Consider the following 114,252-nt stretch of genomic DNA (forward strand, 5'->3'; position numbering starts at 1 on the left):
GTCGGTTGCAACGGCATGGATTTTACAGTCGTGGCGTGACAGGGTGGCGGGGCAGGGCTGCTGGGTGCTGGTGGCATCGATTCATCTGCGCAGCGTGCAGGGGTACGGTGAGCCTGCCGGGATTCGCGTTGTCGTACCGGCTGGTTGCAGGTTTCGACGTTTGAAGCGTTTCTCGAGGAGTTCTGGCGAAGGGAAGTGCAGCGGTGGCTGTCGGTGCTGGAGGACTATCGTCGGCGGATGCTTGGCTACGCGACGGGCTTTGGCGGCGGGTGGGATGCGGCTTGGGCCGTGCACCTCCGGCGAGCAGCAGGGCGATGTGGCCCTGGCTGAAAGCGGCGTGCGGTGGATTGACCTCCGCCGCACGCCGACTGGTAGCCGAGTTCAGGACAACCCTGTTTCGGCAGTACCAGTGCCATCAGCCAGCGGGGTGTGGTGAACACCACGGTTGGCCGGAGAGACCGGGTTCGAACGTGAAGGAGTAGCAGCCCACACAACGAAAATATCGCGATCGTGAACCGGGCGGTGAAACGCTTTCGGTGAAAATCTCCTTCGGAAGAGGAATCACGGGAAGCGAGGGCGCTGGCGCGCTTCGCCGCCGTTCAGGCGGTGATGCAGGCGGTCCGGAACGGACTGCCGTTGATGCGGCAGCGCAACAGGCCGCGCAGCAGGCCTGGGACAGGCAGCTGTATTCGGCCGCGACGATCGAGGACTGGTACTACGACTACAGGCACGGTGTTTGCCGCGCTGCACAGTCAAAGGCGTTGTGACCGGGAAAATCGAAGGCGATGGATTCGGCCGCGGTGGAGGCGTTGTGCAGACTGAGGCGGGAGCATCCGGGCCTGACACTCAAAGCCCTGGCGGAGGAGTTGGTGCGGCAGGGGATCCTGGAGCGCGGCAGTGTGAGCGAAAGCACGCTGCGGAGGCGGCTGGTGGAGGCGGGATTGGACCGGCGCAGCGTGCGGGCCGGTTCGGGTCTTAGCGGGGGGCCGACGAAGGCCTTCGAACTGCCGCTGCCGAATCTATTGTGGATGGCCGACTGCATGCACGGGCCGACGCTGAGGACCGGGGGGAATGCAGGGGCGCAGCGCACGTATTTGTTCGCGCTGCTCGACGACTGCTCGCGGCTGTGCGTGCACGGGCAGTTTTACGAGCACGAACGCCTGGAGGGTTTCCTGGATGCGCTGCGGCGGGCGCTCCAGACCCGCGGGCTGCCGGAGAAACTCTACACGGACAATGGAGCGGCGTTCCGCAGCCAGCATCTGGCGGTCGTGTGTGCGAACCTCGGCATCCGCCTGATCCACGCGAAGCCGTACCACAGCTGGTCGAAGGGCAAGATCGAGCGGTTCTTTTCCACGGTGCAGACCCAGTTCCTCCCGCCGCTGGTGTTCACGCCGGTGCACTCCATCGACGAATTGAACCGGCGGTTCTGGCGGTGGCTGGAGAGCGGGTACCATCAACACGTGCACTCGGCCCTGGCCGGCGAGGCACCGGCGCAGCGCTTCGCACGGCTGGGCACGGCGTTGAGGCTGCTGGATGCGAACGCGCCACTCGACCGCTTGTTCTTCATGCGGGTGGAGCGGCGGGTGCGCAAGGATGCGACCTTCTCGCTGGAAGCGGGCCTTTGGGAGGTGGCGGCGCATCTGCGCGGGCAGCTCATCACGGTGCGTTTCGATCCGGTGAGCCCTGGCGGGTGGAGGTCTGGCTGGGCGAAGGCGGTTCATCAGGCTGGCGGTGCGCTGTGACAAGCACCGCAACGCGAAAATCCCCTTCGTGACCAACGACTATGAGCGCGAAACCCACTGAAGCCCCGGCGCTGGACCTGGCGCTCAAGACGCTGTGGGGTGCCAGCCGATGGCCGGGGATGGCCGACGGCGGGGTGGTCCTTGCCCACCCCGCCTGGCAGGAGGCGTACCGACGACTCGACCAACTGGCCGTTGTGCGCGCCAGCGGTGTCCTTCACGGGCCCAATGGCGTGGGGAAAAGCACCCTGTTGCACCGCTGGAGCGAACGGTTGAGCCCCAAGCAGTATCGCTTCGTGCGGATGACGCACGGCTCGCTGGCCCACTCCGATCTGCTGCGTCACCTGGTGAAACTCGGTGGCCGGGAGCCGAAGTACCGCAAGGGCGACAACGTCGGCCTGCTGAGCGAACTGTGGCAGGAGTGGGCTCCGGTGTGGCCGGTGCTCGTCATCGAGGAGGCGCAGGATCTGTCCGTGGCGCACTGGAAGAACTGCGCCTGCTCACCTGCGCCCGCACCGACGCGGCCCCGCCGTTCTCCTGATCCTCTGCGGGGACGAGGATCTGCTTCGGTCGCACTGGAACTGAGATACCAGACGCGCCACGGTGTCGCGGCTGGGCTTCTGCCTTCATCTGCCCCCCTGGCCCGCGGAGAAGTTTTCGAGTACCTGCGAGCGCACGGCCGAGGTCGGCATCCTCCAGCCCGCTTGGGCCGGCCGCCGAAACCCTGCTGCTGCAATCAGGACAGGGGCTGCCGCGCACGCTCAACGCCCTTTGCAGCGCGCCATGGAGCAGGCAGCCCTGGCGAACCGGCGCGTTGTCACCACCGCGGATGTCCAGTTCGCCCTCGATGCGCTGCCGTGGCTGGCGCGAATCCGTCCGTCGTGAGGCACCATGCAACCGGCCAGCCCCCACGTCCGTCGTACCTGCCCTGCTCGAGGAAATCCGCCGCTTCTATGCCCAAGCCAGGCGCGCACCTTCCATCGCGACCGGCGCATGCTGCTTTACGCGCTGGGCTGGCCGGCGACCTGGCTGGAGCACCGCGCGCTCACACGTGCCTCGGCCCGCTACACCACGCTGATCACCGACCGCCTCGACGACATCGCCGCGCACGGTGATCCCGCCCGTGCGGCCCATACTTTCCGGCGTATCTGCTCAAATGCGTCCGGGGATTGGTTCCAGCATCCGGCGACGAACTCGACGCTGAACTCAAACACATCCGAAACGCCCTCGATCAAATCTCGCCTCACCCTCGCTCGCCGCCCTGACGGTCCGGCGGGACGCCACCACCTCGCATTGCTCGCGGCCGCTCATCGGCTGCTCCACGCAACGCGGCAGCGCCAACGCCAGCCCGCCGCCGACCGCCAGCTGTCGCTGTTTTGATCTCCGCCGCGATCAACGTGGCGTCACACCGCGTCGCTTTTCCATCACGTCACGCTCCACCCGGAGCACCCGCAAACAGCTCTACTCCCGTGCCGCATTTATCACGAAAAAACGTTCCTGAAACACCGTGACGCGGAACACGTAGTTTCCCCGACTCGCGCGATGCGACGCGATGATGCGCGTGGCCAATGCGGCATCTTCCCTCTGTCGCTCAGTGACGGGGCTGGTCAACCATCGGTGATATCCGCTTCGCGACACGCCCACTACGGCGCACAGTTGGCTGATTGAGTGCTCGCCCGTCATCGCCTTGATCCGGGCATACTTCTCTCAGGCGTTTCGGAGAGGATGCCCAGTGATTTTTTTAGGATGATCTCCCTCTCCCGCAAACGGGCGTTCTCGGCCCGCAGCCTGATGATTTCCTCATCCTTTTGCTCGGGCGTCATACCGCCCTTCACTCCCGAGGCGCTTGATGGCGTCGGGGCATACTGCCGCCTCCATGCATGCAGCAGGCTGTCTCGGATATCCAGTTGCTCAGCGACTTGCCGAATCGATCGATCTCCCTTCAGCGTCAGCTGCACCGCATTGCGTTTGTACGTCTCGTCAAACTCCCTCCGAATCCGGCGGGAGCTACCTGTCATTTGGTTGTCATTCATGGTGTCTTTCACGACCACCTTCACCACTGCCACGTCCTGGGGGGATGGTCGATTCCTGCGGCAAGCTTTTCGCTCCTGTCCTCGGAATCGACCAATCCTTCCTCCGGCTACGCAGCTGACTGTCCACTAAACCGAGGCAATCACAGAGAGTTTACGTTTCCGACCGCTGGCGGTCGAGTGCGGCTTTCTGTGACCGAAGATGCGTTGACACCGTACGGGGGGCTGGTGCCTTGGGCGGCGTATACCAAACATATAGGCATCGCCGAGAACCTTGCGGCAACCTGACCGAACAGCGCCTCTTTCTGGGCAAGCAGTAGATCGAGGCATCGGTAGAGTGTGGCAGGTTGTGCGGAGCGTTCATCGACGCCGAGCAGATCCGGCAGGGCGCTCGTGCCAAACCACTGCCGGTGCAGCCGCCATTCGGACCCCGGTGCCAGCAGTCGATAGATCGCAAGAACGCGCAGCACCTTTTCCCAGTCCGTTCCTCCCGGCTGCAGCCGAACCTCTCGCGGAAAAACTCATCGAGATGAAGCTGCCGCCACAGCGAATCGGCCAGCCAGCACGCTCCCCACTGCCGCGGACGCTCCAGACTCATTGCGCTCAACCTCACCCGCACCGCGTCCACCTCGCCAGACGTCAGCTCTCGATCCTCCGGCCACAAGGCCATCTGCCTCATCGTTCCGCTGTTTTCATCGAGCACGCTCACCGCTTTCTCCCACGACTCCTTTTTGTCGGTCGTTCACCTCCCGAGATAAAGCACATGATGATGCACCACGCGTCCTCCTACCCGCCGACTCTCCACGATCGACCAGCTGCGGTGACCCTTCCCATTCTTGCGCCGAACCCGACACTTCAAGTGCATGCACTCACTTTACCTTCCCACGCTCACCTTGCATAGAGGGTAGGTCGGGCCTACACGCCCTTTTGAAAAATCCACCCCTGCCTCGCAGACACTTACGCACCAATACCACCCAAAAATCGTCAATTCATCACTCCAGTTGGCGAAGCCGGGGTAACTGGACAGCCGTGGATGAAGGAGATACTCGCTCTCGCCCACTGTTATTGCAAGAACATGCGATTTTGCTCGAAATCTCCGTCGAACCCGCCAAAATACTCCAAATCCCAAGAATCTATGAGCCCCATCCTCAACGCTACGACAATCGCCGCAACTACCCTGTCCGCCCTATTCGTACTGCTTTCGAATCACAGGCGACGTGGGAACCGTGCCCTTTCACTTGGCATTTTTCTCGTTGGAGTTTGGACAGCCTTTCGCTATACAAGTGTACTGAATCCGCACAATAGCACATGGTTTTATTTATGTCTATCCATAGGCCCACTCATATTAGCCCAATTGATTATCTGCGTTGAATGCATATCCTACGACAGAATCCTACCTCGCGATCCACTGCTTATAATAATACTTTCGATTGCATTAACCCTGCCACTCTTACCTTGGCAAAATTCATTTGCATATACCGAAAATCATGCCATAAGGAACGGCATCGGATACTATACGTATATAATTCTAAGCCTTTTATGCTATTTCGGCTCGTGCATATTGTGGACTATCCGAATCTTCCGCTTGGGCAAACCAGCAAACACCGAACTCCGCGTCTTGGTCTACCCCTCAATAGTTCTCGGCGTATCGATTTGCGTACTGATGCTCATACGGCCCATTGTTCGAGAGAAAATGCCGAGCGAATCATCTCACCTACTTGTGCTTGGGTTTGTCATATACCTATCATATAGTTTCATAACCTCCTCAGTGCTCGACACTCGTCACTTCTTTCGAGTTGCCGCCAGAGCATCACTAACAATCATTTCTTCGGTTACAATAGTATATGCAATTCATAAGCTTCTTCCTGTAACAATGTCTCTTTGGGCAATTGCACTCATGGCTAGCACGCTTGCGTTGCTCATGAGACGAACCATTTCGGAATTGAACGCGAGGTGGGTGAGATCTAGCAATATAGAGGTGCTCGCACAGTCATGTGTCATCGATACAATTAACACTACCATCTGTGAATCACAATTGACTACTAGGCTTCGTGAGATCTTGAGCCAATGGGGAACATCGCGAGCTTATGTTTCTTCATCGCTCAATGACTATTTCGACATCGACGAGCTGCCTTCAAGTCTGGCAAAATCACTAGCGAATGAACTTAAAGCAAGTCAATGGCTAACTCCAAAGCGCGTGCGCAAGATGTCGGGAAACGCCGTCCACCACTCGTTAATTCAATTTCTTGCTAGAAACAAACTTGGGATTGTGGTATCCAGCAGAGGGCCATCTCCAGTTGTTATCGCGCTTGAGAGACGCGCTAATTTGAAACCGTTTACCCGTGTTGAGGCGGAGCAACTACTGGAGTTTGCCTCACTCGCAGAACTCGCGTTTGTGAAAGTGCGACTGCTCGCGCAGCTAGCCCATTCAGATCGGCTGGCCACCTTGGGGACTCTATGCGCAAGTTTTGCGCATGAGATTCGAAACCCTCTTTTTGCAATCAGGACATTCGCGCAATTGCTGCCATCCCACTATGAAAGCCCGGAATTTAGGCTGCGGTTCTCCAAGACTGTAGATGAGGAAGCAGGCAGAATGGAGATGTTACTGACCGACATGATGGACCTGTCAAAACCTCGCCAACTGCATCTCGAACCGACCCATATTAATGAACTTCTCTTGAGCATGTTCGACGTAATCTCGCACCGAGGACGTACTCTGGATACGGTGCTCGAGTACGCTATGGATTCCACCCACGATTTTGTCGAAACAGACCCCACCGCTATCAAGCAGATCATTTTGAATCTGTCCGCAAATGCCATTCAAGCACAGAAGGAGTCTCGACGTGCACGCATGCTGAAGATCGCCACATCCAACACTCCCCATGGATTAGAAATCGCGGTCAGTGACAATGGCCCCGGCATTCCGCCGCGAATGCGTAAGAAGCTGTTTGTCCATTATCAAACAGGAAAGACCGATGGCAACGGGCTTGGTCTGTCGATATGCCGAGAACTCGTAACCAACCTGGGGGGCAACTTGTCCTTAGATCCCTACGTTCACGGGATTGGTGCAACTTTTAGAATCGTTTTACCGATGACACAGGATCCATCGTCCAATACCACAAACGCCAAACCGGCAACCTGAATACTGCTAATCTTTCACCAACGCCTTTGCGCACCATCTGGTGTGAACATGATCCCTCTGGGCAGTCGGTCAAGGGGAGTGAATAGTTCCTCAACGGTGATCGAATGCTCTGTGGCGTTGGTTGCCAAAAATCGTACTTTAATTGAGATATTGGCACGTGCGAACCCTTGACCGGTACCGTGTAATGTTATTTTTCTAGGAGTACGACCTGAAGGGATGCCATTGACTACAACAACCGCACCCGCCGGATTGGATTCAAGGAAGATCGCAAATTCTCCCGGCGCAAGAGTCGGTGGAGCAATTTCCTTCATTTCTTCCTCCCGAACGGTCCTCTCTGAAGACGGGGAGCTCGCAGGTGGCACCTGAATAGAGGGCTCAACCACTTTGTGCTGAGCGATTTCGTGTGACTCTGGCAGCGGCTCATAATTAGCCGAGCTAGGCGTGGAGCGCGGTGTAGTCGAAAATGTACCGCAACCCTGCATGACAAGCATTGTTAGCGCTGAAAGCGCCAACCTCGCTTCCCAGTGCCACAGACTCCAGTGCTTCTCCACTATCGCAAGTTCCAATTCATTAGCCTTCTTCGATATCGGACAGCGAGGAACTAGAGTTATCGCTTCGAATCAAGCGCATAACGTTCTGGATAAAACTAATCGCATATTCCTGCATCAAGTCAACATCGCTTGCTGGCCCAGGAAGAAAATTCACAGGTACATCCAATGCCGACATTGCGCGAAACTCCTGCTTCGGTCGTGAGTCAAACACCGTCAGGCAATGCTCAAACTTTCCCTCGCACATGTTCGTGATTCCTGCGAGGGTTGATGCGCCTTTACTCTATGCTCTCCGGTCCCGCTTGGTCACAGAAACTGCGTGATGAAATCGCCCTGGCCGTCATCGGTCAGGATCTGGTCGTAGAACGTCTCCTTGTCGCTTTGTTATCGAATGGGCACGTCCTTCTGGAGGGAATGCCCGGCCTCGCCAAGACCCTCCTCATCAAATCATTGGGCACCACCTTGGGCGTGCAGTTTGAACGCATCCAATTCACCCCCGATCTCCTCCCAAGCGATGTCGTCGGCACGATGATCTTTTCCCCAAAAGACGGTACTTTCCAGGTCCACCGAGGTCCGATTTTCGCCAATCTTGTCCTAGCTGATGAGATCAACCGCGCCCCGGCAAAGGTTCAAAGCGCACTACTGGAGGGCATGCAGGAGCGGCAGGTTACAATAGGCGGAAGCACTCACCCGCTCCCGGAGCCATTCCTCGTCATGGCCACTCAGAATCCTGTGGAACAAGAAGGCACCTATCCGCTGCCCGAGGCACAAACTGACCGATTTCTTTTCAAGCTGCTTGTCGGCTATCCCTCCGCGGATGAGGAGGCGTTGATGCTGGCCCGGTGGGGACAGTTGACAAAGAATCCGACTTTGAAGGCAGTCTCCAGTGGAGACGAACTCCTCTCGCTGCGCACATGCGTCGACCAGATCCATGTCTCTCCTGCGGTGGAGGCATACATCCTCGCACTGGTCCGCGCAACGCGGGCATTGACGGTTGCCGATGACAAGGGATTCCGCCTTCTCACTTTCGGCGCGTCTCCCCGGGCATCCCTTGCTCTCTACACGGCCAGCCGGGCCCTCTCATGGCTCCGTGGAACTGATTATGTCAGCCCCGCCCTTGTGCAGGAAATCGCACCCGATGTGCTGCGCCACCGCATTGGACTGACGTATGAGGCGGAAGCCGTCGAGCAAACGACTGACAAAATCATCACACAGGTTTTGGAGAAGACCGCCGTGCCCGTTCTTTAGGTCATGTTCGAGTTCCAGACAACGATTACAGGTTTAGGTCCGTGACAGCCAGACTCAATAGTCCAAGCGCATCGTCAACGGCTTCCTCCCTCGCCCTCCTGCGCCAATTGGAGTGGCGGGTTCGGCATGCCGTGGAGAATGTTCTGAGCGGGGAATATCGATCCGCACTCAGAGGTCGCGGAATGGAATTCGACCAAGTGGTCCGTTACGAATTTGGAGACGATGTCCGCGATATCGACTGGAATGTCACCGCACGCCTGGGAGAACCGTATCGAAAAAAGTACATCGAGGAACGCGAGGTCACGGTGCTGGTTCTTTTCGAGGACACCCCAAGCCTTCAGTTTGGTTCCGGTGTCACCTCAAAACGCGACGCCCTGCTCGAACTGGCCGGACTGGTCATGATGCTGGGCGCCATTAACCGGGATCGCGTGGGTTTCGTGCACGCTACTCCGAAAGGTTATTACTTCCGTGAGCCTGTTCGCAATCGTGGGGCCATCATGTATTCAGCTGCAACCCTGCTTGCAAGCCCGCCTCCTTCGATGGTCTCCATGACTTTCGATGCAAATCCCGGGCAGCCTGTTCTCGATATCCCCTGGAAACTACTATCGCGAGCAGCTCCAAAGCACTCCGTCTTCATCTGGCTCGGCGACTTTCCCCCCCGCTCGAGTCCACCTGGCTGGACAATCTTCAATCGGCGCTTCCAGACATTGGGGTTTCGCATTGACGACCCATGGGAGCATGAACTGCCACATGGAGAGCAATTCAGCGCATTCGATCCCACCCAGGGTCGTCTGGTCACAATTGAGGGATCTGCGGATGAACGCGATGCGCTGGCGGAATGGGGCAGGCGGCGCGACGACGCATGGTTCCGCCTTTTTCCCGATCCGCAATCTCGCCTGATTGTCTCAACTGAGGACAATCGATTGGAGGCGCTGGTCAGTTTCTTTCGATCACGAATGCGAGCGCGTCGATGAGCGATCTCACCCTCCATTCTCCCTCATGGCTTGCGCTCCTGCTGGCGCTTCCTCTCCTTGCGTGGCTCCGCCGCAGGCGCCCGGTCAGCGTGCTTTTCGTCCCATTCGCCGCATCCTGGCATCGACGCCCGCGTTTCACCCCATCACGCCTGCCCGGGTTCCTTGCGATTGCCGGACTGGCCCTGCTCATAGTCGCGGCTGCCCGCCCTCAGCGAATCGATGAACGACGCGAGACCAAGTCCCAGGGATACGATCTGATTCTGGCGATTGACTTGTCAGGCTCGATGCTTTCGGAGGATTTTGAACGCAATGGCCAGCGGATAAACCGACTTCAGGTCATCAAGCCCGTCATCCAGGCGTTCATCAGCAGGCGCCCTGCCGACCGCATTGGGATCGTCATTTTTTCCGGTCGCGCCTACACCCTGTCTCCCCTGACTTTTGATCATGACTGGCTGGCTCGTCAGGTGGAGCGACTCAAGATTGGCCTCATTGAAGATGGAACTGCCATTGGCGACGGCTTGGGGGTCGCGCTCACCCGGCTTGAACAAGCGAGTCGTGAAACGGAGGGACATCGGATGGGCGCATTTGTGGTCCTGCTCACTGATGGAGCCAACAACCGAGGCGCAATGACACCGGAACAAGCCACCGAAATCGCCAAATCGCGTTCCATCCCAGTCTATACAATCGGAGCGGGAAGAGAGGGCAGCGTGCCTTACCCCGTCTTTGATCAAAACAACAATCGCATCGGCAGTCGCAGGGTGCCATCCGACCTTGATGAGCCCGCGCTGCGGGAGATCGCGAATCAAACGGGCGGAAAATATTTTCGAGCCGACGACGTTCGCACGGTCGAGGACGCCTTTGCATCGATAGATCGCGCCAAGAAGATCGAATTTCAGGCAAAGCGCTTTCTCGTCACAACGGAGCTCTTTTGGATCCCTGCGACAGCCGGTGCAGTTTGCCTCCTGCTCGCCTCAATTCTTGAGCACGGGAGACACGGTCGCTTCAAGCCGAACCTACAAACGCCGCCAACCATCAAAACCGTCGCGCAATCTCGCTCGACCATGTCCGTGCGCGGATAGTGAAACTCTCAAAGTGACCTTTGCGTTGCCACACCTTCTCCTTCTGCTCCTGATTCCAACCGGGCTCCACCTGCTGGCATTGCATCGAAGAAGTCGAGCCCCCTCAACGTTCGGGAGCAGGATCCTTCGGGGCGAGGCAACTCAAAGAAGTATCAGGCTTTCAGATACAGAGCCCGGGCGCTCGAGGCCCGGTCACCTGCTTCGCCTTCATCTTGGAATCGCCGGCGTGGTACTGGCGCTCGCGCGGCCGCAATGGGGAAAGATCGAGGAGCCCGTCTTCGATCAATCCCGTGAGATCATCGTCGCGTTGGACCTGTCGCGTTCAATGCTTGCATCGGATGTGAAACCCTCCCGGCTGGAACGCTCCAAATTGCTCATTCAATCCCTCCTCGAACAACTGGCTGGCGAGCGGGTTGGATTGATCATTTTTGCCGGCACCGCCTTTCTGCAGTGCCCTCTCAGTTCGGATTACGAAATCATGCGGGAATTTCTGCCCTCACTCGATCCAGAATACCTCCCGCAGGGTGGGAGCAACTATCACTCCATGCTGGAAACAGCGCTGCGCTCCTTTACACCCGGCAGCGACGCTGACAGGTTCTTGATAGTTCTCAGCGATGGCGAAGCAACCGACGAAGAATGGGAACAAGTCGTGGATTCATTGAAGTCCAGCCATATCCGCACGATCGGTCTTGGTGTCGGCACGAATGAAGGATCCATGGTTCCTGACTCCACGGGCGGGTTTGTGAAGGACGAAAGGGGAGCCGTGGTGCTTTCACGGCTTGAAAGCCGCACACTGCAGAGTCTTGCCGAGAAGACCGGCGGTACCTATGCAGACGCATCAAGCTGGGTGGATCTGGCCTCCATTTTGAAAGCAAACATCGAATCGGCCAAACGAGGTGAATTCCAAGAGATGAACCATGTGAGACTCGCGGAGAGGTTTCAATGGGTGCTTCTACCGTCAATTCTGATCCTTCTCTGGAGTTACTACCGCGATTTTCCCGTTCGACCCAGACCGCGCGACCTGACGCTGGCTATATCTTGAACATGATCCTCCCGCACCATTTCAACTGTTCCATCGTCGCAATGCTCGTGCTTGCGCCGCCTCTTCTTGCACGAGTGGACTCCACAATAGCAGAGCCATTGGTGAAAGCCATCGGCGAAATCTGTGTCAAGGAGTCACCCTCCGCCAAGGATTACGCCCGCATCGCGGACAAAACGATCGACTATGGCCGTCGCATGCTGCAGGCGAAGAGTCACCCTGCGGAAGCCGTTGTCGATACCGGATTGGATTCCGTCGAAATTGGTGAGCGATTGGACCCAAGGGCTGCTGATTGGACGAAACTGCGCCAGGAGCTGGCATCATTGCGAAATACAAAGGATCAACAATCGCCACCGCAGCCGAAAGAAGAATCGAACAAGCAGCACCAAGACCAGGACAAGAAAGAAAACCAAGCCGGAACCGATCAAGAGCAGCATCAATCTTCGCAGAGCTCCCAAGAGGGATCGTCCGATGGAGGGAGAAACCAAAAGGAGACCCAAGGATCCCAAAGCCAGAACAGAGAACCAGCCGAAGACCAATCCAATGCAAAAGGTGAACCGCATACCAAGAGTGAGGACAGTCGGAATCAGCGCGAGGCAGGCGGCTCGGCGTTCGGTGACATGACCGATAAAAAGGAGAATGAGTCCCAAACTTTTCCCGATGCCCAATCGGATCCGTCTGAATCTCAAAAAGTGGGCGGACAAGCGGCAAGAAAGGCCTCAAACTTTGGCAATGAGGATCCTGAGTTGGTTATTCCACTCCAAAAACTGGATCAGCTCCGGAATCTGGATTCCCCCGCAAAGCTATTCCGCATGATCGAAGGTCAATCGGAACTGCCTGCCGGGAAGAAAGGCAAGGATTGGTAGGCATGCATCATTCAGCGTTCAATCAATTCATGCGCAGGGCGAATAATACCGCGTTCGTGCTGCTCTGCTTGTGGTCATTTGGACGCCTCGAAGCACAGACAGCACAGTGGCAACCGAATCATGGATCCCTGGGTGTGGGACAGGCGTCAGAAATTCAACTCGTCTTTGAAGACTGTGCGCCCACCAGCAATCCGCAGCCGCCGAAGGTTCCCGGTTTGAGTCTTGAACTGACAGGCACATCCCAGAGCATCCAAACTTTCAACGCATCCATCTCCCGCAGGATCAACTATACGTTCCTCGCGCGGCCGACCCAGCGTGGCCCAGTTAGAATCCCTGCATTCGATGTCGCCACTGACAAGGGCCAGGTGCGCGCCGGTGCTGCGGATTTCGATGTTGGAGATGCGACCGTGGGACAAGCGGGAACTTCACTTGATGCCATTGTTCAGTCTCGAATTCATCTTCCCTCCCAAAGCGTCTGGGCCGGAGAGGTCTTCCCCTTGCAATATACACTAACCATTGCGCGCCGCTACAGCCCGCAACTCGCGAGCGCGATAGAATGGACTCCCGCTCCGCTCACCGTGGAGGAATGGGGCAAGCTGGAAACCTCCGAAATGATGGTTGGCGGCGAAGCCCGCCTGCAGGTCACGAACCGGTCCCGCGGCCTGGCGCGTTCGGCGGGAACGATCATCATCAAGCCAGCACAACAACTGGTCAACTTGCAGACTGGCACCTCCATGTTCGGGGTTTTCTCGCGACCAACAATGGAACAGTATTCGATCAGTTCTCCGCCTGGCACGCTGAATGTAAAACCACTGCCTTCTCCCGCACCTCCAGGGTTCAATGGAGCTGTTGGAAAGTTTGACCTCGCATCCAAAGTCGTCCCATCAGCGGCCGCCGTGGGAGAGCCCATTACTTGGACTCTTGAACTCTCAGGCACCGGCAACTGGCCCGATATTGCAGAACTTCCCGCGCGCCAGGTCAGTCGCGATTTTCGCATCGTTCAACCCCAACCCAAACGCACGGTGAAGGAAGGTTCCCTCTTCGATGCCAGCTTTTCGGAAGATATCGTGCTCATTCCAACAAAGGCCGGCACCTACCCAATAGGTCCGTACCAATGGAGCTACTTCGATCCGAAAGCAGGTGAATACAAGACCGTGATGATTGCGAAAGCGTTTGTCACTGTATCCGCTCCTCCAACGCCTGTGACGCTGCAATCCGCCGGCGCGCTTCCCCCTGGAGCCGTCGAGCGCGGCGCGAGCAGATCCGGATCAATCGCAAGCACACTTGAGCCGGCCCCGCCGCCAAAACCCGTACCCGGCGATCCCATCATCGGCTCTCACATTGTACCGGCTCCAAAATCCACTGGTTCCGTCGCCACATGGTCCCTTCTGTCGCTACCGGCGCTTGCATTGCTCTGGTTCGCTCTCGCGCTTCGACGCGCGCGATTGACTGACTCGCACAGACGTCAGAGGGACGCGCGTATGCGCCTTGGGCTGACATTGAAGGCCCTGGCAGCCGCTACTGAAACGCCGGTGACACACACCCTGCTGCGAGAATGGCAGCACGATACCCTGGTATTGCTCGGCCTCTCGCGAACATATGCTTCCGCAAGTCACCTTGTACATTCGCCACTAATCAACGACAAGTCCGCACTCGCCGCCTGGATAGATCTTTGGGCTGAGGCAGACCGCGTCCTCTATTCGATCCGTCAAAACCTGCCTGAAGGATGGATTGAGCGGGCTCAGGGAGCAATGGCGTCGGCCAGCCTCCCGCGATTCTCGCTGCTGTCGCTTTTCGCACCAAGGAATCTTCTGCCGTTTGTCGCGAGTTTCTGCGTGTTGATGATCCTTCCCCCAGTCCGAGGCGCGAATGCGCTCGAGCTTTACCGTGAAGGCAAGTTTGCCGAGGCGCAGAAATCCTGGTCGGATCAAGTCGCGCGTGATCCGACCGACTGGGTCGCTCGTCACAATCTTTCCCTCGCACTGGAACAGCAGGATCGCTGGGGAGAGGCTGCAGCGCACGCAACGGCGGCATACCTCCAGCAGCCTGCAAACGAGGAGGTGCGCAAAAACTGGTCATTCGCGTTGAATCACGCAGGCTACCTGCCCTCTCAGATCAACAACTTCGTTTCACCCGGACCATTGCACCAAGTCGCGCAGGAGTTTTCTCCGTCGGTGTGGAAGCTTCTCTTGATTGTCTGGGCATGGAGCGCAGCTGGGGCAGCGGGTGTCCTGCTCTTACGTGCCTTCAGCTTCCTTGGAGCTTGGGCGCACCCAGCCGCGTACGTTGTCGGATGCATCTCAGTTCTGCTCGCGGGCGCGTCCTATGCATCCATCCACGCTTTTGGCCTCACGGCGGACAGCCGATCCGTGATCTTCTGGCGCTCGGCAAACTTACGGTCGGTTCCAACGTTTGCCGACACCACACAGAAAACCACACCGGTCGCACCGGGTACGGTCGCCGTCGTCGACAAGACCTTCCTCAAGTGGCACCGACTTCGATTTCCCGATGGTCAGACCGGATGGATCCCTGCTGCGGAGGTGATCCCGCTGTGGCGCAGTGATCGGCAGGGCGGCTGATCACTGCCAAAGGTCATCCGCGACAAACGGTCGAGCCGAATCCAGGTGCCGCCAGACATCCTCGACCGAATCCGCCACGTTGAAGAGATCGCCCGCCCCCCGAGACTTGAAGCGCTCCCGCTTCATTCGTTCGAAAAACCGCAGCAGATCATCGTAGTACCCACCTTGATTCACAACGACCACGGGTTTTGGCAATTGATTGAGGTACCGCAATGTCATGATCTCCGCAAGTTCCTCCAGAGTTCCTATGCCGCCAGGGAGCGTGACAAAGCCCGCAGCCCTCTCTTCCATGATTTGTTTTCGCTGACGCATGGTCGTCACCGTCACCAGTTCATTGGATTCATTGAAGGCGAGTTCGCGAGTCTTCATGAACTCCGGGATCACTCCAACAACATGTCCGCCGGATTCCTTTACAGCTCTCGCCAGAGTCCCCATCAACCCCCTGTGTCCACCACCATAAACGAGGCCCCATCCACGCGCCACCATACCGCGACCCAAAGCATCGGCCGCTTCAAAATATTTCCGGTCAATCAAGTCGCTGGACGAGCAATAGACACAAAGCAGATTCGGCATCGTTGGCTTCAATTCGATCTCCTGCCATCGCAGTGCAAATCAGGACATGCATAGCCGCCTGAATTGCAAGCGGCCAAACATCCCCTTTCCATGTCCACGGCGCACCCAGGATACTGTGGAAGGCTTGCTCCTTCTCCCACGGGGTTGCTGCATGTCGGTCATGCCCAAACCTTCAATATCGCCTCGCAGCGAGCGCGCGCGGCCCAAGGAACTTTGCTGCTTCGCAATGATGATCTCGATCGTGCACGATGCCGGTCGCAGTATGTGGAGGCATTCATCGAAGACCTTTCCTGGCTCGGCCTCCACTGGGACGGTCCCATAGTCACCCAAAGCTGTCGCATCTCCCGGTACCGGCAGACAATGGAGTTTCTCCATGCGCAGCGCTTGATCTACCCGTGCCACCGATCCCGCCGGGATGTTGCGGAGGCCGCCAGCGCTCCGCATGAAAACGAACGCACGCTCTCCCAGGACGAGTGTGTCTACCCCCTTGCCTTTCGACCGCCAGTCAATGCGCCTCTTCCTCCCTTGGATGAAATCATTTCTGAAAACTGGCGACTGCGCGTGCCCGAGGGCAGAAGGCTGGAATTCAATGACGGTTGCACCGGAATCCACTCAGCTACGGCTGGGGTGGATTTTGGCGACTTCCTCGTCTGGCGGAAGGACAACATCCCGAGCTATCAGCTTGCGACGGTGATTGACGACATCGATTTCGGGGTAAGCGAGGTCGTTCGTGGAGCAGACCTCATTCAATCAACCTTCCGGCAGTTGTTGCTTTATCAAGCACTGGAAATGCCGCCTCCCGCATTCTTCCACTGTCCATTGGTACGAGATCAATCGGGAAATCGTCTCGCCAAGCGCCATGATTCCCTCAGCGTGCGCGCATTGCGCGCCGCAGGCTGCACTCCCGAAGAGGTGCTCAGCTGGCGACCATGAAACGACGCTGGAGAAGCTCGTGCCCTTGTGTCAATCCCTCCTCCCATGAGTCTTGTCATCGGCATCCTGAACATTTCAGACAGAGCCAGTGCAGGCATCTACGACGATGCACCGGGCAAGGCCTGCGCAACGCTGCTGCGTGAATGGATCTCCTGTCCAATCGAGATCGATTACCGCGTGATCCCAGACGATCAGCCACAAATCGAAAACGAACTAAGACGCCTCTGCGATGAAGTAGCCTGTGCACTCGTCGTAACCACCGGGGGAACCGGACCCGCGCCTCGCGACGTGACTCCGGAAGCAACCATCGCGGTCTGCGACAAGCTGCTTCCCGGGTTCGGCGAACAGATGCGATCAACTTCGTTGAAGCATGTTCCAACAGCGACACTCTCCCGGCAGACGGCAGGCATCCGAAAAAGGACGCTGATCATAAACCTCCCCGGAAGACCAAAGGCCATTAAGGAGAACCTGGCGGCAGTTTTCCCTGCCGTTCCCTATTGCATCGATCTGATCGGCGGACCGAGAATCGAGACTGACGAGAGGGTGATGAAATGTTTTCGGCCAGCTTCTTGACATCTCCAACCGCAAATCCTGCTGCGCCTACAGGTCAGTGTACTTTTCTGAGCGCCCGCGAGCTTTCTCAACGGGATATTTGGCGGCGTTGGCCTGCATCTTGCGAAGTATGGCCTGCGCAACATCAATACCAGTGACATTCGCGAACTCCATCGCGTAAATCATCACATCCGCCAGTTCCTCCTCGATCTTCGCGCGTTTGGCTGCCCCTCGTGCGATTTCCCTGGAGTCTTCCGGTGTCGCCCAAAGGAAATGTTCCATCAACTCCCCTGCTTCGGCAGCCAGCGCCATGCTTAAATTCTTGGGTGAATGGAACTGTTCCCAATCCCGTTCCCGGGCAAATGCGAGCACGCGATCCTTGATCTGAGCGATGGACATTTCGGAATCAGTTGGCTGCAGCATGGTGGTGTCACCCTAGACCAGACCATATCGCGGGCAATGCGGTTTACCTTTGAAGACCATATGGGCCAACCAACACGCATGGAAATCATGACGCAGCGAAATATTTTCGCTTGGCGATGATGCCGTGTTGTGCCATGGTGGGTTCATTCCAAGTTCATGAGCATGGCTCATCAGCATAATCACAGCATCGCCGACGCTTCGTTCACGAAGGTTCGCGCGCAGCAAAGCTGTGCCTTTATGCGCCACGCTACCGCGAATTGGAATAAATCCAAACACCGGGCCGGCTCTCAGGCGTAGTTTCCGTTTTTCGGACGTTTTAACGCCTTCCAAAGAGCTCCCGGTCCAGAAATGGAACCGAGCCAAATCGCTATTTACCCATGCATACGATCATCCGCCCACCCAGCTCGCTCCGAAATCGGAACAGTCAATCCGGCATCGTGGACGATCAGAAACATCTTCGCACTCCCCACTATGAGTGTCAGGATCGCGACAACGCCGTCGAAATCACGGCATTTGTGCCTGGTGTTGAGGCGCCAGGAGTTGAGATAGCGGCGAGCGGCCCGGACTTGATGATCACGGCTAGAAAGTCCCGATTTGTCCGTGTCAATTTCCAGTCCCTCCATCTGGAGAACGCCCAGAGAGACTATCGCTTGGTGTTAAGGCTGGGAAATGGACTGGCCTTCGGAGATCTCGCCGCAGAGATCCGCGACGGGATATTGACGCTTAGAATTCCCAAGAAGGACATACAGCCCTTGGCGGGCAATCCACTTGCCCTCAGCCAGGTGGCCTGAATCCAACGACCGCGGGCTACGCAATGCCTCTTGGAGAGACAGTGCAGCCAGCCCCTGTCGCTTGTCCATTTCCTGATGTCTTACGGCCGATTATTGCGGCACAAAAGTTTTTTCGAACTGTCCCTCAAGTTCGTCCTGCTTTAGACGATCTACACACCACCAACCGTTCTCCCGATGCCCCTCCCATTCCAGCCATATCCACTGCCTCCCCCACGGTCTGACGGCTCGGTATTGGTTGTGCCACATTACGATGTACAGTGGGTTCGACCCATTTTTCGCGCTCCATCGCTGCCAACACCATCGCAATTCTACACTGAGGTGCCCTTCACAGCGACACGCGTGAAGCGGGATACCGTCAGGAATCGCCCCTCCGCAGTCGGCGACCGGGTCTGAAGTAGCCTGCTCAGCTGGTTGCCCTTGGCAACGGCCCCCCTTGGGCTTGGACGCCCTGAAAATGGCTCAGTAGGCAATGCACGGATATCGAAATTTTGCAGTTTTAGGATTCCGGCACGAGCCAGCTCAGGCCGCCGCGCGCACCAGTATCTCGCGCCAATATCTCTGCGAGCCACTGAATGGCGGTCGTCACCTCCTCATCTGCCTTCCAGGGTGGATTCAGCACCAGAACACCACAGCCACGCATCTTCAATTCATTTTGCGGTCCGGCAACAATGACCTCCGCCATCCATGCGGCCGGAGGCTGGAGTCGCTGGATTTCCTGGAGAAAATGTTCGTTTCTCGCTCGCTCTGTAATCGGATACCAAACCGCAATAGTTGCCGATGGCATTCTCGCGATCGCTTCAGCGACGCATGCAACCAGTGAGCTCCATTCGCTGGTTGATTCGAAAGGCGGATCAATCAGCACCAACGCGCGCTTCTCCTCAGGTGGCAGAAATGCCCTGACCGCGCCATAGCCGTCCCGCCGTTGGACTGCCACCCGCTCCGCGGTCTGAAGTTCCGCTGCCAGCACATCATACTCACTCGGATTCAGCTCACAAAGCACGAGCCGATCCTGGGGTCTCATCCATAGACGGGCCAGCCAGGGAGATCCGGGATAGAACCTAAGCGTACCACCCAGGTTTCCACGGAGTTTGTCAAACCTTCTGACCGCATCCCGATAGATTTCCACGGACACGGGAACTCGGGATGCCGCATCAGCTATTCTTTCGTACCCATGCGGAAATTCCGCCTTCCGCGGCAATGATCGCCCCCACTCCGCATCCAGAAGGTCGTAAACTCCCCTTCCCGCATGGGTGTCCAAAAACAAGAATCCCTTCTCCTTTCTCTGCATGCCGCGAAACAGAACGCCGAGGAGCACATGTTTCACCACATCGGCAAAGTTTCCGGCGTGAAACTGGTGTCGATAGTTCAAATCTCAACCGTGCGCTCCCCACCAGACCACCGGCACCTTGATGACCGTCTTTCTAACTGAAACAGGAGCGTCAACCGCCAACGACGGACGATGGGCGTCAACGGGGAAGAAAACTCCGCCTGCTCCGCCCGAAACCTTAAGCATGGATTCACGTTCCGACGGAAAATAGAACAGAACGTCCTTCTCTGAACTCAGGTCCTCAGCAACGCGAAGACGGGAGACATCGGCAACTTCCATGTATTCTTCACCGACTACGACAACCTGGATGTCAATGTAGGCTCGGTGTGATTCCCATCGCACGGAGGATGAGGCCTTCGTTTGATAGGCCTGCTCCATGGCAAACGCACCCGATGCAAGCTCAATCCTGGCCACGTCACCGTCGCGCATCTGAATCAGTCTCTCATGGGCCGCACCCCGCGGGTGCAGCAGATCTTCAAGGTACTGAAACAATGCCGGCAAATGCGGGCGCTCACCAAGTTGGGTTTGCAAGGCCGAAATTGAACCAAATATCGCCATTTCGGCTCCTCTTGAATGCATCCATCGGCGTCAATGCAAGCCTTGCAGTTGCATGTTCGTTGGAAAACGCAGTCCGCTTCAGAACCGGGCTTTGACCTCGTCACCCGCAACCGCTAGCACCAACCAATGAGCACCGAGTTCGGATGGTGGGACAAGGATGACGACGGTCGGAAATATCAGATTGTTGCCGAGATTCACGGCGGGAATATCACATGGGCCCGCAAGCAGGGCCATCACAAGCCATGGGAACCCCATCCTCCAACTGCATCGAATTGGGACAGGCTTCTCAACGAGGCTAGGCGGCGGGTGCCGCGCCGTCTCCTTTCTCCCAAACAATTCGCTGAGATCGAACGCCTGCGTGAGGCCGCAAGCTGAAAATGGCCGCCAGGATGCGCCGACCGATGTGCAGCTCGACCTCATGGGCTTCGCCGTCCTCAACTTCTTCCGTCAGATCACCCCTCGTTTGGGGTGACGTTAGCTTGTCTTCGAGCCTCTTCACGCTCCATTCATCAGGAAACTTGTCACCACACCATGGCTAAAATCGAAGTCAACCAAGTCGCTGAAATTCTCAAGCGGAACAAGCTCGATCCTGCTCTTCTCAGGCAGGTGCTCGAGGAGCTAAACCACCTTGCAGACGCCGCGGCAAAGGCTGACGAGGAAAAACCGCCCGCATTGAAAAAGCAATTTGTCATCCTGATCAGCGATCCGGAACAAAGGCTGCCAAAGCACGATTTCGCCGGCTGGGTGCTTCAAATTCCCGAAAACGAAAGCCCGGCCACAACACAGGATCGGATCCACCGCAGCGCCTACGAATTCAATGCCTCAAAGAAGGGCCGATTGCTTCCCGTCAAGACTGTGGGCGAAGCTTTGGAGAACGTGCCGGCAAAGCACTTCAAGGATGCGGACGTCTGGGTGAAGACGAAGACACCCGTTCTGATGCTGCGCACTGACAATGAAATCCCCAGGGATTCTGACTCCACAAAGCATGCCCGTGGCCGGCGCATGGAGTGATGAATGGGGATTCCCAGCCATGCTGCGCTATGGTTGGGAAAGGTAGTCCTTGGAATTGAAGCCCCGTGCCTCCAAAGCCGCGGCCAACGCCTTCATGTCGAGTTTCGCGTCAACGAAGACCTTGTTCTCGCGAAACCACCCCTGCTTCAGTTCCACCGCAAATTGAAGCTCAGAGCTCCTGGATCTGACGACATTCTCATCGTAGGGATAGAGCGGATAGTGCTCACGGAGCACCCCTGATGCATCGAGGAACCCGATGTCGAGTGGCAACGGCGTGTTTCTCATCCAAAAGCTCATCGCCTGCGGGCGCTCAAAAACGAAGATCATCCCGTGACCGGGCTTGAGATCCCGCCGCTCCATCAGCCCACGCTGCTGTTCCGCTGGAGTCACTGCCAGTTGCAGGAAAAGAACCTTCCCACCCAACGAAATCTCAAACTCGTCAGCAACTGTCTTCGGTGCCTGCCCGGGTTTGTCCCCAGCCGATGGCAGGACAGCGAGGATCACGAACATGCAGCCGGCGAAAAAACGCCATCCCCACGGCATTGTCGAAAGCGGATTTGCGTTTTTCACGGCATGCAGCGAAATGAAAACACCGAAACGTATCAACTCCCATCATGCACGCACGTTTGACGCCCCGTTCAGACCTCCTGCTTTGCGCTGACTCCGCAAGCAACCCGGACATGCGCTACTTCTGCGGAATACACGTCCCGGATCCATTCATCGCCTTTCGATGCAAGGGCCGGAAGATCGGCATCTTCAGTGCGCTTGAGTTCGGCCGGGCGTTGAAGGAGTCATCCCTCGATGTTGTACTGCCGCTTGAGCCTTTGAGAGAAAAGGCCAAGACCCGGTGGCGCATGACAAATCCGTCCCACGCAGAGATCATCCTGATCGCAGCGGAACAGCTCAAGCTTCGCCGCTGCTTTGTAGCCGGCAATTTTCCAGTTTCGGTTTTTGCCAAACTTCGCAGACGGGGCATGCAGGTCGAAGTTGCTGATGCTCCCATCCTGCCCGAGCGGGAAGTCAAGACACCCGGGGAGATTCAAGCCATTCGAGAGGCAAACCGGATCTCGGCGGCTGGAATTGCGGCCGCAGAACGCATACTTTCAAGAAGCCGCGTCAAGGCGGGCAAACTCGTCCACCTCGGCAGAATCCTCACCAGTGAGGTGCTGCGAACCTCCATCGAGGTGGCATGCCTCGAAGCTGGCGGCGTTTCTTTGGACACCATCGCCGCGGGAGGCGACCAGGCCTGTGATCCACACAACCGAGGAAGCGGTCCCCTGCGCGCCAACGAATTGATCATCATCGACGTTTTTCCCAAGGCAAACGGCTCCGGATACCATGGTGACATGACACGAACTTTCCTGAAAGGGCGTGCCTCCGACGCACAGCGCGCCATGGTTCGGACCGTCGCAAACGCGCAAAAGAAAGCACTGAAAATGATCACTGAAGGCGTAAGCGGGCGCGATGTGCACAGCGCCTGCGTGGATGAGTTCCGGCTTCGCGGCTACGAAACAAGATCCACGCCCAAAGGGTCCATCGGGTTCTTCCACGGGACCGGTCATGGCTTGGGACTCGCCGTTCACGAACTCCCAAGGCTTGGAGAAACATCAGACTCCCGTCTCAAAGCGGGAGCCGTCGTCAACGTGGAACCCGGTCTCTACTATCCGGGCACGGGCGGGTGCCGCATTGAAGACGTGGTACTGGTCACGTCAGGCAAGCCGCGCATGCTTTCGTCCTATCCCTATGGCTGGGAATTACCCTGAATTCCAGGCGACACTCCACCATGTCAATTTCTCCCTCAAGAGCCAAAAGGCTCCTGGAAAGAATCTCCAACAAGCGCGTGCTGGTTGTGGGTGACGTCATGCTGGACCACTACATTTGGGGAAACGCCACCCGCATCTCGCCCGAGGCCCCAGTGCCTGTGGTTGAGGTGTCACATGATACCTATGTGGCCGGCGGCGCAGCCAATGTCGCCATGAACTGCCGCTCTCTTGGCGCCGGAGCGGCTCTTGCTGGAATCTTCGGGAGGGATGAAGCCGGTCGGCGCCTGCGCTCATTGCTCGACTCCGCCGGAATCGCTGCAATCCCGATTGCCGGACGCGGCTCGACCATAATCAAGTCGCGGGTGATTTTGCAGCATCAGCAGCTCTGCCGGTTGGATCGCGAAGAAAACCCCGAAGCATATCATGCCGACGCCAAAGCCGTTGTCAGGCGGCTGGAACATGAGCTGGATGCATGTGATGCCATTCTAGTTTCCGACTATGCCAAGGGGCTTGTCACCGACGATCTCATCCAATGTCTGGCGACTGAAGCGAGAAAACGGCGCATATTCGTCACGCTCGACCCAAAGCCAAAGAGGCCGATGCACTTCACCGACATCGATTTAATCACTCCGAACCGTGCGGAGGCCGCACAGCTCGCAGACGTGCCATGGCGACCGGGTCGTCCATTTCCCGCGGATGAAATCTGCCGCAAGATCCATGAGCGCCATCATGTCAAATACCTCGTGATAACCTTGAGTGAAGACGGTCTTCTTCTCAGTTCGGAAGGCCGGATTGTGCGGCAGATTCCCACTGCCGCACGAGAGGTCGCTGATCCATCAGGCGCTGGTGACACCTCCCTCGCAGCCATGGTACTCGCGCTTGCGGCCAATGCTGACCTTGAAACGGCAGCCCACTTTGCCAATGCAGCCGCAGGAGTCTCTGTGGGCAAGCTTGGCACCGCAACGGCGAGCCCGAGGGAACTCATCGCCTATATCTCCCATCGCGGCTGATGGAAGCGCTCTCAATCCCCCAGCAGCATCGGCAAACCGACCTGCCAAGCAATCATGGCCAAATCCAACCGACTGCGCCTGGATGAACTGCTTGTCCTTAGAGGTCTCGCGGAGAGCCGTACTCAGGCTAAGGCATTGGTCATGGCTGGGCGTGTCAAACTAGGCACCGAGCGCCTGGACAAGCCCGGCAGAACGCTGCCGATTGACTCCTCCAATCTCACGGTTGATCAGCCTCCCCAGTTCGTTTCGCGCGGTGGTGACAAGCTGGATGCATTCTTGAAAAAATTCCACCTTGGAGTTCAGGGCCTGCATGTTCTCGATGTCGGCGCGTCAACAGGTGGATTCACCGATTGCGTGCTGCAACACGGAGCCAGCGATGTCGTCTGCATCGATGTCGGACGAGCCCAGCTCCATGCCCGACTCCGTGCAGACTCAAGGGTCACCAACCTCGAGCAAATCAATGCACGCAAACTCAATCCCAAGGACCTGCCACGTGAAAAATTCGAGTTGGTGGTTGTTGACGTTTCCTTCATTTCCCTGCGTGTTGTCCTCCCGGCCATCTGGCCGCTTGTTTCCAAAGCCGGCAATCTTGTCGCCTTGGTCAAACCCCAGTTTGAAGCTGGCAAGCGCGACGTTGATCGGGGTCGTGGAGTCATAAGGGACGCGGCTGTACACAATGCCGTTCTCCAAGGTGTACTTTCCTTCTGCGAAACCGACCTGCCGGCAGCACGAATTATTGGGGCAATGGACTCCCCGATCAAGGGAGCGGACGGCAATCGGGAGTTCCTGATCGGCGTCACGAAGGACGAATTTTGATCGTTTTCAGGTCAACTTCTTCTAGCCTTTTCCGCGTCAAACATGGACCCCATCCGCACCCTCGCCTTCGTCATCAATCAGGACAAAGCCGGGGCGCCTGAGTTGGCTGCAGCCTTGGAAGACATTGCACGATCCCACGGCGTCACCGTACGCAGCAGCACCCGCTTTCCCATCGCGCACGATTTCCTTCACGGGTGCGATGCATGCTGCGTGATCGGAGGCGACGGTACGCTGCTGGGTGTCGTCGGAGCCGCCGCCCACTTCCAAATTCCTGTCATCGGCGTCAATCGAGGGAGTCTTGGATTCCTCACGACATTTTCCGCGGAGGAAGCGCGCGAGCAGTTTTCTTCGCTCCTGGACGGGAACTATGTGGTCGCTCCGCGCTCCCTGCTCGACTGTTCAACCGGCCCCGGCCAGCACGATCTTGCACTCAATGACGTCCTCATCAAGACGGAGATGAATTCACGACTGGCCCGACTTGAGGTTTTTGCAGACGGCCAGTTTGTGACAGAATACTATTGCGACGGTCTGATATTCTCCACGCCAACCGGTTCGACTGCCTACAACCTCTCTGCCGGCGGCCCGCTCATTCACCCCACTGCGGCTGTCATTGCGATGACACCGATCTGTCCGCATACCTTGAGCAATCGCTCCATCATCTTCCGCGACGATGTGCACCTCCTCGTGTACAATCGCACCAAGTCACGACTGCTGGTCGCCATGGATGGGCAGCGAAATCTCTTCACGTGCGAAACCTCGCCAATCGAAGTTTCGTTGTCCACCAAACGCGTTCTGCTCGCGCAAAGACCCGGCTTCGAACACTTCTCTGTCGTTCGAACAAAGCTAAAATGGACGGGAGGCTACACGAATCACGGCCATTGACTGATGCTTTGCGGCGCGAGCCATGGTTGCATCGACACAACCATGGCCGGCAAATGAACAATCCCGAGGTTAACCATTGAGTGCCAGTTGGCCGGCGAAGTTACTTCGGTACAGATTCACTCTTGTGATCGGTACCATTCGATGTTCCCGATTCGAAGGCTTCATCGGCGCCATTCGCTGGCGGTTTCTTTGCGTTCCCGCGCGGCTTCTTAAGTGCGTCACCGACCGCTGCAGCCTTTTCCGCCTTGTCGAGCCGTCCGTCTCGATTTCCGTCATATTTTTCCAATCGGCGCGTCTGCGCCTCCTGGCGTCCTCGCTGAACATCCGCCTTCCATACCGCTTTTTCCGCTTCGTTCAGGAAACCATCTTTGTCAGAGTCATACTTTCGCAAGATTGCAGCCGGCATCTGCTTTGGTTTTTCAACCACAATGTCCTGTCCCGCCGCTCCAACCGTCAATCCAACAAGGGCAAGAAACACGATTTCCGCCCGATAAAACTTGTAGGTGATGAATTTCATACACCAGCAGCACATGCCATTTGATGGCGTTTATCAAGCTTTATTTTCAACTATTTTGCACATCAGCCCTTCTGCCCAACTTTCAATTGGATACAACTGTTCCTTCTCAATCGGCTACTGGCGAACGCCGCTAGGTCCGAGAGTGTCACGGCATCAACTCTTTGGTCATACTCCTGCCAGTTATTGATCGCTATTCCCATTGCGCCATTAAGGGCAGCCTGCATCGCACGGCTCGCATTCGTCTGCATGGATTGCCTCCTCGCGGCCTTGAGTCGAGTCTGGCTCCGAAGCAGCTCCCTGGCATCCAAACGTCCCTCAGAAACGCGCCCAATTTCTGCATCAAACTCGCCGAGCACTTCGTCTGCATGGGCGGGTGCAGTTCCCGCAAGAAAAGAAAACATGCCTGAATACTGACCCATGACCCGAGCGGAACGCACAAAGTAGGCCAGTCCCTTTTCTTCTCTAACACGTTCAAAGAGCACCGAGGCCATTCCGCTGAACAATTCATCGGCGACTTCTCCGACATAAAAGTCCGGACTCAAAATGCCAGGTCCGGCATAACCCTGCAGTACAACGGCCTGTTCGCGCTGCTGGACCTCCGAAATGCTCCTAGCGGACTTGATGCCAACAAAATCCGGCTCGGGCGCAGGAACTCGTCCCTTTGGAAGCGATGCGAGGAACTTTTCCAGCTTGGGAACCACCGATTTCGGTGAAATCGATCCTGAAATGGCGAGAACAACATTTCCTGCGACAAACAACTCGCGGTACAGCCTGCTCAGCACCGCGACCGTCATCGAAGCAAGCCCTTCAATGTCTCCCTGGGAATCGAGTGCGAGCGGATGAGATCCAAAAAAATGGCGACGCAGGGATTTGCGAGCGTAGGTGACAACATCGTCGGCATCCTGCTTCAAATCTGCCAACTGCGCTTCTCGTTCAGTCTCGAAGGTTGACGTCTTGAATCGAGGCTCCAGCACCGCGTCCTGAAGCAGTTCCAAGGAAAGATCGAAGTCTGGAGGCAGGCATTCCACGGCGAGACCAATCACGTTGTTGCCGGCAACCGAAGTGAAGGATCCACCCACGCTTTCAATGCGCCGTGCAATGGTCGCCGCCGAGTGTTTTCCCGCATCCTTGGTCAGCATCGTGGCCAGCATGGCCGAGGCTCCGCGTTTGTCGTCAGGCTCGTGGACGACTCCACCACGCACCAAAAGACGCATGTGCACATTGGGCAGGCGGGTCTCCCGCTGCCACAACACGCGTGAGCCATTTGTCAGCCGATGCTCTTCAAAAATTGGCGAAGTGGGGCGATGCGCGATCGTTGCATTGACCTGTGGGATGCTCTCTCTCGGATTCAGGGAAACGGATGTCAGACGTGCAGGTACAAGGTAGGCTCTCGCCACCCGCACCAGACGGTGCGACGTGACGCCCTTCAGTCGGTTGAAGTATTCCTCGGAGAATTTCAGATCTCCCACCACCACCTCAGCAGAACCCAAACGAGAGGCCTGACCCGACATCGTCTTGCGGGAGTTGATTTCACCCACCACCAGTTGTCGAATCGCCTTGCGGATCTGCGGGGCAGCAAAGCCTTTTTTCAGCGTGGCTTGAATTGTTTCCAGAATACCCTGTGTGGCTGCAGTCCGCTTGTTTGAATCACAATTGAACGAAACGTAGAACAAACCCACGGAACCTGGATTCCAGCTGCTGACATCCACGGAATGAACAAGCCGCGCCTTCTCCCTCACCTCCTGCCAAAGCACCGAACTATCCCCGTTCCCCAGGATCATCGCGAGCAGGTCGAGAAATGGAGCGTCCGGATGGGTGATGCCAGGGATCTGCCACCCCAGTCCGGCACGCGTCATTTCAACATTCTCAAAGAGGTGCAGGCTGCGCGGTGCCAGCGGAGGTTCCTCCATCGGTACGAGAACCGGGGCGAGTTTCTTCCGGGTTAAAGATCCAAAATGGCTGTCGACCAAGGCACGCGCATTGCCCACGCCTACATCGCCAACGATGGTTACGACTGCGTTGTTGGGAACATACCTGGCTTGATGGTAGCCAACGAGGTCCTCTCGCGATGCGGTCGCGAAGACGTTTCGATGCCCAATAATCGGCAATCGGTAGGGGTGCTGATGAAACGCTGTTTCAAACAACGCTTCGCCCAGCCGCTGATCAGGATCATCCCTCCCCATGTCAATTTCACGCAAGATGACCTGCTTCTCCCTTTCGACTTCATTCTCGGGAAGGGTCGGGTGGAACACCAGATCGGCAAGCAGGTCGACTGCCACTTCAAGATGCTCGCTTGGAAGATCGACATGGTAGACGGTTCGATCAAATGTCGTGTATGCGTTGATGTAGCCCCCGTGGGTCTGGACAGTGGCGCTGATTTCACGACCAGTACGCCGGGAGGTCCCCTTGAACACCATGTGCTCCAGAAAGTGGGACAGTCCCGAACCTAGGTTGGCACCCTCATGAATGCTTCCTGACTTGACCCATACCTGCACAGAAGCGAGGGCTGCGGAATTGTCGGGCTTGATGATCAGCGTAAGGCCATTGGGAAGCACCATGCGCTCCACCGGCTCATTCCAGAATGGAGCAAGCAAACTGAGGTCAGATGTCTTCGAATTTGTCCTGTGTCGCATGTAAACAGATAATGCGCCGGGAAATCCTCGCCTGGATCAACCCGCGCGCGCTGACCAGCCTAGACAGATTCCAGAACGGCCCGCGACCACCCGACGGGTGGCGGTTGCTTCGGGCGGAACGGCTTCACAAACGCATCTTCAAAATCAAAGACTTCAGCAAAATCCTCCAGTCGATCGTTCTCAGTCTTGGAGAAGACACTGTAGTCGATGAGACTGAAAACTATGTCACCAAAATCAGAGCAGCTCCGGACTCCCCAGGAGTTCAAGACCGTTATTGCCAATGGTCCAAACTGCTCGAGGGCAAACACGCGCAACCCATCAAGCAACTCCGGCCCTGTAACATGAAGTGAACGACCCGCGCGCCTGCTATCGCGCTTTTTCAAAGCCTTGACCGCATGGTCCAAGCCTTCCCGGGTAAACAGATAGGCGCGTCGGTCAAAACGAGAGTCCTCTTTCCGAATCAACTCGATAATTTCCTCAAAATCCAGTTCCGGCATGGTGATGGCAGGAGCTACTTGTTGCATACCTGCCCGGAATCCGCAATCGCCGGCTTCCTGAATGCTTAAACTTTGCGCTAGTGCTTGGACATCATGAACTCCGCCTTGCCGCAATTTTCTCATTTGCGTTAATGCACTTTGCGATTTCTCTTTCAAACCATTGACCATGATTGAAACTCAAGAAACAAACACCTTGCCTTCCACGGACGCGACAACACGGAGTACTCCCATTGAAGTCGCCGTTGCCCGCCTGCGTGCCGCTGGCCTGAGAATCACGCAGCCTCGCATTGCCATCCTGAATGCGCTGATTCGACGCGAACAGCCTGCGAGTATTGAGCAGATCCACAATGATCTTAAAGGTAATACGTTTTGCGATTTGGTAACCGTCTACCGCTGCCTCGCGGCATTTGAAGAACTGGGCTTGGTTCGACGTTGCTTTTTCCACAATGGCACCAGCCTTTGGCAGATCAACCTTGCTGGAGAAACGACCTATCACGTGGTCTGCAAGTCTTCCAATACGATGGAACAACTCGATCCGCAAACCTCCGCCGAGCTTAACACCGCCATCAAACGGGTGGAGGATCTCCTCCAGTCAAGGGGTTACACCGATGTAAGTCACATGGTGGAGTTCTTCGGAATCAGCCCAGGCGCATCCAAGGCATCTTTGTCGGAAGGCTGAAAAAGACCGCACTCCCCAGTGCAGACAGAACCCGCACCCTGACGGTGCGGGTTTTTTTGTTGGTCAAGCCATGGATTCACCTACGCGGCAGCTGCGAAGTGCTTGGCAGCTACATCCCAGTTGAGCACTTTCCAAAAGGCCTGGATGTAGTCGGCCCGGCGATTCTGATACTGGAGGTAGTAGGCGTGCTCCCAGACATCCAACCCAACAATCGGCACCGCATTCTCCAGCAATGGCGAATCCTGGTTCGCCGTTGACAGGATCTTGAGTCCACCCTGTTCCGGCACAACCAGCCACGCCCATCCGCTGCCAAAACGTGACGAGGCAGCGGTCGAGAATTCCTTCGCAAATGCATCAAATGAGCCGAACGTCGACCTGATTGCATCCGCCAAACGTCCTGAAGGGGCACGCGCCCCTCCCGGAATGAGCAGCTTCCAGAAGATCGAGTGATTCACATGTCCACCGACATTGTTTCTCAATGCGGCGCGAGCCGGTTCAGGAGCTTCGAGGAGATTCAACAGCAGGTCCTCCGCCGTGTATTTCCTCAGCCCAGGCAGCAGACTCAAGGCCTTGTTTGCATTGTCGACGTAGGCCTTGTGATGTTTGGCAAGGTGGATCTCCATCGTTCGGGCATCGATATGCGGCTCCAGAGCGTCGTAGGCATAAGGAAGCGATGGCAGCACGAACGGCTGGGTATGCACCTCTGCAATCCGCGATGCAAACATCCGTTCGCTCGACTCCTGTTCCGCGGAAACGTCCAATGTCATCACAGCAGTACCAATTGAACCAAGCATGGCAATTGCACCACGACGGGAGACCGGTGCAGAGAAGGGTGCGGGTTTCATTCGTCAATCGTAAGTGTATCAGCGCCGCGGGCAAGCTGTGGTGCACGATCATTCTCGATTGTCCGGCTGCACGCGATCTGAGGCTCCACCCGAATGCGACCGGACTTGCGAATCACGACCGAAGTCTTCATTGTTTGCGCAATGTCACACCCAATCACCCGTCGCGAAGCCGTCGCCTCGCTGGCCGGAGCAGTGCTGCTCGGTGCAAACGCCGGCACCTCTCTAACCGCATCCGAAGCCCCACTCTCCCGTTCCATGAGTTTTCATCACTCGGTCTGCAAATGGTGTTACAAGGACATTCCTCTTGAGGACTTGGCTGCCGCAGCGAAGGGACTTGGCCTCGAATCAATTGAACTCCTCGGCCCCGAGGATTTTCCCCTGCTGAAGAAACATGGCCTGACATGTGCCATGGCCAATGGATCCAGCACCATCCGCGATGGCTTCAATCGCCGGGAGAACCACGAAAGACTCGAGGCAGGATTCATCAAGCGAATCCAGGAGTGCGCGGACGCCGGCGTGCCCAATGTCATCTGCTTCTCCGGCAGCCGCAAGGGTCAGGCTGACGAGTTGGGCCTCGAAATCTGCGCCGAGGGTCTAAAGCGGATCATGGGCAAAGCCGAAAAGACAGGAGTGAACGTGGTGATGGAATTGCTGAACAGCCGGGTCAACCATCCCGACTATCAATGCGACCATACCGAATGGGGAGTCGAGCTTTGCAAGCGCGTTGGCTCGGAACGATTCAAACTGCTCTACGACATCTATCACATGCAGATCATGGAAGGCGACGTCATCCGGACGATTCAAACACATCACAAGTATATCGCCCACTATCACACGGGCGGCAATCCGGGGCGCAACGAAATCGATGAAACGCAGGAGCTCTACTACCCGGCGATAATGCGTGCGATCAAGGCAACCGGCTTCACGGGTTTCGTGGCCCAGGAGTTTATTCCGAAGCGCTCGCCTCTGCAATCTCTCGCGGAGGGCGTCAGGATCTGTACCGTCTGACCCTGGAGCAGGGATTACAAGCGACAGTGCCTACATCTCTGCAAGCAGGCCACGCAGCATCTCGTCCACGAGCTTCGGATTCGCACGGCCCTTCGCCGCCTTCATTACGGGGCCTTTGAACGCATTGATGGCGCTCTCCTTGCCCGCCTTGAAGTCAGCCAGCGACTTCGCGTTGGCAAGAATCGCTTCACGACACCACTTCTCAAGGTCGCCGGAATCCGTCGCAGTTCCCAAGCCTTTGGACTCAACGATCGCCACCGGCCGCTGACCCGTTGCGGCCATCTCGACAAACACGTCCTTCGCAAGATTGGGCAGGAGCGTGCCAGCATCAATCAAGCCGACGAGTTCGGCGATGTGCACAGGCCGGACTCTGGCCTCCGGGATCGACTGCCTCTGGAGCCGCAATTCTCGCAAGAGGTCGTTGATGATCCAATTGCCCACGGCCGGCGCCCTGCCATCACCAGCGAGTTTCGCCGCCGCCTCAAAGTACTCGCTGAGTTCGCGATCGGGGATCAATACCGAGGTGATCGTGTAGGGCAGTTTGTACTGCTCCTGGAACCGTCTCTGTTTGTCGAAAGGCAGTTCAGGGCATTCAGCCTTGAGTCTCGATTGCCATGCCTCGTCCACCTTGACGGGCATGAGATCCGGATCCGGAAAATAGCGGTAGTCGTGCGCCATTTCCTTGGAACGCAGCGCCTGAGACGTGCCGGTCAGCCCGTCGTAGTCACGCGTTTCCTGGCGAATCGCGCCTCCCGAGGACAGAACAGAGATCTGGCGCTTGATTTCGTGCGCGATTCCATCCCTCACGAAGGAGATCGAATTGAGATTCTTCAGCTCAACCTTCGTGCCAAGTTTCTGCTCGCCAGCCGGTCGGATCGAAATGTTCGCGTCGCAGCGCAACTGACCCTTCTCCATGTCGCAGTCGGAAATCCCCGCATGGACCATCACGGTTCTCAGTGCGGTGAGATACGCGAATGCTTCATCGGGCGTGTGTAGTGCCGGTTCAGATACAATCTCCATCAGGGGCGTGCCCGCACGGTTGAAATCGATGAGGGAATCGGCCGCCGCGTGGTTCAGCTTGCCGACATCCTCCTCGAGGTGAATGCGAGTGAGAGGGATCCTCTTGTGCTCCCCCTGAAGGTTGCGGGCCGCACCAGGCAGTTCAATCTCGACGCTCCCGCCTTCGCAGATCGGCTGGTCGTACTGGGAAATCTGGTAATTCTTGGGGGAATCCGGATAAAAATAGTTTTTCCGGTCCCATTTGCAGACCGGTGCAATCCGACACCCCAGCATCAGGCCAGCCTTTATCACCGCATCAAGCGCGGCCTTGTTCATCACTGGCAGGACTCCCGGCAGCGCCAGCACCACCGGATCCGTGAGCGTGTTGGGTTCATGACCGTAGCCGGCGCCCGCGCGGGCGAACATCTTCGACTTCGTCTTGATCTGGACATGCACTTCCAGGCCGATGACTGCTTCGTACTGCATGGCTGGCGTGGTCACAACGGTGGGCGTCGTTCCGCCCATGGGTGGTCCCTTTCGTAGGCGCGACCGATCGCAAGCAGCGCGGCCTCCTTGAAAGGCTGCCCGATCAACTGAAGGCCGATCGGGAGCCCGGTTCGTGCAAAGCCGCACGGCACGCTCACCGCCGGAAGGCCGGCAAGGTTCACTCCGATCGTATAGATGTCGTTCAAGTAGAGCTCGAGAGGGTCCTTCTTCGCACCGTGCCTGAACGCAGGCGTAGGGGACACGGGCGCCAGAATGGCATCAACATCCTGAAACGCAGCCAGAAAGTCATTGCGGATGAGCGTCCGCACTTTCTGCGCCCGGAGATAGTAGGCGTCGTAGTAGCCGCTCGAGAGAACATAGGTGCCCAGCACAATGCGGCGCTTGACCTCCTGGCCAAAGCCTTCGGCGCGCGACAGGAAGTAGAGATCGTTGATATCCTTTGCGTCGCTCGATCGATGACCGTAGCGAACACCATCGAACCGCGCGAGATTCGAGGAGCACTCCGCCGTGGCGATGATGTAGTAGGCTGCGATGCCATACTGCGTGTGAGGCAGTGAAACCGCGCGAATGTCGCACCCAAGCTTCCGATAGTGCTCGATGGCCGACTGCACCGCCGCCCCAACTTCAGGATCCAATCCCTCTCCAAAATACTCCTTTGGAATGCCCAGCTTCCAGGGGCCCGCCGTCTTCGTGACGGCGGCGCGATAGTCCGGGATTTCCGCAGGGTACGATGTCGAGTCCTTCTCGTCCTTCCCCGCCATGACACCGAGCACCATTGCGGCATCCTCCAGCGTGCGCGTCATGGGTCCAATCTGGTCGAGCGACGACGCATAGGCGATCAGGCCATACCGGGAGACCAAGCCATAGGTTGGCTTCAATCCGACAACATTGCAGAACGACGCCGGCTGCCGAATGGATCCGCCCGTATCCGAGCCCAGTGTGGCGATCGCACAGCCCGCGGCGAGTGCAGCTGCGCTTCCACCCGATGATCCACCCGGAACGCACTCGAGATCGTACGGATTGCGGGTCACTTTGAACGCGGAGTTTTCCGTCGACGAGCCCATGGCGAACTCATCGAGATTGAGCCGCCCCCAGCATATGGCTCCCGCCGCCTTCAGCCTCCGCGTCACCGTGGCATCGTAGGGAGAAACAAAATTCGCGAGCATCCTGCTGGACGCTGTCAACGGCTGCCCTTCCACGGCGATGACATCCTTGAACCCAATCGGAATTCCATCGAGCGCGCCCAGCGAACCGCCCATGGCGCGTCGTGCATCGGAAGCACTGGCCTGGGCCAGCGCATCCTCCTCATCGTAGGAACTAAATGCGGCCACCCTCGGCTCCACCTGTCTCGTGCGCGCGATCACCGCCTTCATCAGCTCAAGCGAGGACACTCTGCTTTCCCGGAGAGCCTCGGAAAGTTGTGCAATCGTGCAATAATTGAGCGGGATCTTCATCGACGACGGCACCGGCTAATCAACGACTTTCGGAACCGAAATCATGTTGTCACGACAGGCCGGGGCATTCGCCATGGCCTGTTCCACGGGAAGGCTCGGTCCGGGAACATCATCGGCCCATACATTATATACGGGAAAAGCGTGCGCCATCGGCTCCACACCCGAAACATCCACCTCCTTGAGCTTTTCAATGTACGCTAGCACATCGCCCAACTGGGATGAAAAGGTCCGCTTTTCCTCCTCCGTCAACGCGATGCGAGCCAGGTTCGCAACGTGATCAATGTCGATGTTCGTGCCTCCAGACATCGCTATTTCCTCAAAACGTATCCCGGATGCGAGGATAGTTCCGTCTGCAACTTCTGGAACACCGCGTTGACCTCCTCATCGGTCAGCGTCCGGTCTTCGGCGCGAAAGACCAGGGAGAATGCGAGGCTCTTCCTGCCTTCCGGCACGCCCGGTCCATTGTAGACGTCGAATACCTTCACCCCTTCCAAGTGGAACGCATTGCCAATCGCGGTCCGGGCCATTCCAGCCAGGGTCTTCCGCACTTCATCCGCCGGGACGCTGCCATCGACGATGATGGCAAGATCGCGCAAGGCCGGGGGGAAGGACGAGAAGGGCTTGTACCGGCGCCGCACGGTCTCGCTCGAAATCTTTCCGGGCAGCACGGCAAGCACACCCGCGAAGACTTTCCCTTCGACACCCAATTGTCTCACAGCAGACAAGCCAAGCAGGCCGAAGCTGGCCGTCCAGCCATGCGCCAGATTGCCGGCAGTGCATGCATGCCCAGGCTGCCAACCGCTTTCCAGCGAAGTCACCGGAGCCAGCGGCTGGCGGGAAAGATCGATCCCGGCAAGCGACGCGATCGACTCGATGCAATGCTTGGCAGAATAAAAGTCCCCAGGCTCCCGGCGAAGCCAGGCGCGTTCACCAACTGGCTCAGCAATGACAAATCCCACGGACGCACACTCCCAGATCTGCTCACCTTCCTTGCGGAACACCCGCCCGGTCTCCGCCAGGCGCGAGACAATCACGCCACGAGCCTGATTCAGCTTCAGCGATTCAAGCAGTCCTCCAATCAGCGAGGAGCGCAGGTGCGACTGATCCTCCACAAACGGATTTGCCAGCGCGAGGTCGTCCACGGGCGCACCCGCCGCCTGCTGCTCCTGCTTGGAGCGCAGCGTGTAGTTGACGCACTCGTGAAAGTCGTGTCCGACGAGGTATTCCATCGCCGCCCGATTGAATCGAACAACCGGATCGTCCTCGGCCAGAAGGCCGGGAGCGGAGACCTGCGCGACAGGAATCTTGTCCGTCCCGTGCAGACGAAGAATCTCCTCCACCAGATCGATGGGGCGATCAAGGTCGTCCCTCCAACTTGGAATCGAAACGGTCCACTGGACGGCTTTGTCCTCGGAAATCTCCCGCTCCCGGTTCACCATCAGCTCGAGGGATTCGAGTGATGCCTTCATCTCCTCGGTGGAAAGTTTGAAGCCGATGCGATCGTTGACAAGATCGGGGCGCATCACGATCTCACGCTGCCAGGGTACATCGCTTCCCACGCGGTGGATCTTTCCAACCACCCTTCCACCGGCAGTTTCGAGAATCAGATCCAGAGTCCGGTGCGCCGCCTCCAGCAGCGTATGCGGATCGACGCCCCGTTCGTACCGATAGGATGAATCGGAAGTGAGGCCAAGGCGACGGCTGGTGGCGCGGACCGATTGGCGCCTGAAAACAGCCACCTCGAGGACAAGGTCCCCGGTATTCTCGCCGACACCCGAATCCATGCCTCCCATTACGCCCGCAACCACCACCGGACGTTCAGCATCGGCAATCACCAGCATGGAGGAACTCAATGTCCGCTCCCTTCCATCGAGGGTCGTGATCTTCTCCCCCTCGCTCGCGTTCCGGACGATGATCTGACTTCCTCTCAGCTTTGAGGCATCGAACGCATGCACAGGCTGGCCGTATTCGTGAAGGACATAGTTGCCGACATCCACGACGTTGTTGATCGGACGCAACCCCACCGCGCGCAGCCGATCCTGCATCCAGCCTGGGCTGGGACCAATCCGCACCCCCGCGATGGTGAACGCAGTGTACAACGGACAATCCTGCTGCGAATCGACGCGCACTTCCTTTAGCAGTTCGCCGGCACCCGCAACGTCGGAAACCGAATTGGCCGTGAACTTGATCTCAGGGTAGCGCAGCTCGCGCTTGAACCATGCAGCCAGTTCGCGCGCGATTCCCAGATGTGAAAGGCAATCCGGACGATTCGGTGTCACCTCGATGTCAAACACGACGTCGCCGGCGGGTAGCACGTCATTGATCGGCAGGCCAAGGTCCGGACGATCCGTCAGTATCAACAATCCGGTGTGATCGTCACCGACTCCCAGTTCACGACCGGAACACATCATGCCGTCAGAGGCCTGCCCCCGGATCTTCGATTGCTTGATCTCGAAATTGCCGGGCAGAACCGCTCCAGGAAGCGCGACAGGCACTCGATCGCCAGCCTTGTAGTTCTGCGCGCCGCATACAATCGTCCGGATGCCATGCTTGGGGCCGACATCAACCGTGCAGACGGAAAGCTTGTCTGCGCCGGGATGCTTTTCCCGCGTCAGAACCTCTCCCACGTAAACAGACGCGAGAGCGGGTGCTCCGGTGTGCAGGACTCCCTCCACCTCAAATCCGAGAAAGGTGATGGCGCGGGAGATTTCCTCTTCCGACAGATTGCCAAGGTCGACGTAGGACTGAAGCCAGTTTCTGGAAACTTTCACGGTGATGATTCTAAAGGGACCTCTCAGGCAAACTGACGCAGGAAACGCAGGTCGTTCTGATAGAAATATCGGATGTCATCGATGCCGTAGAGTAGCATCGCCAGGCGTTCGAGTCCCATGCCAAACGCATACCCCGTCCAGATCGAAGAATCGTAGCCGACTCCGTCGAACACGACGGGATCGACCATGCCGCAACCGCCGATTTCGATCCAGTCCTTGTTCACCTTCGGCAGGTGCCTGGCGCTCAGATCAACTTCAAAGCTCGGTTCGGTGTATCCGAAATAGTGCGGCCGAAAGCGCGTCTTGGTGTCCTTGCCGAGAAGCGATGTGAAGATGTAGTCCAGCAGCGCCTTGAGGTCCCTCACCGTGACGTTGCGATCGACGTAGAGGCACTCGAGCTGATGGAAGTTCGCGGAGTGCGTCGCATCCGTGGCATCGCGCCGATAGACCCGCCCGGGGGATACAATGCGGATGGGCGGAGGGCCCTTCAGCATCGTGCGGATCTGCACGGATGACGTATGGGTGCGCAGCAGATACTTCTCGTCGGGAGTCCGTTTCGCGATGTTTCCGAAACGCGCCCCCGTCGGAAGGTAGAACGTATCCTGGGCATCGCGTGCAGGGTGATCCGCAGGAGTGTTCAGCGCGTCGAAGCACATGTATTCTGTTTCCACCTCCGGTCCATCGGCAACTGAGAATCCCACTTTCCTCAGTATGCGGCACATTTCCTCACGCACAAGGGTGAGCGGGTGATATGTGCCGGGCCCTGCATCAGGCGATGGAAGCGTGGGATCGATCGTCGGGCCAAGCTGCGAGGTGATTTCCGCCTCGCCGATTCTCGCAAGCGCGGCGTCGAGCTCCAGCTGGAGTTTCGCTTTCGCTTCATTGATGAGTTTTCCCATGGCAGGACGCTGCTCCTTGGGAACACCACCCATCTGTTTCATCAGGGCGGTCAGCTCACCGTTTGGTCCGACCAGCCGCGCCTTGGCCGCCTCGAATTCGGGGCGGGACTTGAGCGCATTCAAATCGGCGTGAGCCTTGGAAATAAGTGCGGTGAGAGTCTGTTCCATGGGAAATGGCGCGCAAAAATGGGTTCAACCAATGGCAAAGTGAAAATAAAAAGGACGGTACTCCAGGGAGGAGGCCCGTCCTTCAAGGGCAGGCACCTGGGCGATCAGGCGCCGCCGCGGGGGGCGAGCCGGTCCGGCTCGCGTTGAGCATAACCTCAGGCCTTCGCCTTCGCGGCAGAAGCCTTGTTCTTCAACGCGTCCTTGGCCTGATTGACCAGCACGTTGAACGCCGCTTCATCCCGAATTGCAATGTCGGACAGGACCTTGCGATCGAGATCGATTCTGGCGGCCTTGAGCCCCTCTATGAAGCGGCTGTAGCTGATGCCTGCATTGCGGCAGGCTGCATTGAGGCGCACGATCCAGAGACCGCGCATCTCGGACTTCTTCTTTTTCCGGTCACGGTAGGCATACTGCCAGGCATGCTGGACAGCCTCCTTGGCGTAGCGGAAGAGCTTCGATTTGCTGGCGAAGTAGCCCTTGGCGTACTTCAGTACTTTCTTGCGACGACGGCGGGAAGCCGGGGCGTTTGTTGAACGAGCCATGTTGGTATTTCCTTTTGGTTTTGTCGCCGGAAGGTCGGCTGAGGATCACCTTCCAAGCGTGGTTGTATTTTTCGGCGTGCTGTGTCAGAGGCCGAAGGGGAGACAGCGCTTGAGGGGCGCTTCCCTGCCTGGATCGACGAGCTTGTCCTTGGTTGCACGACGCTTTGACTTCGTGCTTTTCGCAGACAGCAAATGCCGGAAGCCGGGCGTGCGGCGAATCAGTTTGCCCTTGCCGGACATCTTGAAGCGCTTGGCTACGGACTTTTTGGTCTTTTGCATGGAAAAATGTAGAAAGCAGACGTTGAGCACGACCTTGGCAAGGGCAAAATGCCTCCAAAAAAGCCTCAAACCAGGCATCCACACCATCGCCTTGCCGAAGACTCATGAAAAGCTGTTGACAGCAGGTCGGCTTTAGTGAGTTTTCGCCCCTCGCTTTGATGGCTTCCTAGCTCAATGGTAGAGCAGTTGACTCTTAATCAATTGGTTCGGGGTTCGAGTCCCCGGGGAGCCACCAATGCCAGGTTTTCCCTCTCGGGTTGACCGCTGCCGGATTCCTTTTTTCATATCTTTTCACCGTCCGCTCTCAATCAACTTGGTTCTTTCTCACGCGCCGGCGTAGCTCAATGGCAGAGCACCTGTTTTGTAAACAGGTGGTTGCAGGTTCAACTCCCGTCGCCGGCTCCATCTTCTCCGTTCAAATCTTGTTTTCCTTTTCCCTCATGGAATAATTTCGATCTTCCACTGCCTGGTGGTGTAATGGTAGCACAACAGATTCTGACTCTGTTTGTCTAGGTTCGATCCCTAGCCGGGCAGCCAATTCATGTCGCTTGACGCATCCACGCAACCAATACCTGATTGGATGTTAAGCCCAAGCCCTCCTAATACCTCGTCTTTCACAATTCCGTTCTCGACCACAGCAGACTCTCGCGGTCTGATTCGTTCCTTAACGTCCCAAAAGCCTTGATTTTCGCATCCGCCCTTTTCGACACGCTGCTGACGCAAATTGTCCGTGTCATCTTTTTTTGAGCGATTTGTCGCCCCTCACGTCAAAGGTTCACCAACTCACCTGTTCCTGCAAATCCCCTTTCTCTCCCAACAACTCATCATCCACTGCTAAAACATGACCGCATTCAATCTGCCTCTCGCGTTCCTCATGGGCCATACTCCGATGGAGCTCTTCAAGGGAGGAGGCCCCATCATGTGGCCGATCATCATCCTGTCGTTCCTGACAATCACCGTGATTATCGAGCGTGCAATCTTCTCCCTCAAGGAGACTCTTTCCCGCGAGCCTGAAGTCATCGAAAAGATGCTGGAGAAAGCAAAGTCACAGGATTTCGACGGCGCGATTGCACTCGGCAAGAAGAGCAGGGACTTCATCGCACGCATGCTTGTCTACGCGTTCAACCATCGGGAACAGTCCATCCATAACGCCTTTGCACGCGCAGCCAGCAAGGAGTTCGCCCGCTACCATCAGGGAATGCCCACGCTCGACACCTGCATCACCGCCGCCCCGCTGCTCGGCCTCCTGGGAACAATCACAGGCATGATGAACACCTTCGGAGCGCTTGGCACGGCTGGCGGCGATATCGCAGCAGCAGCCGGTCAAATCACCGGCGGTGTCGGTGAAGCGCTGATTGCGACAGCCATGGGTCTCGTCATCGCGATCATTGGCCTTTTCCCATTCAACTTCTTGAATGCCAAGACTGCTGAGGCCCGTACGGAAGTGGATGATGTCGCCAACTCATTGGACTCGATCGTCTCAAAGGTCGACGCTCGCGCTTGATTCGGCCAAAGGCGCTCTAACCCCCATAATATTTTTCATCCATGGCAGGCGGATCCTCAGGAGGAGGTGGCGGAGCCAAGAAAGCGCGGATTGAGATCATCCCTCTCATTGACGTGATTTTCTTCCTGCTCGCAACTTTCGTTCTCTTCACGCTTTCGCTCAACAAGTCGCAGGGATTGCCCGTTGTCCTCCCAAAGGTCGAAACGAGCATTCCACGGGATCCCGCGGGATCCGTTACCATAACGGTAACCGCCGAAGGCACGCTCGCTTGGGACAAGGATCCGATCACCTTGGACGACTTTCTGATTCGCCTTGAAAAATACAAGGCAGCGGCTGGTCCCGATGCCCGTGTTCTGATCAATGGTCATGAAGACGCATTCTTCGCGCAGGCTCGCTACGTTTTTGACGAAGTACGCAAGAAGGGGATCCAGAAAGTGTTCATTGAGACACGTGTGCGTCCCCCACAGTGATTTCTGCTAAGAAATCCTGCAATCTCCCGTCACCATTCGAATAGATCCACCCATGGCAGGCACATCTTCAAACAGCAGTGGAAAGAAACAAGCACGCATCGAGATCATTCCACTAATCGATGTCATTTTCTTCCTACTGGCAACGTTCGTGCTCTTCACACTGTCACTCAACAAGATCCAGTCGCTGGATATCGTACTACCCCAAGCGTCGAATGCCGAGAAAAATGAGGACAACGAAAGTGTAACGATTCAGGTTTCTGATGCTGGAACGGTATACTGGAATCGGGAATTGATCACCGCTTCCGAAGTGGAACCAAGGCTGCAAAATTATGCAGCGCAGCATCCGACGGATGCAAGAGTCCTGGTCACCTCTGACGACCGGGCAAAATATGGCGCGACCGTTCAGGTCCTTGACGAAGTGCGCAAGGCGGGGATCACCAAAGTATCCATCGAAACCGTCTGGCGTGGTACAGGAAAGTAATCAACCCCGCACATGAATCGCGATCTAATCATCGGACTTGCTGTTTCAGCCGCCCTTCACGGCGGGGTATTCTTCGGCGAGACGCTATTCCACAAGAAATCTCAGCATGCCCCCAAAAAACAGGAGGAAGCTGTGATCGAACTGATGGAGATGCCTCCACCCCCTCCCGAAGAAGAACCTGAGCTTCAGGATCCAACCGAAGACACCCCACCCGAAGCGGCGGAACTCGCACCGCCGATGGCCGTTGACCTGCCATCCGCTGTTACCATCGACTCATTTGTTCAGAAGCTTCAACCGCCCCCTCCTCCAGGTTTGGATCGTCCCAAGGGCAATATCACAATCCCGACTGGCCGCCCGAGTGTTGGCAGCATTGGACACGGAATGAAGGATCTGTTTGATTTGGCCAATCTTGATCAGGCTCCTCAGGCGCGAATTCAGGCTAAACCCAATTACCCGTTTGAAATGCGCCGTGCGGGCATCACCGGAGACGTATTGGTTGGGTTCATTGTGAATTCCAGTGGCGACGTCGTTGAAGCGACGGCGCTAAAATCCTCCCAGCGGGAATTCGAAGCCGCGGCAGTTCAGGCTGTCTCGAAATGGAAGTTCAAGCCCGGACGCAAGGGAGGCAAGGCGGTCAATACCCGAATGCAGGTCCCAATCGTATTCAGCATCACCGACGAATGAGACTTTACCGTATCATGCCGCTTTTTTCGCCATCTCTCCGCACCCCTCTGCGAGTAGGTTCCCTTCTGCTTGCCTTGGGGCTGGCCGAGCCCTTCGTAAGTCATGCCCAGGATCGTCAGAATGCTCCGAAGAAGGAGTTGAGTGACAAAGTTTCTGAAGAACTGGGCAAGATCCGCACCCAGACTGATGCCAAGAACTACGACGGTGCCTTGGCCATCATTGATGGCCTTATCAAGATTTCAGGTCCCGAAAGCTACGATCTGGCACTGCTGTCCCAGGTAAAGGCGCAGATTCTGTTAACAAAGGGGGATTACGCAAAATCAATTCCTCCCTTGGAAACCGCCGTCTCCATTTCCGACAAGTACGGATTCTTCGACGATCGGCAGACCCAGGAACTTACCTACTACCTGTCACAGCTCTACTACCAAGAGGCGGTAACCAGCAAGGTTCCGGCGGATCAACGGCGGTATTACGGCAAGGCAGTTTCGTACATGGACCAATGGGCCAAGCGGAATACCAAGCCAAATCCCGATGTTCAGCTCTATTACGCCACGCTGCTATTCTATCAATCCCAGCTGGATTCGAACAACCCGGATCGCAAGTTGCTCAAGCGCGCACAGGAAGAGGTGGAGAAGGGCCTGCAGATGTCTGTCCATCCCAAGGACACCTTTTACCTACTGCTATTCGCAACGCTTCAACAGCAGGAGAAGATCAAGGAATCAATCGATATCCTTGAGCTCTATCTGAAGCTGAAACCAGATGCGAAGACATACTGGCCCCAGCTTGCGTCCCTCTATCTTAATCAACAGAAGGATATTCGCGTTATCGCTACAATCGAACGGGCTCAGAAACTTGGGGTAATGACAAGCCCCAAGGACAACTTCACCCTGGTCGGACTCTATTTTAACATCGGGCAGTTCGATTATGCCATAGACCTTCTCAGCAAGGGTCTTAGGGATGGCTCAATCGAGAACGAACAGCGGAATTGGGAACTACTCGCTGCGGCCTACATGCAGCTCCACAAGGAGCTGAAAGCGATCGAAGTGCTGAAGGAAGCTTCAAAGCTCTATCCCGAATCCGGCGCACTCCTTGCGCAAATCGCACAAACCTATTATCAACTCGAAAGAATTCAGGACGCCTATACCTATGCCAAGCAAGCGGTCTCCAAAAAGTTGGAGAAGCCGTGGACAACGCAACTTTTTCTCGCCTATGTTTCGTATGAGCTGAAGAAGTACGACGACGCGCTTGCAGCGGTGAACACGGCGGCTTCCTACCCGCAAGGGGTCAAGGATGCTGAACGCCTGAAGAAGGGTATCGAAGACGCAATCGCCGAGGCAGCCGCACTTCGTGAGCAGATAGCCGCTGAAACCGGAAAGAAGGCGCCAAAATCGGACGCTACGAAGACTCCGACAAACCAGCCCACCAAGAAGTAACCATTTCCATCATCGAACTTCATGAACAAAGCTTACATCATCTTCCCCCTGATCATGCTCCTGATCTTCGGAGGATTCTATTGGAATTTCGCCAAAGACTACCAAATCAAACAGGACGCGAAGGTTGCCGCCCAAAAGAAGGCCGTTGAAGACAAGAAGAAAGCGGAGCTGGATGCCCGAAAGCAGGCGATAGAAGACGCCACCCGCATGGCCGAGCAACGCATTCGCGAAAAGAAGGAAAAGGAGGAAAAGGATCAGCGGGAAAAAGAGGCTCGCGCTGCAGCGATCGAAGCTCGCGAAAAGGCCGCCCGCGATCAGGAAAAACTGAGCAGACAGGTGGTTCGCCTCACAAAGGATATCGAAGAGGAAAAAACCGCCATTGCGCAGGTGGAGGAAATCAAAGCGAAGAGTGTCGATGAGGTGGCGTTCCTGAAAACAGCAGTCAAAGAATCGGAGGCCAACGTTAAGGGCCTCGAAACTGTCCTCACCAAGATCAAGGCTGCTGATGACGCCAGGGCAGCTGCCGAGGCGCTTGCCGCCGCTGCCGCTGCCGCTGCAAAGAGCAAGAACTAACCCCCACCCCTCGAAGCAATGAACAAGATCTATTTAATCGTTCCCATCGTGCTTTGCGCACTCTTCGGTGTCTATTATTACAAGTTCATCCAGGATGAGGCGGTGAAGACAGAGCAGCGCGAGAAAGCCGCCAAGATCGCCAAGGATGAAGCGGATGCGAAAAAGAAGGAAATCGAGGACAAGGCGCGAAAGGATGCGGACGATCGTCAACAGAAGCGTTTGGCAGACGAAAAGAAGAAGGATGATGATCGTCGCGCAAAGTGGGAAAGCCAGAGCAGAGAAATCGCCGAGGCGACTGCCAAATACAGTGCCGAGGCCGCCAAGTACACCAAGCAGATCGCCGATCTTGACGCTCAGCTTAAGGAAACCCGACTCAAGAAGGACACTGCCACACGTGAATCCTTTGACCTGAAGAAGCAGGTGGAGCTTGCCCTCATCGCCAAACGCAATGCCGAACTCGAGATTCAACGCATGGTTAGCATGGTCGCAAACAAGGCGGCCGAAAGCGCGATGGCGCGCCCGCCTCCCCCTCCGCCCGTAGAGAAGGGCAAATCCAAGTAACCTTCGCCATTTCATGAAGGCGGCCCCAACTCAACGGGCCGCCTTTTTTCTTACGGTTGAATTTCGCATTTTGGCTCATCCAGTCGCACGCAGAATTCACCTCGATGACCTCGGTGCGCGGCTCAGCACACAATCTTGCGCAGACACGAAGACATTGTCACCGTCCTCTTACGACATGGATTTTCCCGCCGTTCCCTCAGTTCTGGCCGGCCGTGACCTTCAATTGCCTCGTTTGGATTTCGAGGATATTGAACAACGCCTTCAAGTCTACGCTTGGATGCATCTCGCCCGGACGGGTGACAATCGGATACTGGAACTCTTCAGACAGGGCCTGATCAAGGGCACCGTAACCGGCGGGCAGGGAAGCGAAGCCCTGATTGTTCCGCTGGCACTGCTGGCCGACAAGGCGGTCGATGTAATTTCATTCACGCATCGTGGCTTCGGTGGTCAGCTCATTTGGAGTGGCCATCTCGTTGAACATCTCTGCCAGTATTTCGCCAATGCCCTGAGCCCCACCAAGGCACGGGAGGGAAATGTGCACCACGGTGATCCAGCAAATCGTTCCCTGCCCATGATCAGCCACCTGGGCGCCATGATTTCGAATGTACTGGGTCTGACAGATGCGCAAAGACGCCAGGGCAAACGCGCTGTGGGATTCGCATTTTTCGGTGATGGCGGTTCAAGCACCGGTGACATCCATGAATCAATGAACCTGGCGTCGCTGCTCTCGCTGCCCATTGTTTTTGTCATTGAAAACAACCGATACGCGTACTCAACACCGCTAAGCGAGCAGTACGCCCCAGGCACCGATCTCTGGAAGCGTGCCGCAGGCTACGGCATCGAAGGCATTTCACTCAATGCCACGACCGATCTCAAAAACATAGTCGCCACCCTCGCCCGCACGATCCAGCAGGTACGCGAAACTTCCCGTCCAATGCTCATTGAGGCCCATGTTCTCAGATTGAGAGGACATGCAGCCTACGACACCTGCAATTACCTGGTGCCCGGCGAGGCGGAATCTTTTCACGCCGCCGATCCCGTGCCTCGCTATCGCGCGGAACTTTGTAACGCGGGCCTAGCACAGCGTGTTGAAGCCATGGAATCGGAGCTCAATGCCTTCCTGGAGGACTGCATCCAGCGAGCTCTTCCACTGCCACGTCCATCTCCGGACGGAATGAGTGAGGACTTGTTCGAGGTAGAAGATGCTCCAATGCCCTGGACTGCCACTCCGGCCCCCACGGAACCCCTCACATTTGCTCAAGCGCTCAACCATGGATTGCGAAAAATCCTCAATGAGCGACCCGAAGCCATGATCCTTGGACAGGATATCGCCACCTACGGCGGCGCATTCAAAGTTACAGATGGCCTGTTTTCCGCGTTTGGACGACACCGGGTCTTCAATACTCCCCTGGCCGAAAGTGCGTGCACAGGCTACGCCGTCGGTCTGGCCTTGGGCGGCATGCGCCCGATTGAAGAGTTCCAGTTTGCGGATTTCGTCACGGAAGCCTTCACTCAAATCACACAAAACGCGGCGACCTATCGCTTTCGCTCCGGGGCGAAGGTTCCACTGGTACTTCGCCTCCCCTGTGGCAGCGTGGGCCTGGGGTCATTCCACTCACAGGAACTGGAGTCGGTGCTCCTGTCCTTCCCAGGGCTCAAGGCACTGTATCCCAGCACCCCCCAGGATGCCTTTGACTGCCTTCTTGCCGCCTACGAAGACAACAATCCCGTCCTAATTTTCGAACACAAGGCGCTCTACCGGCATCACAAGCAGGCAATTGCATGGAATCCACGCTACCGCGAAGTATGGCAACCAAGACACCTGCAATCGGGCGACTACGCCACTTTGGTGACCTACGGGGAGATGACCTACCTGGCCCACGAACTTGCCACCTATTTTTCAACCGAATACGAGCGCAATTTTGACATCTGGGATCTTCGGGCCCTGGCACCGCTTCAACTTCAGGAAATTGCAGCCTCGGTCGCTCGAACGCACAGGCTGATCATCCTGCATGAGGGCCGGCTTTCCCACGGATTCGGGGCCGAATTGGTGGCAAGGCTCACGGAGCTTCATTTCTTCGACTTGGAAGCCCCCCCACTGCGAATAGCATCCATGGACCTTCCTGTGCCATTCGCCCATGAATTGGAACTCGCCTATCGCCCGACATTCTCCAAAGCCGTGGAGCAGATTTCCAACTGGATGGCCTAGCATCATCCGACCGAATGCCGGCTTTGCGCACTTCCTCAGATTCGCGTGATTCAACCGCCACGACATTGTCATGGGGGAAAATCCGTCTGTTTGCAATGGACGTGGACGGCGTCCTTACCGACGGCACCATCACCATTGGTTCTGACGGCACGGAATCGAAACAGTTCTCGATTCTCGACGGCTTGGGCTTGGTGCGCTTGCGGGATGCCGGGATAGAACTGGCCTGGATCAGCGGCCGATCTTCAAGGGCCACTCAAAGACGCGCAGAGGAGTTGAAAATCCCCCACGTCATCCAGGGTCGCAGCGACAAACTTCAGGCGCTTCAGGAACTCGCTGACAGGCTGGGTGTCGCGGCGAAGGACTGCTGCTACATGGGCGACGACGAAATTGATGTCCCGGCCATCCTCTGGGCGGGCATTGGCGTCAGTGTGAAGGACGGCATGCCCGCGGCGACAATGGCTGCGAGATACATTCCCCGCAGGCCTGCCGGAAAGGGGGCGGTTCGCGAGGTTTGCGACTTGATTCTGGCCGGAAGAGGAAACGGGATCCCCGCAGCATGATCACGAGCTTCCACGTTTGTGCCATCTCAGTTGCGCTGAGCCTGGGCGCGACCGTATCCGGCGCAGATGGACCGAGAATCACGACCAACGCGCCCATAAGAAACTTCTCGCTTCCCTCATTCAATGAAAAGGGATTTCGCACAATGTTGATCCGCGGAAGCGAAGCGATGCTGCTCAACTCAAATGAAGTCAGCCTCTCCAACATGACGTTGACCCTCTTTTCCGGCGAGGCGGATGCGCGCGTGGAAACCGTGTTCGTCAGTCCGTCGGCCCGCGTACTGGTCGCCCAGCGCATCGTTTTCGGAGAAGAGACCGTGCGCGTTGTCAACGATGACTTTGAGCTCCTCGGCACCGACTGGCGCTACGATGACGCGAAAAAGACCATTCTCATTTCCAGACACGCGCGCGTGGTGTTCCATGCCGAACTGAAGGACGTCGTCAAATGAAGCCGATTCCGCATCTCATCGCCTCGCTTGGCGCTCTTTGCGTTCTCTCCGCCGCATTCTGCAATGACATCCCACCCACAGTCATTGAGAGCACGACTCTCGAAATGCGAAGCAGCGATTCCGAGATTACTGCCGTCTTCGACCAGAATGTTGTTGTGACCGGAAACAACCTCCGGATCAGCTGTGACCACCTTGAGGTGCTGGCAACCCGGATCGGGGACCCCTCCTCAACAGTTGGCAAGCCTGACAAGTTCAGGTCCTTGATTGCCATTGGACGGGTGCATATCGTTCAGGGCGATCGTGAAGTCACCTGCGGCCGAGCGGAGGTGTTTCCCGGCGAGGAAAAGATCATTCTGACAGAAAACCCGGTGGTCATCGACAAATCCGGACCCTATGTTGCCTCAGGCACACGCATCGTGCTGCTCAGAGGTGAACGTCGTCTCTATGGTGACAATATCCGGCTTACGGGACCCGCCTTGAAGGACCTTGGCTTCGACAAGGATGCGCCCATGAAGCCGCCGGCAGCGGTTCCTGAAGAAAAAAAATAGCCAGTCTGGGCGTCCCTCCTGACAACCACATCCCTGCGCACCCGCGTTTCACGTGCCTCTGGATCAACCCTCAACATCCTCCGCAGCCTCCTCGATCCGAACCGATGGTCTGGTCAAGACCTTTGGCGCGCGAACTGTCGTGAACGGCGTGAACATTGGACTCGCCGCCGGGGAGGTCGTGGGATTGCTCGGCCAAAACGGGGCGGGAAAAACCACAACCTTCTACATGGTGGTCGGCCTCATACAGGCAACCGCCGGTTCGGTTTTCATCGATCAGCGCAACATCACCAGGCTCGGCATGCACAGGCGCGCGCGACTGGGCATCGGCTACCTGCCCCAGGAAGCCTCGGTCTTTCGCAAGCTGACCGTGGCGGAAAATATCAGCGCAATCGCCGAAGCCATCGGAATCGCCCGCAGGCACCGCTCGTCACTGGTTGAACGTCATTTGACCGACCTGCAGCTCCTTCATGTCGCCTCGCAGAAGGCCTACACGCTTTCCGGAGGCGAGCGTCGCCGGCTCGAAATTGCCAGGGCCCTCGTTTCAGAACCAAAGTTTCTCCTCATGGACGAGCCTTTCGCCGCAATAGACCCCATTTCAGTGGGAGAAGTCCAGCGCATCATCGGCGAACTCAAGGCCCGAGGGATCGGCGTCCTGCTCACCGACCACAACGTCCGTGAAACACTCCGGATTGTCGATCGAGCCTACCTGATGCACCAAGGCCGCGTTCTGACCCAGGGATCCGCGGAATTCCTGATAAATGACCCGCAGGCGCGGGAGTTTTATCTTGGCAAAGACTTCGATCTGTAGAGCGATCTCACTTGTCGGCGGCCCACGCAGGCTCCTCCCTTTTCGTCATGCCCAAAGTCATTCACGGGATCACTGTCGCCCATTTCCTGGAGACCTACCGGGAAAAGCTGAAGATTGAGCTGGTCACCGGCGAACGAGGTCTCCACCGGATGATACGCGAGGGATCAATCAATCGTCCCGCCCTCGCACTCACGGGTTTCTTTCGATACTTTGCCAACAAGCGCATCCAGGTTCTTGGTTCGGCGGAGATGACCTACCTCAAGACACTCTCCCCGCAGCGGCAGATGGAAATCTTCAGCGAAATGGTCGAGCGTCAGATTCCCTGTCTGGTCCTAACCCGCAACTACAACCCCACCCCGCCGCTGCTGGCGATCGCCCAGGAAAAACACCTTCCCATATTTCGCACCCCCATGATCACCATGAACTGGGTGAACCTGGGCACGCTCTGCATCGACAATGAATTTGCCCCATCCACAACTGAGCATGCGACAACCTTGGATATCCGCGGAATCGGCGTCATGCTCAAGGGTTCATCCGGTGTCGGAAAAAGCGAATGTGCGCTCGCCCTGATTGAACGGGGGCACTCGCTGGTCGCCGACGACCTCACCGTCATCAAGCTGCTCGATGAACGCGAACTCATGGCCTCCAGCCGCCCCCTCAACCGCGGCTATATGGAGTGCCGGGGCATCGGCATCATCAACATCGCCGAAATGTTCGGCGTGAAGTCCATCCGGCTCGACAAGCGGGTCGACATGGTGGTCTCGCTGCACGAATGGACTCCCGAGGCCATCGAGGAGCGCACGGGACTGGAGGAAAACAAGTATGATATCCTCGGGCTGCAGATACCCCACATCGAGCTGTACGTTCGACCCGGTCGCGACATGGCGCGCCTCGTCGAGGTTGCCGCCCTCACCCAGGCGTTGAAAAAAATGGGGCACGATCCCGCCAGGGATTTCAACGACCGGCTCATCGCCCACATGACGGAGAATCCGGAGTCCTCCAAGCCCGTATCCATACATCCGTTACATCCATAGCACTCCGCCTTTCATGCCATACTCAAATCGCCCAGACGGCCGTCATCCGGATCAGCTTCGTCCCATTTCCTTCGAGGCCGGAATCGCTCCAAATGCCACCGGATCGGTGCTCGTGTCCTTCGGATGCACTCGCGTGATCTGCGCCGCAACCATCGAACCAAACGTTCCCACCTGGATGAAACAACAGGGCGTCAAGGGCGGGTGGCTCACTGCGGAGTATTCAATGCTACCCTACTCAACCCATGAGCGAAAGGCGCGCGATATTTCCAAGGGAAGGATCGACGGGCGCACGGTCGAGATCCAGCGCCTCATCGGACGTTCCCTTCGGGCGGTCATCGACCTGCAGAAACTCGGCCAGAACACGCTTTGGGTCGATTGCGACGTGCTCCAGGCTGACGGCGGAACACGCACCGCCTCCATTACGGGTGCCTACCTCGCCGCGCGGCTCGCCGTGCAGAATCTGATCGACTCCAGGCGCATCGCCGAGAATCCGCTCAACGATTCGGTCGCGGCGGTGAGCGTCGGTGTCTTTGAGGGACAGGAACTCCTCGACCTGCCCTACCTCGAGGACAAGGATGCCGAAGTCGACTTCAATGTAGTCATGACCGGACAGGGTCGTTTTGTCGAAGTGCAGGGATCAGGGGAGGAGGCAACTTTCACCGAAACCCAGCTTCAATCTCTCCTGACCCTCGCCCGCAAGGGCCTCAAGGAAATCGCCTCACTTCAGACTGCCTTTCTCACGCGTCAGCTCCTGAAGTCTTGAGTTGATCACGGATTGCCAGACGCCGGCAGTGCGTCCTTGAGCGAGCCGAAATTGCCTTCCTCAGCCGCGCGGATGAAGCCTTCCGCCAGGCTCTTCAGCTCCTCCCAGCGACGCCGGATCTGCTTCGCTTCCTCGCGAGTGATGTGATTGTCGGCCGCCGCCGTCGCAATAACCGCAAGCATGTCTGCGAACTCCTGAACAATTGCGTGGGTCGTTGGAATCAGCGAATTCGGCTTGGCCTTGATCAACTCCGGATTGGCGATGAAAAATCCGCCGGCTCGCTCGCAAACCCATTGCGCGATTCGGGTGTCCCCCGTGACCTTGAGAATCTGATCGACGCGATCGAGCGGATTGTAGGCACCACTGCCTGTCGCTTCACCGGGAGGCTCGGCCCACTTGTAGATCAGCGAGAGCGACAGCCCCATGTCGGCTGCAATCTGCTTTGCACTCGTTTTCTTGAGTACCTCGCGCAGCACCTCGTGTGATTCCATCCGGCCCTTCAAACAAGGTTGATGAACGAAGGCAATCCTGTCCGACCTGCATCAAGCATCAATTTTTGTCCTGTCTTCGCTCCACCGTTTCTGGCACGGTTTTCCCCTCATGAACATCCATGAATATCAGGCCAAGGCGCTCCTCGACAAATACGGTGTTCCCGTCCCCAAAGGGGCGCCGGCCAGGACACATGAGGAGTTTGTGACAGCGCTGGCCCAGCTTCCCGATGGCCCCACCATGGTGAAGTCACAGATACATGCCGGCGGCCGCGGAAAGGGCACCTTCACCAACGGATTCAAGGGCGGCGTAAAATTCTGCCGCACGAAGGCTGAAGCCAGGGAGGTGGCTGGAAGGATGCTCGGCAACACCCTGGTCACCGTGCAGACAGGCCCGGCGGGCCGGAAGGTTCAGACCGTCTATTTCACCGTCGCGAGTGACATCAAGAAGGAATACTATCTGGCCATCCTCCTCGACCGCGCCACCTCAAGACCCGTGATTGTCGCCTCCACGGAAGGTGGAGTGGAGATTGAAAAGGTCGCCCATGAGACCCCCGAGAAAATCTTCAAGGTCCTCGTCGATCCCGCCTACGGTCTGGCAGATTTCCAAGTCCGCCAGCTCATCACCGGGCTCGCCCTGAACTCCGCCGAGGCAAAAGCCGCAGCCAAACTCATTCGCAATCTCTACACGATGTTCTGGGAAACAGATGCGGCGATGATCGAGGTCAATCCTCTCATCACCACCCCCGCCGGTGAGGTTCTTGCCCTCGACGCCAAGGTGTCCTTTGATTCGAACGCACTCTTTCGCCATCCCGGGATCTCCGCTCTGCGCGACCTGAACGAAGAGGACCCCAAGGAAATCGAGGCATCCCGGTTCAACCTTTCGTACATCGCCCTCGACGGCAACATCGCCTGTCTGGTCAACGGCGCCGGGCTCGCCATGAGTACCATGGACATCATCAAGCACTACGGCGGCAATCCCGCCAATTTCCTTGATGTCGGCGGAGGTGCATCCAAGGACCAAGTTGTGGCAGCCTTCAAGATCATCCTTGGCGATGCCAATGTGAAGGGCATCTTCGTCAATATCTTCGGCGGAATCATGGATTGCAATGTCATCGCCACGGGCATCGTCGAAGCCGTCAGGGAGGTTGGACTCAAACTTCCCCTGGTCGTTCGCCTGGAAGGCAACAACGTGGCCGCTGGCAAGGCCACGCTCAGCGGAAGCGGGCTCACCATCGTGAGCGGCGACACCATGGCCGATGCCGCACAGAAAATCGTCAAGCTCGTCGCCTGAGCAATTCAACGCCGCCCAACAAACTGACTTCAGCCGCACCTCTCCCATGGCCATTCTCATCACCCCCGAAACAAAAATCCTCGTTCAAGGAATCACCGGTGACTTCGGCGGACGCCACGCCCGGTTGTCACTCGACTACGGCACAAAGGTCGTCGGGGGGGTGACCCCCGGCAAAGGTGGCCAGGTGTTCGAACATGAGCAGCACCGCGTGCCAATCTTCAATTCGGTTCACGACGCTGTCGCGGCCACTGGTGCCATGGTCTCCGTCGTGTTTGTCCCACCGCCTTTCGCTGGCGACGCCATTCTTGAGGGCGTGGATGCCGGTCTTGATCTCGTTGTCACGATCACCGAGGGCATTCCTGTTCGTGACATGATACGCGTGAAGCGGACGATCTCCGGCAGCAAGACCCGCCTGGTTGGGCCGAACTGCCCTGGACTCGTGACACCAGGAACGGGTCCGCAAAGCACCGGTGGCTGCAGAATTGGCATCGCTCCCGGTTACATTCACAAGAAGGGCCACGTGGGCGTTGTTTCGCGCTCAGGGACACTGACCTATGAGGCGGTCTATCAATTGACCACCAGAAACATCGGCCAATCCACGTGCGTTGGCATCGGAGGTGATCCTGTCAACGGCACCTCCCACTTGGATGTGGTCAGGATGTTCAACGCAGATCCAGACACTCACGGCATCATCCTGATCGGAGAGATCGGAGGCAACGCGGAGGTTGAAGCAGCGCGCTGGATCAGGGCCAACGTGACAAAGCCGGTCGCCGGTTTCATCGCGGGAGCCACAGCTCCGGCGGGCCGCCGCATGGGACACGCCGGCGCAATCGTGGGAGGCGCCGAAGACACAGCCGCAGCCAAGATCGCCGTATTCAAGGAGTGCGGCATTGAGGTTGCAGCAACTCCGTCCGACATGGCCGAAGCCCTGCTGCGCTCTGCAAGGGCCAGGGGCGTCACCCTCAAATGATCACTCGCCGGAGTCCGTCCCGAAACGGTCTGCCCGCTCCCGAGTGATGGAGCGAGGCGCGTGCTGCACTTGGAACGCCGGGCGGCCGGCTTCGTCACCGCCACCTCGTTGCTGCCGCCAGGCGCAGTTTGGGCCGAACATCGTCCACAGTACTGGTGAGAAATTGGGTGGCCAGGCACTCCACGGCACTGAGAGAACGTCGTTACCGTTGCTACCTTCCGGTCCTGGCGGGGTTCACGCGCCTGCTCATGCATGGCACCTGGCCGATCGACACGGTGGCGGCCGATCCAGGTAGTGCAACTGGAATCTTGAGCAACCGCGACGCCTCCCAGGATGGGCTACGGCGCACGTGAATCCGATGGACGTCCGGTCTTCGGCGCAGACGGGCGCCTGCCTCCCTTGGTTTCGGGCCCTGTCGACGGTATCTTGCCACGTCGATCGTGCCAGCGCTTCTGCATCGCTTCAAATTCCCGGCGCTGATCCGGTGTCAGCTCGGCCTCAATCCTGGATTCCATCGACTGGTAAAGTCGTCCCGATTCACGACGCACCTTCTTCAATTCCTCGGTCGTCTCATCCACGATCGCATCGATGCGCGCCTTCTGGGCGGGGCTGAGTTGAAGGGCCTGGTGAAACCGCCCCTTGTGCACTATCGCAAACTCGGTGGGTCCACCGCGCTGCCGGACAAACGACCGGGCCGCCAGCAGCGACACAAATCCGCCCACGACCCCACCGGCCAGGAAGATCCCGACAAAAACCAAGGAAACTTTCCAAGACCTGCTCATCTGTTCTCAGTCCACCAATACGGAAACCGGGTCAGCACCGACTGCCGCGGTCTCCTCGCGCAGATTCTGCAGGACCGGACTGAAGCTCAACGCCATGACAACCAGGGCAGCCACGGCGGCAATGCCCAGCGCCCTCAGTCCGAGGGGTTCAAAAAGGCTCGCAACGCCTTTGTCCATCGCTGACAGCGCGCGGGCGGCGACTCTCGTGGCAAATCCCAGCGGTATCTCCACCGGCGCAGGTTCCGCGCAGGGCGCCCGGCGCGCCAGCGCAACCAATCGACTCCAACTTTCCCGGGATGTGGGTTTCATAAGCGTTCTGATGATTCGAGTTCTTCCAAGGCCTTCCTCAATCGCTTGCGAGCGCGAAACGCACGCACCTTGATCAGGGAAGAATTCCATCCAGTCAATCGAGCTATTTCCGCAATCGACTTCTGCTCGAGGTCGAGAAGCTGAATGACCATGCGATCCGCCGGCTTCAAGGTTTCCAGCAGCTTGCCAACCAGCTCCTTCGCCGACAGCGCGTCGTCCGGCCCCCGGTCATTCTCATTTGTCAGGACATTTTCCAGCACTTCAGCCTCATTTTCGGAAAGATCCGCCCAGCGGAACTCCGGCCGGCGCTGCTGCTGGCGCAGATGGTCGATGCAGGTGGTCAGCGCAATGCGCGACACCCAATGGGTGAACGGCACCGTTCCCTGATACTGTGAAAGCCGCGCAAACATTTTCAAAAAGACGTCCTGCGCAATGTCCTCCTCTGACACGCGACGCGGCAGGCGCGCTCGTGCAATCCGGATGACCAGCGGATAAAGGTGTTCAACCAACGCTCGCGCAGCGTCCTGGTCATTGTGTCGAACGCGCTCCAGACACCCGGAAAAATCGAATTCGACACCGTCGGCATCAGGCATGTGGAAATGGAGAACGGTGCAAACATAAAGAGCAAGACGCAGCTAATGGCATTCAAGTTACGTCCGGGCGCCACAATGCGCACAGGCGGCGACTTAAGCAACTGCCTCAACCTCCGATACTATGGTTTTTATCATGAACAAATGCATGATACTATCATCAGGCTGGCGCGACTGGTGCCTCGACTTGACTTCCAACCCGATTAACCGATATCGATGAGATTCTGATGCGAGAATTCGTTCAGGCGCTTCGACTAACCTAGACGCACGGTCCGTGAGAGCCGCGTGCGCGGCCGACTGTGCGTCCGTCTGGGAACACCGCCCGTCTCCGTCATGCGGCGCGGGCGACTTCAAATCCAAGCTCCCGTTCGAATTTCCAAACTATCAAAATCTGCATCATGAAGTCCCAACCCATTTCCAAATACCGGCCCTTCCCGCCGGTTTCACTGCCACATCGACAATGGCCGAATCGCACGCTCACGCGTGCTCCAATCTGGTGCAGCGTCGATCTCCGCGACGGCAACCAGGCGCTCGCCCAGCCCATGAGCGTCGACGAGAAGCTCGAGTACTTCGAAATGCTCGTGAAGATAGGCTTCAAGGAGATCGAGGTCGGTTTCCCTTCGGCCTCCCAGATAGAATTCGATTTCTGCCGCCGGCTCATCGAAGAGAACCGCATCCCCGCCGATGTTTCCATCCAGATCCTCTGCCAGTGCCGCGAGGACCTCATCGTGCGGTCGATAGAGGCTCTCAGGGGCGCAAGGAGTGTCATATTCCACCTCTACAACTCGACCTCGCCGGCCCAGCGGCGCTACGTGTTCAACTCCGATACATCGGAAATCATCCGCATCGCCACCCGCGGCATCGAATGGCTCAAGCAGCATGCAGCGGAACTCGTCGCAAGCGGAACCAGGCTCAGGCTCGAATACTCCCCTGAAAGCTTCAACAGCACCGAACTCGATTTTTCGCTGCAAATCTGCGAGGCCGTCACGGATGTCTGGAAACCCACGCCAGAAAACAGGATCATCATCAATCTCCCAGCGACAGTCGAATACGCCACGCCCAACGTGCATGCCGATCAGATTGAATGGATGTGCACCCACCTGACCCGTCGGGACAGCACGATCATTTCCCTGCACACCCACAATGACCGGGGCACCGGCGTTGCAGCCTCGGAACTCGCGCTGCTCGCGGGCGCCGATCGCGTCGAGGGAACGCTTTTCGGAAATGGCGAACGCACGGGAAACCTCGACCTGGTCACCATCGCCCTGAACCTCCACACGCACGGCATTCCCACCGGCCTCGATCTGAGCGATCTGCCTTCGATCCGGGAGGTCTACGAGCGGACTACGCGCATGGATGTCCATACCCGCCACCCCTACGCAGGTGACCTTGTGTTCACCGCCTTCAGCGGCTCGCATCAGGATGCGATCAAGAAATCCTGGGACCGCCAGGTTTCGGGCACGCCCTGGGATGTGCTGTACATCCCGATCGATCCCGCTGACATCGGCCGAAGCTACAAGGCGATCATCCGGATCAATTCCCAGTCGGGCAAGGGTGGCGTCGCCTACGTCCTCGAGCATGAGTTCGGCTACCAGTTGCCCAAGCTCATGCACAAGGAAATCGGCCGCACCATCAACGAACTCGCCGACTCCACCGGGAGGGAGCTGACCCCGCAGGAAATTCACGACGCTTTCATTCGTGACTACATCGAGCGCAAGTCGCCGGTGTCCCTGCTCGAATTTCGCACGGTCGACCGCGCGAACCAGGTGACCTGCCAGGCCGAGCTTGTCGTCAATGGAAACGCGAGGCTCGTGTCCGGCAGGGGCAACGGCCCAATTGATGCGTTCGTGCAGGCAACACGCGAGGCCGGCATTCCCAAATTCGAGCTGCTCAGCTACTCCGAGCATTCGCTCGGCAGCGGAGCAGAGGCCCGCGCAGTCAGCTACATCCAGATCAGAACCGAAACGGGGCGCACCTGCTTCGGTGCGGGCATCGACACCAACATCGAGCTTGCATCGATCAAGGCTGTTGTCAGCGCAATCAATCGCGCATCCGCGTGATCCAATTCTGACTGCTCCCGAAACCACGGCTCCATGCGGGCCGTGGTTTCATCTGCTCAGACGCGCCCCAGGCGTCTGAACATTGCCAAACCAAGAACGAGGAACAGCGATACCGGAATCCAGATGAGGATGTCCGGACGCAGCGCAGGTTTCTTGTCAAGCCACTCGACGCACACCGTGAGAAAGTAGTAACTCATCACCAGCAGCAGGGCGACGCCGAGATTGGCGCTGGTCTCCTTCCTTGACACCTTGATGCCGAGCGGCACGGCAAGCAGCGCAAAGGCTAAAACAGCCACTGCCGACGTCGCCTTTTCATTGATCGCAAAGGAAATCGCCATGCGTTCCCGCTCGCGCCTTTCGGGGTCAGCCGATTCGTCCGGCCGGGCGAGCTTCTGCTGTTGCGTGAACAGCTCCTCCAGCGTCATCCAGCCCGGTTTCTGCCGCACCGCCTGCGTTCCAAGCAGGTGCTCCATCGCCAGCTCAACCGTAAATTCCTCGGAAGTGCCGCGCTGGACCGGCTTGCTGAAGTCCTCCGGGTTGTCCTTGTCGCGCACCTCGAAGCTCACATGGCTCAGGACCAGTACAAGCCGTCCCCCGGCATCATCAAAGGAGACCTTTCCGCTCGCCGCCCGACCCGAGCGAATCACGCGGTTTTGATCGTCAAGCTCCCAGATCCACACATCCCGCAGCAGATTGTCCTGCTTCGCACCCACGTAAATGACGACTCCGCGAAAATCCCGGATGAAGGTCTTCGGCACGATGAAGCTGAGCGGATTCCTCTGAACCGCTTCCGCCAGTATGCGTTTGTAGGCGGTTTTCGACTTCGGCATGGAATGAAAATTGATGTATCCGCACAGGAGCGTCCCGGCAAGTCCGAGGAAAAGGATCGGCTGCGCAATATAGACAAGGCTCAATCCCGCCGCCCGCATCGCAGTGATCTCATTCTGCGCCGACATTCTGCCGAGAACGAGGAGCACTCCCGTAAGCACTCCCATCGGCAGTGCATAGGCGGCCACGACCTGCGCCAGCAATCCCACCAGCTTGAGAAAGGTTCCCGGCGAAAGCTGGCCGCCCATCACAAACGGCAGCAGGTCCTTCAGCATGTTTCCAACAATCAACATGAAGGCAAAGAGCGCCACCGCCGCGCCACAGGCACCCAGTACGGCAAGGAATATGTAGCGGTGCAGAAGCGACATCGGGAGGATTCAACGCAAGCCATACGCGCCCCCTCGAATCCCCGCAATCCGAGATTAATTTCCCGACGCCGCAAGCCGGTCGCTTGGCACTAGACTCTGCCGTCGAATGCGGAATGATTTCACCTCATGCGATTCACTCCCGAAAAGCCTCCGATCACTGGGGAAACCTTGGGCACGCTCTCCGCGAGCCTCAAGGACCAGGGGGAGCCCGCATTCCGCGCACGCCAGATCCTCGATTGGATTTACAAGAAACGCGCCCGCCGCTGGGACGACATGTCCAACCTTTCAAAGCCGCTCCGCGCCTGGCTTTCGGATACCTACGACCTCTCCCCGCTCTCGCTTGTCCTCGACAAACAGTCCCGCGACGTCACCGACAAGCTTCTCCTCGAGCTTCGCGACCGCTCACTCATAGAAACAGTCATCATCCGGGCACCTCAGGAAGGCGTGGGTCTCGAGTACTCGCGCAAGACAATCTGCATCTCAACCCAGGTCGGCTGCGCCATGGCCTGCGCGTTTTGCGCCAGCGGCCTCGCAGGCTTCAAACGCAACCTGTCCGCCGGCGAGATTGTCGCGCAGCTTCTGCACGTCTGCTATCGCGAGGACTCCTCCACCAGCCGCGCCCGCGAGGAACTCGCCTCGTTTGACAATATCGTTGTCATGGGAATGGGCGAGCCCCTGGCCAACTACGACAACCTCATCCGCGCCCTCACCATTCTCAACGCCGAATGGGGCCTCGGCTTCGGCGCGCGGCGCATCACGGTTTCCACAAGCGGACTCGTCCCGAAAATTCTCAAGCTCGCCGATGAGCCCCTCGGCTTCAGACTGGCTGTCTCGCTTCACGGCGCCACTGACGAGGTGCGCGAAAAAATCATGCCGGTAAACAAGGCCTATCCCCTGGCAAAACTGCTGCCCGCCATCCGCACATTTTCGGAAAAACACGGTCGCATGATCACGCTCGAATTCATCCTCATCGAGGACGTCAACGACTCGATCGATCAAGCCGGTGAACTGCGCGACATCGCCCGCGACTTGCATGCGCATGTCAATCTAATCCCCTACAACACCGTGCACGGCCTCGAATGGCGGCGCCCCAGTCCCGAGCGCCAGGAGGCCTTCGCCGATGTTCTGCGGGCTGCACGCATTCCTGTGACACTGCGCAGGGAGAAGGGACACGACATCGACGCCGCCTGCGGCCAGCTTCGTCTCAAGACTGAGAAGGACCGGGAATCCATCGTGTCCACTCGGTGAAATATCGCCCGCCAGGGCAATGAATCATCGTTGCTGGAACAGGCATTCCGGGAGTTTTTTCTTGAACAAATGCACTTCCAGAGCTTACGGAAACATCCTTTTTCACGGAACCTTCCCGTCTCGGGACGCGTCTCCTTTCATCCCTATCTCCTTCCGGCTCCCTATGATCGAAGTAAAAGGCCTGGTCAAAACCTACGGTTCCAAACGCGCAGTCGATGATGTGAGTTTCACGGTCAAGCGTGGCGAGATTCTCGGATTTCTCGGACCCAATGGTGCAGGAAAATCGACGACGATGAAGATGATCACCGGTTATCTCCGTCCCACGGCCGGGACTGCCATTGTCGATGGACACGATGTGGCGGTGGATCCTGTCGCAGTGAAGCGGAAAATCGGATACCTCCCGGAAAGCGCCCCCGCTTACGGCGAAATGACCGTGCAGGAATTCCTGGACTTCATCGCCGAGATCCGCGGCTTCGTTTCCGCTGAGGCCCGCGATGCCCAAAGGGAACGCGCCATTCGGCTCACTCACCTCGAACCGGTCCGGCACCAGTCAATCGAAACCCTTTCGAAAGGATTCAAGCAGCGGGTCGGCTTCGCCCAGGCACTGCTTCACGATCCTCCCGTGCTCATCCTCGACGAACCCACGGACGGCCTCGACCCAAATCAGAAGAATGAGGTGCGCTCGCTCATCAAGAGCATGGCCACGGAAAAGGCCGTCGTGCTTTCAACCCACATTCTTGAGGAGGTCGACGCCATCTGCACGCGCGTCATCATCATCTCGCAGGGAAAGGTTGTCGTCGACGAGACACCCGCCCGGTTCCAGGCCCGTCAACCGGGCGCCCGGCTTGATGCCATCTTCCGGAGCCTGACGCAAAGCGACACGTGAACCATCGTCCGCATAATTTCCGATGAGCCAAATCGTACCATTGTTCAAACGCGAGTTTCTCGGCTACTTCCGCTCGCCCGTCGCCTACGTGTTTCTGTCGATCTTCCTGATCGCAAGCGTGGGTCTGGCGTTCTTCATCGGCGAATTCTTCAAGGCCAACGTCGCCAGCCTGAACAGCTTTTTCAACCTTCATCCCTGGCTGTTTCTTTTCCTGATCCCCGCAGCCGGCATGCGTCTGTGGTCCGAGGAAAAGCGAACCGGCACGATCGAGCTGCTGTTCACGCTTCCGGTGACGACCCTCCAGGCGGTCCTGGCCAAATTTCTCGCGGCGTGGGCGTTCCTGGCGGTCGCGATTCTTCTTTCATTTCCGATGATCATCACGGTTGCCTACCTGGGTGACCCCGACTGGGGGATCATCATCACCAGTTACTTCGGCAGCATCCTGATGGCCGGCGCCTACCTCGGTGTCTGCGCCGTGACTTCCGCGATGACAAAGAACCAGGTGATCAGTTTCGTGATCAGCGTCGTGGTGTGCCTGGTCATTCTCCTGCTGGGCTACAGCGTCTTCAGTGAAACGCTGACCTCGATCCTTCCCATCTGGCTCACCGATCTCATCGCGAACTTCAGCTTCTCCACTCATTTCGAGCCCTTCACCAAGGGCATCGTCGATCCCAAGGATCTCGTCTATTTCCTGTCCCTGATCGGATTCACGTTGTTCGTCAACGTGCTTGTTCTCGAACGCTGAACCACCGGTCCCTGTTTTCGCACGCACGACGCCACCATGAAACCCGGCCTGAAAACTCTTTCCGTCGCCCTGCTCGTTCTGGGCCTCATCCTCGTCAACTACCTCGCCTCGCGCCTGCCGCTGAGGGCCGACGCCACAGCCGAGCACATCTACACGCTCTCGGACGGCACGAAATCCCTGCTCTCGAAAATCGAGGAACCCATCGTCCTCGACTACTACTTCTCCCGCTCCGCGAACGGTCTTCCGATCCAGTACAAGAACTACGCCGAGCGCATACGCGAGATGCTCAGGCAGTACGTGCGGGCATCCGGCGGAAAAATCACCCTCAATGTCGTGGATCCGCGCCCGGACACGCAGGAGGAGGAGCGCGCCGGCGCAGCCGGCCTGCAGCCCCAGCGGCTCCCAACCGGCGAAACCTTCTACTTCGGCCTCGTTGCAATCCAGGCCGACCAGCAGAAGGAGATCCCATCATTCACTCCGCAGCGTGAGTCGTTTCTCGAATACGACATCTCGGAGCTCCTCTACAGCGTCCAGACAATCGCAAAGAAAAAGCTCGGCCTCATCACCAGCCTGCCCCTCCAGGCGCCTCCCATGAACCCGATGATGATGCAGCAACGGCAGCGGCCGACCGGCCAGCTTGTCGCCGACGAGTGGGCGAAGACTTTCGAAATCGTCCCGGTGGAGGCGACAGCCACGTCCCTTCCCGACGGCCTCGACGTTCTCGCCGTCATCCATCCCCAGAATCTCACTCCCAAGCTGGAGTTCGCCATCGACCAGTTCCTGCTCGCGGGAAAACCCGTGTTCGTCGCGGTCGACCCCGCATCCCAGTACTTCAGGCGAATGGGAGGCCAGAACGCTATGTTCGGAGGCCCCCAGCCCAATGTATCCAGCGACCTGCCCATGCTGAAGGCCTGGGGGGTGAACTACAATCCGCAGAACGTCGTCGGCGACCTCGACAACGCCACCTCGGTTCAAACCGGCCCCGGCGGCGTCGTGCGCTACCCCATCTGGCTTTCCTTGACGGAGGGCTCGTTCAGCAAACAGGCAACGATGGTGGGCCAGTTGAAGTCGCTCCTCTTCGTCGAAAGCGGAAGCCTCAGCGTGACCGCGTCGGGCCGCACGGTGACGCCCTTGATTGAAACCTCCGCAAACTCGGGCGACCTTCCCGCCATGACCCTTCAGTTCGCACAGCCGGATGAGGTTGCGCGTCAGATCACGCCATCCGGGAAGAAAACCCTGGCGGTCCTCATCACCGGAAAATTCACCACCGCATTTCCCGACGGCGCTCCCAAAGCGGAGCCGCCAGCGGATGCAAACGCAAAGGAACCGAAGCCACCCGAACCCGCCGCGGCTCCCGCCCTCAAGGATTCCACATCAAGCTCCACTCTCTTCGTCATCGCCGACACCGACTGGCTCTTCGACGACTACAGCGTCGAGCGCTTCAATTTCCTCGGCACCCAGGCCGCACGTCCGCTCAATGACAACCTTGCATTTGCAAGCAACAGCCTTGAGTTCCTCGGCGGATCAAAGGATCTGATCTCCCTGCGCGGAAAGGGAAGCTCCGTGCGGCCCTTCACCGTCGTGCGCAATTTGGAGATCGAGGCGCAGAAACGCTATCAGGATCAATTGTCCGCCCTCGAGAGCCGTCTCTCGGATGTGCAAAAGAAACTGAGCGACCTCCAGGGCAAGAGCACCGAAGGCAATCGTCTCATCGCAACGCCGGAGGTCCAGAAGGCCATCGAGGACTTCCAGACGCAGCAGGCGACCATGCGTGGAGAGCGCCGCGAAATCCGAAAGGCGCTCCGCGAGGACATTGAATTCCTGGAGAACAGCCTGCTCGCCATCAACCTCACCGCACCGGTCATTCTCGTCATCCTGTTCGGATTCTGGTTCCAGCGGCGCCGTCACGTGTAGCCGCCCAGGACCACTCATCCATCCATCGCCCCTCCCACTCGCTGAAGGCATGAAACTGAAAACTCTCGTCGTCGTCGTCGTCATCCTTGCCGCGGTTTCCGTTGGCGTGCATTTCCTCACCCGTCCTGCGAAGCATCCTCCCACCGATGCGCGTGTCGGCCAGCTGCTCGTCGCGCGAAATGTGATCGAGCAGGCCCGCACGATCGGTCTGACGGAGAATGGAAAGGCCGTGACACTGACGAAGGCGGCGGACGGCAACTGGCAAGTCACCAACTACTACGACTTCCCCGCCGACTTCACCAAACTCTCTCGGCTCATCGGCGACCTGACCACAGCAAAGCTTGATCGACTGGTGACACAGAATCCCGAGCGCATAGGCGCCCTTGAGTTCAAAGACACCGGCATCACGATTTCCGACGGCGCAAACCAGGAGCCTTGGTCACTGACCATCGGCAAGTACGCGGAAGGCGGCGGACGCTTTGTTCGATTCGGCAAGGAGAACAAAGCCTTCCTCACCCGGTTGAACGCGTACCTCGACGTGGAGCCGAAAAACTGGGCTGACGCGAGTCTGCTCTCACTGAAACCCGAGGATATCTCCTCGGTGGAAATTTCCTTCCCCAACGGCGACAACCTGACTGCAAAACGCACCAGGAAGGAGGATTCATTTGCATCGACCGAGGCGCCCAAGGGCAAGCGCCTGAAGAACGAAAGCATCACATCGCTCATCTCCAGTGCCGGCAGCATTCGTTTTTCCGATACAAGCGACCTCACAGATCCCAACGCCGTCGCCGCCAGGGAACACTCCCGGAATATCCGGTTCACGACATTTGACGGAAAGACGATCGATGTGGCCCTGGGCCGCAAGCCCGAGCAAAAAATCGTCAAGGCACCCGAAGCCAAAAAGGACGGTTCCACCGGCCCTGCAGCCCTCGGATCGGTCGCAGATCTTGCCAAGACCGACGACAAATCCAAGAGCAGCGCCAGCGCTGATGCGGGACACAAGGCCGACGAAAAGGGAGGCCCGGCAAAGGCCGCTGAAACCACGGAAACCATCCCCGCCGGTCCGGTTTTCGTGGTCGTCAAGAGTTCCGATTCGGCTGCCCCCGTAAACGCCCTGATGAAGAAGCGTGCATTTCAGGTGTACGAATCGGCATTCACAAGTCTCCCTGCAAGCGAGCCCGATATGTTCGAGGACGCTCCCGCTCCCACGCCGGCGCCTGTCACACCAACCTCAAGCTCCAAGCCTTCCACTCCTTGAAGCAGCGCCGGCCTTGCAATCCGGCGTCGACCAGCCAGTTCAACAGCAATCGCCTTTCCTAGCCAATGGAAGGGCAAGTCCGGGTATGTAAATCCCCTCGATGGCTCCAAGCTCTGTGACGGGCTCAAGCGTCGCGTTTTGAACTCACGCCATTCGTCTGCCGATTCGGCGAATCCAGAATGGCTTTACATCATATCAACACATACGCATATGTTGATATGAAATGATTCCTGATCATCCGATCTCAGCCTTGTTCGCCCAAAAGCGGCCGCTGCGCTCTTTGGAATTTTTCCCGCCCAAGGACGAATCAGGGATCGAGTCGCTTCGACAGTCTGCATCCGCACTCAAGCGGATTTCACCCGATTTCGTTTCTGTCACCTACGGGGCAGGCGGAAGCACGCGCGATCGGACCAGTCAGGTCAGCGCCATTTTGAAAAATGACCTCGGCTTCACGGTCATGCCCCACCTCACCTGCGTCGGACATTCCCGCACCGAGCTTGCCGCGCTGGCGGATCGCATCCACGCGGATGGCTTCCGAAACATCATGGCACTCCGCGGCGATCCCCCCAGAGGCACCGCCAGTTTTCCTGTCGCATCCGACGGCCTGCGTTACGCCAGCGAGCTGGTTGTCCTGCTCAAGAACCGCCATCCTGATTTCTGCCTCGGCGTCGCCGGTTATCCCGAAAAGCACCCCGAAGCGGCATCCCTTGATTCGGACCTCGACGCGCTGAAACGAAAGGTCGACGCCGGAGCCTCCTTCATCACAACCCAGTTGTTCTTCGACAACGCGATCTACTTCGACTTCGTCGCACGCTGCCACCGACGGGGAATATCGGTCCCGGTTGTCCCCGGCGTCATGCCTGTGCTCTCCCTCAAGCAGATCCAGCGTTTCACCGCCTTGTGCGGCGCAACCTTGCCGCAACGGTTGCTGCGTCGCCTCGAAGCCACAGACGACAACCCCGACGTCGCCGAAATGATCGGACTCGACTGGGCGTTGGACCAGATCCGAGACCTGCTCGGGCAGGGTGCCCCGGGCTACCACTTGTACATCATGAACCGCACGCGCGGTGCCCTGGCTTTGGCCGCCGGTTTGGCTGCGTAGACTCGGCGGGAGATCAACAGCGTACATGTTCTTCCCATGGTCGCTGATTCGCGCGACCAATTGTCAGCCGGCTGGCACCCACGATTGCGCATGATATCATGGTATCGCTATATTCTTGCGCTTCAACTTAACCGCAAATCAGCCGATGGAAGGAGTCTAAACCCTTTTCAAAGGTGCCCAACTCCCTAGGAAATGCCCTCTTCATTGAGATTTCAGAGCTGACTGTTCAGCTCGTACGGGCTCGCGGTCATACGATCGAGCTCTACCGCGAATGCCTGCGCGATCAACGCGATGACATCCTGCAGGCATTGAAGGAGGGATCTCCCAAAGGAGAGTTTTCCTCGAGTCCCGTTCTTGCAGCCATCAGTCCATCCCGAAGCTTCTCGTATCTCGCCTCTGAAGATGAATGCAGGCAGCTTCAAACCCCGGGCGAAATTGTCCGACACATCGAGATGCCGTGCGAGCGTCTCGTCGGTCCAATCGCCCTCGCTGCGTGCAATGCAGATGACGGTAGATCGATCAACGCATCGGCGCGCTCCCGCTGGCTGCTTGTCGGCTCGGGACAGGAGGTACTGGCGGCTTCGCAGGCCTATCTTTCTGACCTGGGGCTGAAGGAAACCATCATATCACCTGCCGTCACCAATCACCTCGGAGCTCTTCAAACCGCCTGCCAACTCTCCGGCGCACCCAGTTCAGTTCTGGTTTGGGATCTGGGCAGGCAATCCTCCACTTTCCATCTCGTCAATCGCAAGGGTGTGCTCGCGGTTCGAGGCTGTTCCGTCGGATTGGACCATGTCGCCGACGCCATTCAAGCGGAGCTCTCTCTCGCCTCACGGGGTGCAGCGGCAAAACTCTTTCTCAATTCGTTCTTCGATTTCGCCGACACCGGCCCCAAGGTCGTGAAACGTCTGCTTCCTGAGGTTAAAGCGGCGGTCAAGGCCGTCGGAGGAGATCCATCGTCCATTTTCTGCCTCGGCCTTCCCTCAGACAACATCTGGTTTGCTCACGACGTTGGCATCCTCCTCGGTCTCACCCCATGGCACCCAGCGATCACCTCCCTCGCACAGGAGTTGGGCGTGGATTTTGTCGGCAACTCATTGGTCAACCGGCTCGGTTTCAATGCTGCGGGATTGCTGCACATGGTGGGGAGCCGGGCTGGGGGCTCCGATTGCTGGCACCCCGCATGGCAGATGATCGAAATTGAAGCCAAATCCAAAGTCCACTCCGGGCAAACCGCTCCTGCTTCGTCAGCCAGGGAAGCGGAGGCCTTGGTGACGCCCGGGGTCGGAGCCGGGGTGCCTGAGTCCGCACACAGCTTTGCGGCGAGGACTCACACGCAATCTGAATCAAGGCCGGCGGCAACCTCCGTGCTCGCTCAGGCGACCGCGCGGGCAAAGGCTCTTACAAGCCCGACGCCTCCCGCTGAAAACATCGCAGTCAGACAGGCGCCAACACAAAAAAGTCCGACGGCGAGGGCGCTGGCGGCATCCGTCCTGACTCAGACGGAAACAAAGGCACTGCTTTCGGACAGGACCACCAAGCACGTTGAAACCCATCCGCTGGCGAAACCAGAAGAGCAGTCCGCAACAAGCCTCCAGCATGCGACCAATGAGGTTGCAACTTCATCACCGCCGCCCGCTGCTGTCCCGAAGGTTTCTCCGTCCGCGGAAGCTTCAAAATCCGACACTCCCGGCGACGCAACGAAGGAGAAGGGAGGGAAACGCCCAATCGCGCTGTTTGTGGCAATCACGGCTGTTCTCGCCGTCGGAGTGGCCGGCTGGTTCACTTTCGATGCACACAGACAGCAAGAAATCGCCCAGACTCTCCGAGTCGAGGCCGAGAAGCGGGCTGCTGACGCCCTCGCCAAGGCCAGGCAGGAGGAGGAAGCTGCGCGTTTGGAAACGGAGCGCCTTCGCAAGGAAGCCGAGATTGAACGCGAGAAAGCCGTCGCCGCCGTCAGACTGCGCACCGAACAAGAGATCCTCGAACGAGTCGAAGCTGAGCGTCGCGAAAACGCACCAGGCATTCTCGTTGTTCGCACGGATCCAACCGGCGCCCATGTTTCAATTGACGGTGCGCTTCCGCAGGCGACTCCTCTGACTACCAACAGCCTTTCCATCGGAACACACAGCCTGGCCATCAGTCTGCCCGGCTATGACACGACCACACGCACAGTCGAAATCAAGCGCGACCATACGACGGATCTCGGCCTGATTGAACTCATGCGCCAAGTCGGCCGGCTTGAAATCCTCAGTGAACCCGCCGGGCTGACGTTTGAGTTGCGCCAATCGACGGAGCAGCCGGAATCCAAACCCATCCAGACCGGTGTCACCCCGGCCACGCTCAACGATCTTGTTGTAGGCGACTATGTGGTCACACTCCTGCGCACAGGATGGAAACCGGTGACCGCAACTGCAAAAATCTCCTCCTTGAGCACGACTCAGGTGGTGCCTCTCTTTGCAACCTCACGCCTGACGGTGAGTTCAACTCCCGCGGGTGCGATTGTCATGAGGGACGGCGAAGTCATGGGCACCACGCCGCTCCAATTGCCCGAACTTGAGCCGGGGGAGTACACCTTCGATCTATCGCTGGCGGAACATGACTCCGCGACCATCACCACCCGAATTAAGGCCGGTTCCGACTCGGAGGTCACCGCCAGTCTGCTTCCCTTTGATCGCATACTGAAGACTTCCGAAATTGCAAAAGCCCCTGTCGCCATCAAGACAGTCGCTCCGGACTATGAATCACGGGGACGCGACGTTCCGGAGGAAGCGGTGATCTCCTGTGTGATTGATCGCGACGGTGTGCCTCGTTCGCTGAACGTGGAAAAGACATCCTCCGTGAACTTTGGAAACGCCTGTCTGGTCGCCCTCGCAAAGTGGCGTTTCAAGCCGGCAACCACCAACAGCGGCCGCACTGCCAATGTGAGGGTTTCCGTACCATTCAACGCAGGCTCACGCTGACATTCCAGTGTCACGGGGCCGACAACCTCCGGGAACTCATCCCCGCACGGCACGCTCCGCTCCGTCGTGACCGGTTCGACCGCTCGATGTCGTGATTTCGATTCTCACACCCTGAAATCTCCCGCCATGCTCCAACCGCGCTACCTCCGGCGCCGCACCGCGATGCGCGTCCCCTGGGCATGACAAAGCATGCCCCTCCAACGGAACTTCAACCAATATTGGAGGGGCACGCTCCGTCGTGACCGGCTTGTTCTCCGGCGCGCCCGTCCCAACCGGATTTCAACGCCCGATGTCGCCAAGGAAGTCATCCATTTTCGCGTATCGCTCCAGCAGCGATCTCGCCGCCCGGCATCGCTCGATGGACGCCAGACCCGTGTGCTCCGCAAGGAAGATGATGTAGGCCGCGACATTGCGCGCATAGTTCAGCCGGCCCTCTTCGCTGATTGAATAAAAGCGCGCCCGCTGGCGGTAACCCGCGGACGAATGATCGCCAAGCGCGCTCTTTTCCGCACGCCCCTCGGCTGCAAGCACGAACAGGAAATTGTACTCAAACCAAAACATGTGCTCAGGGCTCGGAGCCAGTTTCTCCAGCGCCGCACGTGTCGCCGTCTGATTTGTGAAGGGTTCGGAATCCCCCGCTCCCGACTTCAGCAGCGCATCCGTGATGAAGCTTCGCGCCATCTTCCGCTCGGTCGCATCGGCGCTGAACGCCCCCAGAAGCGCGAGCTCAACCGTAAAGCGATACCAGTCGCGCCACAGCGCCTGATCCGCCGGATCCCGGGATGCAAAAAGCGCGCGTCCCATCTCATAGGTGTAGCGTCCGCTCGTCTTGATCTCAAGATGCCGTCCCGTGACCTCTCCCATGACGCGGTAGTTTTCAGCGGATTTTCCCGACCCAGAATGGAATCCGATGCTCGCTCCAAACTGACGACACACCCGCCATTGCTTCTCGATGAGACCGCGCAGCGCCGCATTGTCTGGATACGGCATGTTTTTCTGGAAACCAAACGCCGGAGCCACGAAGTGAATCTTCATGCCCATCACCTCGCACAGCGCGAGCATGATGGCTGTTGTCTCCGGCGTCGTGAGTCCCGGAAGTTCATCGATCGACAGTTCACGGAGATACGCACGCCCTGCCCGCGTCGCAAATGCCGCCGCGCGCGCCGCTGCATACTTTTCATCGCGGCGCTTCATCTTCTGCAGCGAGGGCCAGACCGTCGCAAGGAGGGTTGAAAACGCATCATCGTCCAGGATGACTCCGGCTGCAGCAACGCGCGTCCTGACCGCCGCGATCAACGCCGCATCGATCGACTTCACATCCGCGGGCTGCTTTCGCGCAAGCTCGGGCGAGAGATCGAAGGTGATGTAGCTGGCCAGCAGACATCCCCCCACGAGCTGATCTTCACGCGCATCGAACTTTCCGCCAATCGGCTGGTGATCCGCATTGAAGCTCCAGGCAATCTTCAAGTGATGAAATCCATGCTTCAGCTTCGACAGCACGGAGCCATGGCTCATGCCCTCCACACTCTGTCCCTGGTGCCCTTCCGGGACGTTCGTTCCAATGAATGGAAACGGCACAGTGTCCAGCCCGCCTGCAAGCATGGCGTCGACGTCGAAAACCAGCTCGCGCGGGATGGAGTTCTGATTTGCCGTCACTCCAATGTCCAGCGCACTCATGGCCCACTCCACCGCCGGCCAGTGCAGCGTCGTGAATCGCGCCCCTATTCCCAGTGTCGACTGCCCAAGCCGCTCGGTTGCCGTCGGAAAAATCGTCGAGTCGGCATCGTGCGTCTGCACCAGATTCTTCAACCGGAGAAGGTTCTCCCAGGTCGCGGGAAAATAGCGCGCACTCCCAATGTTCCGCCCATCCTCAAGTCCGGCTGACACCGCGCGCGCCTCCGCAGGGCTGAACTTCCAAGCGCAGTCTCCGGTCGATCCATCCTCAACCAGACACCACTGCCCCTCGGCTGTTGCAAAGCTGCTCTTCGGCCAGTTCCGAACCGACAGGTGATTCCCTGAAATCGCCGCCGCCAGCGCCGGCCAGTCCAGACAGAAGTCAGGGCTCACGCACGGGTTCGTGCTGATGCGGAGGGAGTTTTGGACAAGGAAACGGTTGATCGATCGCATGGTGGCGGTGGTTGGTATCGCTGGAGGAGACCCAACCTACCCGGGGCGAACATGCGAGTGAAGCCAAAGAAAAGCCGGACCACACAAGGGTCCGGCGAAGGATTGCACGAAGGCGTGACTTTTCGATCCGGCTAGTGCTCCTGCTGGATCTCAATGACCTTGTTGTCCGAGAAAACCACGCGAAAACGCTCACGCGTGCGGCGACTCGGGAAATTCAGGTAATAGGGATACATGGGATCCGCGTAGCAATAGTATCGATGATACCAGCCGCGGTAGAGGAATGCGCCGTCCATGCCCTCATAGGTCGTGTAGCTCCAGATTTCCTTGGTGCCCGATGCATCCGTGCGCGTGATCAATCTGTCCGGCTCACCGAGCGCAAGCTGGACCGCCTCCTTGTCAAAACCGAGCGCGACCTGCCCTTTCTTGATCAGGTCCTGCTGCTGCGGCGTCAGTCGTGAGAAAGCAGCCGGGTTCTTGTCTATGCGGCTCTGCGGGGTTGAGCACCCCGCCGCGAAAAGCACCAAAAGCATCGGTGCAAGCAACAGACGGAGATGAAACGATTTCATGATGAATCTGTGGGTTGAATGTAATGGTTGAAGTATTTCTGAAACATATGACGTCCCGCACCGCCTCTCGGTTCCATACCCCAGCCTCGTTCTGCCGCTCATGCCTCTACTTGGCGTGTTGTTCGACCGAGACCACGCGATCGGCACTGAATATGATGCGCATCCTCGGTTCATCCGACCGGTCCCCCGTGCCAACCCCCACGCCCACACCCACCCCGCCGCTGCCACCACCCACGCCGACACCGAGTCCAAACTTCGGTCCCTTGTCATGGTAACTCCACACTTCCTGGCTGCCCTCCGCCGTGGTGCGCGTGGCCACGCCGGTTGGATCGCCCAGGGCCATGCGCACTTGCTCGCGGGTGAACCCCACCGCAACCTTTCCATTGCGGATCAAAGCCTGGTCCTCCCTCGAGGAACCGGCATATGTCGAGGGATCCCGGTCCATGCGATCCTGCACGGACGAACACGCGCTCAGCCCAAGCGCAAGACCTGAAGCACCCGCAACGATCAGAGTTTGTAAGTTCATGGAAGTTTGTCTTTGCCGGTCACGGAAATGACACCGACGATGTCGTCAACCTACCGCGAACACGGCAGGCTGCAACTCCTCGAGTCCATACCTGTATTCCGATCCAAATGAAACCATTTACCATTGCCATAGGCTCTGATCACGCGGGTTTCCGCTACAAGGAGTCCATCAAGGCCATGCTTCTCACGGCCGGCCACACCGTGCGTGACCTCGGCACCTACTCCGACGCAAGTTGTGACTACCCCGACTTCATTCGACCCGTGGCGGAAGCCGTTGCCCGGGGTGATGTCGAACGTGGCATCGTCCTCGGCGGTTCCGGAAATGGCGAAGCCATCGTGGCCAATCGCGTCCGGGGCGTTCGCTGCGGCCTCTGCTGGAATGAACAGGTCGCCATCTGGAGCCGCTCCCATAACGATGCAAACTGCCTATCCCTCGGCGAGCGCACCATTTCCGAGGAAATGGCTCATAAGATTGTAAATATTTGGCTGACAACGGAATTTGAGGGAGGCCGCCACCTGGCTCGCATCCGGAAGATCGACACCATTCCTTGAGCGCGCCTCCGTCGACTTCCGGATTGCCTCCGATTTGCGCCGTTCGGTAGGGTCGCGCAGGCATCATTTTTCATTAACGAACCCCCAACTCATGGCTCACACATCACACACCTGGAGATTCTTCCGCATCGGAGGATTGGATCAAGTCGCAGTGGAAACCGGTGAAGATCTGCTTCACCTCAAGGATCTGGACCAGAAACTCTGGGTTGCCCTGAGCTGTCCGGTAAAAGGTTTGGAAGTCGACGAAAAGACGTTGGCCTTGATCGATACCGACAACGACGGACGCGTGCGCGTGCCGGAACTCCTCGGTGCCATCGATTGGGCGGCCAAGGTGCTGCGCGACACCGGAGATCTCCTGAAGGATAATGAAACCCTGCCCCTCACGGCCTTCAACAATGATACCGATGAAGGCAAGGCGGTCATCTCGGCAGCAAAGGAAATGCTGGCAGGCCTCGGCGAATCGAGCGCATCGGGTATCTCACTGGCTCAGGCATCCAGCATCGCCAAGGTTCTCGCCGCCACGAAGTTCAATGGCGACGGCGTCATCACGGCCGCGTCCGCCGAAGACGATGCGACCAAGACGCTCATTGCCGACATTGTAGCAACGCAGGGAGGAGTTCCCGATCGATCCGGTTCCCAAGGTGTGAACCAGGGCCAAATCGATGCCTTCTACGCCGATCTGGCCGCCTTCGCCGCCTGGAGCGAAAAGGGTGTCACTTCAGAAATTCTGACGCTCGGCCCGGGAACCGCCGCAGCCAGCGCCGCGGTCAAGGCGGTGCGAACCAAGGTCGACGACTACTTCTCGCGGACGCGCATGGCTTCTTTCGACAGTCGAGCCCTCGCCGCGCTCAACCGTTCGGAATCCGAATATCTCGCTCTCGCTGCCAAGGACCTCTCGATCACTGCAGACGAAATCGCCGGGTTTCCTCTGGCTCGAATTGAGGCCGGCAAACCCCTGCCCTTGGTCGACGGCGTAAACCCGGCCTGGGCGGGAGCCATCGCCGCATTGCTCAAGGACGCCGTGACACCCGCTTTCGGCAGCGCCAAGACCAGCCTGACTGAAGCGGACTGGGCGGCACTCAAGGCGAGGGTTGCACCCTACGATGCCCATTCCGCCGCCAAGGGCGGCGCCTCCGTGGAGAAACTAGGGCTCGACCGCGTCAAGGCACTGATCGCCGCCAATCAAAAGGATGCCCTGGGCAGGCTGATCGCGGCGGACTTGGCACTTGCCGACGAATTTGCCGCGGCAGCCAATCTCGAAAAGATCCTGTATCTTGCGCGCGACTTCCGGACCATTGTTCGGAACTTCGTCAATTTCACCGACTTCTACTCACCCAATCGCTCCGCCGTATTTCAGGCGGGCACGCTCTACCTCGACAGCCGCAGCACCGAATTCTGCGTGCGGGTGGACGGACCCAGCGCCCTCGCCGCCATGAGCAAGGCCTACATCGCCTACTGTGATCTCAAACGTCCGGGCGAGACCATGAAGATCGCGGCCTGTTTCACCCAAGGTGACAGTGACTATCTCTTTGTCGGTCGAAACGGCCTGTTCTACGACCGCAAGGGCCGCGACTGGGACGCCACCATCACCAGCATCGTCGACAACCCCATCAGCATCCGCCAGGCGTTCTTTTCGCCCTACAAGAAGTTTCTCCGCATGATTGAGGAGCAGGTGGCGAAACGCGCGGCGGCGGCCGATGCCGCGTCGAACGCCAAGCTCGCCGCCGCGGCGGACAAGGCTGCCAATGCCGACAAGGCGGCGACCAAGCCTGCGGAGCCTCCAAAAAAGATGGATATCGGCGCCGTGGCAGCGATCGGCGTGGCCGTGACCGGCGCCGTCAGCGTGCTGACGCTGATCATCGGCTACATCTTTGGCATGAAAGCCTGGCAGTACCCCCTGGCGTTCCTCGGCATCATCCTGATTATCTCAGGCCCCGCCATGCTCATCGCCTGGCTCAAGCTCCGCCAGCGCACGCTCGGCCCCATTCTCGAAGGCAATGGCTGGGCGATCAACGGACGCGTGAAAATCAATATCCCCTTCGGCACGAAGCTTACCGAACGCGCTGTCCTGCCATCGAATTCCACACGTTCGCTTGATGACCCTTACCAGGACAAGAAAGCCGCGGGTCGCCGCCGGTTCTTCATCTTCCTCCTGGTTCTGATTGTCGCAGGTATTGCGGTTGTCTGCTGGCACCGCCGCCGCCATGGCCATTACTTCTGGCAGAAGCCCGCAGTCGCAGCCCCCGCGGAGCCGGCACCTCCCGCACCTCCGCCCGAGGCCAAACCCTAGGCGACCCACGCTGAATTGCGGCGTGCCCCCCATGTTGGAGGGGCACGCTCCGTCGTGACCGGCTCGACGGTTCGATGCCGCGATCTCAAATCTCAAACCGTGGATTCTCATGCCACGCACCAACCGCGCTCCATCCGGCGCCCCACTGCGGAGCGCGTCCCCAGGGCATGACAAAGCATGCCCCTCCAACGGAACAAATTTTCAACTCCTCCTTGAGAAGCACGCTTTGTCGTGAGCCATTCGTCCCATTTGGAGAAGCACGCTTTGTCGTGACCGATTCGTCCCATTTGGAGGGGCATGCTCCGTCGTGACCGATTCGTCCCGTTTGGAGGGGCACGCTCCGTCGTGACCGGCTCGACGGCTCGATGCCTGAGCCCCAACGGGGCGCTCCACTTCAGCCCTGGGCACCGCCCAGGGTTCAAATCACAAGCATCCAATTTGAGCCCTGAAGGGGCGATCCAACCGTCGCCAACACCCCGGTTTGTATCGCCCACTCAACTCAGGCGCGCTTCACCTGGCGGATGGGCCAGTGCGTGACAGTCAGGCCTTTCGCCCCACGCTGGCCGACCGAGAGCGGCGACAGATCGAAGTCGAATTCCTTCACCCGCGCCGAACAGCGTCCACTGAGAGTGACGTGCACCTGCTTCGGCATGGATTCCTCAACCTTGGCCACGTCGAGAAAAACAACCCGCGAGCCCTCGCTCGGAACGAGGGAGTAGAGCTTTTCGCGCGTGACTCCTCCGACCTGGAATCGCTTGGCAAAAGCCTTTCCACTCTTCTTGTCCTGGTAAAGCATCGTGTAGAAGCCCGGATCCCCCTCCTTGGGCAGGATCGCCACATGGAGGATCTCCCGTCCCATGAATATTTTGTCCGCAACCCTGGCCACCTTCATCGTGCCATCCGCCATGAAACAGATCACATCATCGAGAATCGTGCACTCGGCCACGAACTCGTGCTGCCGCCAGTTGAGTCCGATGAAGCCCTCCTCGCGGTTGACATAGAGGCGCTGATTGGCCGAAACCACCTCCGCAGCGGAGATCTGCTCGATCTCGTCATAGGTCGTGCGGCGCCGGTGCGCCTTGCCGTATTTTTCCTGAAGCTTCTCGAACCAGGCGATCGCGTAGGGCGTGAGGTGCTTCAAGTGGTGCCTCGTCTCCTTGATCTCCGCCTCGATCCGCTTGATCGCCTCGTCTGCCTGGAAACGGTTGTACGCGGAAATTCGCTTGATGCGGATTTCCGTGAGCCGGGCAATATCGTCCTCCGTCACCTCGCGCTTCAGGTTCCGCACGAACGGCTTCAAACCCTCGCGAATCTCCTCGAGCACACTCTCCCATGTCTTCGACTTCTCAATGCGGCGGTAGACGCGCTCCTCGATGAAGATGCGCTCGAGCGAATCCCAGTGCCACTGCTGCTCGAGTTCGCCAAGCCGGATCTCCAGCTCCTGCCTGAGAAGCTGCACGGACTTGTCGACCGAGCGTCGCAAAATTTCGGATACACCGAGAAAAACCGGCTTGTCCCCGTCGATGACACACGCCGCGGACGAGATGGAGACCTCGCAGTCGGTGAAGACATACAACTGGCGGATCAACTGGTCGGCGTCGGCGCCCTGCGGCAGATGAACCAGTATCTCCACCTTCTCCGACGTGTTGTCGTCGACGTGCTTGATCTTGATCCTGCCCTTTGCATTTGCCGCGAGGATCGATTCGATCAGCGACTCGGTTGTTTGCCCATGGGGCAGCTCGATGATCGCGAGCAGGTACTTCGAGCGGGTTTCTATCCTCGCCCGAACCTTCACCTTTCCGCCGCGCTCGCCGTCGTTGTACTGCGAGAAATCCGCTATGCCGCCCGTCGGAAAATCAGGATAGATGCGGAATCGCTTCCCCTGGAGATGATTGATGGCCGCCCGGCAAAGATCGTTGAAATTGTGCGGAAGAATCTTGGTCGAAAGACCCACCGCGATGCCCTCGGCGCCATCGAGCAGCACCAGGGGAAACTTTGCCGGCAGCGTCACCGGCTCCCTGGCGCGGCCGTCGTAGCTCTGCTGCCAGACCGTCGTCTTCGCATTGAAAACGACATCGCGCGCAAAAGGCGTCAGGCGCGCCTCGATGTAGCGGGGCGCGGCGGCATCGTCGCCAGTCAGTTGATTGCCGAAATTCCCCTGCGGCTCGATGAGAAAGCCGCGCTGCGCCATGCCCACCAGGGCCGCCCCGATAGACGCGTCGCCGTGAGGGTGAAAACGCATGCAGGCGCCGACGATGTTGGCGACCTTGTGAAAGCGGCCGTCATCCTGCTCCCAGAATGTGTGAAGTATGCGGCGCTGCACGGGCTTCAGCCCGTCATCAATGTGCGGGACGGCTCGGTCGAGTATCACATAGCTGGCATACTCCAGAAACCAGTTCTTGTAGGAACTGGCCAGCGGCCCCTCCGGCGGCCCGCCGGCACCGTCCGCGCCGCCCACAGCGCCCTTCCTGCCCGGAGGCGGCGCCGGTGGCGGGTTTTCTCCAACTTCGGCTGCAGCCTCCTCAGCGGCGTCAGTGCGGGATGCCACTGGCCCGGGGGAGCCGGATCCGTTCCCTGCATCGAGCGGAAGCTCGGGTTGGTCGTCGGTGTTCTTCTTCTTGCGCGGAGACATGCCTTGAAACGGATAGAAAGCAGGGATCCCGCCCAAGAGGTCAATCCCCGAGCCAATCTCCCGTCCGCTTCCCCAACGCATGACAAAGCATACCCTTCCAACGCAGGGTGCCCCCCCCATTTTGGGGCACGCTCCGTCGTGACCGGTTCGAGATTTCGACGGCCCGACCCGGCGATCTCAAATCCAAACCGTGGTCTTTCACATCGGACGCCAACGGCGTCCAAATTTCCGCCCCAACGGGGCACACCACCTCCAGCCCGGGGCGGCGCCCCGGGACAAGTCCGCAGGCAGGACACGAGACCTGAAGGGGCGACCCAACCCTCACCGCCTCCAAAGCCTTCAACCGCGAAACCCGCGCCCCTCGTCCCGCCCTCCCACCGACGCTATCGCCTTCATCGCCGGTCCATCGACGCGCAGGGGAACCAGCTTCGCATCCACCAGCTTCCCGCGCAACGATCGCTCATGCCGGCGCGCAATGTCCATCGGGCGCTGCGTCCACCGGTCCATCACCTTCTGCGGGCGCACACGCTCGGAGTCGTCAACAAAGACACCGGCCTCAGTCTCGTACGCCAGGACCGCATGCCCCTGCCGGGATCCCTGTCCTTTCGCATAATACAGCAGTATCCCCGCATTGGATACGCGCTTGCCCGTCGCAAGGAGTTCCCCCGCAGCCACCAGGCTGTCGATGAAACACCCGTTCGGCAGCTCCCCGTCGCGGTACGCACGGGACGGCGCGGCATCGGCCGGTTCGTGAAAACGGACGAAGCCCGGATGGATTGCCGCCAGGAGCGGCTGAAGGTCCGCCTTCTCGGCCTCAAGCCTGCCCACATGCAGCGAAAGGCTCTGCGTGCCATCATAGGGCGCGTAGAACCAGAGCATGCCGTTGAATTCGAAGACAAGCGCGTAGGTGATATCCGGATACACGTTCTCATCCGCCCTGTTCTCGATCTCAAGAACCCGGCTCCAGACATCACCACCCAGCCGCGCCCGGGCGCCGCGCACCGCATCAAGACTTTCCGGAGCTGTCGCGGCCCTGGTCACCAACGCCGCGACGAGAACAAGACAGAGGATCGTTCGCATGCCTCCATAACTCAGAAACCGGTCGCTGCGGTTGCAGAAATGCGACGAATTGCCGTGAATCAGCGTCCGACCGCACCCTGCGCCCGCCCGGCTGGGTTCCCCGCCACACGCGGAATCCGTTGCCCGGCTACTGCGCCTGGTCCATCACGGCCTGCATGCGCTCGTGATAACCGCGGCTCAGCCTGAGCTTCGTCCCGTCTCCCAGCACCACCGCATACTCGCCCGCAAAAGCAGGCGTGAGTTTTCTCACGCGATCAATGTTCACGATCGTCGACCGATGGATGCGGATGAAGCGCCGGGGATCAAGCCGTGACTCGAGTCGCGCCATCGTCTCCCTCAGCAGATGCGTTTTCCCCGAGGCATGAAACTTCATGTAGTCGCCCTCGGCCTCGATCCAGTCGATCTCGTCGGCCTTGAGGAGAAAAATCTCCCCCGACGATTTAAGAAGTATCCTGTCCGAGCGATGCTCTCCGCCGGCGGGCTTGGATTCCTGCGTGGAGCCAGCCGCCTCGCGTTCGACATGCTGAAGCAGCCGTGCGAGGCGCAGGGCCAGAGCCTCCGCATCACGTCCGCGCAGTTCCGTCTTCGCACGCCGCACCGCCGCGAAGAAGCGCTCGTCCTCGTACGGTTTCAGCACGTAGTCGACGGCATTTATCTCAAACGCCTTGATCGCATGCTCATCATAGGCCGTCACAAAGACAACGGCCACGGACGCCGCACCCTCCACCCGCCGCAGCACCTCGAAACCGTCGACCCCCGGCATCTGCACGTCGAGAAACACCATCTCCGGCCGCTCCCGGCGGATGAGGTCAACCGCCTCGATGCCATCCGCCGCCTCACCCACCACCGTGATCTCGGGATCCCGCGAGAGAAGCAGCCGGACTCCGCGTCGCGCGGCTGGCTCGTCGTCAACGATCACGGCGCGCACCGCGGCTTGCTGGGTTTGGGAGACGGTGGATGACGTCATGCGAAGGCGGTCAGGTTCTGAAAGGAAATCCGATGCGTATCGTTGTTCCCCTGCCAGGCGAGCTTTCCAGAAAAAATTCGCCCGCCGCCCCGAAACGCTTCATCACCCGCTCGCGTGTGCTCGACAGCCCGATGCCGCCCGATCGGCTTCGCGGATCGAGCGAGGGGGAAAACCCGCATCCATCGTCCCTCACCTCCACGCGCACGCAGCCATTCTCGACCCGCCCGGCCAGACTCACAGTCCCCGCTCGCGTGAGCGGCGCAATGCCGTGCAGGATGGCATTCTCGACCAGGGGCTGCAGCAGGAGGTTGGGAATTCGCGCATCGAGCGCCGCCGGCTCGAAATCGGTTGTCACAGTCAGCCTGTCGGCGAATCGCACCTTCTGGATGCCAACATACCGTTCGATGAACTCCAGCTCCTGCCGAAGCGTCACCTCCGGCGCGCGCCCGAGCTCCAGCGAGAGCCTCAAAAGCGAACTCAGCCGCGCAAGGAGCGTGACCGCGTCGTCGTTCCGTCCCTCGCGAACGAGCACCGAAATCGTGTTCATGGTGTTGAACAGGAAGTGCGGTTGAAGCTGCTGCTTGAGCGCCTTGAGCTCGGTCTCGACCAGCCGCGACTCCAGTTGCGCGGCCTTGAGCTCCTCGCTCTTGTAACGACGATAGTACTCGAGGGAATAGCCCGCGCCGAGCACCGCCCAGTAATAGACGGCGTCGATCAGGTTTCTCCCATAGAAATTGCTTCGCGCCATCTCCCAGAAGCCCTCCAGCGTCCGAGAGTCCAGCAGCATCAGCACGACGGTGCGCCCAAGATAGTAGCCGAGCATCACCAGCATCGATACGGTCGCATGAAAGGCCACTCCCGCCACCCATCCACCTGTGCGCACCGGCACCAGGACTCGCAGCCACAGCACAAATGGCGCGAGGAATGCCCAGAAGAGCGCCCGTGCGTACTGGGCGGTCGCCACGTCCGCAAAGGCGACCTCCATGTGGGAGACCTTGAGGTTGAAATAGACCTCGACCGACAACGCCAAACCAACGAGTGCCCAGATGCCGAGCGCAATGAGCCATTTGACGGTCAACTTGTGCAGAAAAGGGGAAGATTCAGAATACGCCCGCATGTTTCATGGCCGGTGGAAAACCTCTTTCGACAAACAGTCCCAAATGAACGCCGGAATGTGTGGCAAACGCGACGGAAAATCATGGGGCGTCCTTGAAAGTGCAGTGCGCCTGCGTGGGATTGCATTCAGGGTGTTGGGTCGCCCCTTCAGGGCTCAGAGAGGACGTTTCTATTCAATACCCAAGGCGTTGCCTTGGGCTGCCATGGATTGCGCCGTTGGCGCGCATTTCAAAAGCCCCACAGGGTCGCCATATCCATAGCCCATGCAACGCCATGTCCGAAGCCCCAAAGGGGCGCCTTATCCACAGCCCATGGCAACGCCATGTCCGAAGCCCCAAAGGGGCGCCTTATCCACAGCCCATGGCAACGCCATGGGACTCTCGACGAACAAAAATCCGATGAGCCCTGAAGGGGCGACCCACTCCAATTCCGCGTCGAATCGGAGCTTGCTTCTTGATAATTATCAATCTGATTTGGCCACCCTGCGATTCACCCCGGCTTCACCCTGTCTTCTTCCATGACCCCTTACGACTACGCTGTCCTTGCTTTCTACTTCGCCTACATGATCGCAATCAGCTGGGTCTTCCGGCGGTTCGTGACCAACGTCAGCGACTACTTCCGCGGGGGCGGCAAGGCGGTCTGGTGGATGGTCGGGGGATCCGCCTTCATGATGGCCTTCAGCGCCTGGACCTTCACCGGCGCCGCAAGCAAGGCCTACACCGACGGCTGGCCCATCACCGCCATCTATGTCGCCAACGCCATCGGTTTTTTCCTCAACGCCCTCTACTTCGCCCCGCGTTTCCGACAACTGCGCGTCATCACCTCGGTCGAGGCCATCCGCCAGCGCTTCGGCCGCGCCAGCGAGCAGGTTTTCATGTGGCTGCAGATTCCCCTGAGCACCCTGCAGTCGGCCATCCACCTCAACGCCCTCGGTGTGTTTTTCTCCGCGGTCTTCGGTCTCGATCTTGTCTTGACCATGGTCGTCATCGGACTCGTCGTCCTGATCATCGCGCTCCTCGGCGGAAGCTGGGCCGTCCTCGCCGGCGATTTCATCCAGGTGCTCATTCTCATGCCGGTCTGCCTCGCGGTCACCGTCCTCGCGCTGGCGCGTCTGGCTGGATGGGACGGCTTTGTCGCCGGCCTGCCCGCCGCCCACCTCGACTTCTCGCAGATATTCAGCAAGGAATTCCTGGGACTCTGGTGCCTGGCGATGGTGTTCAAGCAGATCACCAGCACCAACAATCTCTTCGAGGCGAGCCGCTACCTCGCGGTCAAGGACAGCCGCCACGCGCGCTGGGCGGGCTACCTTGGCGCCGGCCTTTTCCTCGTCGGCATCGCCATCTGGTTCATCCCGCCAATGGCCGCCCGCGCCCTCTGGCCCAATCTTCACGGAATGTTTCCCTCGCTGCAGAACCCTGAGGAAGCGTCCTTCATCGCCATTTCCCACGAGGTCATGCCGGTCGGCATGATGGGCCTTCTGGTCAGCGGCATCTTCGCCGCAACGATGTCCAGCATGGACGCCGGTCTGAACAAGAATGCCGGCATCTTCATAAAAAACTTCTACCAGCCCTGCCTGAAACCGCAGGCGAGCGAGAAGCACATGCTCGGCGTGGGGCGCTGGACCACGATTGTGCTCGGCATCATCGTCATTCTCGTCGCCGTCCGCATGACCGAATTGAAGGGGCTCGGCCTGTTCCTCATGATGCAGCGCGTCAGCATCCTCGTCGGCGTGCCTGTCACCGTCCCGCTGCTGCTCGGCTTCCTGGTCAAGAACACGCCTCCCTGGTCGGCCTGGAGCACCGTGATTGTCGGTTTCCTGGGTTCCTTCTTCGTCAGCGACTTCTTTATTCCGGAATGGGGGGCGAACCTGCTGGGAATCGCAGCGCCGCTTGACGCGGCTTCACGGGAATACTGGATCCAGGGCTTCCAGTTTTTCGCCAACGTGATCCTGGCCTCCGCCTGGTTCCTCGGAACGAAGTTTTTCTGGCATCGGACCGCCGCGCCCTTCAAGGCGGAGATCAAGGAATTCTTCACCCGCATGAACACGCCGATCGACTTCGAACGCGAGGAAGGCGTGGGCGCGGCCAACGACGGACAGCAGCAGGCCGCGGTCGGCTGGCTGACGCTTGCCTATGCGGCCTTTGTCCTGTTGCTGGCGCTCATCCCCAATCCGCCGTTGGGGCGAATCGCCTTCATCGGCTGCGGCCTGCTCGTAGCCATCATCGGTGGTGTCCTCGTGATGCAATCGCGTTCAGCCGCGCGCTGACCAAACCCGCCGCCCATTCCCCCCCAACGTGGCTCGGGCGTCCCGCCCGCAGTTGTTCCTCCGATCCGCTTCCCGCCCGAGGCAGTCTGTCTGACCTGCAGGCCCCTCACATTGCCTCAGCGACGTTGGCTGTGAAGTCTCGTCACCCCAATTTTTCAGGACTATGATGCACCTTCGTTCCCAATCGTCCCAATACCCTCTCCAATCGACCACGAACCGATCTCAGGTGGAGAATCGGATATGCGTTCACGACATCTTCCAAGTCCCCTTCTCGATTCAACTCCGGACGCAATTGGAACGCTCCAACGCAGTCCTCAGGCTTCTGGCGAATTTCGCCGCAGCCAGGGCAATGAAGACCAACACAGAGACGGCGATAAAACACATGAAAATTCCAGCCGGTCTGTCCTCATTGTCTCCGGAAACAACTATGATGACCGCTGCTCCGGCCACGAAGCCGATGGTGACAAACAGGCAGCGTTTGACGACTCGCAAGGCATCCAAAGTCGCCTGCGAGAACGCCCCATTTTGCCTGGCATCCCCGAAAAGCTTGAAGGCCCGATACAGCGCAACGAAGAACGGGATGGAACCCAGATACACATACGCCAGGAACGGATCCTTGAAGTAAATTTCGAAGACCGTGGCTTGGGCGTTTCTCCCCTCGATGTGAGGCTCCCAAAGCATGAAAGCCATGGTGGCGACGCCGATGGCCACGACCACCATCTGTAGAAGGAGTGCGAAGCTGGTTTTCATCTCTTTCCGGCTAAAATCGCACAATCACATGAAGGCTCGGTGAACTGGTGATGAATTCTGCATGAAATCCGCGGGCCAAATGAACCACCGACCGTTCAAGACGTGCCAGGAGCGCGTTGCAACTGTCGGTTCTGGTGCCAAGTCGGCTCCCGTCCAGCGATGGTTTATGTAGAGTGGCCGGTGACAGTTGATGGCATCCAGAAATGAGCCTGGTTATCCGGCGTGGGCATGGGACAGGTTGACTGCCTGCCAAACAGGCGAAAGCGGTTGCGAGCGACCCAGTTGTACCCGGCGTCACGGACGGGGCGGGGAACAAGCCAGAGAATCGCGGCAAGCAGCTTCAGAGGCATGCCCAGGCGCCACAAGATGCGGACGTACGCTGTGGATCGCACATAGAGGCGGCTCCCTTCCGATAGAACGAAAGTATCCGGCGCTTCAGCGGAAAGACCGTGGCAGGCGAGCAACCGTCCGCCCTCGGGTGATTGCGTGGTGCCGAGCTTGAACAGCGCGCGGCGATCGGCACGCATGAGCGCCCGGGCTCCGGCACTGCACATCACGCAGTGGCCGTCGAAGAGAACAACGCGGTCTCCAGGTTCGACCGCGGGTGGAATCGGCTCCATCGCACTGTCAGGCTGATTTTTCTTTCGTTTCACCACAACGTCCCATTCCCGCGTCTTGGCACGGAGTCCCCGGGCATTCACCTCCACGATGTTGAATCCACTTGCACCTGCTCACAGCGCCGCAAGAAACGCTTCAACCGTAACGCCAGCCTGGCGCAAAATGCCCGCGAGCGTGCCAACCTTCAATTCACGATGAAGGGGAACAACGCAACCCGTTGAGGCACGCTTCAGAATCACATGGCTGCCCTTCTGACGAACTTGACGAAATCCAAGGCGCTCCAGCGCGCGAATGATCTCTGCTCCTGAAAGGTGAGGAAGCTTAGGCACGTCCAGCAACTTCAAACGTCGTCAGTAGCGTACGGCCACCCTTGGAAAGCGGGAATTCCTCCAGGTACAGTTCCGTCGCTTCGCGCAAGTTCGCGAGAGCTTCTTCAATTGTCTCGCCTTGCGTCGTCGTGCCCGTCTCGGGATTCAAGGCAACAAAGCCACCTTCTTCTGCCGGAGAGAGAACGGCGCTCAAAGTCATACTTTCAGGATGGCGCATTGGCACAGCCCGTCAACTGGTCGTTTTCTCCCAACTTCAAAGGCGAGCCACGGCAGGGCGTCAGCCCGGACGTTGACTTTGACGCCCGGATCCGCTCCCGGAATATCATTCGACCTCAACCTCAACTCCGCCAATCCACCTCGCGACAACATTGTAGATGAGGGCACCAAGTGCGCCAAAGACAAAGCCCATGGCCGCATAGAGAAACGGTGCGGCTATCGCGAAGCCGATGCCGAATGCCATCATGCCAACGCGATGTTCGGGAGGCATCTGGGAGGAGACGGCGGACATCACCAGAAAAAATGGGATAAAGAGCAACCCCATGATGCCATAAAGTATGGCAAGCATCTTCCCGAGCTGCAGCGGGGCGATGCGTTTGATCCTGCGTTTGGTTGTAGGCATTGGCGAGTTCATGAGCTTTTAGGGTCTCGGGATGTCGAGATCCCGGCAAATCTTGCGGGCCAAAAAATCGTCGAGCTCCGTGTGTCTGGGAACTGCAGATCGACGATTCTTTGCTGGATTACCCCACCACGAATGATTCCCACCTTCCCGTATCAACGCACAGCCATGTTGCTGCAAGTGCAGGAGCAGCGCCCTGCGCTTCATATTACGACCAGTTCCTCCGAAAAATCACTCTCGGCGGCTTTTCGTGCTTCTTTGCGATTAAAATCCAAAGCCTCCTTCAACACCTCTCGCAACGAACCCAAGAGCTCCTCCTTGGTTCGTTCCTGAGCATTGACGCCAGGCACTTCCTCAATCCAACCAATCCACCAATCGCCACGCTGCTTAACAATGGCGGTGTAAGTCGACTTCATGACTGAAAGCTAGCGGCATGGGTGGGCGAATCAAGTCTGGCCCAACATCCCCCAATGAACCCATGATGGCGTGTACTGCCGATCGTATAAGACGAGCCATGACCACCGCTATCGCCATACGAGCATGCCGCCCGCCTTGCTCATTGCGGCAAGCAGTGGAGCATCGAGGCTCGCCAGCGGGAGTCCTTTCCGCAGCGCCAGCTCCAGATACGCGGCATCATGGACCGACAGGCCGTAACTATCCGCCAGCCCCAACGTCTTGGACCACGCCCCGGTGATCGTTTGTTCATCCACCTCGATGTCGTAGAGTGAGAGAGTGGCCATGAACTTCGCAATGCCCGACGGGTCGATCCGCTTCCTCCGCCTGGCCGCCAGCAGAGAGTTTGCCACCTCCAAGTGCCAGAGCGCGGGCACCCACGCCTTGCCGTCCCGGGCAAGGTCATTGTCAAGTGAGTGTGCAACCCTGGTTCTTCTTGCCCCTCACTGTCTGCTTCAGGCCAGGCGAAGACGTTCTTGGTCCCCTCCTGCTTGAGACCAGTCCTCCAGTTTCAGACCACGCACCCGCGAAAACTCCCCCAGGTTTTGCGTCACCAACGTGGCCCCGATTGCCAGGGCATGCCCGGCCAGCAAGGCGTCATACGGCCCGATGGGCTGTGCATTCGATTTCAAGGTGGCCAATTGCACCCGCACCAGCGCAGCCTGTTGGGCCGCCAGCGAGTCGAACGAACAAGCGTCGGGAAAGATGCCCTTCAAGCGGGCGACACGCTCGCGGAACGCCGGAACGTCGGGCCGCTTGGACGCACCGTATTCAAGCTCATGGAGAACGATGACCGAAAGCCGGCAGCGCGGAAGATTTCGTTCAAGCCGGTCGCAAAGACTTGCATCCTCCGGCCTGTCGCGAAGGTAGCGCGAAAACGCGTTCGTATCGGGAAGATAGATCACTTCGTGTGATCGGGAAAATCCGGGGCCGATCCACGCAGACTCCGCAGCGCTTTCAGCCGCCGGGCCTCGGCCCCGGGATCAATGGCGATGAACCCGGTCGCCGTCGGGGTGACCTCGTAGGATCTGCTGTTCACCTTGAGGGCACGCGGAAGTCGCAGTGCCTTCGAATTGCCTGCGCGAAAAACCTTGGCCGTGATCGTGCTCATGTAATAACGCTGTATCTACCGGGATGCCTGTCAAGAACGCCCGTGCGCCCCATGCCCCGCGCATCGCGTTTACTTCGGATTTCATCGGCTTCCGGCGAGGCGTTTTCCGACGCCACGACTCGCGCCGTCTTCGGCCGAAGCTACGCTGCGGAACCCGATGTCCTGATCGAACAGCTCCGTAAGGACGAGGCGATCGCCGAGGCGGACACACTGTTGCTCACAATCCCGAACCAACTGGGCGTGGCCTACAATGTGCACGTCATGGAATCCATCCTCACCCACGTCGCCCCGCGACTCGGCTGGCGCTGATCCCGCGGCCAACTGCAAGTGGCTCGGGCGTCCCGCCCGAGGTATTTTATTCAGACGCCTGCGGGCGGGACGCCCGAGCCACTTCCCCAGTCTGGCGCTCGATGAGAAAATTCGGCCTTGCCTATTGATAATTATAAAGCTGAAATTGGCATCCCTCCCTCCCCTTGAAAGCACACCGCGGAAAACTCGTCCTGCTCCCCGCCAACCGCGTCTGGCGCACCTACCTCGGCGGGCGGACCCTCGACGCGCTGGGCGGGGCACCCGCACCGGCCGACGGGCACTTTCCAGAGGACTGGATCGCCTCGACCACACGCGCCATCAACGCCGGACGCGAGGGCGTCGACGAGGGGATTTCACGGGTCCTTGTCGGGGGCCGTACTCATCCTTTCGCCGACCTGCTGAAATCCGACCCGGAGTACTTCCTTGGCACGGCACATGTCGCGCGACACGGCGCCAACCTGCGGCTGCTGGTCAAGTTTCTCGATCCTTCCATCCGGCTTCATTTCCAGGTCCATCCCACCGCCGCTTTTGCCCGGCAGTTTCTGTCATCCCCCTCCGGCAAGACCGAAGCCTACCACGTTCTTGCCACGCGCCCGGAGATTGCCGAGCCCTACCTCTACCTGGGCTTCCAGCGTCCTCCCTCGCGCGACGCGATGCAACGCATGATCGAGCGTCAGGACATCGCCGCCATCGAGGCCTGCTTCGAGAAAGTGCCCGTGAAGCCGGGCGACACCTTCGTCGTGCCTGGCGGTGTTCCCCACGCCTTGGGCGAGGGCATCTTTCTCGTCGAAATCCAGGAACCCAGCGACCTCGTGGTCCGTTTCGAGTTCGAGCGCGGTGGCCATGTGCTGCCGGAAAGCGCGCGTTTCATGAACCGCGGGCTGCCATTCTGTCTCGACATCTTCGACATGACGCCGCGTCCGCTAGAGTCCGTTCTCAAAAATCAGCGCTGTCTCCCGCGTCTCATCAGATCTTTCGGACCAGAGACATGGATGGACCAGTTGATCGGACCCGAGCACACGTCCTGCTTCTCCGTCGACAAACTCCACTTGTCCGAAGTCGTGAATCTGACGGACGATCGCCCTGCCATCCATATTGTCACGAGCGGAGCCTGCACGCTCGAATCCGGCGGCGACTCGCAATCCCTGCAAAGCCATGACAAGTTTTTTGCACCCGCAGGAATCGGACCGCTGAAAATCACGCCTCAAGGCCGGACCGAAATCCTCATCTGCCGTCCACCTGCCCCTTGACGCGATCGCATCCCTCTCCATGCCAAAACCCGTTTCTCTTCTCGCCACCCTGACACCCGTCGAACTCCGCGACTTTCTGCCGGAGCCGCTTCTGGGCGGCGTGCAGTCCGTCGCCACGCGATACGCGCTCCGCGATTCCCGGGATCTCGACGCCGCCGGACTCGAACGCCTCCTGCATGAATCCCAGCCGGAGATTCTGCTCGCCGCATGGAGGACCCCGTCGCTCCCCGAGCATCTGCCGCCAAGCCTTCGTTACGTCTGCTACCTGTGCGGCTCAGTGAAAAAACTCGTCACGCGCAGACATCTTGAACGCGGTCTCCTGGTGACCAACTGGGGCGGCTCCATCAGCCCCGTTGTCGCGGAGTGGGCCCTGTTCCATGTCCTTTCCGGACTGCGCAAGGCCACGGAATGGACGTTCGCCATGCACCAGGATGGGGGTTGGAAGGATGGCGACACCGAAACCCGCTCGCTCTTTGGACGCAGAATCGGTCTGCACGGTTTCGGCCCCGTGGCGCGCGAATTCGTCAAGCTGATCAAGCCGTTCAACCCCGTAATCTCCGTCTTTGCACCCGACCTCGATGCCGCCTCCGCACCAGCTTTCGGCGTGCGTCCCGCCGCCTCGCTCGAGGCGCTTTTCAGCGAGAACGACATCGTCGTGGAGGCGGCTCCGCTCATCCCCGCCACCGTCGGCATCGTCACCGAATCACTCCTGCGCTCGCTCCGCCCCGGAAGCGTGTTCGTCAACGTCGGACGCGGCGCCGTCGTCGACGAAGCGGCCCTGCTGCGCGTCGCCCGCGAGGGAAGAATCCAGGTCTGCCTCGATGTCTTCACCGAGGAGCCGCTGCCGGTAGACTCGGGATTCCGCGGACTTCGCAACGTCACCCTCACGCCACACATCAGCGGGCCGACCACGGACCGGCGGCGCGATGCCGGGGCCTTCGCCCTGGCCAATCTCCGCGCCTATGCGTCCGGCGCACCGCTTTCAGCCGTCGTGACGGCCGAGGTTTTCGATGGTTCATCCTAAGCCAGGGAAATCTCCATGCCTGCCACGGCATTCGCGACACCCACGCCCTACGCGCACTGGCTCGTTCGCACGCGCCAGATGCTGGAACCGCTCGCAGCACTCATGAAGCCCGGCGCCGCGGATCTCGCGATTCACGGCCTGCCGAGCGATCACGACGCGCAGGCCGACCGGCTCGAAAGCTTCGCACGTCCGCTCGTCGTCGCGGCATTCTACCTGCAGAGCGACGCGGCCCACGATCCCACGCCTGACGCCGGCGCTTTCCGGACACGTGTGGCGCACTGGTTCCGCGAGGGCCTGGTCGCCGGCTCGCAGATCGGGGGCCCTCAATACTGGGGGCCGGACGCGAGTTATCATCAGCACCATGTCGAAATGGGACTGATGGCGATTGCACTGCAGATCGCCCAGCGGCAGCTGTGGGATCCGCTTTCGCCCGACGAAAAGAAGCAGGTGCTCTCATGGTTCGCGACATGCCGTGGCAGCGGGATCGTGAACAACAACCACCTGTTCATGTCGGTGCACATCCTCGAGTTTCTCGCGCGGATGGGACACGCCCACCGTAGCGACCGCGCTGTGATTGTCGCGCACCTGAACCAGCTCGAAACCATGCACCGCGGCGGCGGCTGGTTCGAGGACGGCATCAACCAGGCCTTCGATCACTACAACGCATACGCGTTCCATTTTTACGGACTCTGGTGGGCGCGCCTGCATGGAAAGAGCGATCCCGATCGCGCGCGCCGCTGGCGCGACTGGGCACGGCTGTTCGTCGACGACTACCAGCACTTCTTCGCCGCGAGCGGCGAGCACCCGGCCTTTGGCCGCTCGATCACCTACCGTTTCAACGCCATCAATGTCTTCGGACTCGCCGTCGCGGAGAACGCCACTTCGCTTCCGCCAGGACTCCTTCGCCGGCTCTGCACGCGCAACCTCGATTTCTTCCTCAGCCGTCCCATCACGCAGGACCAGGGCTGCCTCGCCTTCGGCTTCACCGACCGCTTCGACGCGATCGTCGAGCCCTACTCCTGCGCGGCCTCGGTCTATTGGTGCGCCAAGGGTCTCAGTCCGCTGCTGCTGCCGCCGGCACACCCGTTCTGGACGGCGGACGAGCAGCCGCTGCCGGCGGAAAAGGGCGACTTCGTGCGTCCCATCCCGTCCGCCGGGCTTCTCGTGCGCGGCGTCTCAGGTGAAGTGGAGATTCTCAACAGCGGCTCCATGGTCTCCAACACGCAGACGCGCTACGGTCCCTGGAAGTGGAGCAAGCTCGCCTACCGCACCGGCACGGGATTCTGCTATGCGTTTCCGCCAAGCGAAACGTATTCCTTCGACGGCGCGCTCACCCAGCAGCTCGACAATGGAAAAATCTACGGGCGGCACTCGACCGTCACGGTCGAGATGGACCGCGAGCACATCGGCTACAGCTACAATCTCGGCTTCAAGATCGGCCAGGTGAACACCTCCGTCGAAACCTTCGTGTGGTGGCACGCGGGATGGCTGCTGCATGTCCACCGCATCGAGGCGCGGCAGCCCGCGGTGTTCCGCCTCGGCGGATTCGCGCTGCCACTGACGCACGCGCACGTCGAGCGCTCGGATCCGGGTGAGGTGCTGACCGCGTGGTCGGAAGACCGTCGCGGAAGCGTGCTGCAATCCCTGCTCTCGCAAGCAACCTCGGAATGGGAGACGCGCCTCACCGAGGAAAAGGCGCGCACCCACGTGATGGCTCCCTATCACGCCACACCACTGCTCAGGGCATCGCGACGCCAGGGCGCGTTTGCGCTCGCCGCACTTGCATGGTCCGGAAACGACGCCACTGCGGCTTCACCGTGGTCGGTGGCCGTGGGCTCCGCGGGACACTGGAAGCTGTCTCATTCAAAACTGGGGATCTGGGAAATCCGCCACTGGTCGCTCCCCGCACTTTGACAATGAAAACCTCACCGACACCACGCCTGACCGCGCTCCTCTTTCTGGCGCTTGCGCCTGCGCTTGTTGCGGCTCCGCCCATTGGCAAATCCCCGCCCGCACCAGCCGCCAGCGATCCCGCGCTGCGCCATGTTCCAACACACGTGCCCCGCACCAATGTCCTGTACGGGCGACAGGATGCCTTTCGCGCCTATGTCACGACGGGTGCCGGAGCGAAGGCATTCGCAAAGATCAAGGCAGATTTCGACAAGACCTACCTCGCGCTCCCTTTTCCAACGGAGCCCCTGACCTACGGCGATCCCAGCCCTCGCAAACGCGACAGCGACAAGGCTGACTTGTGGCGCAAGGACCAGGATGTCTGCGGCGTCGTCTCGGGTGTTGCCGAGGCCGCAGCCTGGCTCTGGATCGTAACGGGAGAAACCCGCTACCTGGACAAGGCGAAGGAATTCATCCTCGCGGTGTGCAGGTGGAGCCTCGATCCTTCGGGATGGCCGAAGGGCCCGTCGGTCGGCGCCACGGACATCACCTACAACGACGAGGCGCACTTCCGCCTCTGGAGAAAACTACCTGGTGTGTATGACCAGATCCGCGATCAGTTCAGCCCGGCTGAGCGCGCCACCATCATCGAGCACTTCCGCCACCGCGGCACGCGTTCGGTCGAGTGGATCGAGCGCGAAGGCAACATTTCCAGGACAATCCGCAACTCGCTCGCCGTCACCCCGTCAAGCCACCCCATCCGCTTCATGCCGATGACCGCGCTCGCGGGCCTCGCGCTCTGGGACGACATTCCCGAGGCGCGCAACTGGTGGGCCTACGCGTATTCATTCTATCGCGACCGCTTTCCTCCGTGGGGGGGCGACCAGGGTGGCTGGGCCGAGGGGCCCGCCTACTGGCGCGGAAACATCGAGCACGCAATCTTTCAGGACACGCTCCTCTCCATCGGCGATCCCTCCGCCTACCAGTCGCCCTTCTGGAAGAACCACGGCTACTTCCAGGTCTACAACGTCCAGCCCTACCTCGCCTCCGGTTTCGGTGACTTCTCGAACGCCGGGAAATTCAACCTCGAGCCGGCTGTCGCGGAGTATCTGCTGCACGTCGCACGCGTCACGCAGGACGGATACCTGCGCAGCTTCGCGGAGCTGTGCACCGACCAAAGGCCGTCTCCGGAGGAACGCGGACTCGAGGGCCTGGACCGCATCTATCCGACTTCCGCGGAATTCCTCGTGCGCAACTTCATCGCATCGTCGCTGCCCATGCCCGCGCCAAAACCGCTCTCGGATCTTCCCCGCGACCGATATTTCAGCGACATCGGCTGGGTGTCCATGCACAGCGCGCTCGGGCGTCCCGCCAGCGACATCCAGGTCACCTTCGTCGCCTCCCCCTACGGCAGCTTCAGCCACAGCCACGCGCACCAGGATGCGTTTGTCCTGAACGCCTTCGGCGAGGGCCTCGCCATCGCCTCGGGCTACCGCGAATTCCACAACTCTCCGCACCACGACCAGTGGACCCGGCAGACCAGGTCGAAGAACTCCATCCTCATCGACGGCATCGGCCAGAAGCCGCAGGACAAAAACGCAACCGGGCGGATCACGCGCTATGAGGCGACCGACCGCTATGTCCTCGCCAGCGGCGACGCCACCACCGCCTACGCCCTCGCACAGCCGAAGGGCCGCGTCCAGCGCGTCACTCGGGATCTCCTCTTTGTCGACAACCGCTACCTGGTCATTCGCGACGTGGTCTCCCTGGCGACACCGGGAAGAGTGAGCTGGCTGCTCCACGCCGAGCGTTCGCTCGACTGGGATGGCCGTCGACAAACCGCCCTCATTCGCGGCACGCAGGCGACCCTGACCGCGCAGCTCATCGCTCCCGATGGCGCGCCATGGACCGGCGCGGTCATCGACAAATTTTCCACGCCCGTGGATCCGAAATACTCGCACGGCAACGCCGCCGCGAGCTACTCGACTCCGCAGAAATGGTCGGAACAAAAGCATTTCTCCGCCGAATCTCCGACGGCCGCGAAGAGCCAGATTCTCTATTCGGTTCTCTGGCCTGAGCCAGGCTTGTCGCCGAAAGCGCTTCAGGCTTCGTGGAGGAATGACACACTGACCATCCGACGGCCCGACGGCCGCGTCGATGTCGTTCGAATCACCGACGACGCCGTCAGCGTTCGATAGGGAAAGCGTCGCAGGGGCGCCCCCGCGGGCGCGCTCACCCTATCTCGCCTTCTGGATCAGCTCGATCTCGTAGCCTTCGGGCGCGTCGATGAACGCGATCACCGAACCGCTGCTCGTGCGCGTCGGTCCGTCGCTGAGCGGATAGCCGCGCGCCTTCGCACCCGCCGCGAAAGCCTCAAGATTCTCGACCTCGAAGGCGAGGTGCATCAGGTCCGGCTGCACCTGGACGGCAGGCGCCCCGGCCGGCATCTGGCATATCTCGATTTCCTCATCGCTGTTGGGCACCGCAATGAAGGCGAGCTGCGCCCCGCGCGGTGATGTGTGCCGACGGGCCACCTTCAAGCCAAGCGCGTCCTGATAAAACTTCACGGTGCGTTCGAGATCGTTCACGCGCATGCGGGTGTGGAGAAATTTCGTGATGGCCATGCCGGCATTGAATTCATGCCGCATCCCGTCCGCAAGCCTTCGATCGTCCGCTCCACCTGCTCATCAGCGTCCTGAGGCGGCGCGCGCCTTTGCGGTCGATTTCGAGGCGAACTCTTCCAGCCCTTTTGCCGACAGCAGTTCGAACTTTCCTCCATTGCGGCGCGTCAGGACCGTCAGATTCTCGATCGGCCCCACGGGCTTTTCACCGGGCCCCGTGAAAAGAAACGCATTCAGCGCCGCGCGCTCGCGAAGCAGCGTCGCCTGCAGGCGGGCGACATGACCGAGGATCGCCGTGAACTCCACCTTCTCATACTGGCTCACCCCAAGCTCCCAGATCGGCTTTCCCTGCGCATCGGCCCACCCCTCGACATCGAGCTCGATCGTGAAACCCGCGCGTTTCAGCTCGGCCTGGAAGTCGGGTTGAAAGACCCGTTTCGTGTCCGTGACAATGTACGGGCTCCTGCCCTGCGCCTTGAGGGTGGCATTGATCTCGGCAAGTTGCTGCCTTGCCCTGGCGAGCGCCCGATTCCGCGCCGCCGCGATCTGCTCCGGATCGATTCCCGCACGACGCAACTGGTCCTTCCTGCGGTCGTTCCGCTGTTCAAGCACGGCCATGCGTTCGTCCGAGCGCGCCTTGAGTCCGGTCGCCGCGCTTCCGGCGATCAGGAAGACGGTCTCCGGTGCCATCTCCAACGCCGCATTCACGCCCCTGACCCAGTTCGGCACCATCACCGTGGCGTCAATTTCAGACTGCGCAGTGGACCTCTGCTTCCAGGCACGATGAGCGCCGGCCGAGTGCGTTCCCAACCGCGCCGGATCCGAATTCACAGGCTTCATCCACGACAGGAACGCCTCCTTGTTCGCGACAGTCGCCGGAACGAGACGCGCCTGGAAGAGATTCAGATCCCCCGCAGCCCCGCCATAGAGCACGACGCCGAACTCCGCACCGGGCGGAAGCTGCGAAACCAGCCGCATCATTTCCTCACGGATGATGCCGAACGCCTTGAAGCCGCCCTTGCGGATGTCCATGAGATCCTTGCTCACATCCACGACGAACGCGACCCTGCTCATGCGCTGGCTGACCATGCCGAGAAAGCTCAGCGAAACGAACCCCCGCCCGCCCAGTCCTTCCCTCCCGAGCCCCGTCGCCAGTCCACTGCCAGCGGCCATGCCCGCGCCCGACCCCAGCCCGCCCAGTCCCCCGCCGAAGAGGGAGGCGCCGCTCAAGCCGAGTTCGGGAAGCGCCGGCATGGCGAGCGCCGCCGCGGCGCTGGAGAGTATTCGTTGCGTGGATACAGGCGACGCCGAAGCCGATCCCGCGCCGCGGCGCGCCACCTGGATCCGGTGCTCAACCTCGCGCACCGCGGCCTCCGGAGCATTCCGTGGCGTCGCCTCGAATCCCCGCCTCCCGCCGACGCGCGTTTCCCGCACCACGTAAACTCCGGCTGTGCCCAGGATCAGCGCATGCACGAGCACGCTGATGAGCAGCGGCCCGTTCCGCCATGACCGGCCCAGTTTCCCCAGCAGCGATCCCGGACGACTCACGGCTCCACCCCGGACGTGAAACTGACATCAACGATACCGGCGCCAGCGAGCGCGTTGAGCACATCGATGGTGCGCGAATAGCGCGAGTCCGGGTGGCTGACCAGCGTGACCACCAGGCGCGACTTCGCGACATCGCTCGCCGCCTTCAGCCGGACCAGGGTCGCCGTGAGCGAGGGAAGGCCCGTCGCATTCCCGCCATCGTAGGCTTCCTCGTTCAGGGACACGCCGCCCGCCTCGTCTATCTGCAGAATCTGTTCATCGACGAACTCGGTGGACTGCTGCGTCACCGCTTTCCCCGGGAGCCGGTTCCTGAGAACCTGCTCAATCCTGATCTGTGCAGCCATGGCCATGAAGAAAATCAGGATCACGAAAACGACATCGATCATCGGCGCGATCTGAAAGCCGGCATCCGCATTGGGTGACTGACTCGGGATCCGCATCGCGCTTCCGCTCACCGCCGCGTCGCGGCAAAGTTGACATCCAGAACCCCTGCCTCCGCGGCCGCTTCCACCACGGTATTGACGTGCCGGACCGGCGTCATCGCGTCGCTCCTAATGAGCACGCGCAACGATGCATCCTTCGTGATCCGATTCCTCAATTCATCAACCAGACGCGCCGGATCGACAACCCGCTCCTCAAACATCGTGACGGCCCTTTCCTCGCGCGGATTCCAGGCGATGTTGAAAACGAGCTCACCCACCGAGTCGTCCTTCGGTGCGGCATCCGCGGCCACCGGGAGCACGATCGACGGATCGTAGCGGTTCACCGCGGTCGACGCGATGCTCATGAAGAAGATCAGCAGCACGAGCAGCACGTCGATCATTGGGGCGATCTGAAATTCGGGGTCGCCCTCCCCTCCCGCTCCCGCAGCCATAAAGGATTTCGAAGGTTCTGGTTCTTCTCCGCCGCCCGTCAGGTGACTTCAAACGTCGCATCCACCGGCTTTGTCGCCGCCTCAACCGTCGGAGCATGCCCCACCCAGACCGGCCGCGCCGCGCAGGGTTCGGCTCCCTTGAACGCTCTTCCGCGACAGTCCTCGTAGGGAAAGTGTCTGAAGAGCTCCGCTACGCATGTTCCCACCGCGTGAAATCCATGGGCCACGCGACTTCGCAGCAGGTAGTAGAAGACAAAAGCCGGGATCGCCACGATGAGTCCGCCTGCCGTCGCATGCAGCACGTGTCCGATCGCGCCCGAAAGCCGGGAGGGATCGGCCGCGCCTGCCTGACCCATCAGGGCGAAGGCATCAATCATTCCAAGGACAGTCCCGGCAAGGCCCACCATCGGCGCTATGACACCAATGACGGAGAGGTAGGAAATCTTCGTTTGGAAACGGTTGTTGCCGCCGGCCAGGGCCCCCGCCACCGCGTCCTCCGTCGGTCCCATCCCGGCACCACAGTGCCGAAGCGCCGCGCCAACCGCCTCGCAGAAAACTCCGCGCGAAGCAGCACAGTGATCCAGCGCGGCCTGATAGTCGCCCTGGGCGAAACACTGCCTCATCCGGCCCACATCCGCCGGCGGAAGCAGGCGGCGCGATCCGCTTTTCTGATACAGGTCAATCACCAGCCAGACCACCAGCAGCGAACAGCCAAGCAGGAACCAGATCGCGGGAAGGTTGAGCTCCTGCAGCAGGGTCTTTCTGACCACAATCACCTCGGGACTGAGCGCCTGCGCATGGAGTCGCTCACTTCCGGATAGCGCGGCAAGTAACAGTGTGATTCGAGCGAAAACGTTGCGAAGGAACATGAACATCTTGAATGGATGATTGAATGAACTCAAAGACCCGCCTCGCGGCCCACCTGCCTTGCCTCATTCGATTTGGGAAACTGATCGACAAGCTCCAGCGCCGCGCGCTCGGCGCGTCCCGCATCGCCCAGACTCCTGTACGCCCGCGCACTGCCCAGCAGAACCTTCGGCAGGAGGCCCGTCTCGGTGGGATGAAAGGCGGGAACCTGCAGGAAGGACTCCAACGCGCCCTCCCAGTCAGACTCGCGCAATCTCAGTTCGCCGCAGATGACAGCGGCCTCCGCTTCGAGCGCCGACGCCAGCGGCTGTTTCCGAAGCGAATCCACAGCGTGCCGCGCATCCTTCCATCGCTGCTCGCGAAGCGCGACCTTGGCCAGTATGAGCTGGGCTGCCTGCCGGGTCGCATCGTTCATCGCATTTTCCATGAGCCTGCGGGCGGCCGGCTCGACTCCGTCAACTCGCCCGAGCCCAACCAGCGCCTGGAGACGAAGGCGTTCGGCCTCGGCCCACCAGGAACCGGGCACTTTCGCAAAAGGCTCGAAACGTCCCGCAACCGCCGCGGCTTTCGCGAGCGCCCGCGCTTCGGCATGAGCCTCCAGATCCTCGCGTGCGCCCCGCAGCTCTTCGGGCTCCGGCCAGTCCAGGGCGACAACATCGCCGAGCGGATAACCGATCTCAGCCATGCCGCCGTCCTTGATCTCCAGCGCCCGCACCAACTGGCCGCCCCTCACGATCACGGTGTTCGCCGCGAGACTGCGGCCGTCGCGCAGGCGCAGCGTCTGACTCCATCCGTGACTGCCCGTGGCCAGAAGCATGATGATTGAAGCGACTGCGACAATGCAGCCGCCCCATTTTCCGTCCGGGCCCGGTGACTGATTCCTGATGTACTTGATCATGGTTTTCCTCCTTGGTTCTCATGTGTCCAATTTCTGGATACGTTCCGCCCTGAGCTGCGCCGCCCCGGTTTCCGGAAAACGCTTGAGACGCGGATCGCGCAGGAGCTCGCGATAAGTGGCCAGCGCGTCGCCCGCCCTGCCCAGCCGTTCGAGCACCTCCCCGCTCCGCAGGTAGGCTTTCGCCACCCAGGCGTCGTGTTTGCGATAGCCGACATACAGCCGCTGAAAATGCGCATGCGCCTGCGCCAGACTTTCCGCATCGCCACGCCTCACGAGCATCTCACCGAGGGCAAACAGACTCTCCGCCGTCGCGGGTCCACGCCAGGATCGGTTCGAGGCAATGCGCTCAAACTCGCCTTTTGCCTCGTCCCAGCGTTCCAACGCGAGCAGCGCGCGCGCCCGACCCAGCGTCGCCTCCCTGAGCCGGTGGGTCGCGCCCGCCTTGTCGATCGCGTCGCGGTAGTGTTCGAGCGCATGATCGGCCCCGCCGCGCTGGAGCGCCAGGTCGCCGAGCCCAACGTACCCGAAGTCGGCAAACGGCGACCGCGGGAAACGCTCGACCAGCGTTGAAAAATATCGCGCGGCCAGCGCGGTGTCTCCGTCGCGCAGCAGCAGTTCGCCCAGTCGTCCGAGCAGTCCCGCCGGCAGCGCCTCGATCGCTGTCCCCGCAACAATCCGCTTCAGCCGTTGTTCGCTCTCCGCTGTCCTGCCGCGCAGGGAGTCGATTTCCGCCTGAACAAATTCCACTCGCGCACGGGCGGTGGCGGACATCCTTGTCTCCGATGTCAGCAGCACCTTCGCAGCATCAAACGCCCCGGATCGCTCCGTTGACGGATCCGGCGCGTGCGTCTTCGCTGGCGCGCTCCCGCCGGATGCCGTGGCGTTTCGCAGCCGGGTGCCACCTGACTGCGCCACAGCCACCTTCGCCAGTTCGAGGAGCACCCGCTCCACGGTGTCGCGCCCGGGTTCCGCAAGTTGCGCGCGAATCAATCCCGCCATCGTTTCAATCGCCTCCGCATGCCTGCCCTGCCGCCCCAGCAGACGGCCGATCCAGTAGGCGGCATTGACCGCGAAGGCATGGTCGGGTCGATCCGCAGCCAGCTTCCGCCAGCGCTCGACGGCCTCGTCCGCCTGATCGTGGGCGACAAGGAGGCGGGTAAGTTCATCCATCGCATAACCGAGTCCCTCATCAGCCAGCGGGTGGCCAAGCGCTTCACGAAAGCTGGCGACCGCTTCCTCCTCCTTGTCCTGGGCCGCCAGAATGTCACCGCGCAGGGAAAGCACCTCACCGCGCTGCGCATGATCGTCGGGGAAATCGCCGAGCCAGCGGTTCGCCAGCTCCTCCGCGATGGTGTGGTGCTGCAAGGAATACTCCGCCGCCGCCAGCCGGTATCGGGCGTCGGCGACAAACCGGCCGTCGGGAAACTTCCCCAGATGCTCCCTGATCTCCAACGCCGCCCGCGCCGCAGGTCCCGTGATCAGTCCGGCCATCGCCCGAAGATAACCCGCATCCTCGGCGAAGCGCCCTTCGGGAAACGCCCCGAGATACCCATCCGCAGCCCGTCGCGCGTCTTCATGGCGGCCCGCTGACATCAGGGCATGCGCACGCATCACTTGCAGAGGCTCGGACAACTCCGGCGGCGGTGCGCTCTGCAGGGCCAGTTCCACGAACTCCATCTGCGCTTTGCCTTCGCCACGGGCCTCCGCCTTGGAAGCCGCGAGCATAAGAACGGGAGCTGCGAGCGTTCCCTTGGGAAACTCGCCCGCAAGGCGGCGCGCGGCGGCCAGCGCCTTTTCGGAGCGACCCGATTCAGCGCAGGCGGCGACCAGCCCCGCGAGCGCGCGTTCGATCACGGATGCAGGCGCGGGCGGTGACTGCGTGGAGAGGCGCGCAAAGACGAGGGCGGCTGCCCAGACGTTTCCGCGACGCTGAAACGCCTCGCCGCGGCGCAGGAGCACGAGTGCGTCGTGGTCCGCCATCCTCTCGATTTCAACAACCGCCGCGCGAATGCGTGCACGCGCTGCCTCCAGCCGTTGAATCGCATCCGCTTCCGCCGCACGCGATTCAGCCCCGGACTTCCAGCGTTCCAACCGCCGCTCCAGCCGGCGATCCTTCTCCCGTTGCATTGCAAGCACGTCCTCCCGCAAACGCACCGTCCCGTACGCCGCAAGCGCCGCGGCGGGGTCGTTCCGAGCCATCGCCACGTCACCCAGCCGGATGCTCAGCAGATTGAGCGCCGCCATGTTGTCGACCAGGCCCAGCGCCGGACGCAGCACATCGAGTCCGCGTTTCGCTTCATCGAACTGCTGCTGGTCAAGATGCAGCGCAATCACCGCCATCGCCGCCTCCGCCCAGGCTTCATTGCGCGGCGAACGCTCCAGGTGGCGATGATAGGCGCCGATAGCCACGTCGGCCTGCCCCGCCTCCTGGGCTGCCATCGCCTGATACAGCGACGCCCTGTCCGCGTATGACGCAATCTCTGCCAGACGCGCAAACTCGTCCGCAGCCTCCTTAAATTTCCCAGACGCCGCCCGAGCCAGCGCCGCCAGCCAGCGCGCGTCCGTCGACACTGCCCCCGGGCTTTTCGATCCGGACGCAGCGAGCGGCAACGCGATTTGAAGCGCCCGCTCCGGATTGCCCGTGCGATAGTGCGCAACCGCCGCCGCCAGCTTCAGGCGCCCAGGATCCACCGCGCGCGGCAGCGCTTCTCCACCATCCACTCGCGACAACACCCGATCCAGCAGTCTCGCCACATCGGCATCGCGGCCGGCACCCTGAGCCGTCTCGGCCTCCGCCAAAATCTGCACGAGGGGAATAGTCAACGCACCCGTACCTGAGGTGCGTACTTCGATGTTTTCAGCCGCCAAAACGAGATTCCCGCACACTAAAGACACGAAAATCGAATGGACTGTGCGATGTGTAAGCACCTTTAGCATGGCAACTAGTGATTTGTTGCATTATCATTGCATGATTGTCGAGCCAAATTTAGCAATTTATTTTCAACAATCATTCTGGTCTCGGCCGAATCGATCTCATTTCCTGAACCAATGCCTGCTTCCTTCGAGCGCTTCAGTCACGAGGCCATGGCGACATCCTTCGACGTCTTCATCGCGGGCCATCCGAAGGCGTACGCGCGGCAGGCGGCCGAGGAGGTTTTCCTCGAACTCGACCGCCTGGAAAGCGAGCTCAGCCGTTACGTGGAATCCAGCGACATCTCGCGCGCGAACCGTCTTCCGCGCGACGGATCGACGATCATCGGCGAGGACGCCCTGCGCTGCCTGCTGATCTCCGCGGAGATTTCCGCCGCCACGGATCGCGCCTTCGATCCAGCATACGCGTCGCGCAGGGGACCCGACGACAAGCCGGACGATCCGCTCTATGCGCTCGACCCCCAGTCGCACACGCTCATCTCGCTGGTCGAGCGCCTGCATCTCGATCTCGGCGCGGTCGGCAAGGGCTACGCGCTCGACTGCATGATGGAGCGTCTGCGCGAATGGGACATCACGACCGCCTGCGTGCAAAGCGGCGGCAGCACGGTGCTGGCCATGGATCCGCCACCCGGCAATCGCGGATGGCCGGTTGGACTCGGCGAGCCGCCCGCCTATCGCAGCTTTCCACTCATGCGCCGTGCCCTGAGCGGCTCCGGCCTGGCAGTCAAGGGTTCACACTTGATCGATGTGAAGTCTGGCGCACCGGCTTCACGCACGCAGCGCACCTGGGCCTTCGCCCCCACCGCCGCAGTGGCCGATGCGCTCTCCACCGCATTCTTCGTGATGACGGACGATCAGATTCGCGAGTACTGCAGGACTCACGCCGACATCGGCGCCGCAATCGCCACCGCCGACGCCCGCATCGAGGTGTGCGGGCTCGTGCCGTTCGAGTAATTGCGAGCACCCGGTCGAAACCCTGCATGTCCTGTTCAACGACGCTCCGCCACATCCATCCACCACACGTGATTCTTTCGACGGTTACTCGGGCCGGGCGGAAATCGAATCAATCCTTCCGTCGCTGATCTCGGATCGCACGAGCATCGTGGCGCGTTCAAAGGTCAGGCGATGCCGGTGGACGCCCGGGCCATCGTCCTTCGCCGCCTGAACACGTTCGATTTTCTTTAATGCGCCATACTCCAGAAAATCCTCCCTGATCCGGGCGCGATGCGGCGCGACCTCACCTGTCAGCTTCGCCGTTGCGATATCATCCAAGGCGCCACCATCGGCAAAGCGTTCGATCACCCGCCTGAGCACGGCGCTGACCTGTGGCGCATCATCCTCAATCGCAACCGCGGGTTTCCTGACGGGGTATCCAGGCCATGAATACTGCTCTGCAATGGCTTCGAGGATCCTCGCCATCATGCCCGCATTCTCGTTGGCATTCATCATCACCACGGCGCCGCGGCCTCCCGAGACATAGGCGACAAGCTGTGTGTCGAAGCCCGCATTCCGGCCTCCGTGCTCGAACCGCTTCAGCGGTCCGTCCCCCGCGATCACCCAGCCGAGTCCCTGGTTTCCGGATTGTCGCGTGAGCATTTCTCCGGCGACCTCCTTCCCAAGGATCGCCCCCGCCCCGCCCGCCTGCGCATCCTGAACCGCCATCGCAAACTTCGCGAGGTCCGTCGGCGTGGTCCACAATCCGGCCGCCGCCAGCTCCGGGTGGACGAACCAGCGCCCCTCCAGCACCCGCGGGACCCTCCCCAGGCGGTGACCGCTAGCGGCGCGGCCGGCGAGCATGGCCGGCAGGGGCTGCTCGAAGGCGCTCGCCGACATCCCCAGCGGCGCCAGCACGCGCGAGCGCATGTACGCGGCAAACGGCACACCCGCCGCCTCGGCCGCCATCTGCTGCATCACAAGGTATCCACCACCTGAATACATTGTCCGCGAACCGGGGACAGCCTCCACGCGCACCGGCTGGGTGTTCGCCGGTGGCGCGCCGTCGAGAATCTGGAGAACGCCCGCCGCGACGCGCTCGCTCGCGTAGCCGGGAAAGCCCTTGACCGTGAGCCCGGCGGAGTGACTCAGGATCCGCCGCAGCGTCACCTTCTCCTCCCGCGTGAGTTCATTCTCCGGCACCTTCCAGGCCTTGAGGTGTGCGTTGACATCGCCATCGAGCGTCAGCCTGCCGTCCTCCACCAGACGCAGCGCGCCGACCGCCGCCACCGGCTTGCTCACCGAGCCCGCCTGAAAGAGCGTGCCGATGGAGACGGGCTCGGACAGTCCCGCCTCGACCACGCCATATCCCCTCGCCTTGACGATCGCACCGGCATCGAAGACGGCGATGGACACCCCCGGCACCCCGCGGCTCTCCATGAGTTTCGCAATGCGGTCATCGACAGCATCCGCGCGTGCGACCAGCGGCAGCGAAATGCCCATGGCCATCACTCGCATCAAGACCTTGATCAACTTTCCGGCTGGATTCATCGGTTCGTCAATCGTGTGCCCGAATGGCCGTCCGGCGAGCGCGAATCGCCGCGATCCCGGCTCGACCCGTCGCGCAGAATCAGCCATTCCAACCTTCCTATGCATTCCCCCCTTCCCACGTTCGCATTGATCGCAACAGTTGCCATTTTCGCTCCAGGCCTCCAGGCCCAGCAGGCCTCCCTCGTCAAGAAATGGGAGACCGAAGCCACGCTGCTGACACCTGAATCGGTCCGCTTCGACGGCAGACACAAAGTGCTCTATGTTTCCAACGTCGAGGGCAGCGAGCCATGGACAAAGGATGGCGCGGGCTCGATCGCCAAGGTGGGCTTGGATGGAAAGGTGATCGCCGCGCGATGGATCACCGGTCTCGAGGCCCCCAAGGGCATCGGCCTTCACAAGGGCAGGCTCTATGTGGCCGACATCGACCGCGTCGCCGTCATCGACATCGCCAAGGGCGTCATCGAGCGTTTCATTGAGGTGCCAGGGTCCAAACGACTCAACGACGTCTCAGTCGATGCCTCCGGAGATGTCTACGTTTCCGACATGGGCGGCACCAAGATCTACGTCATAAGGAACGGATCTCCTTCCGTGTACCTTGAGGGATTCAAGCGACCCAATGGTGTTCTTGCGCACAAGGGGTCGCTCTACGTGCTGGACGCGGAGAACCTCCTGAAATTCGGGAGCGACAAGAAGCGCGAGGTGATCGTGGACGGCCTTGATCCCAGTTCGGACGGCATTGAGCATGTGAAGGGCGACACGTTCCTTGTGACCTGCTGGACGGGCCTCATTTATCTCGTGGAGGGACACGAGAAGGCACTCCTCCTCGACACACGTGCTCAGAAGAGCAATACGGCGGACATCGGTTACGACGCGAAGACGCGCACCGTGTACGTGCCCACGTTCTTCAAGAACTCCGTCGCCGCGTACGATTTGAAGCTGAAGTAGACGATCGGACCCGGGCATCCCATCCGATCGCCCAGACTCGCCACATACCTCGGTTGGATTCCACCGATCTCCCGTTGGATTCCATTCCTCGTTGGATTCCATCCATCGCCCCTCCGCTGGAGGGGCATGCTTTGTCATGCCCAGGGCTCGCGCTTCGCGCCACGCCGCCGGTCCGCATTCTCATCGACACATTCCACTCCCTCTTCTCCTTGCTCCGCATGAAATTTTTCCGGCGCTGTTTCGCGATACACGTCCCCAGGGCACGACGGAGCGTGCCCCTCCAAAACGCTGAATGAGTGCGCCGGTTGTTCAATGCGCTGATTGTGCGCACCGGTCAGCTGACAGCCCTACACAAAGGCAACGTTTTGGTTGGCGAACCGGCTCGCGTTCGGCAGGACGACCGGGAGGTCGGTGGCGCTCACGCCGAACCAGCGGGCGAGCGTGGCGCTGTATTCGTCAACGCTCGTCGTCGGAATCCACTGCCCGCGCGTGCCGGTGTCCTGGCTGCCCTTCAGCTCGAGATTCGGCATGGCACCGTAGATGTGACCTCCAAGGGGTCTGCCCCTAATGTTTGTGGTCAACACTGCTCATTTCACCGATCGCAGCACTCTCAGCATCTCGGCATGAAGCCGTTCGTTGCTCGCCACATACCGGCCACGATCCTGGCGCTGCGGAAGTTCGCCACCCTCATAGTCCGTGACCCTACCGCCCGCTTCACGCGCAATTAGCAGCCCTGCCATGACGTCATACGGCTTGAGGTTCTTCTCCCAGAAGCCATCCAGACGCCCGGCCGCAACATAGCACATGTCGAGCGCCGCGCTTCCCAGGCGACGCTCGCCGCGGATGCGACGGACGAACGCCCCCCATTCGGCAAGATTGTTGTCGGGATTGCTGTGCTTGTCGTACGGAAATCCGCTGGCAATCACTGCATCGATCAACTTCTCAGTCTGCGATACCTTGATCGCCACGCCATTCAGCTGCGCTCCCATGCCCTTTGTCGCGGCGAACAACTCATCCCGCGTCGGATCATAGACCACACCCAGCAACGGATCCCTGTCGCGCGTGGTCATGGCAATGCTGGTGCAGAAATACGGAAACTTGCTCGCAAAATTGACGGTTCCATCGATCGGGTCCACGAACCAATGGCAAGGTGCATCCTCGGCCGGCACGCCCTGCCCGCCACCCTCCTCGCCCACGATGTGGTGACCAGGGAAGCGAGCCAGGAGTTCACCTACTATGAATGCTTCTGTCTCCGTGTCCGCCGAGGTGACGATGTCTATGCGGCTCGTCTTCATCTTCGACTCGATCGGCGAAGCGAAATGCCTCATCACGATCTCACCCGCGCCGCGCGCAATCGCAGCCACCTCATTGAGTACTACCGATAAATCGTCGACGGCATTCATGTAAGTCAGCCCTGTCAGGATCAGCCAGCATCCGGTTCCTGCACAGGAGAAAATGATCGTCACAGGCAATCACGCGTGCGCGCAAGGTTCGAAGCGGGCCGACCGGAGCTGCCGCGTGGGCAATTCCGAAGACGCAAGCCCACCCACCCGTGCTCACCGGTGCGCGCCCGGTGATATGCGGCCGACGTCGCGACTGATTGATCTGTCCCGCCTCAGCTCTTCCTCAACAGAGCGTCAAATTGTTTCAACGCGTTCTGTGGACCGCCAACCTTCGCGCTGTCGATCAAGACATTGCCTGCAGGATCCGTGACCACGAGCTGCGGAATAAAATTAGAAAAGAGCCGGTTGACGACCTGCATCTGCGGCTGCCGGTCCTGCGGCACGGTTCTCCAGGAGAATCCAATCTCTTTGGCATAGACCTGCATGTCCTTGGGCGTGCGATCGCCACTGATGAAGAACACTTCGAACGCGTTCGGATGCTTTGCCTTCGCAGCGTTGTAATATTTGAGAAACCCGGGTGAAAACGCGTGGCAGGGACCGCACCAGCCGGCTCCGCGGTAGAACATGTAGTACTTTGGCTCCTCCTTCGAATTGAAAGCGACCGCCGCACCTGTCAGCGGATTGACCAGCTTTCCGCTCATGTCCTCGTAAACGCGGCTGGGAAACGCCTTCGGGTCGGCGATGCGACGCCGGGCCGCGTCGAGAATGTCGGTGTCGCGAGGATTCGCATCAAAGAGGAAATTCCCCTTTTCGTAGGCAAGCAGAAGCTGGCTGCCTTCAATGCCAACCAGGATCGCCTTCTCGCCAGCCTTGATTTCACCACCGGAGAGTCGCTGCGGAGAGGTGAGCTTCACCCGGTACGGCCACAGCTCCTTGCGCTGCAGGATCTGCGCGTAGGTCAGTGCGCGCTGCTCGGGCGTGAGCAACTTGACCGCGGCCTCGGCCGCCGCCAGCACGTCGGTGTCATCCGCCGCCACGGTGAACACGCTGCGACCGTCCGGAGTTTCCAACTCCACCTGCGTTCCGCGCAATGAGACCAGCGTGAGTTTCTGGCCCTCGGAAATGGCGGGCATGTTGCGGAGCTTGACGGCTTTTTTGATCGTTACCTGGGCTGGAAGCAGCTCCGGTCGGCGCGAAAGTTCCTGAAGCGTGAGATCCTGCGCGATGGCCGTGGATGCCAGCAGGCCAAGGGCGAAGGACAGGATTGTGCGGGTTTTCATGGATGGTGTGACAAGTTGAGTGGGGAAATGTGCGAAATTCAAGTGGCGGAAAAAAGCGGGCTCACGTCGAAAATTTGGCGTCACATGCTGCGGAAAATGCCGCCCCGCGCGAATGCGCGCCTATTTTTTCTTCCGAGCATCGAGAGCGTCCTGCCTAGCCTTCGCCTTCGCATCGGCCGCGGCCTTTCGTTTCGCGGCCGCTTCTGCAGCGGCGGCTTTGGCTCTGCCAGCCGCTTCCGCCTTCTCAGCCGCCGCCTTTTCCTTTGCCGCATGCGCGGCGGCCGCCTCCTGCTCCTCGAGGATGCCAATGTCGTCAAACCAGGTGTTGAAGGTTGTGTCCGGGGAGGGTGTCACCGTGACGCGCGTCATGGGTCCCACACCGTCGCCCGCCACCGCGGGTCCCACAAACACGATGCGGCCGTCCTCCAGGATTTCCCACTCATCGGCATCCTTTGGTGCGGTGCTGACTCCCCAAGGCAGCGCTCCCCTGGCCAGGCGGGTGTGGGAAGGCGTGTTGATCCACTGAACACCGCGGGATGAAAAACGCGCAACCATTTCGCCGTCCAGGTAGAAGGCAAGCAGGGGAGTGTTTGGATTGGCGGGATCGCGCGGGGAACCGCGAATGATCAGGTGACGATTGTCTGGCGTGAACGCCAGCGGAACCCCCGAGGAACGCCGCGCCGGGACAAACCGTCCGTCGATGTAGATGGTATTGCCCTCGTTTCCCGTCCGCGCATTGGCCGCCAGGTGTTTGGAATCCGGGCTGAAAACCGCGGCTTCTCCAAACGCGCCTCCTGAACCCTTGATCTCTCCATCGACCCAGAACTCCGCCTCGGTCGGCCCCTTCACGGCATAGTACGCGATGCGGCGGCCATCGGGACTGATCTCGAGCCGAAAGACATTCCTGTGCGGCGGCGAGACCCTGCCGGCGTGGTGGATGTTCAGGACATTGGGCCCCGCGCCATAGGCGAACAGGTTTCCCGTGTCTCCGAACGCGAGACCACGCATGACGGCATGGCCTTCATCCTCCACGCCGTTGTTCACGAGGAAACTTTTCGAGTCGCTTTCGGCAATGTAGAGGCACATCGACGAATCAGGCGTGAAATAAATGTCGCTGACCGAGCCGTATTCCCGGTGCTTCTTCCCTTCGAGAACGACCCACTGGACCTTGTTCATGTCACGACTGCATATTGCCGCCCACCGTTTCCCGTCCGGACTGAACCGGATGTCGCGCACACCCACGAGGCCGGGCACGCGTTTGCCATTCAGGAAGAGCGCCTGCTCCGGGTCGTACTGGATCTTCTGAACCAGCGCGGCAATGTCGCCATTCGCGCTGATGCGGAATCGCTCAATCGTCGCCTTCGTATCAAGCACGACCTTCCCATCCCGGAGAAGCTTCTGCTCGCCACGCCCGCCGGTGGAAACGACGACGTGCTGGCTGTCGGGCGAAAAGCGCGCGCGCTCCGCCGTATACCCCGGCTCCGTGCCATCGATCACGAGCAGCTTTTCGAGCGGCTGCTTTGCCCTGCCACCGTTGAGTATCCACCGCGAGCCATCCGGACTGAAAAAAAGCGGCGGCGTGCGGTCGAACGGCGGCGTGACCGGCCTGCCATCCATCATCAACCGATTCGACTGCATGGTGTCGCCGGTATGGCTGTAGAAAAACAGGTGGTGGCCGTCGGGGGAGAACTGCAGGAACTGCACAGGCGGTGCCACCAATGAGTGCTTTGCCCGAAACATCTCCTTTCCGTCGGCAATCACGATGACCTCTTCGCCGCGCCGGCCAGCGTAGGCGAAGCGAAGCCCATCCGCACTGAATACCACTGTTCCGGGATTTGAGATGCTCTGTCCGATGACAATATCGGCATCGTTGAATTGGGGCGCGACATGGCATGCCGCCTTGAGGATATCGTCAAAGGGTTCACCATCGACATTGTCGATCGCGACATACCACCGCCCCTCCTTCTGGTGGGTCGTGGCCAGTCGGGAACCTCGCGGACTCAAGGTGTAGCTCATGCCCGGAGTCCACGCCGGTCCGACGATCTCCTGGACAACCTTGTGATGCGGTGCCTGCGCCAGGACAAACGACTGACAAACGAGGCATACCAGGAGCAAAGAGCCCAATCCGCTGACCTTGTTCATTCTGTAAAATGGGGTTTTGAGGAAAGTGGTCCGCAAAGCTTTCGTGAGCGAATAGCTGAAGCAGATACAACCCTGATAGCCCGACTCGCAGAGAAATGACAACAGCCAACTCCGCCCACCGCCGCCTTGGTCAAACCTGGCACAATCGAGCACGGTAGAACCAACAAACAATTGAAACTCCCATGCCTGCAACCACAAACATTAGGGGCTGACCCCTTCTGGTATTTTCGGCGAATACTTCGATCCGGGGTTCGGCGGTCGGCACAGGGTTACCCCTTCGCGGCCAGCATCGAGGCGATGCTCGTGCTGCCGTCGGGCATGATGCGGAAGCGTTTCGCCGCACCATCCGCGATTCCGATGAAGGTGAACACGCCGTCGGCACCCATCTCAAAGGGCATGGTGAGATTCGGAATGCTTGTAATTTTCTCGACGGGCCTGCCATCCACCATCACCTCGTAGCCACCGCCGGCGATGAAACGAAAGTAGATGATGTGGTTGCCGTCCGGGGTGAAGAACGGCAGGCTGTAAAGCGCGGTCATCGGATCGACGAGCCTGCCGTTGACCACAAGACCCCGCTTGCCCGCGTCGCCGTTCACCGAGCCGAAGTGCGCCACATATTTCCCATCGGGGCTGAAGCGGAATCGCGGCTTGTCTTGGCCGTCGATGAAGTTCGTTTCGTAGACATTGACCCCCTTCTGCTCCACACCGTCGAGATAGAGGGAGAGGAATCCTCCGACAAAGCCGTTGAAACCGTAGTGGCTGCCGTCCGGGCTGAAGCCGAGGTAGCTCGCGCCCCGCACCAATGTCGCCTTGCCATCGACGACGACACTCGCGTTGGGCTGGCCCATGACCTGGGCGATGTAGCCGATGCGTTTGCCGGCTCCGAGCACCAGTTGAATGCCCTGATAACCGTCCGACTCCTCATCCTCGACCAGGAGAAACTGGCCGCCGGCCGAGTAGGAGCGGGCGAGGTAGAGCGCCTTTGCGGAGTCCGCGGTGAACTGCAGTCCCTCCACCTGATCGTAGAGCTGGCCCTTCCTGCCGTCGATGAGCACGAACTTCCTTGAGCCACCGGCCGTGCAGAGCGCGGCGTAGCGTTTGCCGTCGGGGCTGAAGATCACCTTGTCGATCGAATCGCAGTCGCTGCCCGGGATCTTCTTGCCACCGGAGCCGAGAAAAACTCCCGGTGTTCCGCGGCTTCCGCTGAGCACGAGGAAGTTGAGTCCACCGCTGGACATGTGCACACTGTGGATCAGGGGCGCGCGCGAGGCCTGCTTGCCGTTGATCAGCAGGACATCCGTGTCCGGCAGGTGGCCGATCGTGAGGACGTTTTTTCCGTCGGGCGAGAACTGCGGCCTGTCACCTTGGAAGCCGACGTTCCTCCCATCAACCATGAGCAGGGAACCCCGTCTTTCATCGTGTTTGGTGAACATCGCCACGTAGCGCGACTCGTCCGGACTGAACACCGGGGCGAGGGTGATGCCATTCGTCGGGTCGCTCGCGACGCCGTCCACCACGAGCTTGTGCACACCGCCCGGCTCGGCGGGAGTCACATACCAGAAACGCTTTCCGCTCGGGGAAAACCCGAAGAGCGGGGAAGGAAATGGGTTGAGGCTGTCATTCGCCGGAGCGCGGGCAATCTCCTTGCCGTCGAGGACAAGGATGACGTCGGTCCCAACGAACACCGTGTAGGCGTGGCGCTTGCCGTCACTGGAGAGCGCCTTGTGGCTGGGGTCGGTGACTTGGTCGAAACGCTGGCCCTCGACACCGTCGTGGAGATACACCCGCCGGCTGCCTTTGGGCGACGGTATCAGGACATGCAGGCCTGGCTGGCTGACGGCGTTGGCACCGTGGGAGGCGAAATTCTGACCCTGGGGCAGGATGACGACGGACTCGACTTTGGCCTGGGCGAAGGCGGACAGCGCAAGCACGCTGTACAATCCGACGGAAACAATTGCGAATGGAACGGAGTTCATTGGATTGAAAGCGTAGGAATTGGCGACCGCAAAGGGATCCCGGCTGGATGGTCGGACTTCAGCCGACAACCGCGGACCGGAGCACCGCGACGCATCCGAACGACGTATCGTTCGGCATTCCTACGAATGATTTTCGATGGATCGGGATTGAGTTGCGAGTAAAAACGCGGTTCTCGGGATGGGAGCCGCGGTGGGTGTCAACTGCATAGCATCTCGCGGAGAGCAATGACAAGTGCCAACGCCAAGGGCCGCGGCGAACGATCCGCTCACAATCACAGACAAGCCCAGGCGACTTGCAGCACTCAGCCCCTATTGTTTGTGGTTGTCCTTGCTGCGATATGTCTTTCAGATGTCTTCTTCAGCGGCCTGCTTCTTTAATTTGCTGACGCCAAGCAGCGGGGATTCACTACCGTTCAAACGGTAGCCTTGACACCGGGAGGGGGGTCCGGCACTTCAGTCACCTCTTAATACTTCACTGCCATGCAACCGACTTTTCGACCGCACCGCAAAAAACGCGCCCGCAAGATTGGATTCCGCGCCCGCAAGGCCACGGCCGGCGGCCGCAAGGTCCTCAGCTCCCGGCGCCGCAAGGGCCGCAAGCGGTTGACCGTCGTCTAATTGCGCGTTCGGTCATGCGTTTCCGCGCCGAGCAACACCTGCGGCGCCAGCGCGATATTCGGGCCGTTCGTGAAAAGGGCCGCCGAATCGAGTGTGGCGGTTTTACACTTTGGTATCGGCGTCGTGACCATGACGAACTCGGCACCACGTCTTCGGAAAATCACGTGGTTCCGCCTTCTCTTCGCCGGGTCTGTGTCGTGGCGTCGACCGCAGCCGTCGGCCCAGCAGTGCAACGCGCACGCGCCAAACGGCGGCTGCGGGAGGTTTTTCGAAACCAACAGGAGCACGTTCCCCCTGGGTATGACTTGCTTCTGGTAGCCCGGCGCTCTCTCAATGGGCTTGAATATCGGGAAATCGAACGAAAGTTCATCGACGCCTGTCCCCGACTCGCTCCACACGCCGCATGATCCCGCTTGAGAAGCCCCCGTCCAAATCCGCCCGGGGCCTGCGGCTGCCCTCACGGATGGCTTCCGCCGTTCTCCAGAGTGCCATCCGTCTCTACCAGCTCACCCTCTCGCCCACCCTGCCACTGATCCTGGGGCCTGGCTGCGGCTGCCGCTTTCATCCAACCTGTTCCCACTACGCGCAGGAGGCCGTGCAACGCCACGGTCCGCTCCGCGGGGCCTGGCTCGCAATCAAACGCATCGCGCGCTGCCATCCCCTCCACGCCGGCGGAGTCGACTTTGTACCAGCCGTCACCCGCGCGGGTTCGCAACCCATCTGTCGCGCCGTGTCGGTCCCATCACTTTCCATCGACCCATCTTCCACCCAATCTTCACTTAATGGATAAGAAGAACCTGATCATCGGCAGTGCCCTTCTGATCTTCGGCTTCGGCCTCATGTACCTGATGCCGAAACAGGCGCCGCAGGTCACACATCCGCCAGCAACGGCACCTGCTACCACCACCGCACCGGCATCTCCCGGCGGCGCCAGTTCCGGCGCGACCATCTCCGCCGGCGCACCCGCCGCGCCGGCAACGACCGAGTTTGCCGCACTTTCCAAGGAGGGCGCGGAGGCCCGCGTGGTTGCTCTCAGCAACGACTTCATCGAAGCGCGTTTCACCGACGCAGGCGGCGCGATCCTTGACGTCGCCTTCAAAAAATACGCCGCGGTCCAGGGACAGCCCCAGCCGTATGTTTTCAACCTGCTTCACACCGACCCCATGCTGGCCTTCACCGACTTTCCCGGTGTCGACCGCAACGCCCGTTTCAAGCTCATCTCCTCAAGCGCAACCGAAGCCGTTTTCCAACTCGTCATGGACGGCCAGTTGGAAGTCACCCGCCGCTACTCCATCCACCCCGCCGGTGCCACTCTCAAGGAGGGCGAGGACCCCTATGAGATCCGCCACGAGACAACGTTTCAGAATCTGACCGACCAGACACTCACGCTGCCCCGCGCAGGAATCAGTCTCGGCACCACCTCGCCCGTCAGTTCGATCGACTACGGTCAGTACCTCAACGTTGGCTTCTACGACGGCGACAAGTTCCATCACACGGAACGCGCGCAGCTCGAGGGCGGCGGCTTCCTCTCCAATTTCGGCGTCGGCTCACGCGCGCCCAAGCCGGTCATCGAGGAGCACGGCACCGTGCAATGGGCCACGGTCAAGAATCAGTTTTTCGCCGCAATCTACGCCCCCGACCAGCCGGGAATCGGCACGACCATCCGTCGCGTCGAACTGCCTCCGATGGTCGAC

At 59.5% G+C, this 114,252-nt stretch carries 111 protein-coding genes, 3 tRNA genes, 1 other RNA gene and 2 pseudogenes (1 of these 117 only partly in view); 62 read left to right on the top strand and 55 right to left on the bottom strand.

The annotated features are described in order from the left end of the window. Window positions 1-536: 536 nt before the first annotated feature. From HS122_03890 to HS122_03900, 3 genes are read left to right on the top strand one after another with little or no spacing between them, the layout of a single operon-like run. The gene (locus HS122_03890) at window positions 537-767 is read left to right on the top strand and encodes a hypothetical protein (GenBank protein ID MBE7537535.1); all 231 of its coding nucleotides are present in this window, start codon (window positions 537-539) and stop codon (window positions 765-767) included. 18 nt (window positions 768-785) lie between these two features. After that, the gene (locus tag HS122_03895) at window positions 786-1,742 is read left to right on the top strand and encodes a DDE-type integrase/transposase/recombinase (GenBank protein MBE7537536.1); all 957 of its coding nucleotides are present in this window, start codon (window positions 786-788) and stop codon (window positions 1,740-1,742) included. A 41-nt stretch (window positions 1,743-1,783) separates the two neighbouring features. Continuing rightward, window positions 1,784-2,854, top strand: coding sequence for an AAA family ATPase (locus HS122_03900; protein MBE7537537.1), 1,071 nt, complete (start codon window positions 1,784-1,786; stop codon window positions 2,852-2,854). Between the two features lie 564 nt (window positions 2,855-3,418). On the opposite strand, the gene HS122_03905 is transcribed toward HS122_03900, so the two are convergent. Continuing rightward, on the bottom strand, window positions 3,419-3,772 hold the full coding sequence (locus HS122_03905; GenBank protein ID MBE7537538.1) for a transposase: 354 nt from the start codon (window positions 3,770-3,772) through the stop codon (window positions 3,419-3,421). Between the two features lie 140 nt (window positions 3,773-3,912). After that, entirely contained in the window at window positions 3,913-4,239 is a 327-nt protein-coding gene (locus HS122_03910) for a hypothetical protein (protein ID MBE7537539.1), read from the bottom strand. A gap of 1,589 nt (window positions 4,240-5,828) precedes the next feature. Here HS122_03910 and HS122_03915 point away from each other — a divergent pair. After that, a complete protein-coding gene (locus HS122_03915; protein MBE7537540.1) occupies window positions 5,829-6,911 on the top strand; it encodes a hypothetical protein in 1,083 nt (360 codons plus the stop codon). A gap of 14 nt (window positions 6,912-6,925) precedes the next feature. Here the strand turns inward: HS122_03915 and HS122_03920 are convergent, their stop codons facing one another. Continuing rightward, the gene (locus HS122_03920) at window positions 6,926-7,222 is read right to left on the bottom strand and encodes a PEGA domain-containing protein (GenBank protein MBE7537541.1); all 297 of its coding nucleotides are present in this window, start codon (window positions 7,220-7,222) and stop codon (window positions 6,926-6,928) included. A gap of 522 nt (window positions 7,223-7,744) precedes the next feature. Here HS122_03920 and HS122_03925 point away from each other — a divergent pair. The 6 genes from HS122_03925 (at window position 7,745) to HS122_03950 (ending at window position 15,244) form a co-directional block, all read left to right on the top strand. Next, window positions 7,745-8,707, top strand: a complete 963-nt coding sequence (locus HS122_03925) for a MoxR family ATPase (protein MBE7537542.1) — start codon at window positions 7,745-7,747, stop codon at window positions 8,705-8,707. Between the two features lie 41 nt (window positions 8,708-8,748). Then, window positions 8,749-9,681 carry a DUF58 domain-containing protein gene (locus HS122_03930; protein MBE7537543.1) on the top strand — a complete coding sequence of 311 codons (933 nt, stop codon included), beginning with the start codon at window positions 8,749-8,751 and terminating at the stop codon, window positions 9,679-9,681. Then, entirely contained in the window at window positions 9,678-10,760 is a 1,083-nt protein-coding gene (locus HS122_03935; GenBank protein ID MBE7537544.1) for a VWA domain-containing protein, read from the top strand. Before HS122_03930 ends, HS122_03935 begins: the two co-directional genes overlap by 4 nt. A gap of 226 nt (window positions 10,761-10,986) precedes the next feature. Continuing rightward, window positions 10,987-11,802 (top strand): VWA domain-containing protein, encoded by an 816-nt coding sequence (locus HS122_03940; GenBank protein MBE7537545.1) that lies wholly within the window; start codon window positions 10,987-10,989, stop codon window positions 11,800-11,802. A 2-nt stretch (window positions 11,803-11,804) separates the two neighbouring features. Beyond that, window positions 11,805-12,665 (top strand): hypothetical protein, encoded by an 861-nt coding sequence (locus HS122_03945; GenBank protein ID MBE7537546.1) that lies wholly within the window; start codon window positions 11,805-11,807, stop codon window positions 12,663-12,665. 29 nt (window positions 12,666-12,694) lie between these two features. Continuing rightward, window positions 12,695-15,244: a BatD family protein gene (locus HS122_03950; GenBank protein ID MBE7537547.1), complete on the top strand. Its 2,550-nt coding sequence runs from the start codon at window positions 12,695-12,697 to the stop codon at window positions 15,242-15,244. Here HS122_03950 and HS122_03955 read toward each other — a convergent pair whose 3' ends face one another. Further along, window positions 15,245-15,817 carry a TIGR00730 family Rossman fold protein gene (locus HS122_03955; protein MBE7537548.1) on the bottom strand — a complete coding sequence of 191 codons (573 nt, stop codon included), beginning with the start codon at window positions 15,815-15,817 and terminating at the stop codon, window positions 15,245-15,247. It abuts the gene before it with no gap. A 90-nt stretch (window positions 15,818-15,907) separates the two neighbouring features. Here HS122_03955 and HS122_03960 point away from each other — a divergent pair, with 90 nt between their 5' ends. Together HS122_03960 and mog are read left to right on the top strand one after the other, a co-directional pair. Next, window positions 15,908-16,750, top strand: coding sequence for a tRNA glutamyl-Q synthetase (locus tag HS122_03960; protein ID MBE7537549.1), 843 nt, complete (start codon window positions 15,908-15,910; stop codon window positions 16,748-16,750). A 45-nt stretch (window positions 16,751-16,795) separates the two neighbouring features. Continuing rightward, window positions 16,796-17,323 carry a molybdopterin adenylyltransferase gene (gene mog / locus HS122_03965; protein MBE7537550.1) on the top strand — a complete coding sequence of 176 codons (528 nt, stop codon included), beginning with the start codon at window positions 16,796-16,798 and terminating at the stop codon, window positions 17,321-17,323. 27 nt (window positions 17,324-17,350) lie between these two features. On the opposite strand, the gene HS122_03970 is transcribed toward mog, so the two are convergent. Further along, the gene (locus HS122_03970) at window positions 17,351-17,701 is read right to left on the bottom strand and encodes a nucleotide pyrophosphohydrolase (protein ID MBE7537551.1); all 351 of its coding nucleotides are present in this window, start codon (window positions 17,699-17,701) and stop codon (window positions 17,351-17,353) included. Between the two features lie 401 nt (window positions 17,702-18,102). On the opposite strand from HS122_03970, the gene HS122_03975 reads away from it, so the two are divergent. Continuing rightward, window positions 18,103-18,516: an Hsp20/alpha crystallin family protein gene (locus HS122_03975; protein MBE7537552.1), complete on the top strand. Its 414-nt coding sequence runs from the start codon at window positions 18,103-18,105 to the stop codon at window positions 18,514-18,516. A gap of 496 nt (window positions 18,517-19,012) precedes the next feature. On the opposite strand, the gene HS122_03980 is transcribed toward HS122_03975, so the two are convergent. Together HS122_03980 and HS122_03985 are read right to left on the bottom strand one after the other, a co-directional pair. Then, window positions 19,013-19,885, bottom strand: a complete 873-nt coding sequence (locus tag HS122_03980; protein ID MBE7537553.1) for a 23S rRNA (adenine(2030)-N(6))-methyltransferase RlmJ — start codon at window positions 19,883-19,885, stop codon at window positions 19,013-19,015. A 3-nt stretch (window positions 19,886-19,888) separates the two neighbouring features. After that, entirely contained in the window at window positions 19,889-20,374 is a 486-nt protein-coding gene (locus HS122_03985) for a YhcH/YjgK/YiaL family protein (GenBank protein MBE7537554.1), read from the bottom strand. 153 nt (window positions 20,375-20,527) lie between these two features. On the opposite strand from HS122_03985, the gene HS122_03990 reads away from it, so the two are divergent. Continuing rightward, complete coding sequence (locus tag HS122_03990) at window positions 20,528-20,776, top strand: hypothetical protein (protein MBE7537555.1); 249 nt, start codon at window positions 20,528-20,530, stop codon at window positions 20,774-20,776. Window positions 20,777-20,932: 156 nt separating this feature from the next. Further along, on the top strand, window positions 20,933-21,412 hold the full coding sequence (locus HS122_03995; protein ID MBE7537556.1) for a hypothetical protein: 480 nt from the start codon (window positions 20,933-20,935) through the stop codon (window positions 21,410-21,412). A gap of 27 nt (window positions 21,413-21,439) precedes the next feature. On the opposite strand, the gene HS122_04000 is transcribed toward HS122_03995, so the two are convergent. Then, window positions 21,440-21,955, bottom strand: coding sequence for a DUF192 domain-containing protein (locus HS122_04000; GenBank protein MBE7537557.1), 516 nt, complete (start codon window positions 21,953-21,955; stop codon window positions 21,440-21,442). Between the two features lie 71 nt (window positions 21,956-22,026). Here HS122_04000 and HS122_04005 point away from each other — a divergent pair, with 71 nt between their 5' ends. From HS122_04005 to HS122_04020, 4 genes are read left to right on the top strand one after another with little or no spacing between them, the layout of a single operon-like run. Then, window positions 22,027-23,175, top strand: coding sequence for an aminopeptidase P family protein (locus HS122_04005; GenBank protein MBE7537558.1), 1,149 nt, complete (start codon window positions 22,027-22,029; stop codon window positions 23,173-23,175). Window positions 23,176-23,195: 20 nt separating this feature from the next. Further along, window positions 23,196-24,185 carry a hypothetical protein gene (locus tag HS122_04010; protein ID MBE7537559.1) on the top strand — a complete coding sequence of 330 codons (990 nt, stop codon included), beginning with the start codon at window positions 23,196-23,198 and terminating at the stop codon, window positions 24,183-24,185. Window positions 24,186-24,239: 54 nt separating this feature from the next. Further along, window positions 24,240-25,001 carry a TlyA family RNA methyltransferase gene (locus HS122_04015; protein MBE7537560.1) on the top strand — a complete coding sequence of 254 codons (762 nt, stop codon included), beginning with the start codon at window positions 24,240-24,242 and terminating at the stop codon, window positions 24,999-25,001. 42 nt (window positions 25,002-25,043) lie between these two features. Then, window positions 25,044-25,883: an NAD(+)/NADH kinase gene (locus HS122_04020; protein MBE7537561.1), complete on the top strand. Its 840-nt coding sequence runs from the start codon at window positions 25,044-25,046 to the stop codon at window positions 25,881-25,883. Between the two features lie 100 nt (window positions 25,884-25,983). On the opposite strand, the gene HS122_04025 is transcribed toward HS122_04020, so the two are convergent. The 3 genes from HS122_04025 to HS122_04035 all read right to left on the bottom strand — a co-directional run bounded on the left by HS122_04025 (window position 25,984) and on the right by HS122_04035 (window position 29,530). Next, a complete protein-coding gene (locus HS122_04025; protein ID MBE7537562.1) occupies window positions 25,984-26,400 on the bottom strand; it encodes a hypothetical protein in 417 nt (138 codons plus the stop codon). Between the two features lie 62 nt (window positions 26,401-26,462). Further along, complete coding sequence (locus HS122_04030; GenBank protein ID MBE7537563.1) at window positions 26,463-29,033, bottom strand: insulinase family protein; 2,571 nt, start codon at window positions 29,031-29,033, stop codon at window positions 26,463-26,465. Between the two features lie 59 nt (window positions 29,034-29,092). Next, entirely contained in the window at window positions 29,093-29,530 is a 438-nt protein-coding gene (locus HS122_04035; protein ID MBE7537564.1) for a hypothetical protein, read from the bottom strand. A gap of 166 nt (window positions 29,531-29,696) precedes the next feature. On the opposite strand from HS122_04035, the gene HS122_04040 reads away from it, so the two are divergent. Next, window positions 29,697-30,209 carry a transcriptional repressor gene (locus HS122_04040; GenBank protein ID MBE7537565.1) on the top strand — a complete coding sequence of 171 codons (513 nt, stop codon included), beginning with the start codon at window positions 29,697-29,699 and terminating at the stop codon, window positions 30,207-30,209. Window positions 30,210-30,289: 80 nt separating this feature from the next. On the opposite strand, the gene HS122_04045 is transcribed toward HS122_04040, so the two are convergent. Then, window positions 30,290-30,976, bottom strand: a complete 687-nt coding sequence (locus HS122_04045) for a superoxide dismutase (GenBank protein ID MBE7537566.1) — start codon at window positions 30,974-30,976, stop codon at window positions 30,290-30,292. A gap of 219 nt (window positions 30,977-31,195) precedes the next feature. On the opposite strand from HS122_04045, the gene HS122_04050 reads away from it, so the two are divergent. Continuing rightward, window positions 31,196-32,062, top strand: coding sequence for a TIM barrel protein (locus HS122_04050; GenBank protein ID MBE7537567.1), 867 nt, complete (start codon window positions 31,196-31,198; stop codon window positions 32,060-32,062). 30 nt (window positions 32,063-32,092) lie between these two features. Here the strand turns inward: HS122_04050 and gatB are convergent, their stop codons facing one another. The 7 genes from gatB to rpmI form a co-directional block, all read right to left on the bottom strand. Continuing rightward, on the bottom strand, window positions 32,093-33,547 hold the full coding sequence (gene gatB, locus HS122_04055; protein MBE7537568.1) for an Asp-tRNA(Asn)/Glu-tRNA(Gln) amidotransferase subunit GatB: 1,455 nt from the start codon (window positions 33,545-33,547) through the stop codon (window positions 32,093-32,095). Between the two features lie 11 nt (window positions 33,548-33,558). Beyond that, window positions 33,559-35,022 carry an Asp-tRNA(Asn)/Glu-tRNA(Gln) amidotransferase subunit GatA gene (gatA, locus tag HS122_04060; protein MBE7537569.1) on the bottom strand — a complete coding sequence of 488 codons (1,464 nt, stop codon included), beginning with the start codon at window positions 35,020-35,022 and terminating at the stop codon, window positions 33,559-33,561. A 15-nt stretch (window positions 35,023-35,037) separates the two neighbouring features. Then, entirely contained in the window at window positions 35,038-35,328 is a 291-nt protein-coding gene (gatC, locus tag HS122_04065; protein ID MBE7537570.1) for an Asp-tRNA(Asn)/Glu-tRNA(Gln) amidotransferase subunit GatC, read from the bottom strand. Window positions 35,329-35,330: 2 nt separating this feature from the next. Continuing rightward, window positions 35,331-37,793 (bottom strand): phenylalanine--tRNA ligase subunit beta, encoded by a 2,463-nt coding sequence (locus HS122_04070; GenBank protein ID MBE7537571.1) that lies wholly within the window; start codon window positions 37,791-37,793, stop codon window positions 35,331-35,333. A gap of 23 nt (window positions 37,794-37,816) precedes the next feature. Next, complete coding sequence (gene pheS / locus HS122_04075) at window positions 37,817-38,860, bottom strand: phenylalanine--tRNA ligase subunit alpha (protein ID MBE7537572.1); 1,044 nt, start codon at window positions 38,858-38,860, stop codon at window positions 37,817-37,819. A gap of 155 nt (window positions 38,861-39,015) precedes the next feature. Then, window positions 39,016-39,402, bottom strand: a complete 387-nt coding sequence (gene rplT, locus HS122_04080) for a 50S ribosomal protein L20 (protein MBE7537573.1) — start codon at window positions 39,400-39,402, stop codon at window positions 39,016-39,018. Between the two features lie 84 nt (window positions 39,403-39,486). After that, on the bottom strand, window positions 39,487-39,681 hold the full coding sequence (gene rpmI, locus HS122_04085) for a 50S ribosomal protein L35 (GenBank protein MBE7537574.1): 195 nt from the start codon (window positions 39,679-39,681) through the stop codon (window positions 39,487-39,489). Between the two features lie 160 nt (window positions 39,682-39,841). Here rpmI and HS122_04090 point away from each other — a divergent pair. The 17 genes from HS122_04090 (at window position 39,842) to rph (ending at window position 51,755) form a co-directional block, all read left to right on the top strand. Continuing rightward, window positions 39,842-39,916 (top strand) — tRNA-Lys (locus HS122_04090). A 95-nt stretch (window positions 39,917-40,011) separates the two neighbouring features. Continuing rightward, a tRNA-Thr gene (locus HS122_04095) sits at window positions 40,012-40,086 on the top strand. 58 nt (window positions 40,087-40,144) lie between these two features. Continuing rightward, window positions 40,145-40,218: transfer RNA gene (locus HS122_04100), tRNA-Gln, on the top strand. A 304-nt stretch (window positions 40,219-40,522) separates the two neighbouring features. Beyond that, window positions 40,523-41,185 carry a MotA/TolQ/ExbB proton channel family protein gene (locus HS122_04105; protein ID MBE7537575.1) on the top strand — a complete coding sequence of 221 codons (663 nt, stop codon included), beginning with the start codon at window positions 40,523-40,525 and terminating at the stop codon, window positions 41,183-41,185. A 41-nt stretch (window positions 41,186-41,226) separates the two neighbouring features. Beyond that, window positions 41,227-41,655, top strand: a complete 429-nt coding sequence (locus tag HS122_04110; GenBank protein MBE7537576.1) for a biopolymer transporter ExbD — start codon at window positions 41,227-41,229, stop codon at window positions 41,653-41,655. Window positions 41,656-41,707: 52 nt separating this feature from the next. Continuing rightward, entirely contained in the window at window positions 41,708-42,136 is a 429-nt protein-coding gene (locus HS122_04115) for a biopolymer transporter ExbD (protein MBE7537577.1), read from the top strand. A gap of 12 nt (window positions 42,137-42,148) precedes the next feature. Beyond that, window positions 42,149-42,820: an energy transducer TonB gene (locus HS122_04120; protein ID MBE7537578.1), complete on the top strand. Its 672-nt coding sequence runs from the start codon at window positions 42,149-42,151 to the stop codon at window positions 42,818-42,820. Continuing rightward, on the top strand, window positions 42,817-44,253 hold the full coding sequence (locus HS122_04125; GenBank protein ID MBE7537579.1) for a hypothetical protein: 1,437 nt from the start codon (window positions 42,817-42,819) through the stop codon (window positions 44,251-44,253). Before HS122_04120 ends, HS122_04125 begins: the two co-directional genes overlap by 4 nt. A gap of 21 nt (window positions 44,254-44,274) precedes the next feature. Further along, a complete protein-coding gene (locus HS122_04130; protein MBE7537580.1) occupies window positions 44,275-44,826 on the top strand; it encodes a hypothetical protein in 552 nt (183 codons plus the stop codon). An 18-nt stretch (window positions 44,827-44,844) separates the two neighbouring features. After that, window positions 44,845-45,387 carry a hypothetical protein gene (locus tag HS122_04135; protein ID MBE7537581.1) on the top strand — a complete coding sequence of 181 codons (543 nt, stop codon included), beginning with the start codon at window positions 44,845-44,847 and terminating at the stop codon, window positions 45,385-45,387. Window positions 45,388-45,562: 175 nt separating this feature from the next. Further along, the gene (locus tag HS122_04140; GenBank protein MBE7537582.1) at window positions 45,563-47,596 is read left to right on the top strand and encodes a transketolase; all 2,034 of its coding nucleotides are present in this window, start codon (window positions 45,563-45,565) and stop codon (window positions 47,594-47,596) included. Between the two features lie 14 nt (window positions 47,597-47,610). Next, on the top strand, window positions 47,611-48,156 hold the full coding sequence (locus tag HS122_04145; GenBank protein MBE7537583.1) for an HAD hydrolase family protein: 546 nt from the start codon (window positions 47,611-47,613) through the stop codon (window positions 48,154-48,156). Between the two features lie 143 nt (window positions 48,157-48,299). Continuing rightward, window positions 48,300-48,602, top strand: a complete 303-nt coding sequence (locus HS122_04150; protein MBE7537584.1) for a hypothetical protein — start codon at window positions 48,300-48,302, stop codon at window positions 48,600-48,602. Next, window positions 48,599-49,150 (top strand): hypothetical protein, encoded by a 552-nt coding sequence (locus tag HS122_04155; protein ID MBE7537585.1) that lies wholly within the window; start codon window positions 48,599-48,601, stop codon window positions 49,148-49,150. The genes HS122_04150 and HS122_04155 overlap by 4 nt, the downstream gene beginning before the upstream one ends. Window positions 49,151-49,208: 58 nt before the next feature. Continuing rightward, complete coding sequence (gene lptB / locus HS122_04160) at window positions 49,209-49,958, top strand: LPS export ABC transporter ATP-binding protein (protein MBE7537586.1); 750 nt, start codon at window positions 49,209-49,211, stop codon at window positions 49,956-49,958. Window positions 49,959-50,005: 47 nt separating this feature from the next. Beyond that, on the top strand, window positions 50,006-50,992 hold the full coding sequence (hprK, locus tag HS122_04165; protein ID MBE7537587.1) for an HPr(Ser) kinase/phosphatase: 987 nt from the start codon (window positions 50,006-50,008) through the stop codon (window positions 50,990-50,992). 13 nt (window positions 50,993-51,005) lie between these two features. After that, window positions 51,006-51,755: a ribonuclease PH gene (gene rph / locus HS122_04170; GenBank protein MBE7537588.1), complete on the top strand. Its 750-nt coding sequence runs from the start codon at window positions 51,006-51,008 to the stop codon at window positions 51,753-51,755. Between the two features lie 5 nt (window positions 51,756-51,760). Here the strand turns inward: rph and HS122_04175 are convergent, their stop codons facing one another. Further along, window positions 51,761-52,246 carry a hypothetical protein gene (locus HS122_04175; protein MBE7537589.1) on the bottom strand — a complete coding sequence of 162 codons (486 nt, stop codon included), beginning with the start codon at window positions 52,244-52,246 and terminating at the stop codon, window positions 51,761-51,763. Window positions 52,247-52,355: 109 nt separating this feature from the next. Between HS122_04175 and sucC the strand changes: the two genes are divergently transcribed. Both sucC and sucD read left to right on the top strand, forming a co-directional pair. Next, entirely contained in the window at window positions 52,356-53,537 is a 1,182-nt protein-coding gene (gene sucC, locus HS122_04180) for an ADP-forming succinate--CoA ligase subunit beta (protein MBE7537590.1), read from the top strand. Window positions 53,538-53,583: 46 nt separating this feature from the next. Then, the gene (gene sucD, locus HS122_04185; GenBank protein ID MBE7537591.1) at window positions 53,584-54,507 is read left to right on the top strand and encodes a succinate--CoA ligase subunit alpha; all 924 of its coding nucleotides are present in this window, start codon (window positions 53,584-53,586) and stop codon (window positions 54,505-54,507) included. Between the two features lie 166 nt (window positions 54,508-54,673). On the opposite strand, the gene ffs is transcribed toward sucD, so the two are convergent. The 4 genes from ffs to HS122_04205 form a co-directional block, all read right to left on the bottom strand. Beyond that, an RNA gene (gene ffs / locus HS122_04190) (signal recognition particle sRNA small type) lies at window positions 54,674-54,772 on the bottom strand. A 73-nt stretch (window positions 54,773-54,845) separates the two neighbouring features. After that, window positions 54,846-55,289 (bottom strand): hypothetical protein, encoded by a 444-nt coding sequence (locus tag HS122_04195; GenBank protein MBE7537592.1) that lies wholly within the window; start codon window positions 55,287-55,289, stop codon window positions 54,846-54,848. Window positions 55,290-55,295: 6 nt separating this feature from the next. Further along, window positions 55,296-55,598 (bottom strand): hypothetical protein, encoded by a 303-nt coding sequence (locus tag HS122_04200; GenBank protein ID MBE7537593.1) that lies wholly within the window; start codon window positions 55,596-55,598, stop codon window positions 55,296-55,298. Then, complete coding sequence (locus tag HS122_04205; GenBank protein ID MBE7537594.1) at window positions 55,595-56,191, bottom strand: RNA polymerase sigma factor; 597 nt, start codon at window positions 56,189-56,191, stop codon at window positions 55,595-55,597. Before HS122_04205 ends, HS122_04200 begins: the two co-directional genes overlap by 4 nt. A 395-nt stretch (window positions 56,192-56,586) precedes the next feature. On the opposite strand from HS122_04205, the gene leuA reads away from it, so the two are divergent. Continuing rightward, window positions 56,587-58,248, top strand: a complete 1,662-nt coding sequence (gene leuA, locus HS122_04210) for a 2-isopropylmalate synthase (GenBank protein MBE7537595.1) — start codon at window positions 56,587-56,589, stop codon at window positions 58,246-58,248. A gap of 56 nt (window positions 58,249-58,304) precedes the next feature. On the opposite strand, the gene HS122_04215 is transcribed toward leuA, so the two are convergent. Next, window positions 58,305-59,444, bottom strand: coding sequence for a YjgP/YjgQ family permease (locus HS122_04215; GenBank protein MBE7537596.1), 1,140 nt, complete (start codon window positions 59,442-59,444; stop codon window positions 58,305-58,307). A gap of 126 nt (window positions 59,445-59,570) precedes the next feature. On the opposite strand from HS122_04215, the gene rlmN reads away from it, so the two are divergent. The 7 genes from rlmN to HS122_04250 all read left to right on the top strand — a co-directional run bounded on the left by rlmN (window position 59,571) and on the right by HS122_04250 (window position 69,560). After that, entirely contained in the window at window positions 59,571-60,692 is a 1,122-nt protein-coding gene (rlmN, locus tag HS122_04220) for a 23S rRNA (adenine(2503)-C(2))-methyltransferase RlmN (protein ID MBE7537597.1), read from the top strand. 163 nt (window positions 60,693-60,855) lie between these two features. Beyond that, window positions 60,856-61,578 (top strand): ATP-binding cassette domain-containing protein, encoded by a 723-nt coding sequence (locus HS122_04225; protein ID MBE7537598.1) that lies wholly within the window; start codon window positions 60,856-60,858, stop codon window positions 61,576-61,578. A 22-nt stretch (window positions 61,579-61,600) separates the two neighbouring features. Next, window positions 61,601-62,323: an ABC transporter permease gene (locus HS122_04230; protein ID MBE7537599.1), complete on the top strand. Its 723-nt coding sequence runs from the start codon at window positions 61,601-61,603 to the stop codon at window positions 62,321-62,323. Window positions 62,324-62,359: 36 nt separating this feature from the next. Beyond that, window positions 62,360-64,237, top strand: a complete 1,878-nt coding sequence (locus HS122_04235) for a Gldg family protein (GenBank protein ID MBE7537600.1) — start codon at window positions 62,360-62,362, stop codon at window positions 64,235-64,237. A 49-nt stretch (window positions 64,238-64,286) separates the two neighbouring features. Then, entirely contained in the window at window positions 64,287-65,495 is a 1,209-nt protein-coding gene (locus HS122_04240; GenBank protein MBE7537601.1) for a DUF4340 domain-containing protein, read from the top strand. 223 nt (window positions 65,496-65,718) lie between these two features. Then, the gene (metF, locus tag HS122_04245) at window positions 65,719-66,597 is read left to right on the top strand and encodes a methylenetetrahydrofolate reductase [NAD(P)H] (GenBank protein ID MBE7537602.1); all 879 of its coding nucleotides are present in this window, start codon (window positions 65,719-65,721) and stop codon (window positions 66,595-66,597) included. 173 nt (window positions 66,598-66,770) lie between these two features. Then, on the top strand, window positions 66,771-69,560 hold the full coding sequence (locus HS122_04250; protein MBE7537603.1) for a PEGA domain-containing protein: 2,790 nt from the start codon (window positions 66,771-66,773) through the stop codon (window positions 69,558-69,560). 279 nt (window positions 69,561-69,839) lie between these two features. Here the strand turns inward: HS122_04250 and HS122_04255 are convergent, their stop codons facing one another. The 3 genes from HS122_04255 to HS122_04265 form a co-directional block, all read right to left on the bottom strand. Further along, the gene (locus tag HS122_04255; protein ID MBE7537604.1) at window positions 69,840-71,687 is read right to left on the bottom strand and encodes a hypothetical protein; all 1,848 of its coding nucleotides are present in this window, start codon (window positions 71,685-71,687) and stop codon (window positions 69,840-69,842) included. A gap of 131 nt (window positions 71,688-71,818) precedes the next feature. Continuing rightward, complete coding sequence (locus HS122_04260; GenBank protein ID MBE7537605.1) at window positions 71,819-72,253, bottom strand: hypothetical protein; 435 nt, start codon at window positions 72,251-72,253, stop codon at window positions 71,819-71,821. 106 nt (window positions 72,254-72,359) lie between these two features. Next, a complete protein-coding gene (locus tag HS122_04265) occupies window positions 72,360-72,779 on the bottom strand; it encodes a hypothetical protein (GenBank protein MBE7537606.1) in 420 nt (139 codons plus the stop codon). Window positions 72,780-72,886: 107 nt separating this feature from the next. On the opposite strand from HS122_04265, the gene rpiB reads away from it, so the two are divergent. Together rpiB and HS122_04275 are read left to right on the top strand one after the other, a co-directional pair. Continuing rightward, on the top strand, window positions 72,887-73,330 hold the full coding sequence (gene rpiB, locus HS122_04270) for a ribose 5-phosphate isomerase B (protein ID MBE7537607.1): 444 nt from the start codon (window positions 72,887-72,889) through the stop codon (window positions 73,328-73,330). A 91-nt stretch (window positions 73,331-73,421) separates the two neighbouring features. Beyond that, on the top strand, window positions 73,422-75,620 hold the full coding sequence (locus HS122_04275) for a hypothetical protein (protein ID MBE7537608.1): 2,199 nt from the start codon (window positions 73,422-73,424) through the stop codon (window positions 75,618-75,620). Window positions 75,621-76,119: 499 nt separating this feature from the next. Here the strand turns inward: HS122_04275 and HS122_04280 are convergent, their stop codons facing one another. The 4 genes from HS122_04280 to HS122_04295 all read right to left on the bottom strand — a co-directional run bounded on the left by HS122_04280 (window position 76,120) and on the right by HS122_04295 (window position 81,416). Next, window positions 76,120-78,252 carry a DNA gyrase/topoisomerase IV subunit A gene (locus HS122_04280; GenBank protein MBE7537609.1) on the bottom strand — a complete coding sequence of 711 codons (2,133 nt, stop codon included), beginning with the start codon at window positions 78,250-78,252 and terminating at the stop codon, window positions 76,120-76,122. A gap of 339 nt (window positions 78,253-78,591) precedes the next feature. After that, window positions 78,592-79,332 carry a hypothetical protein gene (locus HS122_04285; GenBank protein MBE7537610.1) on the bottom strand — a complete coding sequence of 247 codons (741 nt, stop codon included), beginning with the start codon at window positions 79,330-79,332 and terminating at the stop codon, window positions 78,592-78,594. A gap of 127 nt (window positions 79,333-79,459) precedes the next feature. Then, window positions 79,460-80,299 (bottom strand): response regulator transcription factor, encoded by an 840-nt coding sequence (locus HS122_04290; protein MBE7537611.1) that lies wholly within the window; start codon window positions 80,297-80,299, stop codon window positions 79,460-79,462. 10 nt (window positions 80,300-80,309) lie between these two features. Continuing rightward, a complete protein-coding gene (locus tag HS122_04295) occupies window positions 80,310-81,416 on the bottom strand; it encodes a histidine kinase (protein MBE7537612.1) in 1,107 nt (368 codons plus the stop codon). 516 nt (window positions 81,417-81,932) lie between these two features. Here HS122_04295 and HS122_04300 point away from each other — a divergent pair. Next, a complete protein-coding gene (locus tag HS122_04300; protein MBE7537613.1) occupies window positions 81,933-83,681 on the top strand; it encodes a transporter in 1,749 nt (582 codons plus the stop codon). 276 nt (window positions 83,682-83,957) lie between these two features. Here the strand turns inward: HS122_04300 and HS122_04305 are convergent, their stop codons facing one another. The 10 genes from HS122_04305 to HS122_04350 all read right to left on the bottom strand — a co-directional run bounded on the left by HS122_04305 (window position 83,958) and on the right by HS122_04350 (window position 87,558). After that, window positions 83,958-84,431 (bottom strand): DUF2975 domain-containing protein, encoded by a 474-nt coding sequence (locus tag HS122_04305; GenBank protein ID MBE7537614.1) that lies wholly within the window; start codon window positions 84,429-84,431, stop codon window positions 83,958-83,960. 164 nt (window positions 84,432-84,595) lie between these two features. Beyond that, window positions 84,596-85,051, bottom strand: coding sequence for a thiol-disulfide oxidoreductase DCC family protein (locus tag HS122_04310; GenBank protein ID MBE7537615.1), 456 nt, complete (start codon window positions 85,049-85,051; stop codon window positions 84,596-84,598). A gap of 111 nt (window positions 85,052-85,162) precedes the next feature. Further along, the gene (locus HS122_04315) at window positions 85,163-85,378 is read right to left on the bottom strand and encodes a type II toxin-antitoxin system HicA family toxin (protein ID MBE7537616.1); all 216 of its coding nucleotides are present in this window, start codon (window positions 85,376-85,378) and stop codon (window positions 85,163-85,165) included. Then, on the bottom strand, window positions 85,371-85,577 hold the full coding sequence (locus HS122_04320) for a type II toxin-antitoxin system HicB family antitoxin (GenBank protein MBE7537617.1): 207 nt from the start codon (window positions 85,575-85,577) through the stop codon (window positions 85,371-85,373). The genes HS122_04315 and HS122_04320 overlap by 8 nt, the downstream gene beginning before the upstream one ends. Window positions 85,578-85,700: 123 nt before the next feature. Then, a complete protein-coding gene (locus tag HS122_04325) occupies window positions 85,701-85,997 on the bottom strand; it encodes a hypothetical protein (GenBank protein ID MBE7537618.1) in 297 nt (98 codons plus the stop codon). A gap of 18 nt (window positions 85,998-86,015) precedes the next feature. Then, window positions 86,016-86,201, bottom strand: coding sequence for a type II toxin-antitoxin system HicA family toxin (locus HS122_04330; GenBank protein MBE7537619.1), 186 nt, complete (start codon window positions 86,199-86,201; stop codon window positions 86,016-86,018). Further along, window positions 86,198-86,410, bottom strand: a complete 213-nt coding sequence (locus tag HS122_04335) for a type II toxin-antitoxin system HicB family antitoxin (GenBank protein ID MBE7537620.1) — start codon at window positions 86,408-86,410, stop codon at window positions 86,198-86,200. Before HS122_04335 ends, HS122_04330 begins: the two co-directional genes overlap by 4 nt. Window positions 86,411-86,518: 108 nt before the next feature. Continuing rightward, window positions 86,519-86,734: a type II toxin-antitoxin system VapC family toxin gene (locus HS122_04340; GenBank protein MBE7537621.1), complete on the bottom strand. Its 216-nt coding sequence runs from the start codon at window positions 86,732-86,734 to the stop codon at window positions 86,519-86,521. A gap of 168 nt (window positions 86,735-86,902) precedes the next feature. Then, window positions 86,903-87,352, bottom strand: a complete 450-nt coding sequence (locus tag HS122_04345) for a PIN domain-containing protein (protein ID MBE7537622.1) — start codon at window positions 87,350-87,352, stop codon at window positions 86,903-86,905. Then, on the bottom strand, window positions 87,349-87,558 hold the full coding sequence (locus HS122_04350; GenBank protein MBE7537623.1) for a hypothetical protein: 210 nt from the start codon (window positions 87,556-87,558) through the stop codon (window positions 87,349-87,351). The genes HS122_04345 and HS122_04350 overlap by 4 nt, the downstream gene beginning before the upstream one ends. A 117-nt stretch (window positions 87,559-87,675) precedes the next feature. Here HS122_04350 and HS122_04355 point away from each other — a divergent pair. The 5 genes and pseudogenes from HS122_04355 to HS122_04375 all read left to right on the top strand — a co-directional run bounded on the left by HS122_04355 (window position 87,676) and on the right by HS122_04375 (window position 94,229). After that, window positions 87,676-87,867 (top strand): annotated as a pseudogene (locus tag HS122_04355) (LLM class flavin-dependent oxidoreductase). Window positions 87,868-88,031: 164 nt separating this feature from the next. Then, a complete protein-coding gene (locus tag HS122_04360; GenBank protein ID MBE7537624.1) occupies window positions 88,032-89,117 on the top strand; it encodes a class I mannose-6-phosphate isomerase in 1,086 nt (361 codons plus the stop codon). A 19-nt stretch (window positions 89,118-89,136) separates the two neighbouring features. Next, window positions 89,137-90,141, top strand: a complete 1,005-nt coding sequence (locus tag HS122_04365) for a hydroxyacid dehydrogenase (protein MBE7537625.1) — start codon at window positions 89,137-89,139, stop codon at window positions 90,139-90,141. 15 nt (window positions 90,142-90,156) lie between these two features. After that, window positions 90,157-92,055, top strand: coding sequence for a DUF2264 domain-containing protein (locus tag HS122_04370; GenBank protein MBE7537626.1), 1,899 nt, complete (start codon window positions 90,157-90,159; stop codon window positions 92,053-92,055). Window positions 92,056-92,057: 2 nt separating this feature from the next. After that, window positions 92,058-94,229 (top strand): heparinase II/III family protein, encoded by a 2,172-nt coding sequence (locus HS122_04375; GenBank protein ID MBE7537627.1) that lies wholly within the window; start codon window positions 92,058-92,060, stop codon window positions 94,227-94,229. A gap of 39 nt (window positions 94,230-94,268) precedes the next feature. Here the strand turns inward: HS122_04375 and HS122_04380 are convergent, their stop codons facing one another. The 7 genes from HS122_04380 to HS122_04410 all read right to left on the bottom strand — a co-directional run bounded on the left by HS122_04380 (window position 94,269) and on the right by HS122_04410 (window position 101,662). Continuing rightward, window positions 94,269-94,655, bottom strand: coding sequence for a VOC family protein (locus HS122_04380; GenBank protein ID MBE7537628.1), 387 nt, complete (start codon window positions 94,653-94,655; stop codon window positions 94,269-94,271). Window positions 94,656-94,718: 63 nt separating this feature from the next. Next, on the bottom strand, window positions 94,719-96,200 hold the full coding sequence (locus HS122_04385) for a hypothetical protein (GenBank protein MBE7537629.1): 1,482 nt from the start codon (window positions 96,198-96,200) through the stop codon (window positions 94,719-94,721). After that, window positions 96,197-96,640, bottom strand: a complete 444-nt coding sequence (locus tag HS122_04390) for a biopolymer transporter ExbD (GenBank protein ID MBE7537630.1) — start codon at window positions 96,638-96,640, stop codon at window positions 96,197-96,199. The genes HS122_04385 and HS122_04390 overlap by 4 nt, the downstream gene beginning before the upstream one ends. Before the next feature lie 11 nt (window positions 96,641-96,651). Next, a complete protein-coding gene (locus tag HS122_04395; protein ID MBE7537631.1) occupies window positions 96,652-97,074 on the bottom strand; it encodes a biopolymer transporter ExbD in 423 nt (140 codons plus the stop codon). A 38-nt stretch (window positions 97,075-97,112) separates the two neighbouring features. Beyond that, window positions 97,113-97,943, bottom strand: a complete 831-nt coding sequence (locus HS122_04400) for a MotA/TolQ/ExbB proton channel family protein (GenBank protein ID MBE7537632.1) — start codon at window positions 97,941-97,943, stop codon at window positions 97,113-97,115. A gap of 29 nt (window positions 97,944-97,972) precedes the next feature. After that, window positions 97,973-98,839, bottom strand: coding sequence for a hypothetical protein (locus HS122_04405; protein MBE7537633.1), 867 nt, complete (start codon window positions 98,837-98,839; stop codon window positions 97,973-97,975). An 18-nt stretch (window positions 98,840-98,857) separates the two neighbouring features. Beyond that, entirely contained in the window at window positions 98,858-101,662 is a 2,805-nt protein-coding gene (locus HS122_04410; GenBank protein ID MBE7537634.1) for a tetratricopeptide repeat protein, read from the bottom strand. A 225-nt stretch (window positions 101,663-101,887) separates the two neighbouring features. Between HS122_04410 and HS122_04415 the strand changes: the two genes are divergently transcribed. Then, window positions 101,888-102,724, top strand: coding sequence for an FAD:protein FMN transferase (locus HS122_04415; GenBank protein MBE7537635.1), 837 nt, complete (start codon window positions 101,888-101,890; stop codon window positions 102,722-102,724). 84 nt (window positions 102,725-102,808) lie between these two features. Here the strand turns inward: HS122_04415 and HS122_04420 are convergent, their stop codons facing one another. Next, on the bottom strand, window positions 102,809-104,254 hold the full coding sequence (locus HS122_04420) for a beta-lactamase family protein (protein ID MBE7537636.1): 1,446 nt from the start codon (window positions 104,252-104,254) through the stop codon (window positions 102,809-102,811). A 99-nt stretch (window positions 104,255-104,353) separates the two neighbouring features. Here HS122_04420 and HS122_04425 point away from each other — a divergent pair, with 99 nt between their 5' ends. Next, window positions 104,354-105,199 carry an SMP-30/gluconolactonase/LRE family protein gene (locus tag HS122_04425; protein MBE7537637.1) on the top strand — a complete coding sequence of 282 codons (846 nt, stop codon included), beginning with the start codon at window positions 104,354-104,356 and terminating at the stop codon, window positions 105,197-105,199. Window positions 105,200-105,546: 347 nt separating this feature from the next. On the opposite strand, the gene HS122_04430 is transcribed toward HS122_04425, so the two are convergent. The 5 genes and pseudogenes from HS122_04430 to HS122_04450 form a co-directional block, all read right to left on the bottom strand. After that, window positions 105,547-105,729, bottom strand: a complete 183-nt coding sequence (locus HS122_04430; protein ID MBE7537638.1) for a hypothetical protein — start codon at window positions 105,727-105,729, stop codon at window positions 105,547-105,549. Window positions 105,730-105,786: 57 nt separating this feature from the next. Then, window positions 105,787-106,602: an inositol monophosphatase gene (locus tag HS122_04435; protein MBE7537639.1), complete on the bottom strand. Its 816-nt coding sequence runs from the start codon at window positions 106,600-106,602 to the stop codon at window positions 105,787-105,789. 212 nt (window positions 106,603-106,814) lie between these two features. Next, window positions 106,815-107,822, bottom strand: a complete 1,008-nt coding sequence (locus HS122_04440; GenBank protein MBE7537640.1) for a hypothetical protein — start codon at window positions 107,820-107,822, stop codon at window positions 106,815-106,817. A 156-nt stretch (window positions 107,823-107,978) separates the two neighbouring features. Next, window positions 107,979-108,113: pseudogene (tolA, locus tag HS122_04445) on the bottom strand (cell envelope integrity protein TolA). Between the two features lie 2,120 nt (window positions 108,114-110,233). Then, window positions 110,234-111,940 (bottom strand): PD40 domain-containing protein, encoded by a 1,707-nt coding sequence (locus HS122_04450; GenBank protein ID MBE7537641.1) that lies wholly within the window; start codon window positions 111,938-111,940, stop codon window positions 110,234-110,236. A 480-nt stretch (window positions 111,941-112,420) separates the two neighbouring features. On the opposite strand from HS122_04450, the gene rpmH reads away from it, so the two are divergent. The 4 genes in view from rpmH to yidC are tightly spaced (at most 56 nt apart) and all read left to right on the top strand, a layout consistent with a single transcriptional unit that may run on beyond the window. Next, window positions 112,421-112,558: a 50S ribosomal protein L34 gene (rpmH, locus tag HS122_04455; GenBank protein MBE7537642.1), complete on the top strand. Its 138-nt coding sequence runs from the start codon at window positions 112,421-112,423 to the stop codon at window positions 112,556-112,558. Continuing rightward, window positions 112,558-112,965, top strand: coding sequence for a ribonuclease P protein component (rnpA, locus tag HS122_04460; protein MBE7537643.1), 408 nt, complete (start codon window positions 112,558-112,560; stop codon window positions 112,963-112,965). Before rpmH ends, rnpA begins: the two co-directional genes overlap by 1 nt. Before the next feature lie 56 nt (window positions 112,966-113,021). Continuing rightward, on the top strand, window positions 113,022-113,348 hold the full coding sequence (yidD, locus tag HS122_04465) for a membrane protein insertion efficiency factor YidD (GenBank protein MBE7537644.1): 327 nt from the start codon (window positions 113,022-113,024) through the stop codon (window positions 113,346-113,348). Then, window positions 113,341-114,252, top strand: partial view of a membrane protein insertase YidC gene (yidC, locus tag HS122_04470; GenBank protein MBE7537645.1) — the beginning only. Its footprint extends 912 nt past the window's final position; 912 of the gene's 1,824 nt are visible here — the first part of the coding sequence; it begins with the start codon at window positions 113,341-113,343; its stop codon lies beyond the right edge, outside the window. The genes yidD and yidC overlap by 8 nt, the downstream gene beginning before the upstream one ends.

The sequence above is a fragment of the Opitutaceae bacterium genome, from assembly GCA_015075305.1.
Taxonomy (GTDB): Bacteria; Verrucomicrobiota; Verrucomicrobiia; order Opitutales; family Opitutaceae; genus UBA6669.

What these genes read in the sequence shown, in the direction of transcription:
- HS122_03895 (MBE7537536.1), top strand. Translation starts at nt 786, where the DNA reads ATGGATTCGGCCGCGGTGGAGGCGTTGTGCAGACTGAGGCGGGAGCAT.
- HS122_03900 (MBE7537537.1), top strand. Translation starts at nt 1,784, where the DNA reads ATGAGCGCGAAACCCACTGAAGCCCCGGCGCTGGACCTGGCGCTCAAG.
- HS122_03905 (MBE7537538.1), bottom strand. Translation starts at nt 3,772, where the DNA reads ATGAATGACAACCAAATGACAGGTAGCTCCCGCCGGATTCGGAGGGAG.
- HS122_03920 (MBE7537541.1), bottom strand. Translation starts at nt 7,222, where the DNA reads ATGAAGGAAATTGCTCCACCGACTCTTGCGCCGGGAGAATTTGCGATC.
- HS122_03925 (MBE7537542.1), top strand. Translation starts at nt 7,745, where the DNA reads ATGCTCTCCGGTCCCGCTTGGTCACAGAAACTGCGTGATGAAATCGCC.
- HS122_03935 (MBE7537544.1), top strand. Translation starts at nt 9,678, where the DNA reads ATGAGCGATCTCACCCTCCATTCTCCCTCATGGCTTGCGCTCCTGCTG.
- HS122_03945 (MBE7537546.1), top strand. Translation starts at nt 11,805, where the DNA reads ATGATCCTCCCGCACCATTTCAACTGTTCCATCGTCGCAATGCTCGTG.
- HS122_03950 (MBE7537547.1), top strand. Translation starts at nt 12,695, where the DNA reads ATGCGCAGGGCGAATAATACCGCGTTCGTGCTGCTCTGCTTGTGGTCA.
- HS122_03955 (MBE7537548.1), bottom strand. Translation starts at nt 15,817, where the DNA reads ATGCCGAATCTGCTTTGTGTCTATTGCTCGTCCAGCGACTTGATTGAC.
- HS122_03960 (MBE7537549.1), top strand. Translation starts at nt 15,908, where the DNA reads ATGTCCACGGCGCACCCAGGATACTGTGGAAGGCTTGCTCCTTCTCCC.
- mog (MBE7537550.1), top strand. Translation starts at nt 16,796, where the DNA reads ATGAGTCTTGTCATCGGCATCCTGAACATTTCAGACAGAGCCAGTGCA.
- HS122_03970 (MBE7537551.1), bottom strand. Translation starts at nt 17,701, where the DNA reads ATGTCCATCGCTCAGATCAAGGATCGCGTGCTCGCATTTGCCCGGGAA.
- HS122_03975 (MBE7537552.1), top strand. Translation starts at nt 18,103, where the DNA reads ATGCATACGATCATCCGCCCACCCAGCTCGCTCCGAAATCGGAACAGT.
- HS122_03990 (MBE7537555.1), top strand. Translation starts at nt 20,528, where the DNA reads ATGAGCACCGAGTTCGGATGGTGGGACAAGGATGACGACGGTCGGAAA.
- HS122_03995 (MBE7537556.1), top strand. Translation starts at nt 20,933, where the DNA reads ATGGCTAAAATCGAAGTCAACCAAGTCGCTGAAATTCTCAAGCGGAAC.
- HS122_04000 (MBE7537557.1), bottom strand. Translation starts at nt 21,955, where the DNA reads ATGCCGTGGGGATGGCGTTTTTTCGCCGGCTGCATGTTCGTGATCCTC.
- HS122_04005 (MBE7537558.1), top strand. Translation starts at nt 22,027, where the DNA reads ATGCACGCACGTTTGACGCCCCGTTCAGACCTCCTGCTTTGCGCTGAC.
- HS122_04010 (MBE7537559.1), top strand. Translation starts at nt 23,196, where the DNA reads ATGTCAATTTCTCCCTCAAGAGCCAAAAGGCTCCTGGAAAGAATCTCC.
- HS122_04015 (MBE7537560.1), top strand. Translation starts at nt 24,240, where the DNA reads ATGGCCAAATCCAACCGACTGCGCCTGGATGAACTGCTTGTCCTTAGA.
- HS122_04020 (MBE7537561.1), top strand. Translation starts at nt 25,044, where the DNA reads ATGGACCCCATCCGCACCCTCGCCTTCGTCATCAATCAGGACAAAGCC.
- HS122_04025 (MBE7537562.1), bottom strand. Translation starts at nt 26,400, where the DNA reads ATGAAATTCATCACCTACAAGTTTTATCGGGCGGAAATCGTGTTTCTT.
- HS122_04030 (MBE7537563.1), bottom strand. Translation starts at nt 29,033, where the DNA reads ATGCGACACAGGACAAATTCGAAGACATCTGACCTCAGTTTGCTTGCT.
- HS122_04035 (MBE7537564.1), bottom strand. Translation starts at nt 29,530, where the DNA reads ATGCCGGAACTGGATTTTGAGGAAATTATCGAGTTGATTCGGAAAGAG.
- HS122_04040 (MBE7537565.1), top strand. Translation starts at nt 29,697, where the DNA reads ATGATTGAAACTCAAGAAACAAACACCTTGCCTTCCACGGACGCGACA.
- HS122_04045 (MBE7537566.1), bottom strand. Translation starts at nt 30,976, where the DNA reads ATGACATTGGACGTTTCCGCGGAACAGGAGTCGAGCGAACGGATGTTT.
- HS122_04050 (MBE7537567.1), top strand. Translation starts at nt 31,196, where the DNA reads ATGTCACACCCAATCACCCGTCGCGAAGCCGTCGCCTCGCTGGCCGGA.
- gatB (MBE7537568.1), bottom strand. Translation starts at nt 33,547, where the DNA reads ATGCAGTACGAAGCAGTCATCGGCCTGGAAGTGCATGTCCAGATCAAG.
- gatA (MBE7537569.1), bottom strand. Translation starts at nt 35,022, where the DNA reads ATGAAGATCCCGCTCAATTATTGCACGATTGCACAACTTTCCGAGGCT.
- gatC (MBE7537570.1), bottom strand. Translation starts at nt 35,328, where the DNA reads ATGTCTGGAGGCACGAACATCGACATTGATCACGTTGCGAACCTGGCT.
- pheS (MBE7537572.1), bottom strand. Translation starts at nt 38,860, where the DNA reads ATGGAACAGACTCTCACCGCACTTATTTCCAAGGCTCACGCCGATTTG.
- rplT (MBE7537573.1), bottom strand. Translation starts at nt 39,402, where the DNA reads ATGGCTCGTTCAACAAACGCCCCGGCTTCCCGCCGTCGTCGCAAGAAA.
- rpmI (MBE7537574.1), bottom strand. Translation starts at nt 39,681, where the DNA reads ATGCAAAAGACCAAAAAGTCCGTAGCCAAGCGCTTCAAGATGTCCGGC.
- HS122_04105 (MBE7537575.1), top strand. Translation starts at nt 40,523, where the DNA reads ATGACCGCATTCAATCTGCCTCTCGCGTTCCTCATGGGCCATACTCCG.
- HS122_04110 (MBE7537576.1), top strand. Translation starts at nt 41,227, where the DNA reads ATGGCAGGCGGATCCTCAGGAGGAGGTGGCGGAGCCAAGAAAGCGCGG.
- HS122_04115 (MBE7537577.1), top strand. Translation starts at nt 41,708, where the DNA reads ATGGCAGGCACATCTTCAAACAGCAGTGGAAAGAAACAAGCACGCATC.
- HS122_04120 (MBE7537578.1), top strand. Translation starts at nt 42,149, where the DNA reads ATGAATCGCGATCTAATCATCGGACTTGCTGTTTCAGCCGCCCTTCAC.
- HS122_04125 (MBE7537579.1), top strand. Translation starts at nt 42,817, where the DNA reads ATGAGACTTTACCGTATCATGCCGCTTTTTTCGCCATCTCTCCGCACC.
- HS122_04130 (MBE7537580.1), top strand. Translation starts at nt 44,275, where the DNA reads ATGAACAAAGCTTACATCATCTTCCCCCTGATCATGCTCCTGATCTTC.
- HS122_04135 (MBE7537581.1), top strand. Translation starts at nt 44,845, where the DNA reads ATGAACAAGATCTATTTAATCGTTCCCATCGTGCTTTGCGCACTCTTC.
- HS122_04140 (MBE7537582.1), top strand. Translation starts at nt 45,563, where the DNA reads ATGGATTTTCCCGCCGTTCCCTCAGTTCTGGCCGGCCGTGACCTTCAA.
- HS122_04145 (MBE7537583.1), top strand. Translation starts at nt 47,611, where the DNA reads ATGCCGGCTTTGCGCACTTCCTCAGATTCGCGTGATTCAACCGCCACG.
- HS122_04150 (MBE7537584.1), top strand. Translation starts at nt 48,300, where the DNA reads ATGTTGATCCGCGGAAGCGAAGCGATGCTGCTCAACTCAAATGAAGTC.
- HS122_04155 (MBE7537585.1), top strand. Translation starts at nt 48,599, where the DNA reads ATGAAGCCGATTCCGCATCTCATCGCCTCGCTTGGCGCTCTTTGCGTT.
- hprK (MBE7537587.1), top strand. Translation starts at nt 50,006, where the DNA reads ATGCCCAAAGTCATTCACGGGATCACTGTCGCCCATTTCCTGGAGACC.
- rph (MBE7537588.1), top strand. Translation starts at nt 51,006, where the DNA reads ATGCCATACTCAAATCGCCCAGACGGCCGTCATCCGGATCAGCTTCGT.
- HS122_04175 (MBE7537589.1), bottom strand. Translation starts at nt 52,246, where the DNA reads ATGGAATCACACGAGGTGCTGCGCGAGGTACTCAAGAAAACGAGTGCA.
- sucC (MBE7537590.1), top strand. Translation starts at nt 52,356, where the DNA reads ATGAACATCCATGAATATCAGGCCAAGGCGCTCCTCGACAAATACGGT.
- sucD (MBE7537591.1), top strand. Translation starts at nt 53,584, where the DNA reads ATGGCCATTCTCATCACCCCCGAAACAAAAATCCTCGTTCAAGGAATC.
- HS122_04195 (MBE7537592.1), bottom strand. Translation starts at nt 55,289, where the DNA reads ATGAGCAGGTCTTGGAAAGTTTCCTTGGTTTTTGTCGGGATCTTCCTG.
- HS122_04200 (MBE7537593.1), bottom strand. Translation starts at nt 55,598, where the DNA reads ATGAAACCCACATCCCGGGAAAGTTGGAGTCGATTGGTTGCGCTGGCG.
- HS122_04205 (MBE7537594.1), bottom strand. Translation starts at nt 56,191, where the DNA reads ATGCCTGATGCCGACGGTGTCGAATTCGATTTTTCCGGGTGTCTGGAG.
- leuA (MBE7537595.1), top strand. Translation starts at nt 56,587, where the DNA reads ATGAAGTCCCAACCCATTTCCAAATACCGGCCCTTCCCGCCGGTTTCA.
- HS122_04215 (MBE7537596.1), bottom strand. Translation starts at nt 59,444, where the DNA reads ATGTCGCTTCTGCACCGCTACATATTCCTTGCCGTACTGGGTGCCTGT.
- rlmN (MBE7537597.1), top strand. Translation starts at nt 59,571, where the DNA reads ATGCGATTCACTCCCGAAAAGCCTCCGATCACTGGGGAAACCTTGGGC.
- HS122_04225 (MBE7537598.1), top strand. Translation starts at nt 60,856, where the DNA reads ATGATCGAAGTAAAAGGCCTGGTCAAAACCTACGGTTCCAAACGCGCA.
- HS122_04230 (MBE7537599.1), top strand. Translation starts at nt 61,601, where the DNA reads ATGAGCCAAATCGTACCATTGTTCAAACGCGAGTTTCTCGGCTACTTC.
- HS122_04235 (MBE7537600.1), top strand. Translation starts at nt 62,360, where the DNA reads ATGAAACCCGGCCTGAAAACTCTTTCCGTCGCCCTGCTCGTTCTGGGC.
- HS122_04240 (MBE7537601.1), top strand. Translation starts at nt 64,287, where the DNA reads ATGAAACTGAAAACTCTCGTCGTCGTCGTCGTCATCCTTGCCGCGGTT.
- metF (MBE7537602.1), top strand. Translation starts at nt 65,719, where the DNA reads ATGATTCCTGATCATCCGATCTCAGCCTTGTTCGCCCAAAAGCGGCCG.
- HS122_04255 (MBE7537604.1), bottom strand. Translation starts at nt 71,687, where the DNA reads ATGCGATCGATCAACCGTTTCCTTGTCCAAAACTCCCTCCGCATCAGC.
- HS122_04260 (MBE7537605.1), bottom strand. Translation starts at nt 72,253, where the DNA reads ATGAAATCGTTTCATCTCCGTCTGTTGCTTGCACCGATGCTTTTGGTG.
- HS122_04265 (MBE7537606.1), bottom strand. Translation starts at nt 72,779, where the DNA reads ATGAACTTACAAACTCTGATCGTTGCGGGTGCTTCAGGTCTTGCGCTT.
- rpiB (MBE7537607.1), top strand. Translation starts at nt 72,887, where the DNA reads ATGAAACCATTTACCATTGCCATAGGCTCTGATCACGCGGGTTTCCGC.
- HS122_04275 (MBE7537608.1), top strand. Translation starts at nt 73,422, where the DNA reads ATGGCTCACACATCACACACCTGGAGATTCTTCCGCATCGGAGGATTG.
- HS122_04280 (MBE7537609.1), bottom strand. Translation starts at nt 78,252, where the DNA reads ATGTCTCCGCGCAAGAAGAAGAACACCGACGACCAACCCGAGCTTCCG.
- HS122_04285 (MBE7537610.1), bottom strand. Translation starts at nt 79,332, where the DNA reads ATGCGAACGATCCTCTGTCTTGTTCTCGTCGCGGCGTTGGTGACCAGG.
- HS122_04290 (MBE7537611.1), bottom strand. Translation starts at nt 80,299, where the DNA reads ATGACGTCATCCACCGTCTCCCAAACCCAGCAAGCCGCGGTGCGCGCC.
- HS122_04295 (MBE7537612.1), bottom strand. Translation starts at nt 81,416, where the DNA reads ATGCGGGCGTATTCTGAATCTTCCCCTTTTCTGCACAAGTTGACCGTC.
- HS122_04300 (MBE7537613.1), top strand. Translation starts at nt 81,933, where the DNA reads ATGACCCCTTACGACTACGCTGTCCTTGCTTTCTACTTCGCCTACATG.
- HS122_04305 (MBE7537614.1), bottom strand. Translation starts at nt 84,431, where the DNA reads ATGAAAACCAGCTTCGCACTCCTTCTACAGATGGTGGTCGTGGCCATC.
- HS122_04310 (MBE7537615.1), bottom strand. Translation starts at nt 85,051, where the DNA reads ATGGAGCCGATTCCACCCGCGGTCGAACCTGGAGACCGCGTTGTTCTC.
- HS122_04320 (MBE7537617.1), bottom strand. Translation starts at nt 85,577, where the DNA reads ATGACTTTGAGCGCCGTTCTCTCTCCGGCAGAAGAAGGTGGCTTTGTT.
- HS122_04325 (MBE7537618.1), bottom strand. Translation starts at nt 85,997, where the DNA reads ATGCCTACAACCAAACGCAGGATCAAACGCATCGCCCCGCTGCAGCTC.
- HS122_04330 (MBE7537619.1), bottom strand. Translation starts at nt 86,201, where the DNA reads ATGAAGCGCAGGGCGCTGCTCCTGCACTTGCAGCAACATGGCTGTGCG.
- HS122_04335 (MBE7537620.1), bottom strand. Translation starts at nt 86,410, where the DNA reads ATGAAGTCGACTTACACCGCCATTGTTAAGCAGCGTGGCGATTGGTGG.
- HS122_04340 (MBE7537621.1), bottom strand. Translation starts at nt 86,734, where the DNA reads ATGGCCACTCTCTCACTCTACGACATCGAGGTGGATGAACAAACGATC.
- HS122_04350 (MBE7537623.1), bottom strand. Translation starts at nt 87,558, where the DNA reads ATGAGCACGATCACGGCCAAGGTTTTTCGCGCAGGCAATTCGAAGGCA.
- HS122_04365 (MBE7537625.1), top strand. Translation starts at nt 89,137, where the DNA reads ATGCCAAAACCCGTTTCTCTTCTCGCCACCCTGACACCCGTCGAACTC.
- HS122_04370 (MBE7537626.1), top strand. Translation starts at nt 90,157, where the DNA reads ATGCCTGCCACGGCATTCGCGACACCCACGCCCTACGCGCACTGGCTC.
- HS122_04375 (MBE7537627.1), top strand. Translation starts at nt 92,058, where the DNA reads ATGAAAACCTCACCGACACCACGCCTGACCGCGCTCCTCTTTCTGGCG.
- HS122_04380 (MBE7537628.1), bottom strand. Translation starts at nt 94,655, where the DNA reads ATGGCCATCACGAAATTTCTCCACACCCGCATGCGCGTGAACGATCTC.
- HS122_04390 (MBE7537630.1), bottom strand. Translation starts at nt 96,640, where the DNA reads ATGCGGATCCCGAGTCAGTCACCCAATGCGGATGCCGGCTTTCAGATC.
- HS122_04395 (MBE7537631.1), bottom strand. Translation starts at nt 97,074, where the DNA reads ATGGCTGCGGGAGCGGGAGGGGAGGGCGACCCCGAATTTCAGATCGCC.
- HS122_04400 (MBE7537632.1), bottom strand. Translation starts at nt 97,943, where the DNA reads ATGTTCCTTCGCAACGTTTTCGCTCGAATCACACTGTTACTTGCCGCG.
- HS122_04405 (MBE7537633.1), bottom strand. Translation starts at nt 98,839, where the DNA reads ATGATCAAGTACATCAGGAATCAGTCACCGGGCCCGGACGGAAAATGG.
- HS122_04415 (MBE7537635.1), top strand. Translation starts at nt 101,888, where the DNA reads ATGCCTGCTTCCTTCGAGCGCTTCAGTCACGAGGCCATGGCGACATCC.
- HS122_04420 (MBE7537636.1), bottom strand. Translation starts at nt 104,254, where the DNA reads ATGAATCCAGCCGGAAAGTTGATCAAGGTCTTGATGCGAGTGATGGCC.
- HS122_04425 (MBE7537637.1), top strand. Translation starts at nt 104,354, where the DNA reads ATGCATTCCCCCCTTCCCACGTTCGCATTGATCGCAACAGTTGCCATT.
- HS122_04430 (MBE7537638.1), bottom strand. Translation starts at nt 105,729, where the DNA reads ATGCCGAATCTCGAGCTGAAGGGCAGCCAGGACACCGGCACGCGCGGG.
- HS122_04435 (MBE7537639.1), bottom strand. Translation starts at nt 106,602, where the DNA reads ATGAATGCCGTCGACGATTTATCGGTAGTACTCAATGAGGTGGCTGCG.
- HS122_04440 (MBE7537640.1), bottom strand. Translation starts at nt 107,822, where the DNA reads ATGAAAACCCGCACAATCCTGTCCTTCGCCCTTGGCCTGCTGGCATCC.
- HS122_04450 (MBE7537641.1), bottom strand. Translation starts at nt 111,940, where the DNA reads ATGAACTCCGTTCCATTCGCAATTGTTTCCGTCGGATTGTACAGCGTG.
- rpmH (MBE7537642.1), top strand. Translation starts at nt 112,421, where the DNA reads ATGCAACCGACTTTTCGACCGCACCGCAAAAAACGCGCCCGCAAGATT.
- yidD (MBE7537644.1), top strand. Translation starts at nt 113,022, where the DNA reads ATGGCTTCCGCCGTTCTCCAGAGTGCCATCCGTCTCTACCAGCTCACC.